Source organism: Ferrimonas sp. SCSIO 43195 (assembly GCF_023716685.1).
GTDB lineage: Bacteria > Pseudomonadota > Gammaproteobacteria > Enterobacterales > Shewanellaceae > Ferrimonas > Ferrimonas kyonanensis.
Genome location: NZ_CP072679.1, coordinates 1482574 through 1597636 on the forward strand (window position 1 = coordinate 1482574; position 115063 = coordinate 1597636).

Below are 115063 nucleotides of genomic sequence, written 5' to 3' on the forward strand. Positions count from 1 at the left end.
CACGCGCAGGTTCTTCACGTCTTTGCGCCAGTAGTATTTGAAACCGTCGAAGTGGGCGTTTTTCGGATACCAGTACATCACGCCAAAGCCTTGCTCATCGGTGATCGGGGTGTTGTGGATGGTGTTGCCAGGAATGTAGAAGTACTGGCCCTTTTCCATCCACTTGTACTGACCGTCGGCCAGAGTGCGGGCACGACCGGATACCGCGTAGTAACACTCGGGTTGACCGTGGAAATGGGGGGCATGATCAGAGCGGCCGCCGTTGGTGATGCCGATAACCACTGGGGCGTCGGACAGCTCCTTCCACAGGTAGCCGACGGGGGCATTTTCCAGCTTGCAGTCTTTGGCTTCCATGATGTTGCCGTCGTCGTCCATGGTCTTACAGAAGCGTTGATCCTTGGCAATGGAGTCGTTGGACTGAATGGTGTTGAAGTCGACGCGACCGGCCTCCCAGTCGGCGATGTACTGCATCACCATCGGATCTTTACACTGCTCAGGCATGGTGTCCTGTGGCGAGTACGGGGTGCTGTCATACGGGATGGCAGTCGCTTGCTGGTAAGGCAGCTGGGCGTGCTCCAGGTGGGCGTTGGCCAGGACAGAGCCGGAGCAGAATACGCCGATTAGCAAAGCAAGTTTTTTCATCATCTTCATCCTATTGGAATGGTACTTTTTTGTTTTGGATGGCACCGGAGTCACTCCGGTGCCAGGGGTGTTACATCACGTCAAACCAGGTGCGGTGGCACTCGGAGCACACAGGGGCTTTTTTCTGGTGCTCTGCGTGACACGCCAGGCAGCTGGCGCCCTGATTAAAGTGAATGCTGTTGTGCGGGTTGGCCTCTTCCAGCACCAACTCGCGGGTAATCTCAATGTCGTTGATGCTGCCGTGGCAATCCTGGCAGGCGCTGTCGTCGACGTATTTCTTTGCCGATCCTGAGTGGCAGGCTTTACAGCCGTCTTCATACAGGAATTGATGGTTGTCGCGTCCCTTGATGCTGCCCTTGACGGCGACCAGGTCGCCGGCGTTAGCGGTGACGGCGATTCCCAAACCCAGAGCCAGGGTTAACAGTACTGTTTTCATGCTGTTGTCCTCAGGCGTCAGCGGTGATGGTGGTGGGCACGATCAGCCCCATGGTCAGACACTCCAGGCAGGAGGTTGAGCTCAGACGGGCGTGGCCATGAACCCCGCCGGTGACTTCGCCGGCGGCGTACAGCTTCTTGATGGGACTCATGGTGCGCCCATCCAAAACCCGGCCATCCAGGTCAGTTTTCAGGCCACCCATGCAGTAGTGCACTTTGGGCCAGATGCGGGAGACCACGAAGGGGGCTTTGAGTACCCGGGCGGTGTCCATCTTGCGGCCAAAGTCGGGGTCGGTGCGCTGCTCAACATGACGGTTGTATTCGGCCACGGTCTGCTTGAGCTCGGCCAGCGGCACATTGAACTGCTGGGCCAGCTGCTCGAGACTATCGACCTTCCAGGCCATCTTGTCGCGCAGGGCTCGAACCACACGATCGTCATCGGGATGATCCTGATAGTTGAAGAACACCAGCGGGTAGGCCGGGGTGCCGTCCTGATAGCGGTTTTTCATGATGGCGGTGGAGCAGGTCAGGCGGTCGGCGCGTTCGTTCATGTAGCGCTTGCCGCTAAGGACACTGACGGACATGCCTTGGTGCCAACCGATGGACAGCAGGGCGTTGGACCAGCCAAATCCGCCTTCGTCCGGTGAGCCCCAGTGACCGGTCTGGATCATGTTCAGGTGCACCGGCAGGGCGCCGTGAGCCATGGCGGACAGCATCACCTCACCGGTGGCACCGAGATGGTTGGTGCCGTCCAGGGTGGGATCCAGAGAGGGATCCACGGCGGCGCGCAGGGCCATGTTGCGGGTAAAGCCCCCGGAGGCGCAGATGACCGCCTTGTTGGCCTTAATGCGCAGCAGTGACCCGGTTTTCTGATCCGGGAATCGATAGCCCCGGCGTACGACCACACCCTGAACTTCATCGTCGACTCGAATGAAGTCTTCGATGTAGTGCTGCAGTCGGTAGTCGACCCCTTCTTTGACACCGGCTTCGTACAGCTTGGTGGTGATGTCACCGCCGGTGCCGTGCTTGGTGCGGATGGCGCGGGCCTTGTTGTGGCCGCCTACCTGAATGTTGAAGTTGTTGCGAAACTCGACGCCGGCATCGATGCACATGTGGTACGCGTCCAGGGCGTGCTCGGCAATTTTGGTTAGCATCGGTTCGCTGGCCATGCCGCGGCCGGAGATCATCTGATCTTTGACCAATTCGGCCGGGCTGTCGTCATTGATGCCCTGAGCCAACTGAATCGGGTTTTTGGGTACCGCAAACCAGCCGCCGTTGATGGCGGAGTTGCCGCCGATGACTTGCATTTTTTCCAGTACCAGTACTTTTCCCAGGCCCTGACGCTGAGCGTTCAGGGCGCAGGACAGGCCTGCAAAGCCTGAGCCGATCACCAGAACGTCTACCTCTTCGTCCCAGTGTTGTGCCTCTCCCCGAGCGGCCAGTGCCGGCATGCTGGCGGTCAGGCTTCCTGCGGCAATGCCAGCCCCCAGTTTGAGGAATGAGCGTCTGTTCGACATGGTTTCTCCAAGTGCTACTGCGTGTTTTGATGGGCACAGAGTAGGGAAAACAGAACCGGACCACCGTGATGGCTTCACAGACAAAACTTTCTCAACCGCAGGGTATTAAATGAAAATATTTGTCGTCGGGAAATGAAAACTAAGGGTTGAGTGGCGATGAATCGGAGTCATCTCACAAAAGTGGGGGGAGCTGTGTTGTGGCACGGAGACCGGGGTCACAGCCAAAGCGTGATGGGGGTCAAAATAAAAGTTCTGCGCCGCCCTCGCCAGCGTCGGCGAGGGCGAAAAAAATGGCCAGGGGTGCCGAGTTTTAGCCTTCGACAGGCGTTAAAGCTGATCCTCGATGGGCAGCCAGGTCATCAACCAGGCGCCCATCCGTCGCCACACGCTGGCGTCGGGCTCAGTGGTGAGCACGGTGCCGTTTTGGTCGTCGTGCCAGCGCAGCTCGTCATCCTCGAGGCTCAGGCGGTAGGTGAACTTTGGAAGCTGTTGTAACAGCGATTGGGTCATCAGCTCAGCCAGTTGTGGTGAGTCGAACAGCACCCCCATTTCGGTGTTGATCTGGGCAGAACGGGGATCCAGGTTGAAGGAGCCAACAAACAGGGTGCGGTGATCAAACACCATGGTTTTGGCATGCAGACTGGCCCGTGACGAGGCCGCCCAGCTGCCAGGTTTGACCCCGGGACGACGCTTGGTTTCGTACAGCGCGATGCCGGCCTTCAGCAGTTGCCGACGATACCCTTGATAGCCGGAGTGTACCGCCACCACATCGGTGGCCGCCAGAGAGTTGGTGATGATGCTGATCGACAGCCCGCGTTCCGCCATGGCTACCAGGTTGTCGGCCCCGGCCTGACCAGGAACAAAATAGGGCGAAACCAGCAACAGCGAGTCGCTGGAGTGGCGAAACTCTTTCTCCAGCGCGTCCACCATCAGGCTGGATTCGGTTCCGTCACTGTTGGCTTTGTGGGGGGAGTCGGCAATGACCCGGGCATCAGACCAGTACAGCGGCAGCTCCCCGCGCTCCAGGTGAGCGACCAGCTCGGTTTGGTAGAGACTGTTGATGTAGGCTTGTTGCTGTTTTTTATCGGTTTCGATGCGTTGCTCAAAGGTGCGAGTGATGTCGTCCCGGTTGGCAATCGGCTGAGCGTCGAGCAGGGCATCGACCGCAATGGCGTAGTCGCTGTTCCAGTAGTCATCGAATTGGGTGCTGATGTCGATGACCGCCGGACCGATCAGCAGCACATCGAAATCGCCGAACGCGACGTCATGGCTGGCATCGAAGTACTCGTCGCCAATGTTGCGGCCGCCGGTGATGGCGACACTGTTGTCGACAATAAAGGCCTTGTTGTGCATGCGCCGGTTGGTGCGGTCAAAACTGCCAATCAACTCCAGGCCTCGCCATTGGCGCTTGGTAAATGGGTTGAATAGCCGAACCTGAATGTTGGGGTGCTGATGCAGCAATACCAGAGCTTCATCGTTGCCTGAGGTCTGCATGTCGTCCAGCAATAGCCGTATTCGGACTCCGCGTTCGGCGGCTTGCCACAGGCTCCACAGCACCGCACGGCCGGTATCATCGTCCCGATAGATGTAGGTTTGCAGGTCGATGCTGGCCTGGGCATCGGTGGCGGCGTGCAGTCGGGCGATGAAGGCTTCACGGCCATCACTGATGGGGTAGACCCCGGATTGGCCGGGATGAGCCTGTTGCAGGGTTCGAATGGCCTCCCAAGCCTGTTGGTTGGTATCCGGTGCGAGGGCGTAGGACTCGGTTTGGCTTACCTGGGGCAGGGGCGTGGCGCAGCCCGCAATAACCAGGGGTAATGCCAGCAACAGTGTTCGTGCAGCGAAGGTCATGGGTATGCTCGGGAGTGCTTGAAAATGATAATTTTAGCAATGAGTTACAAGGTTGAGCAAAAAAACTCCCCTATCGGGTCAGGCGACAGGGCGTGGCAGCCGCATTGGCCCCGCCGCCCCGCGCCCTGAGTTCTCAAACAGAGGCTATGCTCAATACAGTGGTCATCATCGCAGCCGGTGATCCGAATGCGCCATGGCCTCGTAGTGACGGAACAAAAGGAGAGGGTGCGATGTTAAGTCTGGAAGAGGGGTTACGCTGTCTGGGGCAACGCGATCTGAGTCGAGAGCAGATCGTCGAGCTGGTTCAGTGGAAAGACTCGATGACCGGTGATTCTCAGGTGATGGCAGAGTTGGCCTGGGACCGTTATCTGCACCGCCTCGATGAACAGGGGATCGCGCGGGTGTACGCGGCTCTGTGCCAGAGCCGTTGCGGATCCCGTTAGTCCTGAGTCATGACATGCCAAGCCGATCCAGCATCTGCATCAGTTGCATTCGAATCATCGGATCGGTGTTGCTGTGCCATAAACCAAACAACTGTGCGACCAGAGGCAGCAGCAACAGGGTGACGACCAGCAGCGCAAACAGGCTGGTGGCCTCCACTGGTCGTTGGTTGGCAAGGGTCAGGGACAGCGCCTGAGCTCGCTTGGGGCAGGCACTGACGCAACGCAGACACGCCTGGCACTCATCACTGTGAATTCGACGCTGTTGATGCACGGCAATGCCAGCAGGACAGGCCCGACTGCATTTGTCACAGGCCAAGCCCTTGCTGTGGTTCAGACATCGATTCGGTTGACGCTGAATCTTCATAGGGCTCAGCAAGCTGAGCAATCCCATCAGGGCACCGTAAGGGCACAGGTAGCGGCAAAACGCCTGTCGGCGCCACATTGACGCCAGAATCAGGATCGACATCGCTGCCACAGTTAGCGGCCCTGGTGCGACGAAAAACTGTGCCATCTTGACGTCGGCCATGATGTGGTACGAACTTTTCAGGTAGCCAGGCAGCGCCGCAGCCGGCAGCGCCACGACCACCAGATACACCAGTGCCGATGCCAGCAGGTATTTGATCATTCGCAGAGGCCAGTCCAGCCATAACGGGACACCGCGATGGGCGGGAAACAGCCGGTTACCGAGTCGGTGCAGATAGTCTCCTGCCAGTCCCAGTGGGCACACCCAGCCGCAGAACGCCCGTTTCAGCAGTAGCCCGGTCAGTAATACCAAAGCCAGCATCACCATGGCGGCCGGATGGTGCTGATCCAGCTGGCCGGTTTCCATGGCGCCCCTAAGCCCCAGCCCGCCGGCGACGGGCAAAAAGGCATCCACCACATCCGGACGGGGCAGGGGCGGTGTCTGGCCCTGTTCGAGAAACCACAGATGACCTCCGTACTGAATGGCGGCAATAAGCATCGACAGTGCCAATGTGTGTTGGCACAGCAGTCGTAGGCGCTCTGCATCGATCTCGGTGAGCCATTGTTGGCCCCAGCGGCTGCGATGCAGGGCGGCCGCGATCGCCACCGACAGGGCGACGGCCAGCCATAGGCTGGCCTGGTTGGCGATCAGCACCGCGAGGACCAGAGTCCCCAGTAGGGCCAAGGCACCGTAACGTTGCTGACTGGCGTAAAGCAGCGCCGCGGCATAACTCAACCCCAGCCCGATGGTCAGGGCTTCAATAATGGTCATGACTGTTGCTAAATAAGGAGTGATAGTGCCGCTGATATTAGGTAAGAACCTGATTCCACGTTGTGATCTGCCCGGGTTATTGCACGAGAGTCGAATAAACAGTGTGAAAGTGTGAATCAGGCCCCCTGACTGCGGTATGGCTGAGGCCCAAGTGGTTGCGGCCTGGTTGCTCAAGAAAACAGGCCGGGCGATGAAATTATTATGGGTTAGTCCGGTCTAACGGAGTGAGCCGGGGAGCGGCCGTGCGTCGGTCTGGGTGGGACGACACGCTAGCCTCATGGGGCGCAAGGAGGGGGTTTGTTCAGTCAGTTTTTTATTCTCGTTTTTGGCCTGGGGTTGGCGATAGTCTCGCTCTGGAAAGGCAGCCTGCTGGTGTTTATGGTGGCGGTGGTGTTGCTGTTGCTGACCGGCAACAACCTGAGGGTATGGTTGCAGGAAGCCCACAGCCGCAGCCGACCCGACGACGCCGAGCTCTGAGCCGATGGGCATCGATGTTCTGACGCGTGTTGGTGTTGTTATCTCGGGCCCATCGAGGCCGGCCATCGCCGGGTCCTCAGCACGACCTCTCCCTTCATTCTGTCGCCAGCCTGATGCACGCCCCCCCACTCTGTCCGATCGCGGCGCCTGAGCTCAACGCTGACGGACGGGGTGTCGGTCGCGCGAGCAAAGGCTTTACTCATTGTCACGCTTGAAAATTCATCAAATTGTACTCACAGTGAGAATTGACGTTGTGGTGTATTGAACCGGTTTTCGTAGACTGGTAGTCAACCCCTGTTCGGAGATGCGTACCCCTATGAAATGGAAACTGTTTGCAGTAATGATGGCCGTCGTGCTGACAGGCTGCACCGACTCGGTGCCGTCACAGGCGCTGGGAACTCTGGAAAGGGATCGGGTGATCCTGACGGCGACTGCCAATCAAATCGTGCGTCAGCGGCCAATTAAAGAGGGGGAGTTTGTCCGTCGCGGCGACATTCTGGTGGTGCTGGACGATAAACAGCAGCTGGCGGTGGTGGCCAGAGCCAAGGCCGAGCAAGCCAAAGCCGAAGCCTACCTGCTGCGACTGACCAACGGTGAGCGCCCGGAAGACATTGCGGCCGCACAAGCCACTCTGGAGAGGACGGATGCAACCCTGCTGGAGGCGGAGAAGAGCCTGGAGCGGGCATTGACCCTGGTGGAAAAGAAGCTCGCCAGCATGGCAACGTTGGACAGCGCCCGGGCCAACCGGGATGCGGCCAAGGCGGATCAGGACTCGGCCAGAGAAACCCTGGCGAAACTGACCCGTGGCAGCCGGGTCGAGGACATTACTCAGGCTCAGGCGGCGCTGCAGGCCAGTGAAGCGGAGGTGGCGTTGCAGGAGCAGATTCTCAGCGATTTGACCGTTGTCGCAACCCGGGACGGCATTCTGGACAGCCTGCCTTACAACATCGGTGAGCGGGTGCCCACCAATGGCATCGTTGCCGCCATTCAGGCTGACATGACCCCCTTTGCCCGCGTGTATGTGCCCGAGCCTTATCGGGTTCAGCTCAGTGCCGGTACCCGGTTGACGGTGCATGTGGACGGCGATGACCAGAGCTATCAAGGCCAGATTCGTTGGATTGCCACCGAGCCAGCCTTTACCCCTTATTACGCGTTGAATGAGCAGGATCGGGCCCGGCTGGTGTACCTGGCCGAGGTGAGTCTGCCCGAGTCAGCCCGCCATCTGCCGTCTGGCGTTCCCGCTCAGGTGGAGATGCCCCATGAGTGATTACGCCATTAGGGCCGACGGCTTGGTGCGTAAATTTGGCGACTTCAAAGCCGTCGATGGTTTGAACCTGAATGTGCCTACCGGCAGCATTTATGGGTTTCTTGGCCCCAATGGGTGCGGCAAGTCGACCACCATTCGCATGTTGACCGGCCTGTTGAGCCCCAGTGAAGGCAGTGTCGAGGTGTTGGGACTGTCCATTCCCAAACAGGCGGAGGCGTTGCGGCTGCGCATCGGCTACATGACCCAGAAATTTTCCCTGTACGAGGATCTGACCGCCAGGGAGAACCTGCAGTTTATCGGTCAGATCTATGGCATGCCCGATCGGCAGTTGCGTCGACGAATCGATGAGCAACTGACCACCTATGGCCTGACCCGGCTGGCAGCGCAGCGGGCCGGCGGCATGAGTGGAGGCCAGAAGCAGCGGCTGGGGCTGGCGGCAGCCACGATGCATAAGCCGGATCTGCTGTTTCTGGATGAGCCGACCTCGGCGGTGGATCCGGAGAATCGCCGTGAATTCTGGGAGCAGTTGTTTGATCTGTCCGATGCCGGCACCACCATTCTGGTGACCACTCACTACATGGATGAGGCGGAGCGCTGTCACGCCCTGGCGATCATGGAGGCTGGCATCGTTCGCGCCGACGGCGCCCCGGAAACCCTGATGAACGACATGGGGGTGTCGGTGGTGGAGGTGGAAGCGGCAGGCTTACGACAATTAAAAGAGCAGCTGTTGCCGTTGCCCCAGGTACGATCCGCCGCCCAGTTGGGCATTCGATTGCGGGTGCTGGTGGATAAGGCCATTGAAGACCCCATCGAGTGGTTGCGGCAGCAGCAGCCGGCCCTGCGTCAGGGGGGGCTGACTCTGGCCCGTCCCAGCCTGGAGGATGTGTTTGTTACCTGCACCGGGGAGGGGCGGCAGTGAACAGCGTTTTTAGAATTAAAGCCATTGTTTTTAAAGAACTGCGCCAATTGTCCCGGGACAGAATCACCTTTGGTATGGTGGTGATGATTCCCTTGATTCAGCTGCTGCTGTTTGGTTTTGCCATCAACACTGACGTGCGTAACATTCCGGTGGCGGTGGTGGATCAAAGCCAGTCGGCGCTGGGGCGGGTGGTGACCGAGTCAGTGAAAGCGACTCAGGTGGTGGAGGTGAAACAGCGGTTGGCGACGGTGGCCGAAGCGGAGGACGCCATCGGTGCCGGGCGTATTCGGGCGGCGCTGGTGTTGCCAGCGGATCTGAATCAACGGGCTGCCCAGGGGCGCCAGTTAGGGCAGTGGCTGGTGGACGGCAGCGACACCATGGTCAGCTCGGCGATCTTGCAGTTCCAGTCTATGCCCATTGCCGAGATGGCCAATTTCTCCGGAGTGCAGGAGAAAACCTTTGAGGTGGCACTGTTTTACAACCCCTCGAGGCGGTCAGCCGTCAATATTGTGCCGGGGTTGTTGGGGGTCATATTGACCATGACCATGATCCTGTTTACCTCGGCGGCCATCGTTCGCGAACGGGAACGGGGCAATCTTGAGCTGTTGATCACTACGCCGGTGCACTCCCTGGAGCTGATGGTGGCTAAGATCATCCCTTATATCTTCATTGGTTTGTTGCAGGTCGCCATCATTCTCGGCCTGGGCGTGCTGGTATTTGGGGTGCCAATCAATGGTGAAGTGAGCCAGATTTTGTGGGGCACCCTGCTGTTTATTGCTGCCAGCCTGACCCTGGGGCTGGTGATCTCCACCATTGCAACCACTCAGTTGCAGGCGATGCAGATGACGGTGTTTGTGCTGCTGCCTTCCATTCTGCTGTCCGGGTTTATGTTCCCTTACGAAGCGATGCCCAATGCGGCCCAGTGGATTGCCGAAGTGCTGCCGGCGACCCACTTCATGCGCATCATTCGCGGTGTGGTGCTGCGGGGATCGGATCTCGGTGCCATGTGGCAGGACACCCTGTGGCTGGCGGGCTTTACCGTTCTCGGCCTGGTACTGGCGTCCACCCGGTTTAAGAAGAGCCTGGATTGATCGCGGTCAGTGGTAACCGCCGGGCCCCGCACGTCGGGGCCCAGGAGGGGATCACGGATCGCTGCGGCCGTCGGTGATGCAGCGACTCCAGGGCAAGGCCACCTCTTCCAGACTGTCCGGCTTGGGGAGTTTGTCATTGGCGATGCCCAGAGGGGTAGCCAACAGTTGGCAGGCGAGCATCCAGTGCTGGACCCTGGCCTTGTCGAGGCTGGTGTCGTATACGTCAATCAGCAGTGGTGCCAGGGTGGCCGGTGCGTCGGTGAACATGCAGATCAGCCACTTCATCTCTTTGACCTTCATCCCTTCCAGGTAACCTTGTGCCTGCACGGCCCTGAGTTCCGAGTCAAACAACTCCTCAATGTCGGCCGGCGCTTCCTGAAAGTAGTTAAACAACATTTCGTTGTCACGGACGGCATCGACCATCAGCCGCATTGGTCGGGGGTCGCACAGTTGGGTGGCCAGAAATCGAGTAATCAGCGAAAAATAGCGTTCATTGGCCGGTAGGTTGGGATCCAGTTCGGATAGGATGGTCTTAATCTGCATCAGTACGTCTTGCAGCACCAGGTCACAAATCTGCTCCCAGATCTGCTGCTTGCTGCCAAAGTGATGGCGGATTAGACCATGAGATACCCCGGCACTGTCGGCTATCTCACGGACCGACACCCGATCAAACCCTTTTTCGACAAAGAGATCACCTGCAACACACAGAATCTGCTTACGGGTTTGCTGCGCCGAGTTGGCACTCTGTCTACCGGATCGTTTAGCTGTCATTGCTTCTCACTTATTAGCCTCATCTAACTTGGCGAATTAGCCATACTTTACTTGCTATACATTCGTATAGTAAGTGTTGCTATCCGCTTGTGCAGTATATAGGCTATACGCGTGGATAGTAAATTAGTCTTTATGGTGTTGCGTGGTTTCAATGTTTAAAACTGCAGTTAATCCTCTCGGGAAACGGCATCGGCGCCTGGCGCTGTTGACCGTTATTGTAATGGCCTGGGCCGGTTATGCCTACTCTCAGGCTCAGAGTCAGTCGAATGATGAGCCGTCGCCACCGGCGCTGGTGCAGCCGGTAAAGGCGATGGTGATTGGCAAACAGGTGCAATCCTTGCCGTTTGCCGCCGAAATCGAGGCCAGCCGGCATGCACAGATGGGATTTCGAATTCCCGGTGAGCTGCGCGGGGTGTATGTGCGCATGGGCGAGCGGGTGTTTGAGGGCCAATTGCTGGCGGAGTTGGATCCCACCGATTATCGGTTGGCGGTTCAGTCGCGACAGGCGGAGTTTGAGCTGGCCACCATTCGTGCCGAGCGGGATCAGCGATTGTTTGCACAAAAACTGATCAGCGAGGACCAGTTCGACCGCAGCCAGACCGATCGGGTGGTGGCCAAGGCCCGCCTGGTCCAAGCTCAGAGCGATCTCGATGACACTCGAATTCGGGCGCCATTCAGTGGCTACGTATCGATGACCTTCGCGCGCGCCAACGAAGTGATGGCCGCCAATCAGGTGGTGATGAGTGTCGAGAACAACGATCAGGTTGACGTCAGCTTTAACCTGCCGCTGCAGTACGGTCAGGATCTGCGTCAGGGTGGCGAAGTCAATGCCAGTGTGGTGTTCAGTGGCCACCCGGGGCGGTACGCCAATGCCCGCATCAAGGAGTTTGCCTCTCAGCCGGATCCCGATACCAATAGCTACCGCATCACCTTGATTATGCCGCGTCCCAAAGTGGTTAATGCCCTCACCGGGATGACCGCGTGGGTGGAGCTGAATCGTTTCAATAACGCCATGACACCGGTCACTCTGCCCCAAGGGGCGTTCATCAGCCAACTTGGTCAGCAGGCCAAGGTTTGGCGCATCGATCCGCAGCACAGCACCTTGGAGGCGATCCAGGTAGAGCTCAACCACGACGGTACTCTCAAGTCCGGGCTGCAATCCGGTGACCGCATTGTCACCGCCGGCGCCAACCGGTTGCATTCGGGGCAGACGGTACGGGTGTGGGAAAGAGAGCGGGGAATTTAACATGACAACAGCATTCAAGTGGGCCCTGGTGGCGTCGTCTATCGTGGCACTGACCGCCTGTGGATCGGATCAGCAGCACCAGTCTCAGGCGCCGCAACTGGTTCAGACCATTACTCTGGATACCCCTCAACACCTGTTGGAACGTCGTTTCAATGGCCAGGTCGCAGTGGCGGAGCTGACCAGAATGGCGTTTCGAATCGAAGGCAAAATGGTCAGTCTGGCGGTATTGCCCGGCCAGGAGGTGCAGCAGGGGCAGATTCTGGCTCGGCTGGATGACACCATTCAGCGCCAACAACTGCAGGATGCCACTGCTCAGCAGCAGTTGCTGCAAAAGCAGTGGGAGCGAGCCTCTAAACTGTTGGACAAGGGGCTGATGGCTCAGTCTGACTTTGATGAGATCGACGCCAACTTGCGTCTGGCCAGGGTCAGCCTGGATTCGGCGAAGGCACAACTGAGCTACACCGAGTTGCGGGCGCCGTTTAATGGCATTGTTGACACCCTGGAACAGCAGGCCCACGAAACCACCGCTCCGGGAGAAACCGTGCTGACCCTGTATCGCCGTGATCGTATCGACGTTGAGATACAGGTTCCCGATACCTTGTTAAGCCATGCGGTCAGCATCGCTCCGACCATGACCTATCAGCCTCAAGTCACCTTGAAAGGCCAGACGGAGTCCATTGCCATGCGCTATCTGGAGCACTCGTTACGGTTGGATCCGCAGACCGGAGCCTATGTGGCCAAATTGGCCCTGGATGACCCGCAGTGGCAGATGTTGCCTGGTGAAGCCGCTGAAGTGAGCATCGACCTGAAGGCGGCCGGACTGCCGGTGACCAGTGGCTATCGTTTGCCACTGACGGCGTTGCAGGCCACGGATTCAGCCAATCGATTTCAGATTTGGCGGGTCCGGGGAGAGGCCGCCGAGCCGACGACCGTTGAAGTGGCCCAGATGTCTCAGGAGGGCGCGCTGGTGATGGGCGCCCTGTCCGGAGGCGACCGCATTATTACCTCCGGCTTGGCGAAACTGCGCCCCAATAAAGCTGTTACCGTCGTCAACAAGGACTGATCCGATACATGAATATCGCCCAATACACCATTAAAAACCGAGTCATCAGCTGGCTATTCTTGTTGATACTGGCCATTGGCGGCGCCAACTCTTTTCTGAACCTGGGTCGTCTGGAAGACCCTGCATTTACCATTAAAGATGCCATGGTGGTCACCACCTATCCGGGCGCCAGCGCCGAAGAGGTGGAGGAGGAACTGACCTACCCCATTGAAAAGGCGATTCGTCGTTTGCCTTATGTGGATAAGATTGTCTCTACGTCGGCGCCGGGCCTGTCACAGATCACCGTGTCCATGAAGATGGAATACGATGAGAGCGAACTGCCGCAAATTTGGGATGAGGTGCGTCGTAAGGTCAATGATCTGGCGCCGTCGTTGCCTTCGGGGGCCCGCACTCCGGCGGTGATCGATGATTTTGGTGACGTGTACGGTGTGCTGTATATGGTGACCGGTCCCAGCTATGAATTCGATGACCTGAAGCAGTACGTCGATACCCTGCGCCGGGAGTTGGAGCTGGTGGAGGGCGTCGGCAAGGTCAGCATTGATGGCGAGCAGCAGGAGCAGGTGTTCATCGAGATGTCCTTGACCCGGCTGGCGGCGCTGAACCTGGACATGAGTCAGGTGGTGAATCTGCTGACCCAGGAAAACGCCGTTTTGGATGCCGGCCAGATGACCATCAATGGCGAATCGCTGTTCCTGCGGCCAAGCTCGGTGGGCAGCAGCATCGATCCCATCATTCATGGCCGTGACTCTGGTCAATTGGTGCGCCTGAGTGACGTATCGACCCTGCACCGGGGCTTCCAGGAGATCCCCACCCACCTGATGCGCTACAACGGTCAGCAGGCCCTGAGTCTGGGCATTGCCTTTTCCGACGGCGTCAATGTGGTGGAGGTGGGCCAGGCGGTGGACCAGCGAATGGCGGAACTGATGCAGGACCGGCCGGTTGGCATCGAGTTGCATCCGCTTTATCACCAATCTCAGGAGGTGGAGAATTCGGTCAACGGATTCCTGCTAAGCCTGGCGGAAGCGGTGGCCATCGTCATCGTGATTCTGCTGTTTACCATGGGGCTTCGCAGTGGCCTGATCATCGGATCGGTGTTGCTGCTGACCATGCTCGGTACCTTTATCCTGATGGAAAACGCCGACATTGAGTTGCAGCGAATCTCTCTGGGCGCCTTGATCATCGCCCTGGGGATGCTGGTGGATAACGCCATCGTGGTGGTGGAAGGGATACTGGTTGGCATGCAGCGGGGCAAGAGCAAGCTCGAGGCGTGTAAGGACATCGTGTCTCAGACTCAGTGGCCACTGCTGGGTGCCACTATTATTGCCATTGTGGCCTTCGCCCCCATCGGGCTGTCACCGGATGCCACCGGTGAATTCATGAATTCTCTGTTTTACGTCCTGCTGTTCTCCCTGTTTCTGAGCTGGGTAACCGCCTTGACTTTGACACCGTTCCTGGCGGACATCTTGTTATCTGCGCCGTCGACTCAGGAGGACAGTAAGGACCCCTATCAAGGTCGGGTATTCCTGATCTTTGGCGGCCTGTTACGCTGGTCGCTGAAATTCCGCAAGACCACCATGGTGGCGATGGTGCTGCTGCTGGCAGGTTCCGTGGCGGGTTTTGGCTTGGTCAAACAAGCGTTCTTCCCGCCGTCAAACACGCCGATGTTCTACCTGGACATGTGGTTGCCCGAAGGGACCGACATTCGTGAAACCGAGGCGATGGTCAAGCAGGTTGAACAGTACATTTTGCTGCGACCGGAAGCGGAGTTTGTGGCGTCCACCATCGGCCAGGGCTTGCCTCGATTCACCCTGACCTATGCGCCGGAGCAGTCTTATGCCTCCTATGCGCAGTTGGCGATTCGCAGCGACAATCAGGACAACATGATGGCACTGGCTCGGGTACTGGATGAGCAACTGCCCAAGGAGTTTGTCGAGCCGCAATTTCAGATGAAACTGATGGAGTTCGGGCCGTCACCGAAATCGAAGATTGAGGCCCGTCTCTCCGGTGCCGATCCCGACGTGCTGCGACAGCTGGCGGCCCAGGTTGAGGACATTCTCAATCAGGATGGCGGCGCCCGCGGGGTTCGCCATAACTGGCGCGAACGTACCAAGGAGCTGGTGCCCGTGCTGGACGACTCTCAGGCCCGTCGTTTAGGGATCAGCAATGAAGCCGTGGCCCAGACACTGAAGATGGCCTTTGGTGGCAGCACCGTGGGCATGTTCCGGGACGGTACCCGTATGCTGCCCATCGTCAGCCGGCTGGAGCAGCAGTACCGCGATGATTATGCCACCCTGGATAATTTGAAGGTCTGGAGCCCGACCCTGCAGCATTATGTGCCGATTCAACAGGTGGTGCGCAGCATCGATCTGGTGTGGACCGACTCGCTGATTCAGCGCAAAGACCGCAAGCGCACCATCACGGTGATGGCCGATCACAATGTGCTGGGCGACGAGACCGCCGATGTGCTGTTTAAACGGATTCGTCCTCAGGTGGAAGCTCTGGTGCTGCCTGCCGGGTATGAGCTGGAGTGGGGCGGTGAATACGAGTCGACCCTGGATGCGCAGTCGTCGCTGTTCGGCTCTCTGCCGATGGGCTACCTGTTTATGTTCATCATTACCGTGGTGTTGTTTAACTCCTTCCGCAAACCGGCAGTGATCTGGTTGACGGTACCCTTGTCACTGATCGGGGTCACCATCGGTCTGCTGGTCACCAATCAGCCTTTCACCTTTACGGCGTTGCTGGGGCTGCTCAGCCTCAGCGGCATGGTGTTGAAAAACGGCATCGTGTTGCTGGACCAGATCAATCTGGAGCTTGAAAGTGGCAAGGAGCCCTATCAGGCCATCGTCGACAGTGCCATCAGCCGGGTACGACCGGTGAGCAATGCCGCCTTGACCACCATTTTGGGAATGATCCCGCTGGTGTTTGATGCCTTCTTTGCCTCGCTGGCGGTGACCATCATGTTTGGCCTGGGCTTTGCGACGGTACTGACTCTGGTGGTGGTGCCGGTGTTGTACGCCATCTTCTTTAAAATTAAGACCCCTTAACCGTTTCTGCCTTCCCTTAGGTGCTTTGCCGGTTCGCTGCCAGAACCGGCTTTTTTTTCGAATAGGCAGGGCCGCAACGGCTGGAGTTCATCAGTACCCCTGGGTACGCTTGCCGACCTCGTAATCCGGGGTCGGCTTTTTTATGCCACCATTCTGGCGGTGCCGAGTTGGCCTGGATCCTTGTTGATATTCGAGGTCGGTGCATTGGCGCCGAATCGGGCCGGTCGAAGCGACGTTGTCACGGCCGAGCAGGATCAAAAAGGGCGACCGACGTGCGCCGTTCGCCCTGAGGGAGAGGAACCGGGGCGCTTCAAAGCACCACAGGAGTCCCCCATTTGGGGTCGTTGACGATGGTGGGACGGTAGTGCCATACCGACTCTACCTGATCACCGGTCAGTACCTCATTGGCGCTGCCCTGGTAGCGAATGCCGCCGTTGTCCAGTACCACCAGGTGGTCGGCATAGCGCCCCGCCTGGTTGAGATCATGCAGTACCGCGATGACTCCAAATCCCTGCTCTTTTGCCAGTGCCTTGGCTAACGCCAATACCCGGTGTTGCTGTGACAGATCCAGCGCCGAGGTGGGTTCGTCCAGCAGCAGCAGTGGCGGTTCACTGGCTTGGGCCAGCTGGGTCAGTACCCGAGCCAGTTGCACCCGCTGTTTTTCACCGCCGGACAGGGTCGGGTAGCGACGCTCTGCCAGATGGCAAACGTCCACCTGTTCCAGGGCGTGATTGACGATCATTCGGGACTCACTGGCACCGGCACTCAGTGGAAACAACCCCATCTCGACCACCTCTCTGACCCGGAACGGGAAGCTGAGGCTGTTGTGCTGAGGCAACACCCCCAGGTGACGGGCCAGTTCGATTCGAGGCCACTGCTCCATGGGGCGGCCCAGAAATTGGATCTGACCGGCCTGATGACCGATTTCGCCACAGACGGCTTTGAGCAGGGTGCTTTTACCGGCCCCGTTGGGGCCGAGCAGGGCGGTGAATTGCCCAGGTTGGGTTGCAAGGGTAATGCCTTGCAGCAGTGGCTTGCCGCCCACGGCCACATCCAGCCCCTGAATATGCAGAAAATCCATGTTTACCCCAACCGGTTGCGTTGATTAAGCAGCAGCGCCAGGAAAAACGGCGCGCCGAGAATGGCGGTGACCAGGCCCACAGGCATCTCTGCCGGTGCCATCCAGGTGCGGGCGCCAAGATCCGCCAGCAACAAAATGGCGGCGCCCAGACCGGCGGACAGTGGCAGCAGGGTGCGATGATCCGGTCCGATGATCATGCGAATCAGGTGGGGAACCACCAATCCAATAAAGCCAATCATGCCGGCGGCGGCCACACTGACGCCTACGCCTAACGCGGTGAGCATGATCAGTTTGATTTTCAGTTTCTCCACCTCCACACCCAGGTGACGGGCTTCCGCCTCACCCAATAGCAGGGCATTGAGGGATTGTGCGTGCTTTTGAAATTGCCAGGCCAGGATGACAAAGGCCACCAGACACAGTCCAATGCTGTGCCACTGGGCCGAAGCCAGAGACCCCATCTGCCACAGGGTCAGATCCCGTAGGGCCGTTTCGTCGGCGACGAAGGTCAGAAAGCCGATGCCGGAACCGGTCAGGGCGCCAATGGCCACCCCGGACAGCAGCAGCAGGGTCACCGAGGTGCCGTTGCGACTGTGGGCCAGACGATACACCGCCAGGGTGGTGGCCAGCCCGCCCAGGAACGCGGCCACCGGCACCAGGTAGTCGCCGGCAAACGGAAACATGACGATGGAGATGGCGGCGCCCAGTGCCGCCCCCGAGGCCACGCCGATGATGCCGGGATCCGCCAGCGGGTTTCGAAACAGTCCCTGCATCACCGCGCCACATTGCGCCAATAAAGCGCCAATGACGATGGCCAGCAGGGTGCGTGGCAGGCGCACGTTACTGATGACCAGTTGTTCATGAGGTTTGAGTGAGGTGACCTCGGTGTTGGCTATGGTGGCCCACAGCGCCCTCAGGCTGTCCAGAGGGTCAATGGCCAGGGGCCCGGTGGTAATTGACAACAGGCTGGCCACCATCAATGACGCGATGAGTGGCAGCCACAACAGTCGGGCTTGGTCCATCAGTGGATCTCCACCATTTGCTGAGCCAGGTGCTCTGCGGCATCAAGGGCGCTGGGACCCAGGCCACCCAGCAGGGCCTTGGCGGGCAGGTTGACGATGTGACCATTTTTGCCTGCTGGAGTGTGCGCCAGCAGCGGCAGCGACTCGATCAGCTCCTTAGCGGCATCGTCATCGTCCATGCTGGGTTTGGTGACCAGAATCATCTCCGGCTCCAGGGCCAACAGGGTTTCCTCGTTGGCAGATTTGTAGCCGTCAAAGCCAGCCACGTTGGTGCCCCCGGCCAGGTTGATCAGCATGTCGGCCGGGGTGTGGTTGCCACCCAGTCGAGCACCGCGATCGCCCCGGAGCAACACAAACACCACTCGGGGGGAGCGACCCAATTGGTTTTTGGCTGCGTCAATGCGGGTAACCTGTTGCTTGATTTTGGCCTTCAGCGTGGGCGCCGTGGCTTGGGAGTTCAGCAACCCGGCCAAAGTATCGATGTTGGTCAGCAGTTGGTCCGGGGTTTCAGCCGCCGGCAGGCTGGCGACTTCCACATCCGCCTGGCGGATGATATTCAGGGTGGCGTCCGGTCCCATCTCGTCGCTGCCCACCAGCAGATCCGGGTTCATGGACAAAATGCCTTCCGCAGACAGGGTTCGGTGATAGCCGAGCATGGGAATCTCCATCCCTTCCGGGACCTTGCTGGTGACGTCAACGGCCACCAATTTGTCGGCGCCCTGCAGTGCCACCACCAGCTCGGTGACTGCGGCGCCGGCACTGACGACGCGTTCGGCGGCCAGGGCAGACAGGCTCAGGCTGGCGCCGAATATTAGGGAAACCGCAGTAAGGGGAAAGTGACGATTCATGGTTATTCCTCCATCAGAATCTGGGTCTGGTCAATCTGCCGGGCCTGCATTAACGCCAGCAGTTGCATCAAGGGTTGGATGGGTGCGTGTTTGTCAGCGGCCACCACCACGGTGTAGTCCGGGTGTTGGCTGTGGGCGGCCAGAAACGCAGATTTAAACTCCTCCCAGTCTCGGTAAGGGGTTTGGTTGAGTGCGTAATGAGGATCGGCGGCCAGAACATTGACAGCCAGGGTATTGTCTTCGCTGACCGGGCCCAGGGCCGACTCCGCCTGTTCGGGGACGTCCACTGGCAATGCCAGCAGGCGGGTATTGGCGGTTAACAGCAAAAACACCAGCACGATAAAAATGATGTCGATCAGCGGGGTTAAGTCGACGCTTGCGCCAGCGCTGTCGGCGGCAGACTCAGGAACCCGAATCATGCCGCAATCTCCTGTTGCGAACGCGGTGCGATGCCGGATAGCCACAGGTTGATGCGGTTGAGCACGTGCTCGGTTTTCCCCAACTGGCGTTCGGCCCACAGGGTCAGCAGGTGAGCCCCGCCGACAGCTGGCAGGGCGATGATCAACCCGGCGGCGGTGGTGTACATGGCCAGCCCCAGGCCATCCGCCAGTTGAGCCGGTGTCACCGGACCGTTGCTGGCACCGATCTCCTGAAACATCTGGATCAGGCCCAGTACGGTGCCCAACAATCCCATCATCGGGCTGATGATGCCGATCACCATCAGGACTTTGAGGCCAGCCATCAGTTGCCGTTTCTGTTTCAGCAGCCACAGGCCGGCGATCTCTTCACGTAACGCCTTATCCTGACTGGCGTGGCCCAGTAGCATCTGAGTGCCTCGGGACAACAGGCTGCGGCGGCCGCTGAGTTGTTGTTCCAGTGCCGGGCAGTCCAGTGGATTCTGGCAGTCGAGTCGTTTAAGCCAGCGGTCCCGCCAGGGGGCGTTAATGGCCACATTGGCCAGTCGTTCAATCAGGATGATCAGTGTCAGGGTCAGGCAGCACAGCAGAGGCCAGGCCATGACGCCCAGGTGGTTGAGGTAGGTTTCGAACGGCGCCATGGGGGCGAACTCCTAAGGGATTATTGTTAATTCAAGGCAAAGCGTACTGGGATCTGGATTCGAGAAGCCTTTGCGGTCGAGCCATGAGACAGCGGGGCGAACTGCCAGTTTTGAACGGCTGCCAGTGCCGCCCGATCGAGGCTGTTATGACCACTGCTCTGGATGATCTCCAGCTTGACCTGCTCCCCCAGACTGTCGAGCCACACCTCCACCAGGGTGACCCCCTGCTGGCCGCGCTTGCGGGCGGATTTTGGGTAGTGTGGCGGCTTCGGTGGCGTTAAAAATGAGGGTTGATTCACCAGTTCCGGCAGATCCATCACCCCTTGCTTAGCGGCAACCTGAGGGGCTGTCGCCTCGGATTGAGGCTTGGGCTCCGGTTGTGGCTTGGGCTCTGGCTTCAGTTCCGGTTTGGGCTCCGGCTTAGGCTTGGGCTTGGGCTCAGGTTTGGGCTTGGGCTCAGGTTTGGGCTCCGGTTTGGGTTTGGGCTCAGGTTTGGGCTTGGGCTCAGGTTTGGGCTCCGGTTTGGGCTTGGGCTCAGGTTTGGTTTTCGGCTCAGGTTTTGACTCCGGTTGGGCGTCGGCGGTATTTACCGCTTTTGCCAATGACAGGCTGATCTGCGTGGTGACCTGACCCGACTGCATCACCAAGGGGGCTTCCACAGGCATAGCAGCAATAACCGAGCCTTGAATCAGCACAGCGGTAACGGCAGACAGTAGATAACGATTGGGAGTCACAACCTGGGATCCTTATACAAACGATGCACAGATAATAGAATGGATGACATTGCTAGTGCAAATAAAAATGATTCGCATTTGATCTAAATCTCAATCTCCGGTAGAGTCCGTGGTCATTGAGTTACCAAAACCAAGAAATAGCATTGGCGTCAGTCACTTACTCTCGCGAGCGGTAGGAGTTTGACCCTGGTGGTAATTGGTTGAATTCGTTGGAGTTGAGATGCCTTTCACCCCTACCATGGATGACTTGATGACCGGCAAGGATACGCCGGAGCCGTTGAAATTCGCGTTTGAGCAAAAACGCGGTGCCCATGCCGGTGGGCCGGGTATGCCACCCTTGGCGCCAGAGCAGGCCCAGCAGCGTTTGTCGTCATTGTTGAGTGCCGGTGCCACCCCGGATAAACGCCGGGCCCTGTATGTGCACGTTCCGTTTTGCCGGGTGCGTTGTACCTTCTGCAGTTTTTTTCAGTACGCCTCCAGTCGCAAACTGGTGGATCAGTATTTCGGTTTTTTGCTGCAGGAGATTGAACGTAAAGGCCGGACTCAGTATGCCCAGAGTGCGCCTTTTCATGCGGTCTATATCGGCGGTGGCACACCGACCGATCTGTCGGCATCGCAATTGAAACAGCTTGGGCAGGCACTGCGGGCGAACTTTCCTCTGACCAGTGACTGTGAGCTGACGTTGGAGGGGCGCATCAACAAGTTTGATGATGCCAAGTTTAACGGGGCGTTGGAGGGGGGCTTTAACCGTTTCTCCTTTGGGGTGCAGAGTTTCAATACTCAGGTACGTAAGGCGGCCAAGCGCCTGGACGACCGAGAATCCGTGATGGCTCGCCTGACCGAGTTGAGCCAGTCCGGGCTGGCCCCTATCGTCATCGATCTGTTGTTTGGATTGCCGCATCAAAGCGACCGCATCTGGCGACAGGATCTGGACGACATGCTGGCCACCAACGTCAGCGGTGTCGACCTGTATCAGTTGATTGACCTGAAAGGGACGCCGATGCTGGAGCAGTGCGAAAAAGGCACGGCGCCGCCACCCGCAGACACGGCCACCAAGTCGCAGATGTACCGATACGGCAATGAGTTCATGGAAAGGCATCATTTTCAGCGGCTCAGTTGCTGCCACTGGTCTCAGGACAACCGTGAGCGCAGTTTGTACAACTCCATGGTCAAGGCCGGTGCTGAAATTCTGCCTCTGGGGGCAGGGGCCGGCGGCAACCTGGGGGGCTTTGCCCTGATGCAGCCCAGGGATCTGGAGCGCTACCAATCGAGTATTGAACAGCAGCAATGGCCGATCATGGTGTTGTTGCCGAAATCTGAAACTCATCTCAAGAGCCAGCTGGTTGGCGCCTGCGACAAGGGCGTTATTTCGCAGCGGTTGCTTGGACACGATCTTTATGAGCATGCCCGGCCACTGTTTGCCCAGTGGCAGCAGCGTGGGCTGGCCAGGGTGTCAGACACTGCGGTGGCCTTTACATTGGCGGGCCGTTTTTGGCAGGTCAACCTGTGCAATGGCCTGCTCAGTTACCTTGATACCAACCCCCTTTCTATGGAGAAAAGTGCATGAGTGATATAGCTCAGTCTGTTGCCGATATCATTAATGAGAATCCCAGCACCATGCCGGGTCAGATTGCCACCCAACTGGGCGTGTCTGAATTTGAGGTCGTGGCCTCCCTGCCGGATGACATGGGCACGGTGTTGCCGCGTGAGCAGCTGGATGCGCTGATGGCGGACCTGCCGGAGTGGGGACCGATGACCACCATTGTCAGCCTTGCCGGCAGCATTTTCGAATTTAAAGGCAGTTTTCCAAAAGGCAAGCCTGGCCACGGTTACTACAACCTGGTGACCAAAGGGGAGGGGCTTCACGGTCATTTGAAGCTGGACGCGGTGGCCCAGGTGGCGCTGGTGAGCAAACCCTTTATGGGCAGTGACAGTCACAGCATTCAGATGTTCGATGCTTCTGGAGCCATTATCTTCAAGATCTACTTGGGCAGAGACAAAAAACGGTTGTTGCTGGCGGATCAGGTACAACGATTTACCGCATTGAAGCAGCAGATTGTTTCTGCTGCCTGAGCACTGGGGCAGCGGCGGTTGTCGCTGCCTTATGAGTGACCAAAGGCCGTATAACTATAGGAAATGACCTGTTATGGATAATCAGAAACAACAGCGGTTGCAGGAACGTCTGCTGCCGGAGATGGAAGAGTTTAAAGCGGCCTGCCAGACCCTGATGCTGGCAACTCTGGGGGCGGATGGACAGCCCAATGTCAGCTATGCGCCTTTTGCTCAAGGCGAACAGGGCTTTTTTATCATGGTCAGTGACATCGCTCGCCATGGCATGAACCTTAAGGTGAACAAGCAACTGTCGGTAATGATGGTGCAGGACGAGGCCAGTGCTAAGTCCATTTATGGTCGTAAACGCCTGACCTTTGACGTGACTGCCGAACTGATTGAGCGCGACACCCCGGTGTTTCGCCAAGGGGCAGCGGCGTTGGCGCAACGTTTCGGTGAGATTGCCGACAATCTGGCTCAACTGGCGGATTTTAACCTCTACTGTCTTAAGCCCAGTAAGGGCCTGTTTGTGAAGGGATTTGGTCAGGCTTTTGCCATTGGTGGCAAGGATCTGAACAGCGTCAGTTGGATGACCGGCGATGGCAAAGGCCATGGGCATGCCCGCAGTGCCTGACGACACCGACAGACACAGCCCGTTACTGAACGACTAGGATATCGGCCCCAACAGGGGCCGGTTTTTGTTTATGATGGTTCAATCGCATCTGTATTGAATGCCTTTGAATAGATTGGAATTGCATGAAGAAAAGTCGCGTGACCGCGGTGTTGCCCTGGCTGGGTACGCTGTTAAAACCCTATCGCCGCCGGGTGGCGGCGGCCTGCGTTGCCCTGGCTCTGGGGTCCCTGAGTTGGCTGGCCTTGGGGCAAGGAGTCAAATTGCTGGTGGACGAAGGTTTCCTCAGCGACAACGGTGAACGTCTCAACCAGATCATGTTAGTGGTGTTGGGCATCAACCTGGTGGGCGGGGCGGCGGCGTTTTTCCGTTTTTACCTGATGTCGTGGCTGGGGGAGCGGGTCAGTGCCGACATTCGCTCCAAGGTTTACCAGCATCTGCTGACCTTGTCGCCGGACTTCTACGAATCGACCCGTACCGGAGAGGTGATCTCCCGGTTTACCAGCGATACCACCGTGATTCAGACCGTGGTGGGAATGAGCCTGTCGATGGCGCTGCGCTCGTCGGTGACTCTGGTGGGGGGGCTGCTGATGATGCTGGTGACCAGCCCGTTGATGACGCTGTACGTGACCATTGCCGTACCGGTGGTGCTGGTGCCCATCAAAGTGCTTGGGGCCAAGGTTCGCACCTTTGCCCGGGACAGTCAGGATCGGGTGGCGGACATCGGTGCCTACGTCGATGAAACCCTGCACGAGATTCATACCGTTCAGGCTTATACCCATGAGCAGGTGGATCGCACTCACTTCCAGAGCCGGGTTGAGGCGGTGATCGATGCCGCCGCCTCGCGGATTTACTACCGCGGACTGCTGATTGCATTGGTGATGAGCCTGAGCATCGGCGCCATCACCGTGGTGGCCTGGCTGGGCGCACTTCAGGTGCTCAGCGGTGGCCTTAGCGCCGGCGAACTGACCGCGTTTCTGTTTTATGCGGTGATGGTTGCCGGAGCGGTGGCCACCATCAGTGAGGTGATCGGTGAGGTTCAGCGGGCGGCGGGGGCGACCGAGCGGTTGATGGAGTTGCTCAATACCCAGCCCTCGATTGTGGCTCCGGCGTCGCCGCGGTCGCTGCCTTCGCCGGTTCGGGGGCATCTGGCTTTGCAGGGATTGGGGTTTGCCTACCCCAGTGCCCCAAACCTACGGGTGTTGTCGGATCTGGCGTTGACCATTGAGCCCGGTGAGCGGGTGGCGTTGGTGGGCCCAAGTGGTGCGGGTAAGTCGACGCTGTTTCAGCTATTGCAGCACTTCTATCTGCCCCAGCAAGGACGGATTTTGCTGGATGGCATCGACATTCAGCAGTTGGCGCCTACCGAACTGAGACAACAGTTTGCCCTGGTGCCTCAGGAGTCGGTGATTTTTGCCACCAGTGCCCTGGAGAACGTTCGTTATGGTCGTCCCGAAGCGACCCTGGCAGAGGTGCAAGCGGCCTGTCGCGCGGCCCGGGCCCATGAGTTTATTCAGGCTCTGCCTAACGGCTATGACACCGATCTCGGAGAGCGGGGCGTGCGCCTGTCCGGTGGTCAGAAGCAACGTATTGCCATTGCCCGGGCGCTACTGGCCGACCGGCCGGTGCTGTTGCTGGATGAAGCCACCAGTGCCCTGGACGCGGCCAGTGAACAGCAGGTGAAACTGGCGCTGGATGAGTTGATGAAGGGCAAAACGACCTTGATCATTGCCCACCGCCTGGCCACAGTGGTTAACGCCGACCGCATTGTGGTGATGGAGCAGGGCCGCATCGCTGCCGTGGGAACCCATCGGGAGTTGGTGGCGAAAAACGCCTTGTATAAGCAGTTGGCGGATCTGCAACTGGTGAGCTAATCGTCGAGGAAGCCGGTGGCGATGATGCCATCGGCTTGGTGTTTCACGCTGGGATGGAGACTGTCAGACAATCGCCCTGATTTACGAAAGAGATGCGCTCGTTCCGGGCCCCTTACCCCGTCTCTTTCCAGTTTGCACATCGGCAAAGTTAAATAATAAACATCGCCTTATCAATACACTGAGCGCTATTGCCGCCTAGGCAGCCACGGAAGCGTTTGCCCGGTCGTGGTTCCGTGTTGGCACCGGCACGGTCGTGCCGCAAACAGGATTAACTACACTCTATTGGGTTTTGGCCGGCGCACCGAGCACAGGGAGTATGGCTTGGTGGGTGTGGTGCCGGTCGAAGTGTTTTTCTGATTGATAAGGACGTCCATTTTTATGTCAAATCTACAAGAGATCTCTGCTGCCAAAGGCATGGCACAAACCAGCCAGGCGATGCTGACCTCGGCGACCCTGACTCTGGTCTCCAGTCAGCCTAAAACTCGCTTGGGTCAGGTGGCCATGGCGGTTGCCGCTCAATCGTCGGCGTCGGTACTCAGTGTTGCCGCCATCTCAGCCTATGTGTACTCGCTAACCGAAGCACAGTTGCCCACCGTGACTTTCCGCGGGCCGGATCCCGGCCCCGGCATTCATAATCCAGAGCTGCAACAGTCCTATGACCTGTTCAGGAGTCAGGTGGCCACGTTCCAGGGGCAGGCGGGGGCCTGGATCAATACCGATCCCAGCTCCGGGTCTGCCAGCATCTTCTCCCAACTGGTGTCGGTGCCCAATACCTTTCAGACCATCAGTGGATCGGTGGCGGCCAAGTTCACCATCTTGTCTGCTCAGGAGCCGGGCACGCCGGCGTACGAGCAAACTTTAGCTCAGCTCAAAGCGTTGATCGGAGCCGAGTTACCAGACATCAACACCCTTAAAACCCAGATGGAAACTCTGGGCAGCAACCTTCAGAATGCGGCAGTCACCATAGTGGAAGCGGCCAACACCGGTGTGTTGAAGAAGCTCAGTGACGCCTATGCCAAGGAGATTGACGGCCTGGTGCAGGAGATCAAGGATCTCAACAAGCAGATCAGCAAAGACAACAGTAAGATCATCGGCCTGGGCTTTGCGGCGGCCGCCGCCATTGCGCTGGGTCTGGTGGGAGTCGCCAACTTCTGGAACCCCTTTGGCTGGTTTGCCATGGGCGCCGGTGCCGTCGGTGCCTATTTTGCCATCTCGGAGATCCTGACCCTGAAAGGCCAGATTGCGGTGATGAAAAGCAAGATAAAAAACGACGAACTGTGGCAAAAAGAGGATTCGGCCGTGGCGGCGGGGATCAATGCCTTCAGCACTCAGGTGCAGGGGTTCTCTTCCATGAATACCGCGGCCCAGCGGGAACTGACCACCCTGGAAAATCTGTACCAGACCCTGGCCGATGACATCGGCGTGGCGCTGGCGGATCTGGATGCCGGTGAACTGGAACAGGCCCAGCAGGAGTGGAACGAGATTGTCGGCGCCGCCTCGGTGTTGCAGGGGTTGACCGCTTACATCTGGCCCAATGCCATTCAACTGACCAGCCCCACCAGCTTCAGTGCGGTGGATAACACCGCCTATTGTGTCAGCCTGTCCGGGCAGCTGTTCCAGTATCAGGATGCGGATAACCGTTGGACGTCTCTGCCGGATTCGGTGCTGAGCTGTGTCGCCAGCCCGAAGATGATTGCCGCCATTGACGGGGCGCCCATCGACGGGGCCTCGGTCAACCCGGACCCCAAGCCGCCCACCTACCTGGTGAAAACCTACAACCCTGACATTGGTCGCTGGACCTTTATCTCAGAGTTTGCGGTGGCCGCCATTGCTGTTGAAGGGGAGACGCTGATTTGCATCAACCAGGCTCAGGAGGATCGCCAGGTGTACCAATACAGCGGCAGTGGCACCGACTGGCGTAAATTGGCAGCCCTGCCGGGGCCCGATGCCGCGACCCAGATTGCAGTGGCCGCCGGTAAGGTGTACGCCCTGGCCAACAACTCCCAGCTGCTGTATGTGTACCTTAACGACAGCTGGAGCCTGGTGTCAGAAACGCAGTACGCCAGTGTTACCAGTAACGGCAATCAGCTGGGACTCATCGATATTGACCAGAAGTCTTACGTCCTGGATGCCTCCGCTGACGGGGCACCGCGCTTCTGTGCCGATAAGGTCTCCAACGGAGCCCAGTTGAGCAACGGCAGCCAGTTCATCATCAGTGCCGACGATCAGTCTCTGTGGTTCGTCGATGCTCAGGCTCAGCCGCCGCAGGCCACCAATTTCAACCACATCGCGACTGGCGTCTTCAGCAGCAACACCGATAAGGTCTATTACACCGACAATATCGGTCAATTGTGGATGCATCAGGGCCAGACCCTTCAGGACAACAACTGGATTCAGATCGCCTCGCTGCCAGCGAGCTAATTCCCTTTCACAGTTAATCCCTATCAGGTCTGGTGGATCGCCCGGCGGTTCACCAGCCTGAGATGACGGAGGTTCCAATGGCCCAGTTATTACCGGTTATTCCAATTTTGAATCACCTGATCAGCGTGAATGATTTTCTGATCGCCGTACAGCAGGCGCGTTTGCCGCCTGCCATTAGCACTCAGCCGGAAAACCGCACCCTGGTGACCCGGTTTGAGGAGTGGCAACAGCTGCTGTGGCAGGCCTATTACGAGGGGCTGCTCAATGGACAAGTGGTGGCTCAGGCCGATGAGATTCACAACTTGTTCAGTAAGCACATCGAGACCCAGCAGGAGGTGGTCGGCATCCTGTGTGAACCGGACAACCCGGTTCCCAAAGTGATTTCTGTGGTGGATGAGGTGGTGTCTTACATTGCCGACGGTGAGGGGCTGGTCAGGCAACTGGCGACGATTGCCACAGCCATCGAAGGCGCCGACGAGGCCGAGGTGACTCGGCTGATGGCCTTGGTGGCGCAATTGAACGATGCCTTCGATCAGAGCGAACAAAAGCTGACGGATTCGGCGCTGTCCATGGGCACTACCGTGGTGGCCACCGCCATTGATGTCAGTGTGGCACTGGCCACCGAGCAGGATCCCATCAAGCCTTTTGCCAAGGGCAGCACCCAGATTGCCAAGGACACGGTTCATGAGGTGGTGTTGTCGGCAACGGCGATGTCGCTGCTCAAACAGTTGCAATCGGCCTGGGCCAAGCTGGATGAGGCCAGCCTGGCCCTGGCGCAGATGAAGATGGTGGTGGCGCAACTGCAGGCGGTGATCGATAAACAGGGGGTGACGCTGTTTGCCCTGTCGCAGGTGGCCAAGGAGTGGCAGCAGGTTGTGGATGTGACTACCGCCTCTGCCGATTCCTGGGCTCTCGGTGGCGCCGATGCCATTAATGAGTGGTCGGCGCGAATGCATCAGGTCAGCTTCAGCGCTGCCAGTCAGACCCTGTCCACCCCCCAACTGCTGGCGGCCGCGCCACAGCTGTTATTGTAGGCCGAATCTGAACGGGGAGCCTCGGTCCTGGCCCTGGTTGGACCGTGGCGAATGTGACCTTGGTTTCTTGATGTGTAATTATTTGTTATCGCAGTTGATTTTTGTATTTTGAACCGAGTAATTTAAACCATCATCGTGGTTTAGTCTGGAAATACAATGTCTCAGTTTAGCGAATACAAAGTGATTCACATCGCCGAAGGCGGCTGCGGAACCCTGTTGCTGGGTTCCAGTGGCCTGCCGTTGAAAAAAGTGGAAGCGACCCTCAACGAGGAAGCCGCCGCCGGCTGGCAATTGGTGTTTCAGGTCATCGAGCGTAAGCGCTTTTTGCTGTTTTGGGAGCGGGAAGCGGTGATCGTGACTCTGGGTCGCACTCGTTGAAACAGCCGCTAGGCTTGGGGCAACGGCTGTGCCTTGCCCTGATTGGTCGCTATCAGCGCGGCGGCGGTGCCCGGCGTTATTTTAATCTCAGCTGTAACTTTGAGCCCAGCTGTTCGGAATACACCCGTCAGGCGATTGCGCGTTTCGGTGCCCGCCGTGGCATTGTGCTCGGTTGGCAGCGGATTCGTCGCTGCAGTGACCCGGATTGTCCCCATATTATTCATGACCCGATTCCCAGGGAGTACCCATGACTCAGCAAAGTGAACAGCTGCGCCAACAGGAAGAGCAATTGAGGCAGGAGATTCGGACGCTGAGTGACCCTCAGCGGCAGCGATACTACGCCATGGAGCGGCAGTTGGTAAAAGATCCGGATACCTATGCCGCCCTGAACTGGTGTTTTGTTGCCGGGTTGCACCACTTCTACCTGAGGCGTTTGGGTCGTGGCATGTTCAATCTGGCGATGATGTTGCTGGGCCTCCTATTGCTGTTGGTATTGCCGCAGCCCTGGGGCTTGGGATTGATCGCTCTGGTGCTGCTACTGGAGTTACCCCAGTTATTTAATGCTCAGAATGTGGTCCACCAGTACAACAACCAGGTCATGGCGCACTGTCTGAGGCAGGTTCGAGCGCACTCAGACTAGGTTGCGTTGGCACAGACGTGATCTGACGCACCCCCAGTGGCTCTTGAGCGCTGGCATAATGGGCGTTTGCCCCTAGCCAGATTAGAGTCCTTATGGAAAAGCTGTTAGATCGATTCCTGCATTACGTTACCTTCGACACCCAGTCCAACGCCACCAGTGAGTCGCTGCCCAGTACTGAGGGACAGTGGGTTCTGGCCCGAGCGCTGCATGACGAGTTGCTGACTCTGGGCCTGACGGACGTCAGCCTGGATGACAACGGCTATGTGATGGCGACCCTGCCGGCCAACATCGACACTCCGGTGCCCTGCATCGGCTTTGTGGCGCACATGGATACCGCCCCGGATGCCTCGGGTAAAGACGTTAAGCCTCAGATTGTTCGAGATTACGATGGCGGCATTATCGCGCTTGGCGAGCAGGGTGATCGCCTGGACCCGGCTCAGTACCCGGTACTGTCCAGCCTCAAGGGGCAGACCTTAATCACCACCGACGGCTCGACGCTGTTGGGGGCCGACAACAAAGCGGGTATTGCCGAGATCATCACCGCCATGATGGTGCTTAAGGCCAACCCGCAGATCCCTCATGGTGACATTCGCATTGGATTCACTCCCGACGAGGAGATTGGCCGTGGAGCCAGTGAGTTTGATGTAGCCAAATTTGGCGCCCAGTGGGCCTATACCATCGATGGTGGTCCGGTGGGGGAGTTGGAGTACGAAAATTTCAACGCCGCCAGTGCCACGTTGCGATTTACCGGTAACTCGGTTCACCCGGGGACTGCCAAAGGCAAGTTGGTCAATGCCCTGACTTTGGCGACTCGTTTTCATCAGCAGATGCCCATCAGTGAAACGCCAGAGCACACCGACGGTTATCAGGGTTTCTACCACCTGGTCGCCATCAACGGTGGTACTGCCGAAGCCAGCCTGAGTTACATTGTGCGGGACTTCTGCCTGACCTCCCTGGATCTGCGTAAAGCCTACCTGGAGGCCCAGGCTCAGGCTTTTACCGCTCAGGGAATGCCTTGTGTACTGGAGTGGCAGGAAGGCTATCGCAATATGAAAGAGCAGGTGCTGCCCCATCCGCACATCATCGAGCTGGCGGAAGATGCCATGCGCAGTTGCGGTATCGAGCCCGACATCAAGCCGATTCGCGGTGGCACCGATGGGGCAGTGTTGTCCTACAAGGGACTGCCGTGCCCCAATGTGTTCACAGGAGGATTTAACTTTCATGGTAAGCACGAATTCATTACCTTAGAGGGAATGGAGCAGGCGGTCGAGGTGATCGTCAAGCTGTGCCAATTGACGGCGCAGCGCTGATTTTGGCCTCGGGCAAACAGAAGCAGCCTCGAGGAGCAGGGGTCACCTATGGGTGACCCCGAGCAGGGAGCGATGATGATAACGGTAATTCTTGAGGTGTATCCCACCGAAACCGGTAAGGGCGCGTTAATGGCCCTAGCCAGTCAACTGCTGGAGCTGATCAATGAGCATCCGGGGCTGATCTCCATCGAGCGCTTCCAGAGCATGATGGATGAGCATCGGTTGTTAAGCCTGTCGTTTTGGCAAAGCACTCAGGACGTCGATCATTGGCATCAGCACTTGAAGCGCATCGTCGCTGAAGACCCCCACCACCGAGACCTGATTCGTCATTATCGCCTTAGAATTTGTAAGGTGATGTTGGATGAGTCCGGCGATCAAGCCAGGCTGTCTCATCTGATTGAGTCGTGACTGCGGTTGATTTCCCTTCGAAAAATCTTGTTTATATCCCGTTTGTAATGTGACTCAGCCTTTGTTTTACTGGGGTTAATTGCCCGAGGGTGAAGGAGGGGATGGTGCAGAAGTCACTGAGCTGGGGAGTGGCCGGAGTGTTGCTGGGGGCGCTTGGCGCCACCGTGCTTGAATCGACGATTTCCGTAGCGCCGGTGGTTGAACTCCCGGCTCCCGAGCCTGCGGCGTTAAAGTTGCTGCAGGAGGAAAACCGACTGTTGAATCAGGAGTTGGCGCTGTTGATGGCGGTGGTGTACCACATCGCCGAGCGTCATGATATTCCACTGGCCGGCCTTGCCCCGTCGGAGCGTGGTCCCGATCGGACGGCTGTGAGCGTTGCTGTGGACGCCCCCCCGGCCACCGAGACCCCGACTCCCGAAAGTGATGAGGTGGGCATGGCCGAGCAGGCACTGGCTCAGATTCAGCAAGCAATGGCGCTGGATCAGGCGTTACAGCACCAGGCGCTGTCCGAAGGCTGGGCCTTCGACGGCTCTTTGAAGCGTCAACGACTGGCGATCTGGCAGCAGGCGCGGCGGTCGGTGTCCAGTGAGGCTTATGGCAGTGCCTTGGCCAGGGCTGGTTTGCCGAATCAATTGTATGTGGGCAGTGTCTATTCCAACAGCGAAGCCAGTCGCCAGGGCGTTAAGCCTGGTGATGTGATCCTGGCCATAGATGGCCAGCGTGCCTTTAATCGCGAAGACCTAAAGTTGGCCGGACTGGCTTCTGAGGGGGCCAGTGTCGAAGTGGAATTGATGCGAGGTCATCAGTCTCTGACCGTCTGGTTGTCGTCTTTGGACCGGGGACTGGAGGTGTATAGCCGCAGTGTCCGTTAGCGGCCACAGTCGCCGCGCCAGGGCCGTCGCCCTCCGAGCTTTTTTCCTCGATGGGCGGTGTTTAACCGTCACTTCAATCCTCTCGAACAGCTGAGCAGCCGCCAGCATGGTGTTGGCGTTCCCCAACCGTAATTTGTCGCTTTAGGTTCACAGAGCCCGCAGCGACCGGTGTTGATGTTTTAATTTGAGGTCAAACGAAGACTTCTATATCTATTCATTGCTGAGTCGTTTCGAACGCAATTTTATCAAAAATCACCGTTGTTACTTGCATTTATATGCACTTCTGCCCCTGTTTTAATTTGATGTCTAATCAATTTTTGTGTCATTATGGAGTCCTTGGTTCTCAGGCGATGGTAACCCATGCGCTCTGGCGAACTTTGAGACCCCACTCCCTGAGTCGTGCCATCGAATTTTGGCCTGCCAGGGTCAGTCCGTTTTGCCACCGCGGGTGTCAGGCTTCGGTGCTTTGCGGTTCAGTTAAGCCGGGCTTCTGCCTAAGAGAACGGGCGCGGAAGGACGGCCTTCGGCTGCAAACTTTGGCTCGTCAGGGGCTGGGGGGTACCCATTTGGCGTGAGGAGAGATGATGAAGATAGTGATTCGAGAGTGCTTCATTCTGTCGGTGTTGTTTATTGCCTTAGGCAGCATTGGCATCATGATCTAGCCTGAGGGGCCTGATCCTCACCGGGCATGGGCTTCGACCGGCAGGACGATGTTGGACGCCATGCCGCTTTCTACTAAGTCGTTACACCAGCGGCGAGGTCTGCTGTTGTGTCAACAGCTTCTGCATGACCGATTCTCCGACCGGCCTGCTGAGCAGAAAGCCCTGGGCCTGGCGACAGCCATTTTGAGCCAGGAATTGCGCCTGCTCTCTGGTCTCCACCCCTTCGGCAATGACATTCAGAGCCAGAGAGTTGCCCATGGAGATGATCGCTTTGGCGATGACCTGATTGTCATTGTCGACGCTGATGCCATGAACAAAGCTCTGATCGATCTTCAGCGTGGTCAGTGGCAATCGCTTCAGGTAGCTGAGGGAGGAGTAGCCGGTCCCGAAGTCGTCGATGGCGATGTGGATTCCCAACGCTCTAAGCTGATCCAGGTTGCGGATAGCGTCATCGGGGTTCTGAATCAGGAAGTTTTCTGTGACTTCCAACTCCAGAGCACTGGCCGGACAGCCGGTTTGCTTGAGTACCGCCTGAACCTCGCTGGTAAAGTTCCGCCGTAACAGTTGCGGGCCCGCGACATTCACCGCAATTCGGCCAAACTCTAAGCCCTGAGACAGCCATTGGCTGGCCTGATGACAGGCTTGAGTCAACACCCACAGGCCAATGTCGGTGATCAGCCCCATGCGCTCGGCAATACTGATAAACCGGGCCGGCGCCAGCACCCCCAGTCTGGGGTGGTGCCAGCGGATCAGCGCTTCGATGCCGACGATGCGGTTTGATGCCAGTTCGTATTGCGGCTGATAGTTCAGGCGCAACTCGTGGTTGGCGACGGCATCGTGGAGATCACTCTGCAGCTTCAGGTGCTCCAATGAACGCTCATTCTGTGCCTGAGTGAAAAACGAGAAGCTGTTGCGTCCCTGCTGTTTAGCACGATACATGGCGTTGTCGGCGTGTTTCAGCAGGGTGTCACTGTCGTGGCCGTCCTGGGGGTACAGGGCGATGCCCAGGCTGGAGGTCAGGCGTAACTGATCGCCACTGCCCAGAACTATCGGGCGCTCAAACAGGGCCATCAGTTTGCTGACCACCGCCGTGGCCGCCTGGCTATCGGAAATGCCCGACAGCAGCACCACAAATTCGTCCCCTCCGATCCGGGCGACGGTATCGACCTGGCGAACCTGTTGTTTCAGCCGCTTGGCGACTTCGCACAACACTTCGTCTCCCACCAGGTGGCCGGCACTGTCGTTGATCAGTTTGAAATGGTCGACGTCGACAAACACCACCGCCATCTGCTGATGGTGTTCTTCGGCCCGCTCGATGGCCAACTTGAGTTCCGCTTGCATCTTGGCCCGGTTGGGCAGTCCGGTGAGCGGATCGTGGTAGGCCATGTGGGCCAGGCGCTCCTCGGCCTGCTTTTGCTCCGAGATGTCGGCAAACACCGCCACGTAATATCGAATGCGTTGGTGGTCGTCGTACACCGCGCTGAGGGTGGTCATCTGAGGGTAGAGGCTGCCGCCCTTGCGGCGGTTCCACAACTCACCTTGCCATTGGCCTTCCTGAGTGAGGGATTGCCACATCGCTTCGTAGAAGCCAGTGTCGTAACGGCCGGATTTGAGAATGCGGGGGTTGAGGCTGAGCGCCTCCTCACGTCGGTAGCCGGTAATATCAGTAAAGGCGTTATTGACTTCGATAATGGTGCCGTGGCGATCGGTAATCAGGACCCCTTCGACCGAGTTGGCAAACACCGTGGCTGCCAGGGACAACTGATCCTGAAACGCCTTTCTCTGGCTGATGTTACGGGTCATGCCGATGACGCCCACCACCTCACCGGACTCGGAAATCACCGGACTCTTGGTGGTTTCCAGCCAGCGGCTCTGATCCGAGTCATCGGCATCGGCACACTCTTCGGTGACGATGGGCTTGCCACTGCGGATGGCGTTGCGGTCGGCGGCATCAAAAATGGCACTGCGTTCGGGCCCAAACAGCTGCAAGTCGTTTTTGCCGATGGGGGAGGTGCCCCAGTCACGGCTGACGTTGTGGTTGGCACAGACATAGACGCCCTGCAGATTCTTGATCCAGATATGGCCTTCGATGCTGTTGATGAATGCCTGCAGTGTCGGCAATGAGGGAGGCGTAGACTGGCTTCGTTGCTGATTGAGTTGGCTGAGGCTGTGCTGCTGCAACCGGGCCAGGTCCCGCTGAATGCGGCCCGCCAGGTTGTCGGCAAAGATAAGCGCATCGTCGCAGAGCAGGGAGTCATTGCCGGTGCACAGGCACAGAATTCCGAACAGGGCCTGAGTGGGAAAGAACAGCTCAATCATCAGTTGCGGTGCAGGCACCGCGTCGGTCGGAGTCATGCTCGTGGTAAAGGCCGTCTCGGTGATCCGCTTGGCGGTGACTTCCTGCATCAGTTGACGCTGTTCGTCCTCAGCCAGGGCCGGGGACGCGAGCAGAGGCTGCAGGGCATCGTCGTGGTCCAGGAAGGCGATGAGGGCGTGGGCCCCCAGGGAGCGTTCCAGCAGCTGCAGGCCGGGCAGCCACTGTTTGGCTGTGTCTTGTACCTTTGACAGCTCAACTTGTTGATAATCCATTACGACTCCGCGCCACCTGCCATTTACGCCTTAGCGAATTACTCTAAACATCTGTTGTTAATGGTTTTATTTGTAAATCTGATGCCATTTTGGTGGGGTATTATGTCACTTTGTTGGGGTGTTTTGAACAGATTGTGCCATGGAAAGGTCTTATGAGTGAATGCGCCGTGGCAATGGGCATTGGAGTTTGCGCGGTCGTCGATAGTGAGTGCCTGTTTTATTTTAGTTTTGTTCATTGATGATTTTTCCGGCGGTTGTAGTTTGGTGGCAATGCCGTTAGCTTGAGCGATCGGGCATAGCAAAGGGAATCGCCAGCATGGATACGATGGAGCAGCAACGGGCTTTTCAGCGACACTACCGGCAGGGGATATCGGCCAATTACCGCGGGCCTTGGCATGCGGCGGCTGTGGCGCTGCTGGGAAGCGGAGTGATCGCCCTGGCTCTGGGACAACTGGAGTCGGTGTCGGGGTGGCAATGGTGGACAGTGGCGGTGGCCCTGTTGATCGCCAATGTGCTTGAGTACGTCGCTCATCGCTGGCTCGGGCACCGGCGGACCCGGATTCTGCCGTTGTTTTATCAACGTCACAGTGGCGATCATCATCGTTTTTTCACTCACCAGGATCTGCTGTGTCGGGACAGTCGCGATTGGCGGGTGGTGCTGTTTCCACTGTATCTGATTGTGGTGATCAGCCTAAGCAATGCGGCGGTTGGACTGTTGTTGTCAGCATGGTTGGGGGCCAACAGTGGTTGGCTGTGGCTGGCGACGACGGTGGCCGCCTACCTGTGGTACGAGGTCAGCCACTTCTGCTGGCATCTGCCGGCGACTCACCGGTTGTTCCGAATAGGGTGCTTGGCCAGAATGCGTGAGCGCCATCGACTGCATCATCACCCGAAACGAATGAATCGAGTCAACTTTAACATTACCTGGCCGCTCACTGATTGGTTGCTGGGTACCGGTTCTTTGACGCCCTGCCTGGACGACGTTGATGGTGGCCTGTCGCAGTAGCGATGACTTACATCTGGGCGTTGAGTTCTTTCTTTAGGAAAAAGCTGACATAACCCGGAGGCATGTCTTCCAGCTTGGCAAAGACTTCGTAGCTGTGTTGCTGGTAGAACTCCAGTGCCATGAAGTTGGTGGTTTTGATGTGGATGCCGTGAGCGCCTTTGGCGTGGGCGTACCCCTCCAGTTGAGCAAGCAGCCGCGAGCCGGCTCCCTGGCGTCGCTGGCACTCCTGAACCCAGATGCCGTCGACATGGAGCCAGCCAAGCTTTACCTCACCGGCGATGCCACCAACGATGTCGTCACAGCTGTTTTTAATGAAGCAGGCAATTTTTTCATGTTGCAGGCTGCCACTGACCGCATCGTTAAAGCCGGTCAGTCCTTGCTTTAGTGCCGCGATCTCGTTGTCGTTGGGTGGGGCGACCTGCGTGAATTGCAAACTGTCCATGTCGATCCTTGGTCGAAGCGTCAGCCCTTTAAATTAGCGGCAGCTGAAGCAAGTTGCAACTGTGGGGCAGAGGGGGAATTAGTATTGCTCCAGTATTTCAAACGCATCGTGGGTCAGTTTCCAGTGGCCGTCGGCCTGACGTTGCCACTGTTCCAAGGTGATGATGCCATGGCCGATGTTCATTGACCACTCGCTGCCCAGCTGGACATTGTTGTCATCGATGAGTTTCAGCCAGGTTTTGCGGTAACAGAGGTCGGCGGCGCCCGATTGCATGATGCCCTGCCAGAATTCGCGAATGGCTTCGCGTCCCTCGAAGCGCCCCATGGGAATCACTTCGAGTTGGGCTTCTTCGGTGTAGCTGGCGACGCAGTAGTCGAGATTGCCGTGATTGAACTGGTTAATCCAGTTTTGGCTGGCCTTTAAGGCATTGATCAACGCATGGTGATGCACTATTCCCTCCTCCACTGGCGCGACATTCCCTGACCCGTACCAGTAAGCATAACACTGAGTTGGGGTTGGCGCCGGAAGGGAGTGGCGCCAACCCCGGGCAAACGGCGGTTAGTCGGCCAGTTTCACCAGCATCTTGCCGTTGTTTTTGCCTTCAAACAGGCCAATGAAGGCATTGGCTGCCTGGTCCAGTCCGTGATAAACGGTTTCCTGAGCCTGAATTTTTCCTTCGGCAAGCCACTGGCCCATCTGGGCGGCGAATTCGCCATAATGATCCCAGTGATCAAACACGATAAAGCCTTCCATCTTCAGCTTCTTGATGATCAGGTTGGCCAGGTTGGCCGGCCCGGGTTGAGCCTCGGTGTCGTTGTACTGGGCTATCATGCCACACACTGCGATGCGGCCATGATCGTTCATGTGGTTCAACACCGCTTCGAGATGATCGCCGCCGACATTTTCAAAATAGACATCGATGCCCTGTGGTGCGGCGGTGGCGATGGCGTCGCTGAGGGAGGCCACCTGCTTGTAGTTGATCACCTCATCCACACCCAGCTGTTTCAACTGGGCTACTTTTTCGGCCGAGCCGGTGGAGCCGATGACGGTGCAGCCTGCCAGTTTGGCGATCTGACAGGCGGCGCTGCCGACAGCACCCGATGCCGCCGACACAAAGACGGTGTCGCCGGCTTTGAGCGATGCAATGCGATTGAGTCCGACCCAGGCGGTCATGCCGGGCATGCCCATAATGCCGAGGAAACTCTGTAGCGGCAGCGGAGTGTCAGGCAGGCGGGTCAATTCGTCGCCATTACTGATGAAGTGGCTGCGCCAGCCCAGCATGCTGCTGACATGACTGCCGACGGAAAAATCCGGGTGTTGGGACTCAATCACTTCGCCGATGGCACCGCCCTCCAGTGGCTCGCCCAGCTGAAAGGGGGCGATGTAACTCTTGCGGTCAATCATACGGCCACGCATGTAAGGGTCGACCGACATCCACAGGTTTTTAATCAGTACCTGCCCGGGTTGAAGCGGCGCCAGCTCCTGGGACTGCAGTTGAAAATTGTCAGCGGTAGGCAGGCCTACCGGGCGACTGGCCAGAGTAATCATGTGGCTGTTCATGGTTTATCCTTAATGACTGTTGTGCAATTGGTTTGCGCGCTAACTAATGTCGCCACTGTAGCGCATGAACTGTTTGAGTACAAATGTTTTGCGCGCTAATTATTTGAGAAATGCTTGCGGACGGGTATGATGCAGCTTCACTCGGGAGAATTTATGAAACCGCAATTGTCAGACAACCTGTGTTTTGCCCTCTATACCGCCAGTAATGCGCTGACTCGAGCGTACCGGCCTCTGCTGGAGCGATTTGATCTGACCTATGGTCAGTATCTGGTGATGCAGGCGCTGTGGCTGGAGGACAGGGTCAGCCTGACCGAACTGTCCCGACAAACCCGGCTCGACCCCGGTAGTCTGACCCCGGTGGTTAAGCGCCTGGAAGGAAAAGGGATGTTGACCCGTACCGTCAGCAGTGAGGATGAACGCCGCAAGGTGATTGCCCTGACCGAAACTGGCCAGGCGCTTCAACAACAGGCGGCGGCACTGAAGACTGAGCTGGAGCAAAAAACCGACATCGACCCTGAAGTGATCGATACCCTGCGCCGTCATTGCCTGACCCTGGCCGATCAACTGACCAGGGTGTGCTGATGAAAGCCTCCGACCCCACGGCCCTGACTCAGCGGCATCGGCAACTGGTTCACTCCGAGTTTATGAAAGTGGTGTCTCACGTGCAGCGGGACAGCGGCGACTGGATCAGCAATACCCTGATGCTGGAGGGCCACTCTGTGGCCTTCAAATATAAGCGCAAACAGCGTTACCAAAGTTTGAAAGGGGCCCGGGTCAATCTGACTTACTACGCCGATGTGGAGAGTGTCGCCGGATTTGAGGTCGAGGTGATGAAGGTAGTTCGCATTAAACGCAGTTGAGTCCGGGAGCCGCTGCGCCTTGGTCGCCTAAGCGGTTTGCAGCCCGGAACCAGTGTGGCGCCGCTGCAGCTGGTGTTCGGCGAACATCGACAGAACGAACATCATCACGTAGCCGCAGCCTTGGGCAATCACCACCGCCACCACGTTGTCGGTGAGCAGGGTTAGGATGCTGTAGCTGATCAGCAGGGTGACAATGCCGGTCAGTCGAATGGCCAGGCTCAGGGTAAAACGGCCGTTGGCCTTAATGTAAGCCAGTTGGTAGGCGTTCAGCATCATAAAGACAAAGAACAGGGCCAGGTGGGTGAGCACCGGCGCCGCCTGGGCGTACTCTTCGGGAAACAGCCAGCCAATCAGGGTGTCACCAAACAGGGCGGTGATAGCAAAGAACGTGACTCCGACCGTTCCTGACAATCGAAAAACCCAGCGCTTGATCGCCTCGACCTGATGATGAGCGCCATCGCGAAGACAATGGGTTAACTCCGGCAACACGAAGCGGTAGATGGGGAAGACGAACAGCAGCGTCATGTAGGTCAGGATCGGCCGTATCACCACCTGAAAGTCCCCCAATTCGCTGATGCTGAAGTCGCGAATGGTCAGCAGCACCGTGATGTAGATCATCAGGATACTGGCACCGGCCTCAAGGGCGGCGGTAAAGCTCTTCTTCACATAGGCCACCATCGCCGGTTCCATCTGCACTTTGCCAATGGGTTGAGTGGCGATCACCTTGCGCCGCTGACGCAACATGTAGATGGCGGTGCTGCCGCTGGAGAGAATCATGCTGTAAAACAGGGCCTGCATGGCGCCCAGTTGCAGCCCAAACCACAACACCAGGAAGAAGCCGATGTTGGCCAGCGGTTCTATCCAGGTAAAACGGTTGCTGAGGTGGTACAGGCGGTACATTCCCAGAAGATTACTGGCGTAGACCTTCAGTCCCATGGCCATGATGACCCCCACCAGCTCGAAATAGCCCACATCGATGTGGAGGCGGTGCTTGATGTAAGGGATGACCAAGCCCCAAGTCAGCAGCACCATCAGGATTAAGCTGATGCGAAAGATGTTGATGATATCGCGGTCTTTGCGGGTCTGGCTGTAGCTGACCACCATCGAGGAACGGAATCCGGTCAACAGGATCAGCGACAGCGAGATGACGTCGATGACGGTGTTATAGAGAGCGAGGTCCGACTTGGCTACCCACTGAGCCAGCCACAGTTTAAAGCCAAATCCCAGGCCGATGCTGGCCAGTGTCGCCACGATGCCGTTGAAAAACGCCTGCTTAAGGATCAGTAATCGCTCTGAACTGGCTTGGGTGGCGATGTGGGGCACAGCGGTCGATTCCTTGGAATGGGATGAGAGTGGTCAGTGTCGCTTGAATTGCCACCAATTGCAAATGATAATCGTTTCTATTTGTGAGAGTGTGAGAGGGATCTCGGTGTTGAAGGGGCATTGCGGAAACGTCCTGTTTCCGCCCTTGGTGCGGTTAGGCGTACAGGCCCAGATTTTCTTTGGCGTAGGCTTCAAATTCGGTGCAACCGCCAACGTGTTCCTGATCGATGAAGATCTGAGGCACGGTAGCAACCGGTTTACCGACGGTCTTTTCCAGATCTTCCTTGCTGATGCTTTCGGCGTGCATGTCCACATAGCGGAACTTAAAGTCCTCGCGGGATTCGGTCAGGGATTCGGCGATCTGTTTGGCACGAACGCAGTAAGGGCAGCCGGGACGGCCAAAAATGACAACAAACATGGGGTTCTCCATCAAAATTCTGACTAATTTATACCATACATTGCGGCTAACGCTAAATTGGGTTTTTTATACTGTAAAACGAATTTTCTTTATTTTATATGGGGTTATCACAGTTCAATCGGTATCACTAATAAGCACTATCGGCTTTCCGGTAGCGACCTCGATAGTCAAACAGGGTCTCGATCACCTTCCAGCCGTATTTTTCTTTGCGGGCCACCACAAAGTCGGGGTGGCGAAACAGTGACGCCGAGGCCAGAATCGCCTCCACGTTCGGCAGTCGCAGAGGCGTGCCCGGGGCACGCAGGTGCATGCGAGCAAAGTTGTGGTAAAAGGCGCCTTTTTGACCCGGAGTGGTAAAGCCAAAGTGTTGGCTGACCTCGGTGCCGTCTTCGTCGAACCAACTGACCTTGACGCCCGCCTGGCCGGATTTGAGCTGGACCGGGCTAAAGGCGATGCCGGCGCAGCGCAGAACCAGGTAATCCTTGAGTTTCAATACCTCTTTGAGGCGTTTATCCGGGTCCACCAGGGCGGTATCACACTGGTGGCAGTGGCGAGCGGCGATGTCATTTTCGGCCAGGCAGTTAGGGCACTCTTTGAATCGAAATCGAAAATCGCACTGCTGTTGAGTGTTACCGTCTTCGATCAATGCCTGGCAGCGGCGGCCAAAGTGCTCGAGAATGCAGCCGTTGTCATCCACCTTGCCCCAGAAATGGTTGTGGTGACCGCATTTGGGGCAGGGAACCTCGACGACACTGGCGTCGGCTTTGGGCTTGGGTTCGCCCACTTCCGGAGAAAACAGCGAATAGCCATTGCCGGCAAAATCCAGCACCAGGCACTCGGTCTTTCCCGGATGCAGCCTCAGTCCCCGCCCCACCATCTGCTGGAACAGCGCCACCGAATCGGTACGCCTCAGGATGGCGATCAGGTCGATGTGCGGGGCATCAAAACCGGTGGTTAACACCGAGACATTGACCAGGTACTTGAGTTTCTGCTGCTTGAATTGATGGAGGATGGTGTCCCGCTCCGGTCCCGGGGTGGCGCCGGTGATCAGGGCGCTGTCCCCGGCAGGCAGTTTGCCGACAATCTCCTCGCCATGGCGTACCGAGGCGGCAAACACCAGCACCCCTTGATGCTGCGGCCCCAGCTTTACCAGTTGATCACAGATCAGGCTGGTGGCTCGGCCCTGGTTGATCAGCATGGTGTCCGGATCGTCGTTGTCGCTGGGCAGCAGCAACGAGGCCACGGCGCCGTCGATGATGCGAGCCGGAGTCAGGAACTTTTCCTTGATCAACTGACCGATGGGCAGCTCGAACAGGCAGGTTTTAAAGGGCTTAGGATCGGCACTACGCAGGGTGCCGTTGCTGTGCTGTTGGTAGATCCAGCCCTGGTCCAACCGATAAGGGGTGGCCGTCAGCCCCAGTATTTTCAGCGACGGATTGGCGTGATTCAGGGCATCAATCACCTGTTTATACTGGCTGTCGCCACTGAGGTTGACCCGGTGGCACTCGTCGATGATCACCATGGAGAAGGCCTGGTTACAGGCCTTAGGAGCGGCGGCCAGGGATTGAATCGAGGCAAATACCACCTTTCCATCGGCTTGCTTCTTACCCAGGCCGGCGGAGAAGATGTCGGCATTCTGGCCCATGGCCACCAGCTTGCTGTGATTCTGTTCCACCAACTCCTGTACATGGGTCAAGACCAACACCCGCCCCCGGGCCAATCGCGCCAGTTCGGCGATGATGACGCTTTTTCCGGCACCTGTGGGCAGCACCAGTAGCGCCGGGCTCTGGTGCAGACGAAAGTGACGAATCACCGCCTGAACCGAGGCGTGTTGGTATGGACGAAGTTGCATCAATCTGTTGGCCGTACGCTGGACAGTGAAGACGGTGCGGCAAGCCGCACCCGGGGAAATTATTGCAGTAGGGGGTGGTCTTTGGGCAGTTTGCCGGCGATCCATTTCACCAGTCGGTGCTTCATGTTGACACCGTTTTCCTGCTCCTGAGGCAGGGGCGTCAGCAGCTTGTCGTGCACCAGCAAACGGTAGATGCACTCTACCTTCTGATCCGCCGAATCGGTGCCACTGAAAGAGTGGTAGCCTGCCTTGACGGCGTAGGCTTCACCTATCTGCATCGCTTTCTTCAGTAACGCTTTTTCGTTTTTGATCTTGGACATTGCGAATTCGCCTTCGAAGAATCGTGTTTCTCTTTCTACACCTCCAGCAAGCAATTATCAATCGGGGCCCTCGTCGGGGATCGCTTTGATGACTCAAATGACCAACAATTGGCCGCCAGTCGTCGGCATTGGGGTGAAGTCTGACTGTGATCGCGTTTTAACTTTTTATGAATTCCTTGGTCAACGCCTTCGAGGTGGGGCTACCGAGAGGCCAATATGGGGCGAAATGGGGCCAGGAATCCCCCAAAATGGGACTGTTGCGTTGACCGCAAATGCGGTAGGGCGTCGAAGGAGGGCCGTGGCCCGGGCCGAAACGACCACAGCGCGGACCACTGTCAGTTAGCGGCGTTTGCGGTAGCATGCCTCCTTATTGGGTGCAGCGGACTGGTTTCGATTCATGAGTAGAGAGAGCTTTATCAACCGGTGGCTGAGCAAGCGGTCGCTGAGCAACCGTAACAGTTACCTGCTGTTGTCGGTGTGTTTTATCGTGTTCGGCATTGCCGTGGCCTTGTTGTCGTCACTGATCAACTATCGGTTGCAGTCTACCAACATCGACCAGTCGGTAGAGCACAGGTTTGATGCGGAAAAAAACCTGAAACTGGAAAAGCTGCGTACCTCGGTGGCGTCATTGGAGTCGATGGTGACCGCCCTGGCAGAGAACCCGCTAACACTGGCGTACATCGATGCCCCCTCTGAGGAGCGGTTGCAGGCCATGAACAATCTGTTCCTGATGTCGGCTCGGTCGCAACCAGAGTACATGCAGGTCCGTTATCTGGATCGTTCCGGCATGGAACGGGTTCGAGTGGATCGTCGGCGCGGCGACATCAACCCGGCTCTGATCAGCCCGGATCGGTTGCAGAATAAGAGTCAGCGCTACTATTTTGCCGAGACCCGTCATCTGCCGGCGCGACAGCACTGGCACTCCAAACTGGATCTGAACAGGGAAAACGGTGCCCTGGAGCAGCCGATTCGGCCGACGTTCCGGGTGGCGACCCCGATCTATGTGGACAACCGCTTTGCCGGAATGGTGATCATCAATACCGAAGCCAAGCTGATGCTCAAGGAGTTAACCCGGGCGGTGGATTTCGAAGTGCTGCTGGTGGATGGCGATGGGGAGGTGCTGGTCAGCCCGAATTCGGCTCAATCCTGGAGTCGCTATCTGCCCAATCGCAGCACCCTGTTCGATATGATGCCGGCATTGGCGCCGGCAATACTGGCAGGCAGTGACAGTCGCAATACTCAGGTGCACAGCTTCAGCATCGATGAGTTGTTTGATAACGGCGAAAAGCTCAAGGTGATCATGACGCCCACCCGGGAGTCGCTGACCCAGATGATGGAAGCCAATACTCTGGCGGCACTGTTGATTGCCGGCAGCGTTATTTTGATCTCCTTTCCGTTGTCCTGGGTGGCAGCAGTGGTTCCGGCGCACTTGCAGAACCGATTACAGGATACTCTCGGGGAGCTGAGGCGAACCACCGAGCGTCTGGATCAGCATGTGATTACCAGCAGCGCCGACGCCCAGGGCAGAATCACTCAGGCCAGCAGTGCGTTTTGCGAGACCTCCGGATACAAGCTGTGGGAGCTCAAGGGCAAAACCCACGCCGTGGTTCGCCACCCAGAGAACCCGCTGCAGCAGCACCAGGAGATTCGACAGGCGCTGTCCAACGGCCTGAGTTGGCGCGGAGAACTGAGGAACTTGCACAAAGAGGGCCAGGAGTACTGGGTGGATACGGTGATCACTCCGGAACTGGACAGTAAAGGTCAGGTGATCGGTTTCTCGCAGGTGGCCACCGACATCACCGATCGTAAAGCCATCGAAAAGATGTCGGTTACCGACGTGCTGACCAATGTTCACAACCGTCGTCGCCTCGATCAGCTGATGCTGGCGGAGATGGAGCGTTATCAGCGTTATCAGCAGTTTTTCTCTGTGATTCTGATGGATCTGGACCACTTTAAGGCCATCAACGACAGCTTGGGTCACCAGATCGGGGATGAGGTGCTGGTGCAGGTTGCCCAGAGCATGAAGGAGAACGTGCGTAAGGTGGATCACCTGGGGCGCTGGGGCGGCGAGGAGTTCCTGGTGATCTGTTCGGGCACCGACGAAGCCAGCGCCGGTCTGTTGGCAGAAAAACTGCGTGCATTGATCGAGCAGATGCCGATGGCAACCTCGGTAACCGCCAGTTTCGGGGTGGCGCAGACGTTGCCGGGCGAGCGCCTCAACCAACTGATCAAACGAGTGGACCAGTCGTTGTACCGCGCCAAGGAGCAAGGGCGCAACCGGGTGGTACTGGCGTCCGGTGCCAGTCTCAGTTAATGGCTCCTTCCGTCCTTGCCCCGCTTCGGCGGGGTTTTTTATGGCCGTTAGCCACCGGTCACAGACAGCTGGGGCCCAATGGGGCTACCCTGAGCCGCACAGAGAAGCGGCCATGGCCACCAAGATGATGAGTGACGCAGTATGAATTGGATGATGGGAGCCGGCCTGGCGGTCATAGCCCTGGTGCTGGGGGTGGTGTTGAAGCGGGTGCTGGCGCCACCGAAGCCGCAACTGGTGGTGCAGCCGCCTCAGCAGCGCCCCTGTCCGCGGTGTAAGTTCACCCTGGGTTATGCCGACGCCCCCTGTCGCAAGTGCAAAATCTACCCGCAGCCGGAGTGACGGGGCGATCACACTAGGGTTGGCACCACGCCGATGAGTAAAAAGCCAGCCACAAGTACCACGATGGGCATTTTCATGCCCCTGAGCAGCGCCAATCCCAGCAGCACCTGGGCCATATCCTGCCCGGACGCGACTGAGGACACAAACACCGGGTCGTACAGGGCGGCGATCAGGATGCCGACCACACTGGCGTTGACCGCTTCAATGGCTCCGGCACAACGGGGATGGCAGGCCAGGGATTGCCAGCGCCCCAACACCGTCAGCAGCAACAGAAACCCCGGCAGAAAGATGGCGATGGTGGCCAGCAGGGCTCCGATGAGCGGGGTTGTCGGTGACAACTGAAACCCCAGAAATGTGGCCAGGGTGAACATGGGGCCGGGCATCGCCTGGGCGGCGGCGTAACCGCCGAGGAACTGCTCAGGGCTCAGGGTGTCTCCAACCAGCTGCTGTAACAGTGGCAATACCACGTGGCCACCGCCAAAGACCAGGGTGCCGGCCTGATAGAACTGGCCAAACAGCTGTGCCAGTGGTTGGCCGGGAAGCGCCAGTGGCAACAGCATCAGGGCGGCAAACAGCAGCAATGGCCTCCAGCGCCAGTGCCCGTTGACTGCTTCGTAGGCCGGAGTCGCTCGCCCCCGTCGGGCCCCCAGCAGCGCCGCCGTCAGCAGCACCAGCACCTGGGTTGCCAGAGTCGGAGCCATCAGCAGTACCGCGGCACTGAGGATGGCCACGGAGGCGGTGACCCGATGGCGACAGAAGTTATTGAACATCCCCAGGGCTGCATCGGCCACCACCACCACGGCCAGCAGTTTGAGTCCGTGAACCACTGCGACAAAACTGTGGCTGTCCTGCCATTGGTGGCTGGCCATGGCCAGCATCAACATCAGCAGCACCGAGGGCAGGGTAAAGCCGACGAAGGCCGCGATGGCCCCGGGTAACCGCCGGCGCTGATAGCCAATGGCGAACCCCAGTTGACTGGAGCCTGGGCCGGGAAGGAACTGGCTTAAGGCCACGAATTGGGCAAACTGCTGGTCGCTGAGCCAGCGGCGTTGGCTTACAAAGGCCCGCCTGAAGTAGCCGATGTGGGCTGCCGGGCCGCCAAAACTGATGCAGCCAAGAAGAAAAAAAGTTTTAAAAACAGCAAACATAGCCGGTTACCTGAAGGAGACTTGGCAAGGGTAGGCGAGCGTTGTGACACTTTTATGACCAGGGGCGGGCGACCAGACAGAAAAAAGCCCCACCGAGGTGGGGCCGGGCAAGGGTAACGATAGGTCGTTATCAGGATTCGTTGCGATTCAGACGGGCTTCGATAAGGCTGTCGATGACCGTTGGATCCGCCAGGGTCGAGGAATCACCCAGGCTGCCTACCTCGTTGGCGGCAATCTTACGCAGGAAGCGGCGCATGATCTTACCGGAACGGGTCTTGGGCAGTCCGGGAGCCCACTGAATCAGGTCCGGCGTGGCCAGGGCGCCAATCTCGGAGCGCACCCACTGGCGCAGGGTTTGCCGCAGGGCTTCGGTTTCCTCGGTGCCCTTGTTGAGGGTGACGTAGGCGTAGATCCCCTGGCCCTTGATGTCATGGGGGTAGCCCACTACGGCCGCTTCGGCCACATCCGGGTGGGCCACCAGAGCGCTTTCCACTTCGGCGGTGCCGAGACGGTGGCCGGAGACGTTGATGACGTCGTCCACTCGTCCGGTAATCCAGTAGTAGCCATCCTCGTCGCGGCGGGCACCGTCACCGGTGAAGTACATGCCGCGGAAGGTCTTGAAGTAGGTCAGAACAAAACGGTCGTGATCGCCGTAGACACTGCGCATCTGCCCGGGCCAGGAATCCAGCAGCACCAGATTGCCTTCACCGGCGCCATCGATGAGGTTGCCCATGTTGTCTACCAATGCCGGTTGCACACCGAAGAAGGGCCGGGTGGCGCTGCCGGGTTTCAGATCCGTGGCTCCGGGCAGCGGCGAAATCAGGATGCCGCCGGTTTCGGTCTGCCACCAGGTGTCGACGATGGGGTTCTGCTCTTTGCCGATGACGTCGTAGTACCAGCGCCAGGCTTCCGGGTTGATGGGTTCCCCCACCGAGCCCAGCACCCGCAGGCTGCTGCCGTCAAAACCGTCGAAGTGCGCTTCGCCTTCGGCCATCAGGGCCCGAATCAGTGTCGGCGCGGTGTAGACGATGTTGACCTTGTGGCGATCGATGATCTCGCCCATTCGGGCCGGGCTGGGCCAGTTGGGCACCCCTTCGTGCATCAGCAGGGTGGCGCCATTGGCCAGCGGCCCGTACACCATGTAGGAGTGACCGGTGATCCAGCCTACGTCGGCGGTGCACCAGTAGATCTCGCCATCGCGGTAATCAAACACGTATTCGTGGGTCATGGAGGCGTACACCATGTAGCCGCCGGTGCTGTGCAGCACGCCCTTGGGGGTGCCGGTGGAGCCGGAGGTGTACAGGATAAACAGCGGATCTTCGGCGCCCATCTCTTCGGCGGGGCAATAGGGAGAGCTGACGGCCATCAGTTCGTGCCACCAGATATCGCGTCCCTGCTGCCATTGAATGTCCCCTCCGGTGCGCTTCAGGCAGATCACCCGCTCGACCGTGGTGACGTCCGGGTTGTCCAGGGCGGCATCGACGTTGGCTTTCAACGGAATAATCCGGCCACCGCGAACCCCTTGATCGGCGGTGATCACCACCTTGGACTTGCCGTCGATGATGCGGCTGGCGATGGAGTCGGGGGAGAAACCGCCGAAAATCACCGAATGGATGGCGCCGATGCGGGCACAGGCCAGCATCGCCACTGCGGCTTCCGGCACCATGGGCATGTAGATGGTGACCACGTCGCCGCGCTGGACGCCTTGGCCGCGCAGGGCGTTGGCAAAGGCACAGACCTGCTGATGCAACTGGCTGTAGGTCAGGATTAACTGTTCGGAAGCGTCGTCCCCTTCCCAGATAATCGCCGGCTGGTCGCCGCGGCTGTCCAGGTGACGGTCCAGGCAGTTGTAGGAGGCGTTAAGGGTACCGTCGTAGAACCACTTGATGTACAGGTTGTGGTCATCAAAGGAGACTTTGCGGATCTTGGTGTAGTCTTTGAACCAGCTGATGCGTTGACCGTGTTCACGCCAAAAGCCCTCGGGATTGACCACCGATTCCTGATACATGCGGCGGTATTGTTCTTCGTTCACTTTTGCGCCGGCGGCGAAGTCGGCATTCACCGGATAGAGAGACTGCGTGCTCATCGAGGAATCCTTCTCTTGATTCATGTCGTGTTGACTGTGAGTTTTGCAAGATGGCCGGAGTTCAACCATTAGACATTGGTCTAGCTAATTGAGCATAGTTGCCTGCGGTGACTTTGCGCTAACTGGTTGAGCTGGCATGATAAGCGTTGAAGGAATAACGAGAATAACAACATGAATTCGACCCTGCTGATCGGCATTGCCGCCCTGTGCTACCTGAGTCTGCTGTTTTTGATCGCCTGGGGAGGCGAGCGCTATATCCGCCAGATTCCGGGTCGGGTCAAGCGTTGGGTTTATGGCCTATCGCTGGCGGTGTATTGCTCCAGTTGGAGTTTTCTGGGTACCGTCGGTCAGGCCACCACCGATCCCTGGGGGTTCATTCCCATCTACATCGGCCCCATTTTGCTGTTTACCGTCGGTTTCGGGGTGATTCGAAAACTGGTAACCGTCTCCAAGCAGCAAAGCATCACCTCGGTGGCGGATTTCATTGCCGCCCGTTACGGCAAATCTCAGCTACTGGCGGCCCTGGTGACCCTGATTGCGGTGTTCGGCATCATGCCTTACATCGCCCTGCAACTGAAGGCGATGGTGCTCAGCTTTAGCCTGTTTCAGCCTGGTACCAGTGCCATCGAAGGGGACATCCTGGCGTTGCTGATCTCGGCGGTGCTGGCGGTGTTTGCCATCCTGTTTGGCACTCGCAAGCTGGACGCCACCGAACACAATCCCGGGCTGATGCTGGCCATCGCCTTTGAGTCGCTGGTGAAGCTGGCCGCTTTCGTGGGCGTCGGCCTGTTGGTGGTATTTGGCCTGTTTGATGGCCTGGGGGACCTGTTGGGGCAGGCTCGGGCCCAGGGGCTGATGACCGAGACGTCCCACAACCTGCACCTGCAGCGACTGTTACCGGAAACGGTGTTATCCATGGCGGCATTTTTGTGCCTGCCACGAATGTTCCATGTCATGGTGGTGGAGTGCGATAAGCCCAGGGCGGTGGAACGTTCACGCTGGCTATTCCCGAGTTACCTGATCATTTTCAGCCTGTTTGTGGTGCCATTGGCGTTGGCTGGCGGCCTATTGCTGCCCGACGGTGCCGCCGCCGACACCATGGTGATCAGTCTGCCGCTGGCCACCGGTCACTTCTGGACTGCGGTGGTGGCGCTGCTGGGGACCATCTCGGCCGCCACCGGCATGGTGATCGTGGCGGTGGTGACCATCTCCATCATGGTGTCCAACGAGTGGCTGGTGCCGCTGCTGCTGCGTTCCGGGCGCATTCGCAGTCAAAACTTCTCTCAGTTTTCCAACCTGCTGCTCAACACTCGCCGCATCACCATCATTTTATTGCTGCTGGCGGGGCTGCTGGCCTACCAGAGCATCACTTCGCAGGAGTCGCTGGCACGGTTGGGAATGCTGGCCTTCGGGGCTTTCGCTCAGCTGGCCCCGGGGCTGGTAGGGGGACTGTACTGGAAAGGCGGCAACCGCAATGGTGTTCTTAGCGGCCTCACCATCGGTTTCATCCTGTGGTTTGTGGTGATGCTGCAGCCGGAACTGGGGCAGCAGACCAGTGTGTTTGGAGTCAGCCAGACGGTGGTGGACCTGTTCCTGGCCCTGTTGGCCAATGGCCTGTTTTACGTGGTGGGGTCGATGGTGTTCCGGGCCGGGGTGGCGGAGCGGATTCAGACCAGTGCCTTTGTGCAGTTGCCGGAGGAGCGCCGGGCCACCAGCAAGTTACTGGGGGTGGTCACTCAGCACGATCTGTTGCTGTTGGCATCGCGGTTTGTGGGGCCGACCCGGGCCTATCAGAGCTTTTCCGACTTCAGTCCCTCCAGCGTCGATTCCCGCTCCTGGGGACGCAGTGCCCCCCTGGAGCTGATCGCCCATACCGAGCGCCTGCTCTCCAGCGTGCTGGGGGCATCGTCGGCGGACCTGGTGATGGACAGCGTGTTGCGGGGCCGGGATCTGGCCCTGGACGAAGTGTTCTCGCTGATGGACGAAGCCAGCGCCAAGATCTTATTGTCCCAGGACATGCTTCGCGGTGCCATCGAACACGCTTATGAAGGGATGAGTGTGGTGGACCAGGATCTGAAGCTGGTGGCCTGGAACAAGCGCTACCAGGAGCTGTACCACTACCCGGACGGCTTCCTGCAACTGGGGATGTCGGTGGAGCAGATCATCGAGTTCAACGCCCAGCGAGGCTATTGCGGCCCCGGCAGCATCGAGGAGCACGTCAATCGACGGGTGCACTTTATGCGTCAGGGCAGCGCCCACAGTTCCGAACGCCGCCGTCAGGATGGCCGGGTGATCAGCATTCGGGGCAATCCCATGCCCGGTGGTGGCTTCGTGATGACCTTCACCGACATCACCGAATTTCGGCAGCAGGAGGCGCAGTTGCAGGCGCTGAACGTGACCCTGGAAGCCCGGGTGGAGGAGCGCACCCGGGAGCTGGCCAGCCTGAACCAGAAATTGCGGCTGGCCAAGGAAGCGGAAGCGGAGGCCAACCAGAGTAAGAGTCGATTCCTGGCGGCCATTGGCCACGATTTGATGCAACCATTGAATGCCGCCCGGCTGTTCACGGCGGCGTTGGCACAGCACCAGAAGCTGGATCGGGCGCTGTTGCCGACGGTGGAGAACGTGTCTGGTTCTCTGCATACCGCCGGCGATCTGCTGGCGGATCTGCTGGACATCTCCAAGCTGGAGTCCGGCACCATGGAGGTCAACCGCAGTGACGTCAATGTGATGGACATCCTCGAGCCCTTGGTGACCGAGTTTTCGGCCCTGGCCAGCAGCAACGGTCAGCGTTTTTCCGCCCACCTGCGTTCCTGCAGCATCAACACCGACCCCAACCTGTTGCGGCGAATTGTGCAGAACTTTCTGACTAACGCCCTGAAATACGCCCCCAAGGGGCGGGTGGTGATGGGAACCCGCTTGCATGGCGGACAACTGGAGATCCAGGTGTGGGATAATGGCTGTGGCATTGCCGACAATAAGCTGGGGGAGATCTTCTACGAATTCAAACAACTGAACCTGCATGCCCGGGTGGGGGGCATCGGCCTGGGACTGGCGATTGTGGATCGCATCAGCAAGGTACTGGGTCATACCCTGAAAGTCCGCTCCTCGTTGGGGGAGGGGTCAATGTTTTCGGTAACCTTGCCAGTGACCTCGGCTCCAGTACCGGCCCGCAGTGCGCCCAAGCTGGTGTCTTTGAGTCCGCTGCAGGGGGTTCGGGTGCTGTGCATCGACAATGAGTCGGCGATTCTGGCAGCCTTGTCCACCTTGCTGGAGCGTTGGCAATGCGAGGTGGCCTTGGCGGAAAGCCTGGAAGAAGCGATCATCGAGATGGGGCTTAAGGGATTCAAACCGGACATCATGCTGGCGGATTACCATCTGGATGACCATCGCAATGGCCTGGACGCCATGGATGAGATTCGTCGCCGCTACGGTGCCGAGGTGCCCGGAGTGCTGATCACTGCCGATACCCGTGAGGAGCTCAAGCAGGAGGTGGCCGAACGTGGCTACCGTTACATGGCTAAAATGGTCAAACCGGCGGCGCTTCGCGCCATGGTGTCGGCGCTGGTGTCGGAGCAAGATTAAGTCGTCCCCGATCGAAGGCGGGGCTCAATCAGGAAATCGTGAAACGGAATGAGTAAACAGGAACCCTTTAAGGCGCTCTGGCAGCGGGCCGCCGAACGTAAAGGGGGCGATGCGGCCTTGACCGCCTTGTTGCCCCTGACCGGCGATGGGGCGGCGTCCCTAAGCGATGCCCAGCTGCTGTCGGCCATGAGTGCCCAGATCTTTAAATCCGGATTTGTGTGGCGAGTGGTCGACAACAAATGGCCCGCGTTTGAGCAGGCATTCTGGGGCTTTGACCCACAGAAACTGCTGCTGATGTCACCGGAGCAGTTGGATCAGCGAGCCAGCGATCCGGCCTTGATTCGCCATGGCAAGAAGATGCAGGCGATCATGGACAATGCCCAGATGGTGCAGGCGTTGGCGGAGGAGCATGGCAGCTTCGGCCAATGGCTGCGTCAGTGGGACAGCCGCGATGTCATCGGCCTGTGGGCGGAGCTGAAACGGAGCGGGAGTCGACTTGGCGGTAACACCGGCCCCTATTTTTTGCGCAGTGTCGGCATCGACACCTTTCTGATGACCGGAGACATCATCGCCTACCTCAAGGCTCATGAGTTACTGGATGCGTCACCCACCTCAAAACGGGGCCAGAGTCAGGCTCAGGCCGTCTTCAATCGCTGGCAGGATGAGAGTGGCTTGCCCCTGGCCAGCTTGTCGCGAGTGGTGGCCTGCTCGGTGGGCGATAATCGATTGGGAGTCACCGACTAGTATGATGATTCAAGGTAATGGGGTGCGTCTGCGCAGCCTGCGGGTAGAGGATGCGGCCGAGTTCTACCTCTGGTCTTGTGACCCGGAGGTGGTGCAGTACAGCCTGTCCAGTTTCTCCCTGCCCAAGTCCCAGGCCCAGTATGCCCAGTGGCTGGCTCAGGTTAATGATGAACGCGGCAGCGTGTCGTTGGCGATTGAGTGCCCGGACAGCGGTGCGTTGATTGGCTATGCTGGAATCGTAGGCATCAGTCAGCTTAACCGTTGTGGCGAGTATTTTATTCTGATCGGTGACAAGCGTTACTGGGGGCGGGGACTGGGGACTGAGGTGACCCGGTTGGTGACCGAATACGGATTCCGGCAGCTGGGTCTGAACCGCATTGAGTTGACCGCCTTTGCCAGCAACCCCGCCGCAGTCAGGGCTTATGAAAAAGCCGGGTATGTCCACGAAGGGGTGCTTCGCCAGGCGGGGTTTCGGCATGGCCGCTTTCTGGACAAGGTGATGATGGCGACGTTGGCCAGCGACTGGCTGGCACGCTGACGGCCGTCGACGCCCGAGTGATACCACTAAGGAGAGTGCGTGATGACACCAACAACCGCATCGACCCCCTGGCACCTGTGGCTGGTGGCAATACTGGCCTTGCTGTGGAATGCCGCTGGGGCCTTCGACTATCTGATGACCCAGACCCGGCATCAGGACTACATGGCCCAGTTTACTCAGGAACAACTGGCATTTTTCTATGCTTTGCCGTCCTGGGTGGTCGCCTGCTGGGCGCTGGCGGTGTGGGGGGGCGTGCTTGGGGCTCTGCTGCTGTTGCTGCGCTCCCGTCGTGCCGTGGGAGTGTTGCTGGTGTCCTGGTTGGCGATGATGGTGACTACGGTGCACAACTATGGCATCAGCGATGGCATGGCGGTGATGGGGGATCCATTTTCGTTGGGGTTCACCGCAGTGATTTTTATTGTTGCCTTGCTGTTGTACCTCTATGCCCGAGCCATGGCCGCTCGAGGGGGGCTGCGCTGAACCTGGCGGTCATTCTCTGTGGCTGTGTTGGGTCACCACCGTCAGGATTCGGTCGGTGAGATCGTACATGTCGAAATGCTTGCGAAACTGCTGTGACGCCCGCAGATAGAAGTTGACCCGATGATCGCTGAGCTCGGTGGCCGTTTGCGGCGCCGGCAGTGACCAGGGCGGGGCGATCAGCAACTGCTCCGATTGATTGCCGCCGTCTTCCAGCAGGGGGGCCGCCGTAGCCTGCACCCACAGGCAGTCATCGCCAATGTTGAGGCCGTGATCGGCGGCGATGGCGCTGACGTCTTTCTGCTCCAGGGTACTGGAATAGAAGACCCGTTTGATGGTGTCATTGCCTTCGGCGGCACTGCCGTGTTGCATCAGCAGTGGCCGCTCCAGCATGATGTCCCGGGCCGGTATCTGATCCGCTGTGCGACCAATCCCCAGCAGCAGGTCCCGCTCCTCAGGGCCGGCGGCAAGCGGGCCACTGAAGCGAGTCATGGTCAAATTGAGGCTGCTCAATTCAGACAGCACTCGAGCGATGGCCACCACCAGATCCGGGCTGAGGCCGTCATCGAAGGCGATACTCAGGGACTGCTGCTGGTTCAGCTTGGCGAACTCACTCATCATCTCGTCCTGCAGTCGCAGCGCTTTCTGGGAATAGAGGAACACCAGTTGCCCTTCGCGGGTCAGTCGCAGACCGGCACTTTTTTCCAGTAGCCGTTTCCCGAAGTGTTGTTCGACCTTTTTGACGTGTTGTGATACCGCCGGCTGAGTCATAAACAGGGTGGCCGCGGCGTCGCTGTAGCTGCGCTTGTCGGCGACACAAGCAAAGGTTTTCAGGAACTTAACATCGATAGAGTGTTTCATCTTTCGCCCCGTTGACGGTCGTCGGTGCCAAGACCAGTACTGATGGCTGTGTTTTCCCTACCCGTTGTCATTACCCTTCCTGAGTCTCCTTTTGATTCTAGAGTGATAATTTCGCTTTTGCTCAGTTGTCGGGCTAGCCGATGGCAGACAGTGCCACTGCGGCCAACCCGGCCGGGGCGATGGCCAGCCCATAGGGGACGCCACGCTGGCGTAGCTGCTGTCGATTGCTCAGCCACAATACGATGGCAATCAGTGCGCCGAGCACACAGACCACAAACAGCACGCCAGGGTAGAGTGCCGGGCTAATGCCAAGGGAGTAAGCGGCCAGTAATTTACTGTCTCCGGCGCCGAATATATTTAGCATGGTTAATAAGAAGCCGACAGCAATTGTAATTGCTGCCTGGAATAGCTGCTGGTCTATCGTTTTGGAATCGGACACAAGGGTAATAATTACAGTAATTACTCCAATTAAAACCACTGTTATATTTGATATTTTTCTTTTCCTGATGTCAGACATCATCACTATCAGGCTGAGTGCCCCTAATACAAGTAACGACATTTTTCCACCCCATTAAGTACCATGGCATTCAATACGGTATCGGCAAGATGAAACCAGCCTTTAACAAATTCTTTTCATTTTTTCTTATAAAAATATAAGCAGAAAACGCTATGTCAGGTTTGAGATAAAACCCTAGTATTGGAACGGCAAAGCAATACTAACTCACTGTAGCCAAATTAAATTCGGGAAACCTGATTATGTTCGATTTTATCAAATCTAAATTTTACCTTTCATTTGGTCAATATATTAAAGACGAGCGCGGTGTGACGGCGGTGGAATACGCAATTATTGCGGTTGCCATGTCGGCGATTATTCTGGTCGTATTCAATGACGGCTCCCTGAAAACCGCACTGACCAGCGCCATCACTTCGATTCAGGGCAACATGACTTCGGCAGGCACTGCCAACTAATTAACGTTGTCAAAAAAGTATCGTCCGACCATCATTTCGGCACAGGTGGTTCCGGCAGTCTGCTTGGTCATTCAATCAGCCTGCCGGCAGCCGAACCAAATATCGAATAAGAGCAGAGAGGAGGCCACCCCTCCTTTTTAGTAGATGCCATGACTAGGTTATTAATTTTTTTGATGATATTTGGAGTGGTACTGTTTACCATCTTCTCCCTGGAGGGGATGTTAATTACTCCAGCACCGAAACTTAATGCGACGGAATCGCCAATAAAAGTGGTTGAGGTGGCGAGGTTAAGCCGCGATGTGTCGAGAGCGGAATCGATCTCACCAGCATCGGTAGAGTTTTTTTCACTGAATGAAAATGAGGTGCTGAGTAAAAACATTCCAACCGCAAAGTCGTTGAATCTTACCAAGGGAAGTGTGTTTGCTGGTGATTTCAAATCAGGACAGTTCTTGTCGGCGGAAATGGTGTCCAACCCAGGAGACGCCGGTTATCTGGTTCTGTCCATCGGGGATAAGTACGTTCCCTATTTCTATTCGTCTAACGACAACCAAATAATCGAAACTGTGCCCATTGCCGTGGGTGATCGCGTCAGTTTTGTGTCCACTACCTCATCGACCCATAACATTAAGGAAGCCGGTTACGCCGAGATGGCGGACATCACCAGTCGAGTGATTGTCGATGACGCCAAGGTGATTCAGGTGCTCAGCACTCCGGTCGAGGCCGGTGAATCGGAACACCCCAGTGCCAGCCTGTTGATTGCCCTGACGGTAGAGCAGATTCTGCACCTGGAGATGGCCGGCAAACTGGGAGACATCACTCTGGTGCCATCCCACCTGACCGGCAAAACGCTGTCGGTGAAAAGCAGCGACATCATTGAGCGGTTAAGTGGCGTGCGTGAGATGCGGGCCGGGGAGGCACAATGAGACTCAGTTGGCACATGAGCACAATGGCCATCCTTGCCACCCTGCTGTCCTGGCAAGTGCTGGCGGGCTCTCTCAACCTGGATCAGGGGGCAGCCACGACGCTGCGATCGACCACCGCCATCGATACGGTGTTTGTGTCCAACGCCAAGGTGGCCGACTACAAGGTGGTGGATAACTCCAGAGTGGTGGTGTTTGGTGTCAGTCCTGGTCTGTCTACCATCATCCTGTACGACGAATCCGGCAATGAACTGGCTAACCACACTCTGGTGGTCAATCTCAATCCGGTGGTATTGGAGCAGCTGATCTCGGCCCATTATCCGGATGAAAAAATCACCATCCGTAACGTGCTGGAACAGGTGGTGCTCGAAGGCACGGTCTCCAGCGAGACGGTCAAGCAGTCGGTGTACGAGCTGGTTGGGGAGATGCTCAGTAAAGAGGTGCAGGTCAACGAAGTGGTGGTCAACGACAGCAATGGTCATGAGTTGGCCAACCTGGAATTTGGCCGCACCAGCGTGTTTCGCGGTGTGATCAACAATCTCAAGGTACTGGCCACCGAACAGATCAACGTCAAGCTGACCGTGGCCGAAGTCTCCAGTGGCCTGCTTAGCCAGCTGGGTGTCAGTTATGGCTCCGCCGGCGCCGATACCGGCCAGTTTGTGGATTACCTGCTGGATTTCTCCGCCGAAGACATCATCTCGGTGATCGATGCCAAGAAGGACGAGACCCTGGGCCAGGTACTGGCCGAGCCCAACTTGTCGGTGATCTCCGGTGAGTCAGCCAGCTTCCTGGTGGGGGGCGAGATCCCCATCGCCGTTCGGACCGATGATACCGTTTCCATTACCTACAAGGAGTACGGCATCAAACTCAACATCGTTGCCAAGGTGATGGACTCGGACAACATTCGTCTGTCGTTAATGCCTGAAGTCAGCTCCGTCGATGCCAAGAACTCTTACGAAGGCACCCTGGCCAACATTCCGGCCCTGAAAACCCGCCGCGCCCACACCACGGTGCAGCTGAAAGACGGCCAGAGCTTCGTGCTGGCGGGGCTGTTGACCTCCGAGGAGCGCGAGCTGCTGTCACGGGTTCCGTTGCTGGGAGACATTCCGGTGCTGGGAAGCCTGTTCAGCCGTACCGAGTCTGATTACAGCAAAACTGAGCTGATCATCGTCGCCACCGTCAACCTGGTGCAACCCACCTCGCCGGAGCAGATTCGGTTGCCGATGATGCAACGGAGCAGCGACATCGAGCGTTTGCTGGGGCTGGAGTTCAATGGCTCTGAACGCCAGGCCCTGCAACCGCTGTTGACCGAAGGAGGGTTCAGATGAAGCCCATGATACTGATTCTGGTACTGCTTCTGGGCGGCTGTTCGGTGCCCATGTCGGAGCCCAACCGGGTGACGGTTCGGCAGATGGAAAGCCAGTTGCAGATAGTTTCGGCACGCTTACCCGGTGCTCATCGGCGAGCACACGCGTTTCTGACCCCGTTGCGCCAGCACAGCGATCGTCTGGAGTTGACCCTGACTTTTGGACCCGGCGCTCGGCCTCTGGCTCTGGCCCTGAAACAGGCGGCCATCGATGCGGGCCTGTCACCCCGGTCGGTGACCCTGAAGCCAGCGGCGTCCACTGGGACCGATGCCCTGACCATCGACGCCGACTACCTGTTGATCGAGGGCCAGCAGTGTGGCGTGGTCAGCCTCAAATCGGCTCAGGATTACCGCTTTGGCTGTTCGCTGGAGCACAACCGGGTCCATACCCTGGTTAACCCCTTGCCAAGGAGGCTGCAACCATGAACCTGAGCAGTATCTTTAAGGCCGGCGCCACCGAGAAAAAAACCGTGCGCCAATGCGGGGATCTGGTGATCTCTGCCGACAGTGAATTGCTGGAGAAAGTCACTGAAATCTACGCCATCGAGGGCTTTGGAAAACCGCTGACTCAGGCGGTGCTGGCGTCGATACGAAGCTGGGCCGACAAAGACAACGGCAGCCGCAACCTGGTGCTGGATCTGCGTCATTGCGATGAGGATGAACTGCGGTTGGTGGTGGAAGCCAACACCACTCAGCTGGATGTGCAGATCAACGTGGTGATTCTGGGGCTGATGGATTCCATCAGGCTCAAAAATTGGGTGGAGTCTCAAGGGGCCCGTTACCTGTTGTGGGAGGGCAACCTCAATGGCCTGATTCACTGCATTGGTGAGCTTCGTCGTCCGGGGACGACGGCTTCCGGAGTGCGGGTCCGTACCGCCAAGCGGATTCTGGTTCTGGGGTGCAAGGGGGGCGTTGGTGTCAGCTGCGTCAGCAGTGCCCTGGTGCATCTGTTTTCGGCCAAGGCCGGTTTGCCCACCTTGCTGGTGGAACACGATAACGGTGCCATCAGCAGCGATCTTTACCTGGGGATCGAGGGGCTGAAGGTGCGCCAGAACAGTGCCGACCTCAGCCACAAAGAGATTGACGCCTCCATCGCTCGCACCTACCTCAACCGGGTCAACGACCGTGCCGACAGCCTGATGCTGGAGAGCGTCAACAGCTGTGTCGGGTTTCACGGTGCCAACCTGCTGGAGCTGTCGCGGCAGCTGGCTCAGGATTACAATTTCATCGTCGATTCGGTACCGGCCACCTTGTTTGATGAGATCAACGATCCGGGCTTTGTGGAGCGGTATCACCGCATCTTCCTGGTGCTGGACCCGTCGGTGTCGGCGCTGCGGGCGTATCAGCAGATGAAGCGCAAGCTGGACAAGGTGCCGCATCAGGTGATCCTCAATCAGTCCCGCCCCAACGGCGATTATGCGTTGTCACTGGCCGACGCTCGCGACAAGCTTAAGATGGAGTCGGCCTTGGTGCTGGCCTATGAGCCGGGGCTGGAAAAGGGCTTGATTCAGAAAGGCGACGGCTTCTGGAGTTCACGCAAGTTGCTCCGCACTCTGGCGGTGATCGTCGATGAGCTGGCGGGTAAGCGGCTGTATGGCGGTCGTGGCCTGAGGTGGTTGTCACGATGAGTGTGCTGAAGAAAATCTACATCGATCTGCGGGATGAGATCTTCGATGCCATCGACGCCGCCAGTATCGCCGACGTCAGCCACGAGGAGCTGCAGGAGCAGTTGCGGTTGTCGGTGGATCTGTTGGTGGATCAGCGTCAGTTGCAGGTCACCAACATTCAGCGCATGGAGTTGGTGCGGGCATTGTTCGCCGAACTCAAAGGCCTGGGGCCACTGCAGGTACTGCTGGAGAACGACGACATCTCCGACATCATGATCAACGGTCCCAACGATGTGTTTATCGAGATTGGTGGTCAGGTCGAGCGCTCCGAGGTGCAGTTCGTCAACGAGAAGCAGCTGAACACCATCGCCAAGCGCATCGCCTCCAACGTCGGTCGGCGCATCGATGAAGCCAAGCCGTTGTGCGATGCCCGCCTTGAAGACGGCAGCCGGGTCAACATCGTGATTCCGCCGCTGGCCATCGACGGCACCTCCATCTCCATTCGCAAGTTTAAGCAGCAGAAGATCAAGATGGAGAACCTGGTGGAGTTTGGCGCCCTGACCATGGAGATGGCCAAACTGCTCTCCATCGCCTCGCACTGCAAGTGCAATGTGCTGATCTCCGGTGGCACGGGTTCGGGCAAAACCACGCTGTTGAACGCGTTGTCGGCCTTCATTGGCGAGCGGGAGCGGGTGGTGACCATCGAGGATGCCGCCGAGCTGCAGCTGCAGCAGCCCCATATTGTGCGCCTGGAAACTCGCCAGGCCAGTGTCGAGGGCACCGGCGCCGTGGATGCCCGCGAACTGGTGATCAACGCCCTGAGGATGCGCCCGGATCGCATCATCGTCGGTGAGTGCCGCGGCGCCGAAGCGTTTGAGATGCTGCAGGCGATGAATACCGGCCACGATGGCTCGATGTCGACCCTGCATGCCAACAGCCCCCGCGATGCCATTGCCCGGGTGGAAAGCATGGTGATGATGGCCACCGCCAGCCTGCCACTGGCGGCCATTCGTCGTTCCATCGTCAGCGCCGTCGACCTCATTGTCCAGGTTAAGCGCCTGCACGATGGCAGCCGTAAGGTGATGTACATCTCCGAGGTGGTGGGGCTGGAAGGGGAGAGCGTGGTGCTCGAGGACATTTTCCGTTTTGAGACCGGCATCGATGGCTTCTCCGGCAACCGGATCAAGGGCGATTTTCGCACTCCGGGTCTGTCCACCCGCTCGGTGATCTATGAGCGGGCTCGCTTCTTTGGGCTGGAGAATGAGTTGCGGGAGATCTTTGAATGATCAGCCTGGGGATGGTGGTGTTGCTGCTGGCCTTGTTGTGGCTGTGGTGGCGCCGCCGCTGCAGTGAGCGCCGGCTCAACCAGTTGATTGGCCTGGAGCGGGGCGGCGAGCCGATGGCGGTGGCGCGGATGGTGATCGATGCCTCCCGCTTCGATGCCAGCCTGAAGACCCGGTTGCGGCTGCACTGGCAGGCGTTGCTGAAACTGATGGCTCCCAAGCCCGGAGCCAAGTTGTTGCTGTTTGCCGGCGTTGCCACCGGGGGGCTGGTGGCCCTCAACGAGATGTTGCTGCATCAAAGCCTGATGCTGGTGTTGGGCTGGGGGTATCCACTGGCATTTGTGGTGTTTGTGCTGCAACTGAAACGGCGTCGCGAAGCGCGGTTCCAGGACGATTTCCCCGATGCCCTCAACATCCTCTCCGGTGCGTTGTCGGCAGGCCAGAGCGTGGTGCACGCCTTCGAGTATGTGGGGGAGCAGCTGGATAATGAGGTGGGCCGTGAGTTTAAACTGATGTCGGAGCGGCTGTTGATTGGTGAGGATCCCGATGACGTACTGCGGCGCAGTGGTGCGTCGTTTCCCTATGTCGAGTACTTTTTCTTTGTCTCCACCATTCGCCTGAACCTGAGCCGGGGTGGCCAGCTTAAAGAGGTGATCAATCGCATCAACCGGCTGATGTTCGATGCCCGCAGCCTGGATAAGAAAAAGAGCGCCCTGACCTCCGAGGCGCGGGCGTCGGCCAAAATTGTGGCGGCGCTGCCGCTGATCTTCTTGCTGATCCTCAAGTACACCAGCCCGGAAAACTACCATTTCGTGATGTTCGAAGAGGGCGGCAAGCCGATCTTCTACTACGTGCTGATCAGTGAACTGATCGGTTTTGCCTGCATCGCCTGGATTTTGCGGGGGGTGGAATAGATGACTGGCCTGCCTCCCTATGGGTTCTATCTGGTGGCGCTGCTGTGTGCGCTGTTGCTGGCTTGGGTCGGGGTTCGAGTCTGGGAGCGGTTTGCCATTCGCTGGAGTGTCAATTCGCTGCTGGGCAACGCTGGTTCAGAGCCGGTGCGAGGCCAGTGGTGGGACCGGTTGGTGTCCCCCTTCAGTTTCAATCAGGGCGAGGTAGAGAAAAAGCTCCATGCCGCCGGCATCTATCCGCGTTGGGTGGCGCAGAGTTACTACTTTCTGAAGTTCATTCCGTTTGTGGTGCTACTGGCGGTTGCCCTGTATCTGCTGTTGCGGGGCCATTTGAGTTCGACCCGGTTTGTGTTGTTGATCAGCCTGTCGGCAGTGGGGTTTCTGGTCGTGCCGGATCTGTACCTGGAGATGCGAGCCAAGCGGCTAATTCGTCAGATCAGCGGCCGTTTGCCCTTCCTGCTGGACTTGATGAACGTCTGTGTCCACACCGGCATGACCATCGAAGCCTCGTTGGCGCACCTGGCCGGTGAGCTGGTGATGGTGGATCCGCACCTGGCCCGGGTGGTGCGGGTGACGGTGGAGCGCTCCAAGGTGGTCGGCATCGAGAAAGCCATCAATGAATTTTACGAGCTGGTGCCCACCAGTGAAACTCAGAGTTTCGTGATGACCATAGTGCAGAGCCTGCAGTATGGCTCATCGGTGGGGCCGGTATTGTCGTCTTTGGCGACGGACATTCGCGAGATCAACATGATGAACCTGGAGGAGAAGATCGGCAAGTTGGGCGCCAAGATGTCGATTCCGCTGATCCTGTTCATCATGGTGCCCATCGTGGTGCTGATCGCCGCGCCGGGCATCGTCCGAATGATGAGTTAACCCTGAGGTGGAGCCATGCATAACGTTGTAACCGGGCTGTTTCTGGCCCTGATCCTGGCCGGCTGTGCCAGTCGCCCTGTCGAGGACTCGCTGGCGACCCGGGAAGCGCTGCTGCTGGCGTCGGGCAATCAGGTTGGCCTGGTGGCCCACTACAAGGCCAACTTGAACCAGCGGCCCGAGTATAAGCAGCGGCTGATCAGCCTGTACCTGGATCAGCAGGATCTGCGTTCGGCCCAGCTGTACACCACCCTGCTCAGCGAGCAGGAGCGACGGCAGCCACAGGTGCGGCTGGCACTGGCCCGAATACAGTGTCTGCAGCAACGGTGGTCGCAGTGTGAGTCGCAGTTGCAGCAGTATCGCCAGGCCGGTGGCGATTCGGTGCAGACCCTGCTGCTGCTGGGGCGGGCCAGTGCCGCCCAGCAGCAGTTTGAACAGGCCATCGACCAGTTTGAGGAGGCCCGTCGCCTCGGAGCCAGCGACCTGCAGGTGCAGAATAATCAGGCGGTGGTGTACCTGATGCAGCAGCGCCCGCAGCAGGCGCTGGCATTGTTGCAGCCCCTGTACCTCAGCCACCCGGAGGATGGCGGCATTCGCGCCAATTTGATTGTGGCGGCGATTCAGGCGCAGCGGCCGCTGCTGGCGCTGGAGGTGTTGCGTCACCGCGATGACGAGCAGCAGGCCAAACGCCAGTTGCAGGCGCTGATGGCCGGGGTGCTGCCCGCCGACAGCCAGCCGGTGCTGTGGCGCAAGTCACCGCCGTCACCGGCCTCGAGTTCCCCAGGGGCCACCGCCCCAGCGCCGCCACCATCTCAACCTTTTGAACCCGCGCCGCGGCCTCAGTCCGGCGAGGGCCCGGCTGCCTGCGCCGTGCCCGCTGACGGCCAGGACAAGCGATTCTGCGTTCAGGTGACCTCCTGGGACCGGCCGCTGAGCCGGGGCATGCGCCGCGACTTTATTCAGCGTTACGGCTCGCTGTTTGAACAGCAGGTCCAGGCCAGGTATCGCTACTGTGTCGGTGATTTCGATACCGTCGGCGAGGCCAGCGAGTTTCTGGCTCAGGTGCGCGAGCCCCGTGCCTTTGTGGTGACCCAGTCCAGCTGTCATCAGCAGGTCGCGCTGTGAAGCGTCAGCGGGGAACCGTGGCGGTGGAGGCCGCGCTGGGCCTGCCGCTGCTGATCCTGATGGTGCTGGCCTGGCTGGAGTTTTGTGTCCTGACCTACGCCATGGCTGCCACCGATCATGCGTTGGCGACGGCGGTGAATGCCGCCAAACGACAGGGGAGTCTTAGCTCTACCGTGGTGGCGGATTACGAGTATGCCTTGCTGCAGGCGTTGCGGGAGAACGGCATCCAATGGTGGATGAGCAGTGAGGAGTTGGGTGCGGTACGGGCAGAGGTGGTCTATTTCTCCGATCTGTCGGCGCTGGCTCAGTGCAGTCAGGGCGACGCTGAGCTGCAAAGCTGCGCCCAGGCCTCCAGCTCCGGCCTTAATGCCTCGGTGGCGGTGTACCAGGTGGATTACCGTTACCAGCCGATGTTTAACGTCTACCTGCCCGAGCTGCGGGTGCACCGCGAGGTGGTGGCGGTGCAGGAGTATCAGCGCTGTAAGTTCAAGTACTGGGGTGGTTGCGATGGCTAACAGCAAAGGGGTGTTTACCGTTGAGCTGGCGATGGTGTTGCTGGTGCTGTCTGGCTTCTTCGCCATGCAGGTCAACTACATGATAGCGGTCGCGAAAAAGGGAGCTCTGGATCGGGCGGCCTTCTCGGCAGTGACCCTGGTGTCGGAGCGGCGGCAATTCTTCGATGATGAGGGCCAGATGTGTGGCACCAACGGCAATGACGCCAGCAAGTGCGCCAGCCTGGTCAGTGACATTGAGGCCATTGTCGCCGCCGGCCTGGCGCGATCCATGGCCAGTTTTGATGCCAGTGCCCTGGTGGTGGTGGTGGAGGAGTACATTCCGGCACCGCCAGCGGCGTCCTATGCGGTGCGCAGCAGTGGCAACCGGGAGGGCTGTGGCTTTGCTTCCATCAATCACAGTGGCATGGATCCACTGTCGCCGCTGACTTCCAAGGCTCGGAAGTTGCCAATCTACCAGGTGTCGCTGTGTTACCGAACCGATTTTAATCTCATCGGTGTGTCTCAGGGCGACCCGTTTAACATCGTCGCCAGCTCCATCTCCTACGCGAGGTTCTGATGAAACGTTCAGCATTACCCAGACAGCGAGGGGCGGCGATGATCGTCTTTGTCGGCATGCTGCCGGTGATGATGATGCTGTTTGCCTTTGCCATGCACCTGGCTCAGCAGATGCTGGCCCATGCGCGTCTGCTGGAGGCGGCCGAGGTGGCCAGCCTGGCGGTGGCGGCCCAGCATGAGGCCACCCAGACCCAGTCGGAACAGCTGGCACAGCAGATTGTCGATTTCTACATCAAGGACAACGTCGGTGCCCTCAGTGTCAGCGTCGGTCAGGATGCCTGCACCTACGCCAGTGGCTGTATGCAGGAGGCAGGGGAGCTGGCGCCGTCGATGCAAACCGATGTGCAGGTGCATTCCCGCTACGACAGCTGGCTTAGTTTTGATTCCATCGGCATCAAAGAGCAGTTTGAGCTGAAGGGCGGTTCCCTGTCCAAGCGCTACCTGCCTAAGCCGGTGGACGTGTACCTGATTGTCGACTTCAGTTACTCGATGAACTGGACCTGGACCGATGGCCAGAAGAAATACACCATAGTGAAAGACACCCTGTCGCGGGTGGTGGATCAGCTTAAGCTGTATAACAAGTACAATCAGGACAAGAGCCGCATCGCCCTGATCGGTTTTAACCGCTTCAGTGTGCGTAAGGTCGGCGGTTCGCGGACGCTGTACAACATGGACATCTACGACAATGTCACCGACACCGTGGCGCATATGTTTGAGGACAAGCCGGCGGCATCCAGTTACTACCAGTCTTACAGCTATTACTACCCAAAGAACTTTCATGACATTCCCCTGACCGAGGATTACGACCACTTCCTCTCAGAGCTCAATACCATGACCGCCAATGCCCGCAATGCCGGTACCTACTCCTGGCAGGGGATGCTAAGGGCGGCGGTGGTGTCCGATGAGGCCACCAACCTCAATCCGGACCAGGTGTTTATTGTGCTCTCCGACGGCCATGACAACACCAAAACCTACAATGGGATTAAAACCAACCGCTATCTGAAGATGTTGGTGGGGGCGGGGTTATGCCAACAACTGTTTGACAACATGCGCGGCAAAACCGGTCGCCATGGCGAGTCGATTTCGGTCAAGGCCGGGGTCATCGGCGTGGACTTTCTGTTGGATAAAGAGAGTAACGGTTTCTACAACTGCGTGGGTGAACGCAACATCTATCACGCCAGTCAGGGGCCGGACGTGTACAAGTACATTTTGCAGATGCTGAACGAAGAAACGGGACGATTGGAATGACAATATCGACGCACTTTTGGGCTGTCGGCGTGCTGATGGCCGCCGTCTCTGCCCCCCCGGCGTTAGCTGGTTGCATGGACAGCCAGGCGTTGTATAAGCAGAGCAGCCGTGAACGAGCGGCCTACCAACTCAGCCATCATGATCGTGGCCGCTTGCTGACGGTAACAGCGGTGGCGACGGAGGCCGAGTCCACCGAGCAGCAGTCCCTGACTCAAGCCTGCGCCTTTGATCCGCAGCGGCTGACCTTGGTGCTGCACTATCCACTGGATCACTATCGGTTGTCGGTGGAGCATAAGCAGGCGTTGCTGGAGTTGCTGGTGATGGTGGAACGGGAGGGCCAGTTGGGCATCGGCGTGGCCGGCCACGCCGATCGTTTGGGGAGCACGGACTACAACCTCGGCTTGTCCCGGCGCCGTTCCAACGCCGTGGCAGAGTTTATCGCCCAGGTGCGCCCGGACCTGCACTTGGAATCCGTGGGTTACGGAGAAGGCAGCCCGGTGTGCAGCCGTGCTGACAACGACCAGCTGGGCTGTAACCGGCGGGTAGAGGTGCGACTGTTGCTGTAACGGCGCCGTTGTCGCGAACGTGCTCGGTTAATCGGCCAGGGCCAGTCGGGTGCCCAGGCCGATCATCGCCACGCCGATGATACGATTGAGTCCGGTCTCGATGCGGCTCAGACGCTTTTGAGCGCCAGCAGTGGTCAGCAGCATCGCCACCGCGGAGAACCACAGCAGGTGGCCCAGAGCGATAACCAGTCCAAGCAGCAATTGCTGATTCGGTCCGGCCTCGGCATCGGCGACTTGAGTAAAGAGCGCCACGAAGAACAGGGCGGTCTTAGGATTGAGGGCATTGCACAGAAACCCCTGTTTGGCCATGGTCCAGTGAGCAATCGAGACGGACTCGTCGGTTGACGTGGCGCCGCCATGTGCGGGGCGCTGGCTCAGTAGGGCGGTGATGCCGAGCCAGATCAGGTAACCGGCGCCAAGGTAGCGAATCAGCTCCAGCATCCAGATGGCCTGAGACATCAGGTAACCCAGCCCCATCACGGTATAGCCGATGTGCACCGATACGCCGGCGGCGATGCCGGCGGCCGTGGCCAGGCCGGCGCGTCGTCCCTGGGCGAGGCTGTTGCGCACCGTGACGGCGAAATCCGGCCCGGGACTGATGATGGCCAGGGCGATGATGGCAGTCACCAGAGCCAGTTGAGGGTCAATGATCATGATGTCGGTCTCTTGTAGGGTTAGGGCTGATGATTATTGGCTGGAAAAGCGGCTGATAAAAGCGAATAATACACGCAAATACTGTGAATAAATCTCACGCATATGACGCTTAGAAACCTTCCACCTCTGGCACCCCTTATCGGATTTTGTACTGCCGCCAAACACCAGAGTTTTACTAAGGCTGCTCAGGAGTTGAATCTCACCCATGGGGCCATCAGTCGCGCCGTAAAACAGCTGGAAGACTACTATGGGGCGGCGCTGTTTCAGCGTCGAAATCGGCGCGTATTTTTGACCGATAAGGGGCGCTACCTGGCCGAGCATGCTTCGGTGATGTTGACCCAGTTGCAGGGGCTGAATGAACGCATGCGGCAGCCGGAAGGCGCCAGCCTGGCGGTGTCCTGCGAACCGTCGTTGGCCATGCGTTGGCTGATGCCCCGCCTGAGTGGCTTTTATCAGCAGTCTCAGGTTGCCGATGTGCACCTCTCTACGGCGGGAGGACCGGTGGACATGGTGGCCCAGGGGCTGGATCTGGCCATTCGGCGCTCTGACTTTAAGTGGCCCCAGGATTATTGGGTCAGTCCACTTGGCAGGGAGAGCATTGGTTTGGTGTGCCACCCCGACTATTGGTTGCGACACCGTGATGGGGCAACAACCTTACTCCACAGTCGTACCCGACCTCATGCCTGGGAAGATTGGCAGGCGCTGGCCGGTCAACCCTTGCTGGCGGAGTCCGAGCGCTATTTCGATCACTTCTATTTCAGCCTTCAGGCCGCCGTCGCCGGGCTCGGCCTGGCCGTAGGGCCGCGTTCTCTGGTGGTGGATGATATGGAGCGGGGCCACCTGATTGCGCCCTTTGGCTTTGTGGAAACTCGGGTCGAGTATGTGGCGTTATCATTGACTGATCCGGCCCGCTCGGGAGGCGTGCAGCAGTTTATTGATTGGTTGGCTCAGGAGCTGAAAGGGGCGCTGTAAGGGCGGCGACAGCCTAGCTCCACATGACGATGATGGCAGCCACCGCGATCAGCACCAGCCCGGCCGCTTCTTTCAGTTGCACCCGTTGCTTTAGCCACAAGGCGGCGATGGCCAGAGTAAAAAACACCTCGATCTGACCCAGGGTCTTGACGTAAGGGACCGCGTTCAGGGCCATGGCGGAAAACCAGCCAATGGAACCGATGCAGCTGCACAGGCTGACCAGAAACGTGGCTTTGGGGCGTTGCCACAGCGCCATCAGAGTCGGCCTGTCCCGCAGGCCAAGGTAGCCCAGCAGCAGTAGGGTTTGCAGGCCGATCACCAGTACCAGCACCCAGGCGGCCCGGTGGGGGAAGGGCAGCGGCAGCACCAGGCTGGCTTCCCGAATCCACAGTGAAGTCAGTGCAAACGCAGTACCACAGGCCAGGCCGATCACCAGGGTCGTCCCCGACAACTGGCGCCAGTGACCGCGGCCACTGAGCAGCACCACGGCGACGGCGCCGACGCAGACCCCAAGCCAGCCCAGTGCAGACAGGGGCGTGCCAAACAGCAGGGTGCCGAGAATGGCGGCCATCAGGGCTTCGGTTTTTGCCAGTCCGGCGCCGACGGAGAAGTTCTTCATCTGGAACAGCCGCACCATCAGGCCCGTTGCCACTATCTGCATCACCGCCGCCCCGACAATGAAGCCGGTTAACGGCAAAGACAGCTGTGGCAGCGGAGCCGGGCGCCACAGGTGCAGTGTCCCCAGGTACAGCAGCGCCAGCGGTCCGGCGTACAGAAAACGCGCCAGGGTGACTCCGGCGACCTTGACCTCTTTGCTGAGCTGGCTCTGCAGGGCATTGCGCCACGACTGGGCAAAGGCGGCGAGCAGGGTAAAGGCGATCCACATGGCGGGGTCTCACAGATTCAGGGCAAGGGCTCAGAGTGTGGCATTGGCGCGTGAAAGTCCAACGGCATCCTCAGGCGTTGTTGGCTCAAAAACGGGCCTGGGCTCAGAAACAACCACGCCGGCATTGAGCCGGCGCGGGTTTGGGGGCGATGGCCTGGGGTCAGAACTTCTTCGGGGCAAAGCCGGTGACTTCGCTGATGCCCATTTCGCGGCCCAGGGCGGTCATCGGGTGAACCACCTCCAGTCCACGGACCGATTTTTTCAGTTTGCCCATGTCCGCCTGCTCCTCTTTGGTCAGCACGCGTTTAAAAGGCAGGTTACTGACCTTATTCCCTTTTTGGCTGATTTGACGGGTCTGGGTCTTCTTGACGTTGTCGATCTGTTTGGTCAGAGCCTGGCTTTCTTCAAAGAACTTGTCGATCATCGCCACGTCACCGCGCTCGTGGGCGGCATTCAGTTTACGACGGACTTTATCCAGCCGGTTATTCAGTTGCTGGAGCTCTTGTTTCAAATTCATGGTGTTACCTTAGATTGTGGGCCGGAGAAAGGGCGCGGGCGCTGCCACCTTCCGTCGCAATAGCGTAGTATACCTTGTATTGACAACAACGTGTGAACCTCGAGGCAAGTGATGGACGATTATGCAAAGTACTTCAGCGAAGACTCGTTCTGGGACACCCTGCGCCGTTATGCCGTTCGCATTGGCCGGGAAGCGGTGGAAAAGGCGTTGGTGCTCTATTTCTGCCTGACCGACCCGCAAACGCCGACCCAGGCCAAGACGGTAATCGTGGCGGCGTTGGGTTACCTGATTCTGCCCATGGACGTGATTCCGGATTTAACGCCAGGAGTGGGATTCAGTGATGATTTAGGCGCTTTGACGGTGGCATTGGCGACGGTGGCGGCTCACGTTACCAGTGCCCATTGGCAGCGGGCATCGCAGCAACTGCAGCAGTGGTTTGGCACTACCCCCCAGTGAGGCGGGCCGGGGCGTGTCCGTTACCAACGCGTGCCGGGTCACCAGGGCGACCGGCGCCTTGGTTTGCGGTAACCACGGCAACGGCCTGGGCCATTATCAATTCAAAACGAAAACTGTTTATGGTGGCGGCCGGTTTATTGTTCGCCGGGCTGACCAATATACTCTCCGTCATTGATTGATGTATGAATTCACCCAGTTACGGAGCAGACCATGTCTCAGCAGATTATTGCCGATCTAAACGCCCGCTATACCGCCAAAAAATACGATCCATCCAAGCGCATCTCGGCCAACGACATGGCCATTATCAAAGAAGCGCTGCGCCTGTCGGCGTCCTCCATCAACTCTCAGCCGTGGAAGTTTGTTGTGCTGGAAAGTGACGAGGCCAAACAGCGATTCCACAACACCTTTGTTAATAAGCACCAATTTAATCAGCCCCATGCCAAAGAGGCGTCGCACACCATCCTGTTGGCCTATGATCCGAAATTCACTAAAGAAAAGTACAGCAAGCGGGTCGATGCGGAAGTGCGCTCTGGTCACCTGCCGGCGGAGCGGTACGATGCCTTTATGGGGGCCTACGCCTTTGCCGAAGCCAACACCGACGCCCAGGGCTTCAATGGTGGCTGGACTAAGGCCCAGGTGTACCTGGCTCTGGGCAACTTGTTGCACGTACTGGCCCGGTTGGGGATCGCCTCGACGCCAATGGAAGGGGTGGATGCCGAACTGATCGGCAAGGAGTTCGCCCCAGAACTGGATGGCCACGTCTGCGAAGTGGCACTGGCCATGGGCTATCACAAACAGGGGGAAGACTATAACCATGGACTGCCCAAGGCTCGGTTGTTGGCCGAGGACGTACTGGCGGTGGTGTAACCTTCACCGAGTCTAAACGCTGACCCCGGTTCAAATCGGCAGGGCAGGAGGCCGGAGCCAGCCTCCTGCTGTCATTGTAGTTACTTCGACAAGGCGCCTTTAATGGCAGGCATCATCTGCCGTTTGCGTGACAGGGTGTCGCTGAGAACGAACAGTCCCCGTTTATCCATTTTGACCCCGTAGGCTTTGTTGGCCAGTTTTTCATCGGCGCGATTTTCGGTGATCACGTAGGCGGTTTTCTTCTGCATATCCACAATGGCAAAGAAGATGTGGTCGCGTTTCTGGCTGGTTCGGGCCTTACCCAGCGCCTGGCGCAACTCCTCGACCCGCCCCAGCAGTTCGTCGGAACTCAGTACTTCCGCAACCCCAAAGCCGACATTCTTGCCGTTGATGCTGTAGTTTTTGTAGTCCCCGACCACGATGTCGTAAGCGCTGACGTCGGACAGATCCGATTTGGCTTTAAACATGTTGGCGGCAAACTCATCGGCATCAAGACCGGCGGTGGCAGACAGGCTGGCCACCAGTTGCCGATCCCGTTCGGTGGTGGTGGCCGAGCTCAGGTTCAGGGTGTCGGACAGGATGCCGGCCAGCAGCAGTCCGGCGTCACTCTTTGACAGGGCAATGCCGTGGCGCTCGGCGTCATCGGCAATGATGGTGGCGGCGGAGCCCCAGGGCTTGATGTTGATGCTGATGGGCGAGGACAGGGCGATGGGGTTGTCTCTGAGGGCGTGATGATCAATCACCGCCTGGATGTTGTTTTGATTGACGCCGGGCATCAGTTGCGTGGTTTGATTAAAGTCCACCAGCGCGACGTTGGCTGCGGCCAGGTTGGTGGCCAGGGGCGGCGTGTCCAGCTTCAGGGTGTCGAGCACGTACTGGGTTTCTTTATTGAGCTTGCCGGTGCTGCGGGCCTGGCCACCGTAGATTTTGGCCGCCATCATGGCGGAGACGATGGTGTCGGTGTCTGGATTGATGTGGCCAAACCACAGCGTGTTCTGGTCAATGGGGTGGTCGTTGAGTGTCAGGTCCAAGTCGGCACTGAACGCCGGCCAGGCGATGGCCGTTACCAGGCTCAGGGCGGCCAGGCTAAGGGTGCGTGTGGTCATAATGAGATCCTTGTGTTGGCGGAAGGTGCCCGGCGGGACACCTTCCTGTCCATGAGAGTGTTAAAGTTCGGTTCCGGCCCAGTAGTACAGGTGGTTGCTTCGTGCCTGAGTGTCGATGTGTTGTTTGATCACCGGTTTGAGGTAATTCACCGCACTGTCGCCCAACAGCTCATAGCCTTTGAGGGCGTTACCACCGTCGAGGCGGGCGGCCAGTTTTTGACGCTCTTTGGCGGTGTCATAGCGGGAGCCTGTGGCAACGGCCACCAACAGTCCATCCTTAGCCCCGACCAGGGTCGCTTTGGCGAGGGTCTGGTTCTTGTTAGCACCAATGACGGCGACCTTCAGAGGGTGATCTTGATGGCGGGTCTGATACACGGTGGCGGCGATGGCGCTGTTGCCGGCAATCACCAGACTGTCGTTGCCGGTACGAACGTTCACACTGCCATCGAGGTTGCGTGCCTTGGTGCCATCCAGTTGGGCGATGCCGACGGGTTTGCTGGTCGCGGGCTTGGCGGGGTTGGCTTTGGCGTGAAAGCGGTTGCTGACCTGAAAGGCGATTTCAGTTTTTGACAGGGACTGGTCTTTGGCCAGCAGGCCGGCGGCTTTCAGCTTGGCGTACAGCCAGTCATTGAGTTTGTCTAGCTCGGCCCGGTTCGCGGTTTTGCCTTCAAAGCCGATCTCCAGCAGCAGGGGCTTGCCATACTGACCGTTTTTGCCGAACTGGCCGGGGTCCTTGATGGCTTTCCAGATCTGAATCTCTACTTCCTGGCCTTTGAACGGACCGCTGTTGATCCAGCCCTTGTACTTGGATTGACGCATGATGTCGGTTTTCAGCACCTTACTGGCACCGTGGCGCATCAGTGGCGTCAATTGCTTGTAGGCTTTCGGGTTGGCAAACATCAGGTAGTCGAAGATCTCCTGATTGCTGGCGCCATAGAAATCGAACTCGAAGATGTTAAAGCCGACGTCGGTAGACAGGCTGTACTGATCGCCTCCCAGGGAGACATCCACTTCGCCTTCGCCTTTGATCATTGGTCGCAGTTTATCCAGGCTATCGGCCCGCAGCTTGTGGGTGAATTTGGACTTACGCACCTTGCTGACGTCCATGCGAACCCGAAAGATTTCGTCACGGCTCTTGAGGAACCGGTCCTCGGTATCCATGTAGAAACCCTCTTTGAATTTCACCTTGGCACGCCAGTCGATGAACGGGGTTTTGTCAACAAATCGTTGTCCTAACTGCTTGCTTTCGCCGTCCCACAAGAAGTCGGTATCGATGAGGTAATGCCATTCGATGTCCTCCATCTGTGCCATGGAGACCGGTTTGGCCGGACCGTAGTCCTTGAGGTATTCGTAGTTGAGCGAGTCGATCTGCGGTGCAATGCGAATCAGCATTTCGCCGGCGTTGTGCAGTGCCGTTTCGGTCCGTCCCGGGCGCAGTTTGTTGTAGCGGCCAGATTTGTTATTGAGGTACCACTGGCCGTTTTCCATCTCCAGCTCACCGCCAATGCGGGCCTTGGCCCCGCCGGTCAGTGCCGTGTGGCCGTATTTTTCCTTGTAGCCCCACTTTTTGGGTTTTCCATCTTCGATGCGCATCATGCCCTGCGGGTACTTGGTGCCCCAAGGGGTGGTGACTTCCGGTGCAATGATGAAGTTGCCCGCTTCGTCGATAACCCAGACGTAGCCTTCCCCCTCATCCAGAATCAGCGGTTGCTGATCGTTGCCCACCTGCAGATAGGGGTTGAGGGCGATGTTGTGGTGATTGTCCACTTCGTAGGCTTTGATGTAGGCCGGTGGCATTACCGGGCCGTACAGCCGGTCGAGGTCGGGGCTGGCCTGAACGGAAAATGCCAGTGTCAGGGCGGTGCAGGCGAAAAGTTGTTGTCTCATATCGTGTTTCCTGATCTCTGTACGAGTTGGGCCGGGCACGGTGACCTGGCCGAACAGGAAGGGGATGAGCCGTTGCTCTTGGGGGTGGGAGAGAGAAAACCCCTGGGTTCATTGCCTTCCTGATGTCCTTGGATAGCTATGGTGCTGCGGGTGATTGAGTCACCGGATTCACCATGGCTGTATGATGGACTCAGTCAGGCTGAAAAAAGAATGACCTCGATCAAATAGTCGCAATTAAATCTTACACTTTTGATTTTGTGTGATCTCAATTTGAACGCTAATTCATTTTAACTATTTGAAATTTAATCATAACTTCTATTGTCAATGCTTGTTATAGCTTTGGTTTTTTCGGTGTTGTATTTACTGGTTGCGCTTTTTTGGGGGAACAAAAAGGCCCGCAATCGGCGGGCCCGCGGTGCTGGCTGTTGGATTCAGACCGGACGGTTGTCCATATCCAGTCCCTGCAGGGCGATGACGGCCTGGGTGCGGTTGCGCACGCCGAGCTTTTTAAAGATGGCAGTAGCGTGGGCTTTGATGGTGGCCTCGGAGACCGCCAGTTCATAGGCGATCTGCTTGTTGAGCAGGCCTTCGGCAAACATCTGCAATACTCGGTACTGCTGCGGGGTTAACTCGGCCAGGCGGGCGCCGATGTCGTCGTCGTCTCGCTGTGCTTCGCTAAGGTTTTCCATACCTTGAGGCAGGTAGATGTCGCCCTCCAGAACCCGCTGCAGCGCATCGGCCAGTTGTTGAGGCTGGGCCGATTTGGGAATGAAGCCCTGGGCGCCATAGTGCATCGCCTTGGCGACCGTTTGGGTGTCTTCATGGGCAGAGATCACCATGATCGGAATCGCCGGGTGGTGGCTGCGCAGGTGGATCAGGGTCGAGTAGCCGTGACTGCCGGGCATCTGCAGATCCAGCAGGATCAGGTCAACGTCGGGGTGATGGTTGAGGCAGTGCTCCAGGGTGTCGGCACTGTCGGCTTCCAGCCAGCGGGTGTCTGCCATGAACAGACTCAATGACTGTTTCAGCGCCTGGCGAAAAAGGGGGTGATCGTCGGCGATGATGATTGAGCGGTCAGGCTGATCCATGGTGGCGTAGGTCCTTGTAATTATAGTGCCACTACTTTATGCAAATTTTAATCAAAAACAAAGGGGCACGCGTGGTGGCCCCTTCTGATCGGATCTGAGTGCGTCAGCCTCAGGGACAACGGCGCCGTCTGGCGCGGCTGGCTTTGGCCAAATCTTTGAGCAGGATTTCACTGTCCTGCCAGTTCAGGCAAGCGTCGGTAATGCTCTGACCATAGGTCAGCGGTTGGCCGGCGACCACTTTCTGGTTGCCTTCATTGATGAAACTCTCCGCCATGATACCGGCAATCATGCCACCGTGCGGCTGTGCCATCTGGGCCATGACATCGGCGGCCACATCCAGTTGGCGACGGTGATCTTTCTGACTGTTGCCGTGGGAAAAGTCCACCACCAATCGAGGGCTGATGCCCGCTTCAGACAATTTGTTGCTGGCAGCGATGACGTGTTCGGCGTCGTAGTTGGGGCACTTGCCGCCGCGCAGGATGATGTGTCCGAAGGGGTTGCCGTGAGTGCGGTACACCGACATCTGACCGTCTTTGTCCGGCGAGTAGAAGATGTGCGGCACTCGGGCGGCGCGGACGGCGTCGATGGCGATCTGCATGCCGCCGTCGGTGCCGTTTTTAAAGCCAACCGGACAGGACAACGCCGATGCCATTTCGCGGTGAATCTGACTTTCGGTGGTGCGGGCGCCGATGGCGCCCCAGGTGATCAGATCGGAGATGTACTGGCCATTGACCATATCGAGGAACTCGGTGGCGATGGGCAGTTTCAATTCGGTGATGTCGGTGAGCAGTTTTCGTGCCTGACGCAGGCCCTTGTTGGCGCTGAAGCTGCCGTCCAGATCCGGATCGGAGATCAGGCCTTTCCAACCGACGATGGTGCGGGGTTTTTCGAAATACACACGCATGACGATCATCAGGTCATCGGCCAGCTCTTTCTGCAACACGGCCAGGCGCTTAGCGTAATCCAGCGCGGCGTCGGCGTCGTGAATGGAGCAGGGGCCGATAATGACCAGCAGGCGGGAATCTTCACCACTGAGAATGGCCTCAACCTGGCGACGGGCACTGAGCAGTGCTTCGGCGGCTGGATCGGATAAGGGAAACTCTTTGGCCAGCTCGGCAGGGGAAATCACCTTGCACAGAAGCGTGGTCCGTAATTCATCGGTCTTAAATGTCATGCGTGCCTACAACGGGGTGAGTACAGGTCACCGTTTGCAACTAATTTGACGGATTATACCGAATCTTGGCCGTTAGGTAAGGCACAATACCCATTGGGCGACAAGTTGGTTAATAAATGGGCCGAAATGGCCGCCGAACCGGGCCGGTGGGCCTAGCCGGTTCGGCGGTGGTGGGGTGAGTTATGGGTTGCGTTTAACGCTCTGCATGTTCCACAGCACGTTTTGATCGGCGCCCATCATGGTCGAGGGCATCTTGCCGTCCCAGTTTTGGGCGCGGACGTACTCCACCAGCAGTGGGCTTTGGTTGATGGCTTCGGCCTTCTTTTGCATCGCTTCCGCCTCTGCCAGACCCTTGATGCGAATCGCCTCCGATTCTGCCTGGGCTTCGGTGGTGATGGCGTAGGCATTACCGTCGGCTCGAGCCTTTTCCGCATCGCGCTTGGCTTCGGCGGTGTTGACTTCCCGCATCGCTTCCAGTTTTTGGCGCTCCAGGCGGTGTTTTTCCGCCGCCGCCAGGTTTTTTTCGGTCTGTTTGGTTTCGATGCTCTGCAGGTATTTCTGCGGTAACCCCAGATTCTCTATTTGAACGCTGTCCAGTTTGACCGGAAACTCCTTCATGGTTTGGATGACGATCTCTTCGATCTTACCGATCACCTGACCGCGATTCTGAACAATCTCTTCCGCCTTGTAGCGGGCGATGGCATCTTTGGCTGCCGAGCGCAGGCGCGGGTCGAGAATGCGGTTTTCGAACTGATCCAGACCACCGTAGTTGCGATACAGCTCAAAGGCTTCCGAGCGGATCACCGTCCAGTTGATGGAGACATCGATGTCCACCGGCATCTGCTCATGGGTGGCGGCTTTGAGCTTTTCGACGTTCTTGCGAGTCCGAATCTCCAGTTTTTGTACCTGATCGGCCAGTGGAATTTTAAAGTGCAACCCTGGATTGACCTGTTGCTGAGCTTCACCGAAGCGCTTCACAATGCCGACATGGCCTTCGTCGACGGTGTAAAACGTCGACAGCGACAGTATGCCAAGGGCCACGGCCACCGCCGCACCGGCCATGGTTTTGCCCGAAACCCGCTTATTAACTAATTGATTCATAATCATCATTCCTTTTATTTATTGAGTAATTGGTTTTTGTTATCCATGGCTCAATAATATTATTTAGTTATAACGCTGTAAATAAAGTCGGCGGTGATAATCACCCGTTTCTAATCGCATTTCGATTCGGTTTTTCCGAATTATTTTTGAATTTGCCTTGATTTATTTGGAGTTGGCAGTTGAGGCGGTGCGCGGGAAGTGGTTGATGGCATCCCCGGTCTTTGAAGCTGGCTACCGGGTTGGTTAGCGATGTCCCGCCGCTGTCGATGAAGGCGAGCCAGTCTCGATGACTGGCTTTGGTTGGCAGAGTGGCTAAGCGGGACGCCGCAATATCATTGGCTTAAGTGGAACGGCCGCGGGGAGGACCAAAGCTGAGCAGCAGCGCCACCGCCTTGATGGCGATCGCCAACAGCCCCATGAACAGGGTCAGGCCAATGCCAACGCTGTACACCGAAGTGAGACCGGCGAGGGTCAGTCCCAATGCGGCGGTTGCCACAACCCGCAATGCCCGTTGGCGCCGGGGAGTCAACGACCAGCGCCACCCGAGTTGTCGATGGTGTTTGGGCATGGCCAGCGCCAGGGCCGAGACGGCGATGAACATCAGTAAGAACAGCGACAGGGAGATCATCAAGCGTGTACCGTCAGTCGAGAATCAGAGAGTGACCGCCGCTGCAGCCGCACGGCGGCGAACAGGCAGGCTGCCGCCAGCGTCAGGGCGCCCAGGTCGATGCTGGCGTACAACCACTGGCCGCTGGCCAGGGTATGACCCAGGTGCTTCGAGGTGGTCATGGCATTGATGATGGGCACCGCCAGCCAGGTGACGGCGGCCAGCCCCAGTTGTTCGGACCAGGATTTGCTTGGCGAGCGAATCAGGCCATGAATCAGGGCCAGGCCCCAGACCATAAACAGGCTGTGGGCCTCCCAGTCCGCCCTTTCCGCTAGGCCCAGCGGCAATAACCGGTTGGCAATCAAGTAAGCGCCGATGGCCATCGGCAACCCAACCAGGATGCCCACATTCAGTCTTTCCACCAGGCGTATTCCGGCTGCCGGGCCGGCTTGGCGCTGCTTCAGGCGTCGTTTTTGCACGAAATGGAGTGCGCCGGTAGCGATCATGCCGGCGCCCGCCAGGCCGGCGATAAAGTAGAGCCAACGCAGCAGTGGTCCGGCAAACTGACCTTCGTGCAGAGACAGCAGGATCTGGCCGGCTTCGACCGCCGAATTATGGGCAGGGGAGCGCTGGGATAACAGCTCACCACTGACACCGTCAAACTCCAGTAGCGTTGCCGAGCGGGTGGCAATGCCGTCAAATTGACGCACGTAGATGCGGGCATTGGCATCTCCAGGGGCCTGAATCTGAATGCTGCGAATTCGGTCGGCATCGCCGTAGCGGGCAATTAATTGTGTGAGCCGCTCGGCAGGCAGCAGGGGGGCGGCCTGGCCACTGCGTTCGATCTGCGGTCGGAACCGCAGTTTGGCCAGCTCCTGTTTGCTGATGTCTCTATCGAAACCGAGGCCGCCGAAGCCGATCAGCGGCAGAAGTGAGCTGATCATAAATACCAGACCGCTGTAGGAGATCATCAGGTGAAACGGCAGTGACGATACGCTGAGCAGGTTGTGCAGATCCAGAGTGGAACGCAGGCCTTTATGGGGACGAAAGGTGAACATCTCGGCAAAGAACTTACGATGAATGACGACGCCGGTCACCACCGTCAGAAACATCACCACGGTGACCACGCCGATAAAGTAGAAGGCGATGGTTCTGTCCAGATAATGCAACTTGTAGTGCATCTTATACAGCAGTTGGCCGCCACCGGTCTCTCGGGCCGGCTGATGCAACTCGCCACCGTCAATGGCGTCGATCTGTTTTCGAAACCGCCGGGGCTGAGGCTGCTCTGATGGGGGCAGGCGCCAGGAGACTTCTGGAGCGGTGGCGTGGCGCCCGCCGGCGGGGAACAGGTACCAATACTCGGCCCCTTGTGCGTGCTCATTGAGGTAGCGGTAACTGGCTTCGACACGTCGCTCAAACGGGGCATCGATGTGAGCACTGCGTTCGGGTTGCATCCACAGGTCGATCTCATCATCGAAGTAGCCCAGGGTGCCGGTAACAAACATAAAGTACATGACCCAGCAGAAGAGTATTCCAGCCCAGGTGTGCAGCCCGCCCATGGACTTTCTGAAGCCGTTCATAGCACCACCGCCGCAGAAATCAGGGCGCTGGAGATCAGCAGCGACACCAGTACCCGAGTGATGCGTTTCAGTGACGGTTCATGAAACACCCACATGATGAGGGCGGTAAAGGCCAAAAACGCCAGCAGGTTAATCCAACTGATGTTGGTCAGGCGGTCGCCGGGGAGCAGCAGCGATAACAGGATGCCGATGCTGTTAATCACGGCAAAGCCGACGATGAAAGCGAGGAAAATTCGGTAAGCGATTAGCTTGCCGGACGAGGCGTTGGTCTTAGGCACACGAGCTCTTGAGTGATAACTATTTTCATTTCGGCGGATGGTACTGATTTTCATTCGTTGATGCAAAGGCTCCCAGGCCTGGGGTGACCGCCTTATTGGCAAAGACGACCGTCGCAGCTGGCCCGGGGAGCGTTAGTGTCTGTCGGGATGGTGGTAGAATGTACAGACTTGGGAGGTTTTCGTCTGATTTGTGTGCGCTTTGTAGTTCTATTAAATTGATATGAAAGCAAAGCAGCCAACGGTTGTGAAAAGTGGTCGCAGTAGATTTGGCAAACAAATGCACGGATGAGCGGTGCCTCGCCAATGAGCTATGAACCAACAGAGGAGTGTTGATGTGTCATTGGCAAGACGGCTTTTGATCGGCCTGGGTTTGATGCCACTGGTCGGGAGCAGCGACAGCGGCAAGCTGATGCGGTTTGACCCTGTCGCTCTGCCTGTCAGTGACGCGGCCAGTCTCAGGGGCGACGTGCTAGGCTAGCTGGTCGAAGCTCAGACGGGTGACATTCACGGTGTGGTGGAGCTGAATTGAGCCGGGCTGGTGCCGTGGTAATGCCGACATGAACAGGACAGCGGGAATGAGGGTGTTTTTTCGGCAGACCCGGCGCTGGCAAGCCATACTGCAAAGGGAATTCGGTTTCGGGAGAGTAAAAAGGCACGGGTTTGAAGAGGTTGCTCTTTGGTGCCTGGCTCTCTCACTGCATGGAAAAAGGAGACGAACGATGAAAAAGATGATGGTGTTGCTGAGCCTGTGCCTGGGGCTGATGTCACCGCTGGCCTGGTCTCATTGTCAGGTGCCTTGTGGCATTTACGATGATCATGCCCGGGTAAAACAGATGTTGGAGGATGCGGCGACGGTGGCCAAAGCCACCGCGATGATGGCCGAGCTCAGTGGCAAGAGCGATGCCCAGTCGCAGAATCAGATGGTGCGGTGGGTGATGAATAAAGAACAACACGCCCAGAAGGTGATCGAGACCATTAGCGATTATTTCTTGACTCAACGGGTCAAGAGCAGCCAGAAGGATTACCAGAAGCGGTTAATGGATCATCATGCGGTGATTGTGGCCGCCATGAAGGCCAAGCAGAACGCCGACCCTAAGTTTGCCAAGTCGCTGACCAGTGCCATCGAAGGCTTGGCCGGTTACTATCCGGAACACAAGCATTAATGGAATTCGCCACCGGAGCCCGTTGGCTCCGGTGGCGGTTTGATGGTTCAGAACATACTTCTTTCCAATCCGGTCTTTGACAGGATTTTCGTCGCAATCTCTTCCACCGAGTTATTGGTGGTATTGAGGAAGGGAATGCGCTCTTTCTTAAACAGAAACTCCACCTCTTTGATCTCCATGCGGCACTGACGTGCCGAGGCGTATTTGGAGTCGGCCAGCCGTGACTGACGAATCTCCTGCAGACGCTGAGGGTTGATGGTTAGGCCAAACAGCTTCTTCTTGTGTTTTTTCAGCTCAGTCGGCAGTTTCAGGTTCTCCATGTCTTCGGCAATGAAGGGGTAGTTAGCCGCCTTGATGCCAAACTGCATCGACAGGTAGAGGCTGGATGGGGTCTTGCCGCAGCGGGAGACGCCCACCAGAATCACATCCGCTTCCTCCAGATTCTTCAGGGTGACACCGTCATCGTTATCCATGGCGTAGTGAATGGCGTCGATACGGGCATCGTAGGAGTCGTTGGCGATGCTGTGGGTTCGGTGCGCCTTGGGCTCGGCCTTGATCCCCAGTTGCTGTTCCAGTGGTGCCACGAAGGTATTGAGAAAGTCGTAGTCCAGGCCCTCGGAGGAGTAGATGATGGCACGAATCTCTGGATTAACAATGGAATGGAAGATTAATGGCCGTTCGCCCGTTGTAATAAAACAATCATTAATTAAGTTTCTGACTTCCTCAGCTTTCACTAGAGTTTCAACAAAAGGGATGGTCTTCTGCTCAAAATCAACTGGAAATTGCGATAAAACAGCATGTCCAAATATCTCAGCAGTAATCGCTGTGCCATCAGAAATGTAGAATACTTTGCGGGTCATACAGGCCTCTTGTAGTAATAAAATTACAGAATAATTAGGCTTTTGCGCTACTTGGGGGGAAGTGTATGATGCCAGCGACCCCTTAGGAAGGGGCATATAATAAATCTGAGGTTGTGAGGACAGAACAGTGACCCAATACGTACTCTGGTATCAGGAACTTGGCATGAACGACGTCAACCGAGTTGGCGGTAAGAATGCCTCTCTCGGCGAGATGATCAGCAACCTGGCGAACGCGGGTGTGCAGGTTCCAGGTGGTTATGCGACCACGGCTGAAGCCTATGACGAATTCCTGGAGCAAAGTGGCCTGAACGAGAAGATTCATACCGTTCTGGACACCCTCGACGTGGACGACGTGAATGCCCTGGCAAAAGCCGGTGCGGAGATTCGTCAGTGGATTATTGATACCCCGTTCCAGCCTGCCCTGGAAGCGGCCATCACTGAGGCTTACACAGAACTGAATCAGGGTGGCAGCGAAGATGCGTCTTTCGCCGTACGCTCCTCTGCAACCGCCGAAGACATGCCGGACGCGTCATTCGCCGGCCAGCAGGAAACCTTCCTGAACGTACGTGGCATCGATGCGATCATGGTCGCCATCAAACACGTATTCGCATCACTGTTTAATGACCGAGCCATCTCCTACCGTGTACACCAGGGTTACGACCATCGTGGTGTGGCGCTGTCTGCCGGTATTCAGCGCATGGTTCGCTCCGATAAAGCCTCATCCGGTGTGATGTTCTCCATCGACACCGAGTCTGGCCATGAGGATGTGGTCTTCGTGACCTCTGCTTACGGTCTGGGCGAGATGGTGGTGCAGGGTGCGGTTAACCCTGATGAATTTTACGTGCATAAGCCAACGCTGTTGTCCGGTCACAAAGCCGTGTTGCGTCGCAACCTGGGCTCCAAACTGGTGCAGATGATCTACTCTGGTGACGAGGCTCACGGTAAGCAGGTTGAGATTGTCGATGTGGACGCCGGTCTGCAGAAGCAGTTTTCCGTTACCGATGAAGAGGTGCTGGAACTGGCCAAGCAGGCGGTGATCATCGAGAAGCACTACGGTCGTCCAATGGACATCGAGTGGGCCAAAGACGGCATCGATGGCAAGCTGTACATCGTACAGGCCCGTCCTGAAACCGTTCGCTCCAATGAAGACGCTCAGGTGATGGAGCGCTACACCCTGGAAGGCAGCAGTGACGTGGTCTGTGAAGGCCGTGCCATTGGGCATAAGATCGGCGCCGGTACCGCCAAGGTACTGGACTCCATCGAAGAGATGGACAAGATTCAACCGGGTGACGTACTGGTTACCGACATGACCGACCCGGATTGGGAGCCGATCATGAAGCGTGCCAGTGCCATCGTGACCAACCGTGGCGGCCGTACCTGTCACGCGGCAATCATCGCCCGTGAGCTGGGCATTCCTGCGGTTGTAGGCTGTGGCGATGCGACCGATAAGATTGAAAACGGCAGTGAAGTGACCGTGTCCTGCGCCGAAGGCGACACCGGCTTCATCTACACCGGCAAACTGGACTTCTCCCTGACCTCCTCTCGGGTGGACGACCTGCCTGAACTGCCCATGAAGATCATGATGAACGTGGGTAACCCGGATCGTGCCTTCGATTTCGGTCGCCTGCCTAACGAAGGCATTGGCCTGGCGCGTCTGGAGTTCATCATTAACCGCATGATCGGCGTGCACCCGAAGGCGCTGCTGAACTACGACGTTCAGGAAGCCGAGGTGAAGGCGGAAATCGACGAACTGATGGCCGGTTACGACAACCCGGTTGAGTTCTACACCGCGCGTCTGGCGGAAGGCGTGGCCTGCATCGCCGCCTCGGTGTTCCCGAAGCGGGTGATTGTGCGCCTGTCTGACTTTAAGTCTAACGAATACGCCAACCTGGTCGGCGGTGAGCGTTACGAGCCTGAAGAAGAAAACCCAATGCTGGGCTTCCGCGGCGCGTCCCGTTACATCGATGACAGCTTCCGCGATTGTTTCGCCCTCGAGTGCGAAGCGATTAAGCGGGTTCGCGGTGAGATGGGCCTGACCAACGTAGAAATCATGATTCCATTCGTCCGGACTCTGGGTGAAGCCGAGGGCGTAATTGCCGAGCTGGGTAAAAACGGCCTGGTACGTGGCGAAGAGGGTCTGAAGGTGCAGATGATGTGCGAACTGCCTTCCAACGCCCTGTTGGCAGACCAGTTCCTGGATCACTTCGATGGATTCTCCATCGGTTCCAACGACATGACTCAGCTGGGTCTGGGTCTGGATCGCGACTCCGGTATCATCAGCCACCTGTTCGATGAGCGTGACCCATCGATCAAGAAACTGCTGTCCATGGCCATTCAAGCGGCCAAGGCTCGTGGCAAGTACGTGGGCATCTGCGGTCAGGGTCCTTCGGATCACGAAGACTTCGCCGCCTGGCTGGCGGAGGAGGGCATCGACTCGGTGTCCCTGAACCCAGACACCGTTATCGAAACCTGGCTGTACCTGGGCAAGACCTTGCCTAAGAAATAAGTCTGGTAAATTCTAAGATAACTTAAGGGGCCGCTGCTAAAGCGGCCCCTTTTTTATTATCATGGGGGACACTTTCGCACCACAGGGACAGGCAGTCGAATGATCCCAGCATTGCTGACGGCGCAAGGACTCGATGCGCATTATAAAAATTACTTAGAGCAGCTTTTCCAACAGGGATTCAAAGGCGATATTGACGCCCGCTATGGCACCCGCCTGAGCATGGCGGTGGACAACAGCGTCTATCAATTCCTACCGCAGGCGGTGGTCTTCCCCAAAGATTGCGGCGATCTGCAACTGCTCATGACCCTGGCTCAGGCGCCGGCGTTTCGGCAGATCCATTTTGCCCCTCGTGGCGGCGGCACCGGCACCAATGGCCAGAGCCTGAACTTTGGGGTGGTGGTGGATACCAGCCGCTATTTCGACCAGGTTCGGCACATCGACCCCAGCGGCCGCACCGCCGTGGTGGAAAGCGGGGTGGTCAAAGACGCGCTCAACGATGCCCTGCGGCCTCACGGTCTGTTTTTCTCTCCGGATCTGTCTACCTCCAACCGCGCCACCTTGGGGGGAATGATCAGCACCGACGCCTCCGGCGCGGGCTCGTTGGTATACGGCAAAACCTCGGATCATGTGCTGGGGATCACCGCCGTGCTGGACGATGGTTCGCTGCTGGAGACTGGACCCTGGGATGCCGAGGCGCGGGCTGCCCTCGGGGGTCGCGCCCGCCAGCTGGCGGAGGCGGTGTTGGCACTGTGCCAGCAGAAGCAATCCCAGATCCGCGATACCTTTCCCGAGCTTAACCGCTTCCTGACCGGCTATGATCTGCGCCACGTCTATGATGCCGACACCGACGTGCTGGATCTGACCCGACTGTTGTGCGGCAGTGAAGGCACCCTGGCCTTTGTCGTCAGTGCCAAGGTTGATCTGACTCCGATTCCGGCCCAGCGCCGGCTGGTGAACATCAGTTACGACAGCTTCGAGTCGGCGCTGCGGCATGCGCCCAGCCTGGTTCAGGCTGAGGCCACGGCGGTGGAAACCATCGATTCCACGGTACTGGGACTGGCCAAGGAGGACGTCATCTGGCACTCGGTGGGCGAGTTGGTGCCCAACGCCTTTGACGCCGCCATGGCCGGCATCAACATGGTGGAGTTTGCCGGCAGTGCCGATGAGGTCGACGCCAAGGTGCAGCAGTTGATCGCGGCGTTGTCCGGTAAAGGCAATGGCGTGCTGGGCTATCGCCTGTGCGATCAGGCGGCCGAGATCGCCCGGGTGTACCAGATGCGTAAGAAAGCGGTGGGACTTTTGGGCAACGCCAAGGGGGCCCGTAAACCCATCGCCTTTGCCGAGGATACCGCGGTGCCGCCGGAGCAGTTGGCCGACTTTATCATGGAGTTTCGGGCGCTGCTGGACGGTCACCAGCTTCGCTATGGCATGTTTGGGCATGTGGATGCCGGGGTGCTGCATGTGCGCCCGGCGCTGGACATGTGCGATCCCGCCGACGAAGTCCTGTTGCGTCAGGTCTCCGATGAAGTGGCGGCCCTGACTCGAAAGTACGGTGGCCTGATGTGGGGCGAGCATGGGCGAGGAGTGCGCTCCGAATATGGCCCGGCGGTGTTTGGCGAGTTGTTTGATGACCTACGCCGGATAAAAGGCTGGTTCGATCCCGACAATAAACTCAATCCTGGCAAGATCTGTGCGCCGCTGCAGAGCGAGTCGAATCTGTACAGCATCGACGAGATCAAACGGGGCAGCTTTGACCGCCAGATCGCGGTCGAGGGACGGGCTCAGTTTGATAAAGCCATCAGTTGCAACGGCAATGGCCTGTGTTTCGACTACAACCGCAACAGCCCCATGTGCCCCTCCTATAAGGTCACCGGTAACCGGGTGTGGTCGCCTAAGGGGCGGGCCACCCTGATGCGTGAATGGTTGCGGCTGCTGGCCAACGACGGGGTGGATACCGCCAACCTGAAATCGGTGCCGATGGCGTCACTGCGGTCACGGATTAAGGCGACCCTGAGCCGTCATAAGCAAGACGACTTCTCGGTGGAGGTGTATGAGGCGATGCAAACCTGCCTGGCCTGTAAAGCCTGCTCTGGCGGCTGTCCGGTTAAGGTGGATGTGCCCAGTTTTCGGGCCGAGTTTTTGCATCTGTATCACAAGCGTTACCTGCGTCCGGCCAAGGACCACCTGGTAGCTGGCATCGAAGGGGCCCTGGTGTGGATGGCCAAGGCGCCGAGACTGGTGAATCGCCTGACCCAGAACCCGCTGTCTGCCTGGATGGCGCAACGCCTGTTTGGTTATGTGGATACGCCGGCGCTGTCGGTACCACCGCTGGCACAGCGTCTGCCACCGTCGCTGCGTCTGGATGAGGCAGAGCTGGCTCAACTGTCGGAGCAGGAGCGAACCAACACCGTGGTGCTGGTGCAGGATCCCTTCACCAGTTATTACGATGCCGAGGTGGTGGTCAAGGCCGCCGAGTTGCTGCAGCAGTTAGGCTACCGGGTGCGGGTGATGGACTTTATTGCCAATGGCAAGCCACAGCACATCAAAGGCTTTATGGATCGGTTTGCGGTTACCGCCGCTCGGGGTGCCCGTTGTTTAAACCGGGTAGCCAGCTACGGTGTGACTCTGCTGGGGGTGGACCCGGCGTTGGTGCTGACTTACCGGGATGAGTACGATCAGGTGCTGGGAGAGGCCAGGGGTGACTTTAAAGTCTGGCTGCTCAATGAGTTTCTGGTGACCCAGTTGCAGCGCTGGCCGGAGCGGGCCAGCAGTGGCCTGAGTTTCAGGTTGATGACCCACTGTACCGAGAATAGTCTGCGGCCGCAGGCGGTGGCCCAGTGGCAACAGGTGTTTGCCCATTTCGGCGCGCGGTTACACAACCAGAACAGCGGCTGTTGCGGTATGGCAGGTACCTTTGGCCATGAGCAGTCAAATCTGCAGATTTCCCAGGATTTGTACCGCTTGTCGTGGCAGCCGGCCATTGAGGCCTCCAGCGAAGAGGTGTTGGTATCAGGCTACTCTTGCCGTTCCCAGGTTAAACGTTATCAACAGCAGCGGCCACGGCATCCGTTGGAAGCCCTGCATCAGATTTTGACTGGTTAAAAGGTGACCACGCCGGGGTTGGCGCTGATGAAAAATCGATCACCATCACATCTTGAGGTGAATGGATTTAATCTGGCTTAGGTTGTTTTGATGATTTAGTAAACAGCAAGGGGTAAGGCGGGGCGAGGTTATTGCGACTCTGCTGGCATTCCATTGCCGCTCAGAGTGCAATATGTTACGGCCTTTCGAAAGGTAAGGGAGCATCGAAAGGCCGCATTCGACTGGGATGTCTAAGCGCTAACTCGATGGGCACACACACTTGTTTTGTGAGCCCTGTCCCGCTGTCGATGGGTTGATACTACTTAGCCTTGCCAATGTCGACCAACGAATTATTATTATCCTCGAATTAATCATATTAATCCGAGGTCGGTATGCTGAACGGCGCCATATTGTCATCTTTGCACTGTTTCGAGTGTGCGGCTCGCCACCTGAGCTTCACCAAAGCGGCGGAAGAGCTGTACCTGACCCAATCTGCGGTCAGTCATCGCATCAAGAAACTGGAAGAGCAGCTGGGATTCAAGCTGTTCCTGCGCTTTAACCGTCGGCTGCAATTGACCGAGCAGGGCGCCGGGCTGCTGGCGGAGCTGGATCAGTCTCTGGGGGGGCTGGAGATCGCCATTCGGGACCTGAAGCAGCAGGATTTTTCCTCCACTCTGAGCATCGCCGTGCCCCACAGCTTCGCCCGCTGTTGGCTGGCGGAGCGACTGGGGGATTTGCACAGTAAATACCCCCGCCTGACGCTGCAGGTGCGCGCCCAGTCTCGGGCCACGGATTTTCAGCACGAGTCGGTGGACATTGCCGTCTACTACTCCGATCACCTCAGTGCCGGTCTGTTCGGTAAAGATTTGATGGAGGAGAGCCTGGTTCCGGTGTGCAGCAAGGAGTACGCCGACAACCACGACCTGTGGAACAACCCGGGCAAGCTGGCCGACTGTTTGCTGTTGCACGATGAGACCGCCTGGCAGGGCTCCGGTTTTTATACCGAATGGCAGTACTGGGCTCGCCTGGCAGAGATTGACGGATTGTCGGTGGATCGCGGTTTCGTGTTTAACCGGGCCGATCTGTCGTACCGGGCGGCCATGTCCGGACAAGGGGTCGCCATTGGTCGTTGGAACATGGTCGCCCCTCAGGTGGAGGCCGGTAACCTGGTGGTGCCGATAGAGTCGTTCGTGCCCGCAGGCCAACGCTATTACATGGTCTGTCATCCGGATCGCAAAGACACCCCCGCGGTGAAGGCGATGTTTGACTGGATGCAGGAGCAGGCGGAAGACCGCTTGTCCCTGAATGAAGCCAGCATGGCCAAGCTGAAGAATTTAGCGGCTCATCGCGCATTTTGACGGGGCGTTAGCCCCTGAATTCATACTGGTCTGTCCATGTGGTCCGGGAAAATCGGTATCCTAGTGGGTTGTAGATTCAACTGTCAGGCATTGTTATGCCCCCTCAAGGAAACGCCGTGCTTCAATACCATGCTAACCAGATCCCTGCTTCGATCCCCCTGATTGCCCGCGCCATTATGAAGCGCGCCGTGCCTGCAGAATTGCCTGAAAAGGCCATCGAGATTACCGGGTTTCGATTCGATCAAAGCAAGCTGGAGAAGTACAACGCCTTTTGTGGGTTCGCCTCGGGCAGCCTGCCGCTGAGCTACCTGTTTGTGGCCACTCAGCCGGTGCAGTTGATGCTATTGATTCAGCGAGATGTGCCGGTGAAACCCCTCGGCATGATTCACCTCGGCGTCAGCTTCGAGCTGTTGCAGCCCCTGAGCCTGGATCAGGACTACGACTTCACCCTGAAGGTCGGTGATCAGCAGGAAACCATCAAGGGACTGGAGTTTGAGTTGATTGGCGAATTTTATGTGGCCGGTCAGTGCGTGGCCCGTTATGTCAGCCGCTGCCTGTTGAAGCTGGATGGGCCGCGTAAACGCGGACGCCCTGCCCGTGAACCCAAGATCGCTTACGATTGGAAGGCGATTGGCCAGATTGCGCTGGAAGAGGCTGATGCTCGGCGATATGCGTCGATCTCCGGCGATTACAACCCTATCCACCTGCATCGTCTGACCGCCAAGCCGTTCGGTTTTGACGCCCCTATCGCTCACGGCATGTACCTGGTGGCCAAGATGCTGGCCAGCGTTAACGAGCCGTTGACTCAGGCCAGTTTCCAGTTTCAGCGTCCGGTGCTGATGCCCTGCACTGGCACCATCGAGCGCGATGGCGAGGGTTTGCGGTTGGCCAACGACGCCGGCAAGGCGCTGGTGGCAGCGAAGATCAGCTAACTCTGCCGGCAACCAAAAAAGGCTCCCTGGGGAGCCTTTTTTTGTGGTTGAACGCCGGGTCAGTGAAGCTGATGCTGTTGACCCAGCTCAATCTCGATCTCGGCCGGCAACTCGTCGTCGTCCCCCTCCAGCAGCGCATAGCCTTGCTCATGCACCCAGGCCAGCAGGGTCTGGAGTTGCTGGCTGTGATGGCTGACAAAATCGTTGAACTGGGCTTCGCTCAGGCCGGCGGCGGTACGCACCTGGGCGCTGATGATCAGTTTCGGCAGGGTATCATCCAGCAGTTCGATAAACAGTTTCAGATCACCGAAGCGCTGGTTAAGTTCGCCCAACTCACTGTGTAGCTTAAACAGCGCCGCCGGACGCAGTTCCATCGAGGTACTGAACTGGATCAGGCTCTGGTCTTCAGCCAGTTCCAGCTTGCTGTCAAATACTCCGGGGCACTCCTGAAGGCGGGTCAGGTGAAAGCCGTCGCAGGCGCCACACAGGTAAAATTCCACCTGCAAGGCTTCTAGCCAGCGGTGCAGATCGGCGTGTCCAGGTTGTGTCAGTTGAGGCATATAAGAGCTAAGTCGGTTGCAGTGAGGGCGCTAGGATACCATTGCCACCGGGTGCTGTCACAGGGGCCGTGACCATAAGCGGCCAACCGCGGAATTTTATCGCAGTCGTTGCAGCCTCACATCTCTTTGAATAACGACTGGGCACTGCGGCTTACGGCCAGGGAGTGAGGGCCGATCTGTACCTTGAGTTTGCCACCGAACTCCTTGGTTACCCGATCGATGGCGGCCACATTGACAATGGTGGAGCGGTGAATCTGCCAGAAGCAGTCCGGATCCAGTTGCGGCAACAACTCTTTCAGCGAACTGCGGATCAGGTACTCGATCGGGGTTTCACCCGCGACACGGGTGAACAGCGACACGTATTTGTCGTCGGCCTTAAAATAGAGCACATCGTCGATGGCGATCAGGTGGATCTCCTCCTGGCGGCTGGCTTTTATCCACGACAGAAACGGCTTGGCCATCGCCGGTGCCAGTTGACTGAGTTGGGTCATCAGTTGCTGCAGGCGGGCGTGGTCGTGCGCAGGTGCGGCCTGACTGGCCAGCCGTTGCTGCAGCTTGTGACAGGCCTGCTGGAGACGCTCGTCCGACAGCGGTTTTAGCAGGTAGTCCACGGCGTTGTTGTCAAATGCGCGCAGGGCATACTCGTCATAGGCGGTGGTGAACACCACCAGAGGTGGAGTGCTGAGGCGGGCCAATTGCCCGGCCAGTGCCATGCCATCGAGCTTGGGCATGCGAATGTCCAGAAACACCACGTCCGGCTGATGGCGGTGGATGGCCTCTAAAGCCTGCTGGCCATTGGCGGCACTGGCGACGATCTGCAGTTGCGGCCAGATCTGGGCCAGGGCCCGATCGAGATGGTGGCGAAGCAGGGGTTCGTCATCGGCAATGACGGCAGTGACAATCTCAGTCATGGCTGGGCTCCGGCAGTGAGGACAGTTCAGTAAGGGGCAGGGACACCCGGCTGTCGACGCCGCCGCTGGCGTTTTCGACAATGGACAAAGAGGCTTTGCCGTCGAACAGGGCCTTGAGTCGGGCTCGGAGATTGCTCAGGCCCAGCCCTTGCCCTTGATGGGTTTTGCCAGAATGTTGCAGACCACCGCCGTTGTCGCTGACCAACAACTGTACCCGGTCCTGTTGCTGGCTCAGGCATACCTGAATGTGGCCGCCGTCCTCCTGGGGCTCCAGGCCGTGGTAGAGGGCATTTTCCACCAATGGCTGCAGTAACAGCGGTGGCAATGAGTGGCCCATCAGCGCCGGGTCGCAGTGAATATCAAAACTCAGCCGCTGTCCCAATCGAATCTGTTGCAGTTCCAGGTAGGCCCGGATCAGGCTGATCTCTTCGTCGACGCCGATTTGCTGAGCCCGATTGCTTTTCAAGGTCGTGCGCAGCAGTTGGGTCAGCCGTTCTAACATTCGCTTGGCTTTGTCGGCATCGGTGTCGATAAGCACCATGATATTGGCCAGGGTATTGAACAGGAAGTGTGGCTCAATCTGGCTTTGCAGCTGTGCCAGTTGGCTCAGGGCCAGGGCCCGCTCCTGTTCGCTTTGGCGTCGGCGGGCCGCTTCCATCTGTTGCTCGATGATCGCCTTCTGAGCCTTGGAGTAGTAGTAGTAATAGCAGGTGACGGTGAACAGCAGAGCCAGCATCAGCACCGGTTTCATGCCGTCAAACGAGTCAAAGCCAGGGGCATCGCTGAGCCAGAACCAGGCGTTGACAGAGCCGAGACTCATGGCTCCGGAAACGGCACCCAGAACGGTCCAGCGTTGATTCAGGCTGGGCCACAGAGTCATGATCAGTCGGCTACCGGCAAAGCCGCTGAGGCCATAGCCATAGCTGATCAGCAGGTGCACGGTAAAGGCACTGGGCCACAGCTGATAGGTGGCTATGGCGATGACAAAGCAAAACAGCGCGGTGAAACCAAAGGATTTCAAATTGTCGCGATGAAAGCGTCCGATGTGCACGTCGTTCATTAAAATCGTCCTTTCAGATTTAGCAAAATCATACGCTTATCCGGGAGATTGTGGTAGGCCGAGTCACTGGCACCACAGCTAAAGCGAGCGGCCAGCTCGACGACCAGGCTGTTATCGCCGTCGTCGATGGCCTGCCAACTAAGCCATTGTGTGGCGATCAGGCCGTGATCCTCCGGGGCGTAGAGCAGATCCAGAGTCGGAGTGAGCTGCTGCAACCAAGGGTAAGAGTGACTCCAGTCCCAGTGGTGCCAGCCGCTGCTGTCCAGGCTCCAGTGCGCCAGCAGGTTGTGGCGGACAATGTTGGCGTGCCAGTAGCCCTGAGCGTAGCTGTAACTCAGGGGCTGCCAAGGCGTGCCCTGGTGGTCGACGGCCCGTTGCCGGGCCAGTTGCCATTGTGACTGGCTCCAGCTGCGGCTGTCGTACCAGTATTCCATGATGACGTTGTGGCCGGTTTCGTTGGCCCAGGTAAAGCCAACAAGCGCCTGCCCCGCCCCTTGCTGATGGTTGAGAATGGCGGGTTGGTAGGGGTCGTCGGGCAGCTGATAGCCATAGTAGTGGCGTTGGATGAGGGCGCTGGCGTGCAGCTCCCAAGCCAGGCCGAGCACGTTGACCCAGCTGGCGCCAAGCAGGCCATGGCGGACATCGTCATAATAACCAATCAGCTGGTACTCCTGATCGCCGTCGAGCCAGTAACGGCGCAGGCCTACGCCCTGCTGTTCGCTCGCCTGCTCCAGTGGGGTGCCGGTTTGCGACACCCAGGAGGAGTCGGTGTAGATCAGGGTCCATTCGCCATTCAGGTCGAAATGGGACAGCAGGGCGGCACCGACGCCCTCTTCAACCTGAATGCCGATGGGGTTACGGCGATAACCTTTGAAGATGTCCAGGGGGCGATAGCCGTAGCCGACGCCCCAGTCGATGCGGGATTTTCCCAGCGTCAGGTCCAGCGTCAGGTCGCCGCTGCTCAGGCTGCCTTGCCAGGTCAGCTCCCGCACCAGCAGATCGGCATCCAACTCGGCGTCGTCACTGGCGACCAGGTTGTTGGTGCGCAGAGCCAGACTGCCGAGCCATTGAGAATGCTGAAATTCCAGCTCCAGCAGCGCGTCCACGGAGTGGCGGTGATCCTGTTGCGGTTCGGCAAACAGCACGCTGTTTCGCGGTTGCTGTCCTGCGGCACTGAGTTGCCAGTCCCAGTCCAGTCGCAGCGAATCGGCCTGGGCCGGCAGGGCGGTGCCCAACAGGATCAGTGGCAGAGCGCGCATCAGAGCTCCGACAGGCTGTTGCGGGACAAGTAGGCCGGGTTGTAGTACTTGTCTGGCAATGAGGCGGGAGTGATCTGCAGATACTCCACCCGGGTCCGTTTGTGGGGCTGAATGCGGTCCAGCAGAGTCATGGCGATCACCGCCGGTTTCTGCGCTCGAGTCCCTGGTTCAAACCAGGCTTGTTTCGCCAGTTTACCGGAGTGCAGATACAGATCCGCCCGCACCGGGAAGTCGCTGTCTTTCGCTAGCCACAGGTCGATGTGGCGGTAGCTGGCACCCGGGTAGCGGGCGGTCAGGCTGAGCCGGTTACAGTCGATGGCGGCGCCGTGGGGCGGCGTGATCCGTTCAGCACTGACCCACTGCCCCTGGTAGCTGTCGCTCCAGGTCAAGGTGGACAGATCGCCCACCGAGGCTTCACCCAGCAGTTTTTGCATCGGAGTGATGCGAATGGGGCGGCGGCTTTTAGGCATCAGCAGCCAATAGTTGTCCTCCAGCATCAACATCTTCTGGCCGGCTTCAGCCTTGGATTTGAACAGCACCAGAGACTGATGGTTGGCCCGGGTATAGACGTGATAGCGGCGGGTCTTGCTGAGCACGTCATTCTCAAACAGGCTCACGGTGGTGACCACTTTGGAGGCCTGTTCATCGAGGCGATAGCCGTCGGCGATGCGCAGTTGTTCGGCGGGCGTGCGGTCCGGAGTCGCCATGGCAGCCAGAGGCAGAAGCATCGCCAGCCACCGCAGAGAGTGGGTCAATGAGCAGAGGAGTTTATACATGGGTCAGGGCCTCGGTAATGGGCGTGCGGACGCCTTTACGGGCGGCCAGAAAGGCGGCCAGCAGGCAGATTAGGGTGACGCCGACGGTGGCCATCAGCACCAGCTCCCAGGAGAACTGGATGTGCAGCGGGTAGCCATTGCTGCGTCCCGGTGGTGGCGGCATCTGCACCTCAACCAGCAGCAGAAACACGCTGACCAAGGCGGTGGCCAGGGCGCCGGCGATGCTGCCCAGCAGCGCCAGTAAGCCGGCTTCACGGACAAAGCCGTTGACGATCTCCATTGGCAGGGTGCCCATGGCCGCTAGGGTGCCAATCTCACGAGTGCGTTCGCTGACGGACATGGTCAGGGTATTGAACAGGGACGCGAACACCACCAGCGCCATGACCAGCCCCATGATGCCAAAAATGCGGTCATACAGGTTTTTGACGCCGCGGTAGAAAAAGGCCCGCTCCTGCCAGGGGGTCACCTCCAGGGTGCGCTGCTGCTCAGCCAGGCTCTGTTGCACCTGATGGCGCACCGATTCGGTGGCGTCGGTGTGGTGAAGAAACAGCGACAGGGTACTGATGCGATCACTGGCCAGCAGCTCTGCGGCCGAATTCAGTTGCAGATACAACTGGCGTTTGTCCAGATCCGGCACCCCGGTGGAGTAGATACCATGGACCTGAAAGTCCAGGGCGTTCAGGGCGCCTTCGCTGGTGGTGGACAGCAAGGTGATCCAGTCTCCGGGCTCAACTCTGAGGCTGCTGGCCAGTTGCTGACCCAGCATGACCTGGGGCGCATCGGCATCATAGCGGGGGGAGTCGATGGCGGTCAGGGCGTGGCCCTGGCGGATATCCAGGAAAGGGCCTTTGAGTTCAAACTCTCGGGCGGTCACCCCGATCCCCATAAAGATGGTGGAGGTGGTGCCGTTGGAGATCAAACCGGTAAAGTAGATGCGAGGCTGAATCGCCTTGATCTCCGGGTTGTCAGACAGCGCCTGGATGAGCGCCTGACTGTTGTCGATGCCATTGCTCAGTGGCATCTCCTCATCCTGTTCAAAGTAACCCGGTTGGCTGAGGGTCAGGTGGCCGCTGTCCCGGGCTGTGGCTTCCTGCAGGGCCCGGTAGGTAAACAGGCCAAAGCCGCCGGCGCTGGTCAGGGCAAAGACGGCGATGGCGATAATGATCACCGCCAGGCTGCTGCGGCGGCCATTTCTCAGCAGATTCAGGGCCGCCAGTTTGAATGAGTAGGGGAAAAGAGGTGCTGTCAGCTGGCCCATTGTCTGGCCTCCCTGTGCATCTGGCCGTCCAGCAGCGACAGGGTACGATCGCAACGGCCGGCCATTCTTGAGTCGTGAGTGGCGATGATGAAGGTGGTGCCCCGTTGGTGTCCCAGCCGTTTCATGATATCGATGATCAGGTTGGCGTTGTCGCTGTCCAGGCTGGCGGTGGGTTCGTCGGCGATCACCAGCGCCGGTTGGTGCACCAAGGCCCGGGCGATGGCGACTCGCTGTTGCTGGCCGCCGGAGAGATGATCGGGGCGATGATCCAGTACCGATTTCAGTCCTACTTCGGTGAGCATGCTGCGGGCCTGGCGGCGCTGTTCGGCTCGGCTTAGTCCAGCCAGATAGAGGGGGTAGGCGACATTCTCTTCGGCGGTCATCACCGGCACCAGATTGAAGCGTTGGAACACAAAGCCCATCTGCTGGCGGCGAAACAGGGCCGCCGCCCTGGCGTCTGAGGGCAGAGTCTGATCATTAAAGCGAATCTCGCCGGCGTCGTGACGGTCCAGCAGGCCGAGTAGGTTCAGCAGCGTGCTTTTGCCAGAGCCGGAGGGGCCGCACAGGGCCACCATCTCTGACGCGTCAATCTGACCGCTGACCCCGCGCAGGGCGTGCACCCGTTGCTGGCCATGGCCATAGGTTTTGTGCAGTTCATCGAAACGCAGCATCGGATTACCCCTTAGCCAGCAAGGCGTGAGCGGCCAGGGTGTCCGGGTGCTGTGGTGCCTGTTGCTGCATTCGCTTGAGCCACAATCTGGCCTGGTAGTCGTCGTCGGCTTTGAGGGCGGCGGCGATGGCATAGTGGTAGATCCAACTGACGGCGGCAAAGGGCTGCTGTTGGAACTGCGGCTCTTCCAGCAACACCAGGTAGAGGTCATAGCCCTTGTCGAATTGATTGAACATGCCTGGCAGCTGGGTATAGGTAACCGCGGCGGTGGCCCGGGCCAGATAGTTCTCGGGCAGCCCCTGGATTCGAGGCTGCTGAGCCAGCGGCAACGATTGCTCATTGAGCAGGCTCAGGCCACGATCGATGCGGCTCAGGCCGGACTCGACGTAGCCCATCGCCTTCCAGGGCAGCCAGGTGTCACGACCTTTCAGGGTTTCGCTGGCGCCCAGATACACCAGGGTCAGCGGGGTCTCGCCTTCGTTGCGGATAAGCTCACTGAATTGGTCGTAGGCCTGATCCACTTTGTCTTCATCCCCCTGGGCAGCCTGGTTATAGAGTTGAATCAGTTCGACGCCTGGGGTGGCGGCAACAGAGAGGCTGAACGTCAGCAGGGCGGCAGAGAGGGTGGTGATGAGGGGATTCATGGTCGGCTCCTTAATCCATTAAACAGGGTCAGGAGCAGATTAGCCGGGTCAGGGCCGCGCTGCCGGTCAATGCGACCAAGGGCCATTATCGGCGATAAACGGTTAGCTGCGGGAGTGAATGGGGGCCGTGTCCAGGCGGGCACGGCGTTCGGGAGAGGAAATGGTCAGAAGCGATAGCTAAGGGCGACGCTGATCCCCTTAATATCGATGTGGTCGCCGAGCTTCTGATAGTCGTAGCCGACTTTCATGCCCAGGCCGATGTCCCATTCGTAGCGCCAACCCGCCGACAGGCCGAAATCAAAGCCGTCGTCGCTGCCAACGACCTCACCGTCATCAAAGACGTCGTAGTCGAAATCCAGGCCATTGGCCTGCAGGTACAAGCGGTTGCGCTGTGAGAGTGGCAGTTGCAGGCGGACGCTGTACTGAATGCCCTGGTACTCCAGTTTGGAATCGGTGAACGCGTCGACGGGGAACAGGGCAAAGTCGTCACTGTCGCCCCACAGGTAGCCGACGCCCACCGACATCCAATCGGTGACGGCGTAGCGGTAGGACAGCGTATTGTGGGCACTGCCGACATCATTCAGCTCATGGGTGATGTCGCTGCGATCGCTGTCCATGACGGAAAAATCCATCTGGTACTCGACGCTGTGGGAGGAGGTGTTGGCAACGGCGTGCAGGGGCAGCAGGGCCACGCACAGCAGCAGGGCAGGTTTCATTACTTCATCCTTAAATTTTGCGTCCGACGCCTTAGCGATTCGGCCGCCACATGGGGCTATCGTTATGAGTGAATGTCTTTTTTATCAATATCTTGAATTTAAGTCTCGAGTGAGTGTATGCCGGGGAAGTGGCGCATTCAATGACGTAGGTCTCAAAGGTTAATGACAGTCAGGTTTTGAACGCCCCCAGAGATTGCTTTCGATCCACCCTTTGGTGCGATTCGCAGCGGCACTCAGTTAGGCTTCTTGCGTCATGGTTTGAGCCGGTTAAATGGCCTGTTTTTCTTATTGGCGGCGACGCAGGCATCAGAAGTGAAAAAACTTCGCTCTCTTTGTCAGTCGCTTGCAAGATAAAAGTGGTTGTGAGCGGGTGGAAATTAGAATTCTATCTATACTTTTCTGCACTGAAAAATCTGGATTTGATGGGGGGATGAACTATCTCTGAAACTGCCTGTAGCGATTCATGTTTACTCGAAGATGTTTTGTGGCCCTCATGCACTGTGAGGGTCATTCACTGTATGAGGTAGAATACAATGAGAACGGGTAACGAAAGACCACAATATTATTCCGGTGCAGGAGTCGGCCGTATTCGCAAAACAGCCAGACTCATCGCCTACCTAGTGTCGATGAACCTGGCGGCGGCACCAGCGTTCGCCGTATTACCGCTTAAGACCATGGGAGTCCCGGATGTTAATACTCTGGGCTTGCTGGATGGGTCTGGTCCTGGGTACAGCAATGCCGACTGGGGAGCCCCAATTACCCAACAAGGCAAACAACTTCTGTTGCAACAGTTTGGTAAAGCGGCTTTCTTTGATATGCAGACCGGGTCCGATGGCATTACGGCGTGTGCATCTTGTCACTTTAGTTCGGGGGCCGATAACCGCATAAGCAACCAAATGAGTCCCGGCCTTCGTAGGACAGCAGGCGGCGTAAATGACATCGCTGGCTTCAGTGAAGATTTTAGTCATCAGGTTGTCGGGCCAAATGGTACGCTAAGCTTGAGTAACTACGGGGGAGCCGGCAGCGATAGGGGCTTTGCGGTAAGCGAAGCTGCCGTCCTGGCTGCCAATGGCAATCTGGTTGATGATCCACTTACCGGGGCCCCGGCGTTGCTGCCTGCTCCGATTATGGATGGATCTGATGTCAACGACATAGCGTCTTCACAGGGGCCTCGAGCCATTACGTTCGTTGGCCTGCACTGTAAAGACGCTGCGTTGGCGGCGGCCGATTGTGATTCCGCGACGGCGACCTCTTTCCCTGTCTTTCCTGAAGGGGCGGGGGGCAGTGCCGGGCGTCAAGACTTGGGCACTTTAGATTCACTGGACCCCGGATTTGAAGTGAATTTTACTGCCAATGCGGTCGGGATTCCTGATACCACCCGTCATGTCGAACCCCGTAATACCCAGTCGGTTTATAATACGATTTTCAATCAACGCAGCTTTTTTGATGGCCGCGCCGACCTGTTTTTTAACGGCGTCAACACACTGGGCTTTCGAGACCCAGACGCGATGGTCAGGGTTTACACCTCGGGAGGGGTGGCTCCGATTGGCGTAACGATTGCCCATGAGCGCATGAATGTACCGTTTTCTTCCCTAGCTTCTCAGGCCATGGGGCCCATCGAGAGTGTTCTGGAGATGGTCGGCCACCTGAGCGGCAGCGATGTCGGGCGACCGAATCATTTTCTTGGTAAGAAGATGGTGAATGCCAAGCCTTTGTTTAACCAGCTGGTTTCATGCTCTGATTCACTATTGGGAGGGCTAACGGATTGCACAACGGAAGGCACCACTAATCGTGGGCTGAGCACTCACGGCATCGAAACTTATCGTGACTTCATTGTCGCCACGTTTAGTCAACGATTCTGGGGAGACGGGGCCGGAGGCGATATCTGTCTGGATGCGGATGATAATTTTGTCACCGTCGTCGCTCCTGTTAATTGCTCGGCGACCGGGAGTGAAGACCGTACCCTGATGGAATTGAATTTTGCCATGTTTTTTGCACTGGCCATTCAGGCGTATGAGGCCACACTGGTCACCGACAACACCATTGTCGATCTGCTGTCCGGTGGCGTTATTCCTCCGGGCACGCTAATTACCAATACCCTCAGAAATAGCACCGTTACTGTTGATGTCGGGGCGCCTTTCCCTGCCAATGGCAACCGTGCCGGGGGGCTGGAGAATGTGGGCCTCAACCTGGATGAGTGCATCGAGTTGGTTGCACTGAATAACAGTGCTGCCCAGGAACTGGTAGCCACCGAGTTGTGCACCCTGAAGTTTGCCGAGTTTATTCATGACAAGGCCACGGCGGGATCCCAAGCCGGACTGGGCCCTAATCAGCCGGCAGTGCCATTGGAAAACGGAACCGCGATCGGTCTGTGCGATGGCACCGCAGGCACTCCCCAGTGTGAGGCCGCTCAAGCCGCAATACTGAACATCTGGGAAGGGCTGGGGCGTTTTCAGGCGGGAGCCACGGCTTGTACCGTGTGCCATTTTGATCCGACCTTTACCGGTGCGACGGTGGCTGCCACCCTGGGGTTTGGTGCACCGCCTCCGGAGCCCTTTATTCCTGCGGGGCAGTTACGTCGAGAGGAGCCGGCGGCACTTACCGAACGGATGATCAAGTTTGATGGTGCACCGGCAGTCTATGATGCCGGGTTCTATAACATCGCTGTGCGCCCGAGTGCGGAAGACTTGGGGGTGGGCTGGCGTGAAGGCGGTGTACCTCTGTCGTTCAGTAAGCTGAAAGAGCAGTTGGCAATCCTTGCGGCTGGAGGATTAGTGGACGGAGCCTTTGACAGCGCTAAGATCACCGGTATTTCGGTTGCGCTTGGTGGTGGTACCGGACCCGGAGCGTTGCAGCTTCCGACGTCGATGATGGTCAATGGCCTTGGGGTGACCGATCTGACTCCGGTTCCCTTCAGTCTGACACTCGCCTGTGGACCAGGTTTGGTCGGTAGTGGCAATGGGAATGGTGAACCGAACAACAACCCGAATGCGAATTGTGCCCCTGATGTGATCCCTGGTGAGTTTGTCCTTCGGAATGGTGCACATAAAACGCCAAACTTGAGGAATTCAAAGTTCACCGGCCCGTATTTCCATACCGGATCGAAGATGAACCTCCACCAGGTCTTTGAATTCTACAAAGGTATTGGCGGCCTGAGTCCAGCAATCAGTCTTGGCTTCCCCAATATGAATTTGGCGAACCTGGACGCAGGATTACGGGTTATCGATTTGAGCCCGGAACGTGAGGCGGCAGTGATCGAGTTGATGGAAACCGGAATGACGGATTGGCATGCGGCACATGAGCAGAATAAGTTCGACCATCCTGAGCTTTGTGTTCCCATTGGTCATGATCCCGCGACCGGTATCACAATTCTGGCGGGCATTCCTGCCGTGGGCAGCGCGGGTAATGCCGAGCCTTTGGCAACATTTGAAGAGGTGTTGATCGGCGGTTCTGGTCATGAACATGACTTTACCGATCCTTGTACCATTCCTGGACTGGTTTCAGATACCACCTCACCGGCCCAGCCGTCATTGATTGACGTACCTCTAACGCCATAACTGCCCATACGGCCGCATCTTGATGATGCGGCCACTTTAACTGGTTGGCATAGCGAGAAGGAGTCGGAGGCCGAACGGCACTATTGGTGGAATGATGGTGTAAGACAGAATAGGGCGACGTGCTTTAGGCACATCGCGACTCATCGGTTTACTCTCGCCAACAAGGCCTTTTAGCTTTTAGAGGCTCTGGCCTTGGCAATGATCTCCCGGGCCATGACATCGGCCACGTCGCCGGTGGTCCGATCCTGTTCTTCGGCGCTGCGGAAGATGGTCAGCAGGGTATCGTAGATTTTGCGCACCTTGGCGTCTGACTTGGCGGCGTCGTAGTCCTTCTCAAAGGAGACGTTGATGATGCCACCGGCGTTGATGACGTAATCCGGCGCGTACAGAATCCCTTTCTGCTTCAGCACTTCGCCGTGGCGAGGCTCGGCCAGCTGGTTGTTGGCGCAGCCGGCGACGATGGTGGCCTTAAGCTGGGGGATGGTGGCGTCATTGATGGTGGCACCCAAAGCGCACGGGCAATAGACGTCGACCGCCTGGCTGTAGATCTCGTCCAGGCCGACGATGGTGGCACCAAATTCGGTGGCGGCGCGGTCCAGTTGCTCGGCGCTGAGATCGCAGACCACCAGTTCGGCCCCGGCCTCGTGCAGGTAGCGGCAGGTATCGAAGCCGACGTGTCCCAGTCCCTGAACCGCCACTTTGATCCCCTCCAGGCTGTCGAGGCCGCGTTGGTGTTTTACCGCTGCCTTGATGCCCAGGAAGGTACCCAGCGCCGTGAACGGCGAAGGATCGCCGCTCTGGCCTTCCAGGCCGCACATATAGGGGGTGACTTCGTGGGCGGTCATGATGTCGGAGGTGTTGATGCCCACGTCTTCGGCGGAGTAGTAGCGTCCGCCCAGAGAGTCCACGGCGCGGCCGAAGGCGTGAAACAGGGCCTCGGATTTGTCGGATTTGGGATCGCCGATGATCACCGATTTGCCGCCGCCAAACTCCAGTCCGGCCAGGGCGTTTTTGTAGGTCATTCCCCGGGACAGACGCAGAACATCGTTGACCGCGTCCGCTTCGCTGTCATAGGGCCACATACGGCATCCGCCGACTGCAGGGCCCAGAGTGGTGTCATGGACAGCGATGATCGCTTTCAGGCCTGAGGCCTGGTCATGACAGAACATGACGTGCTCGTGCCCGTCAAAAGAGATGTGCTCAAAAATAGCCACTAGCTTGCTCCCTGTGCAGTTTGGCCTTGGTCTCAGGCCTTCTTATATGTGATTATGGACGCAACCATACCAGTGACGACCGGGTGCGCCAAGTCGAACCACGGTACCTTAGTGGCAAAGATGGCAAGCAAAGTTGACATAGATCACACTCTGAAGGCATCAGCCTAAGGCTTGACTGGTAAACGCTGAAATAAATAAGGAAGAGGTAATGACAGAACAACAAGGCACCGAGGAACAGCGTTGGATTCGTGAGCAGTTTCAAAAGGCCAATCGCCATATGGCAGAGAAGGGCTTGATTCCCGGTAAGGTGCTGGATAAGGACAGTCGCATTCTGCCCCCGTTCGTGACGCTTTGGAAAATTCAGGAAAATGGCAGTGCCAGCCGTCGTTTCTGGGTGATCAGTGGCGACCTGCCGACGGATCTGCTGGATGCTCAGAACATTCCGGACGCCAGAGAGGCGCTGCGTCACTTTGCCCTGAACTGGCAGTTGAAGGCGGAGAACATTCTGCGCACCACCCAAGACAAGACGCAGGTGGAGTTTGCCAACCTGATGATCGCCAGAGCCGAGTCGATGGCCACCATGCACATGACCGACCGCTACTGGCAGCAGCAAGGCTGAGTGCACAGCAACCAGACAGGGAGCCAGTGGCTCCCTTTTTTTTGCCTCGGGGGTCACTCCCCCTTGGCGATGCGCCGGCTCAGGGCGCTTTGACTGATTCCCAGCATCTGGGCCGCGGCGGTTTGATTGTTGGCGGTGCGGCTCATGGCTTCGTCGATAAGCGCCTTCCCTGCCTCGGCCAGGGTGGGGAGCTTATCGGGAAAGCGCAACTGTTGGTCGATGGGCGCCGCCGAGCCATTGAGTTCGTTGATGGCTTCCAGAAACGGGGCCACATTGAGGTGGGTGTCGTCGCTGCGGCTGACCGCATCAAACACCATCCCTTTCAGCTCCTGCAGGTTGCCAGGGAACTGGTAGCCACGCAGCTTGTCGGCCAGATCCCGAGGTTGCAACGGCGCCGTCCGCTGCATCTCGTTGGCCGCCATCTCAATAAAGTGATTGATCAGCATGGTCAGGTCCAGGGGGCGATCCCGCAGTGGCGGCAGGTTGATGCGGTGGGACCTTAGCCGGTACAGCAGATCGTTGCGGAATTTACCCGCCTGCTTCAGCGCCAGCAGGTCGTGTTGGGTCGAGGCGACAATTCGGCACCGCACCGGCTGAGGTCGATCGCTGCCCAGAGGGTAGTATTGACGGTGCTGCAGCAGGTCCAGCAATTTACTCTGGGCCTCCAGCGGCAGATCGCCAATCTCATCCAGGTAGAGCACGCCGTCGGCGGCGCTGTGCACCAATCCGGCCCGGGCGGGTTCATCGGCACCCAGGGCACCGCGAATCTGACCAAACAGGGTGGCCTCGATGGTGGACAGGTTCAGGCCGGCCAGGTTGATGGACACAAAGGGCGCATCGGCACAGCTCAACAGGTGCAGTGCTTTGGCGAATTGATCTTTGCCACTGCCGCTCTCGCCGGTGATCAGTATCGGCTCCGGGCTGATGGCCAACGCCTCCAGGTAGCGCAGCCGATCCAGCATGGCCGGCTCACAGGTCAGGATGTGGTTAAAGGCCTGAGGTTGGCTCAGCTCCTTGGTGAGGAAGCTGTCTTTGACGTGCTGATAGCTACGCTCCAGCCCCACCACTTCCAGTGCCCGGCGAACCGAGATCGCCAGGTCGTCCACATCGCCGGTTTTAATGAAGTAATCGTAGGCGCCTCGTTTCATGCAGCGCACGGCGGTGTCCACCTCATTGACTCCGGTGACGATGATGACCCGGGTATTGGGGTACTGGTTGCGAATCGATTCCAGCAACTCCTCACCGGAGTGAAATGGCATGGTCAGATCCAGCAGCACCAGGGCGTAGTCTTTGGTGTCGAGGCGGTTCATGACCTGGCGGCTGTCGACACAGGTGTCCACATTGGCTTCCGGTACCAGTCGATTCAGGGTCATGGACAGGGTTCTGAGCCACTGCGACTCGTCATCGACCAAAAGCAGATTTCTTGCCAGTTTCATTGACTGGGCTCCTCGGAAAACAGCAGAGTCATGGTGGTGCCTTTCCCCGGACTGGACTGAACCTGCCAGTCGCCGTGGTGTTCATTGACGATGCGGCTGCACACCGACAGTCCCAGTCCGCTGCCGCCAATGGCGCGGCGGGTGGTGAAGAAAGGCTCTTTAATGCGTTGCAGGGTGGCATGGTCCATGCCGCAGCCGTTGTCGGCCACGCGAATGTAAACCATCTCCTGTTCGATGCCACTGCTGAGAATCAGTTTGCCGCTGTCCCGAGTCATCGCATGGCAGGCGTTTTGAATCAGGTTAATCACCACCTGTTGCAACTGCTGGGCGTCGCCATAGATCCGCGGGCCGGGCTCGGTCAGGTGGGTTTCAACACTGAAGCGTTTGACCTGGTTGGCGGTCAGCCGCAGCGACACCTGAATGACGTCATTGACGTTCAGGGCCTGGTGATTGCGATGTTGTTCGGGCTGGGCATACTGTTTAAGGTCATTGACGATGCGGCTAATGCGCCTGGCCCCCTCTTCGATGGTCTGGCTGCCGTGATCCAGCTCCAGCACCGCCCGCTGTGGCTCCAGGCCGGCGATCAGCCAGAAGGGGTCCTGGTGCTGGTAGTGCTCGATGGCCGGTTTCAGATCCTGCATCGCCTCACTGAACAGGGCGATGGCATGCACAATCAGCCCGGTGGGGTTGTTGATTTCATGGGCGATGCCGGCGGACAACTCCCCCAGTGAGGCCAGGCGGCTGGCCTGATCGTTGGCCTGGCGCAGCTGATGCTGTTCGGTGGTTTCTTCAAGCAGCACCACCACCTGTTCACCACCGATGGGGTGGACCTGCAACTGCCAGTAGCGCTGTTCCTGATGCAGTTCGCGCACCTGAGGTTTCTGAGTGTTCAGCACCAGCCGCAGCAGCGGCGCCAGTTGAAAGTGCAGGCCGCTGGCATTGAGTAGGGCACTGGACTCCAGCAGTTCGATGTTTTTGCCATTGCTCCACAGCCGCGTTTGTTGGCGGTCGTAGAGGATGACGCCATGGGGAATGCCGTCCAGCACCGATTGGAATTGTTCCGACAGCTGGGAAATCTGCTTTTCGGCGGCGCGGCGCTGGGCCAGTTCGCTGTCCAGATCCAGGGTGCGCTTGTGCAGTCGTCGGCTCATGGACCAGGTAAATACCATGCCGGTGGCGGCCAGGGTCGCCACGAACAGCGCCCACCACATCACCTTCTCCTGGGTGGAGATCAGATCCACCTTCTCTCGCCCGGTACCAAACCACTTGTTGACCAGCCGATCGTACTCGCCAGACAGTTTCAGTTGTCTCAGGGCCGAGTTGATCTGCCCCATGAGTTCGGCATTTTTGTCGTTGCTGACAAAGTTAAAGGCGCCGAAAATCAACGGATCACTGGCACTTCGAACCGAAGGATAGTGGGGTTGCAGTCGCCGTGCCACAAAGTTCTCTGCCAGAACCACGTCGACCCGTTTCTGTAGCAGCATCTTAAAGCCGGTTTCATAGAGGTCGACATCGATACGGATGAAGTTCTGTGGGTGGCCCTGCAGGTAGACATCCACAAATGAGCCAACCTTGATCGCAACCCGCTTGCTGGCCAGATCTTGCCAGTTGTTGATGAAGCTCTTTCCCTGCAAGGTGTAAGCCTTAGCGTGGGTGGCGTAGATGGGGTCGGATTGTTGCAGGGTGCGGTTGATGCTGACCGGACTGACTACGGCGATGACGTCGATGTCACTGTCGGGGTTCTGGACGTCCCGTACCAGCTGCTGGAACGATTTTCGTCGCACCCGGATTTGACGGTGGGTCAACTGGCCGATGCGGGACATCAGCTCAACGTGAAATCCCTGGTCGACACCGTTGTTGCGCCACTCCAATGGCGCGGTATTGGAGTGCACACCGAAGATGACGGGGTCGGCATTGGCGCTGACGAAGCCCGAAAACGCAATAAGCAAAAGCAGACAATATTTCATAGCCCGGAATGATACCTAAGGCCGGTCGGCAGGGGTGTGCTCGAGGTCGCGAATTTGACTCAGTCAGGGATGAAAAAAAGGGGCCGTATGGCCCCTTTTTGTGAGTCAGTGCAAGTGGTTTTAGAACTTGTAGTGCAGACCCATGGAGAAGATGTTGTCGCCTTCGTCGTAACGATCTTGGGAGGTGGCGACTTCCGCTTCGAAGCGGCTGTAGTGAGCGTAAACCTTGGCGGCTTTGCTCAGTTTGTAATCCAAGCCTACGGCGTAGTTGATGACTTCCGCTTTAGTTACATCTTTAATGCGGTCCTCTCCTTTTTCAGGGTTCAGGTTCATCCCGTTTTTGCCCATAACATTGGTTGCGTACTTACCGTTACCGGAGTCGTCCTGGCCGTAACGGGCCTTCAGGCTCAGTTTTTCAGTCAGCGGGTAGCTGGCGTCGATGGCAAAGCCGTTGCCATCCAGGTTCTTGTGGTTCAGATCCTGAGTGTCCTGGAACATGGCGCCCAGTTTTACCTGACCCAGTTTTACCTGACCGGTTACGCGGTAGGCTTCGTCGCCGCCGATACCGGCGTTGTAGGCCACGGCCACAAAGTAGTTTTTCTTGGCCAGTTTTTTGTCGCCGTACAGGGCGGCAACGGAGTACAAATCGCCTTCAACATCGGCGTCGGCACCGTAGGCATCGTCTTCCAACTGGTAGGTACCGATAACGGTAACGCCACCCAGAGAAGGAGTGGTGAAGCTGATCATGTCACCGTGACGGCTGTTACCGGAGAACAGACGGTTGATATCGGTGTTGGTGACGTTGAATTGATCCATGCCGCCTTCCGCTTTCCAGAACGCCTGGCCCATGCGGCCGAAGGTCATTTCACCGAAGCCGCCTTTCACACCCAGGTAGGTGTCACGAGAGGAGAACGGGTTGGAACCATTGGCTTCGTCATCGCCTTTTACCATCACTTCGGCTTTGTAGACCAAATCCAGGGCGTCGTTCAGGCCAACGGTGCCTTTAATGCCCACCAGGGAGAAATCGTTTTCGATGGTGGTTCCTTCACCGCCGCCAGGGTTGGAGGCGAAGCCGGTGTCGGCGTTGGTTACGGCCATACGCATGGCGCCGTAGAAGGTTGGCATTTCAGCTTGAGCAGCAGCGGAACCCATTAGTGCCAGCAGCATTGAAGAAGCAATAATGCTTTTTTTCATCTTAAAACCCTTTTTATTTAGAGTGGGGATTATTTGCTGGCTAGATTAAGGAAAGATTCAATGTTGTTATGTGATCCATTACCAAATTTGTTTTTTGAATTTATCTCATTTCGTATTTTTTGCCCGCCTTCCAATTTTTGCCCTTTTGTTTGATCGGCTTGGCGCGGCGCTATGCAAAACTGCATAGCGCCCTTGTGTATCATGCAGTTGTGCATGGCCTTGACGGCCGGTTGTGACCCGATCTCCAGTTCTGTTCAAGGCACTTGAATCTGAGTTTTGAGTACTCAATTATAGGTATCAAAAGAAAGCTGAAATAAATTGCGTACTGAATGTTTGGTCACAGCCTTTATTTTAAGCACTTTATTGGTTGTCCGTGTTACTCGTTAATTATCGGATTGCTAAATACACTTAGGAGATATTGATGAACGCTCGCAAATATGCACTTTCCATTGGTGCGGTATTGGTGTCCGGCCTGCTATCTACCGGCGCCTTCGCTGCCGATAATCTGGCCGATTTTCATGGTGAAAACATGGAGTGTGATGCCTGTCACACCGAAAGCATGGAGTTGTCCGATGACAACCTGAGCCATGAAAATGCCCAGTGTGTGTCCTGCCACGGTGACCTGAAAGAGGTTGCTGAAACCACCAAGCATGAGCACTACAATGCTCACGACTCTCACTTCCCGGGTGAGCCAGCCTGTACCTCTTGCCACAGCGGTCACCAGCAATCTCTGAACTACTGTGATTCCTGCCACAGCTTCGACTTCGACATGCCGTACCGCGGCAAGTGGGAGCGTCACGAGCCTAGCATCGCCGAGCTGCACAAAGACAAGGCCGATCGTCAGGCAGCACTGGCTGCAGCCCCTCGTGACACCGTCGATGTGCTGGTTGTTGGCTCCGGTGGCGCTGGCTTCTCCGCGGCGGTATCGGCGTTTGATAATGGCGCCAAGGTAATGCTGATTGAGAAAGAGCCGGTTATCGGTGGTAACGCCAAACTGGCCGCCGGCGGCATGAACGCTGCAGAAACTAAGCAGCAAGCGGCTAAGGGCATCAAAGACAGCATCGAGCTGATGACCAAAGACACCATGAAAGGTGGCCGTAACATCAACGATCCTGCCCTGGTTAAGGTACTGGTAGAGCACTCTGCCGGCTCCATTGACTGGATGACTAACATGGGTGCCGACCTGAGCGATGTGGGCCGCATGGGTGGCGCGTCTGTAAACCGTACTCACCGTCCTACCGGTGGTGCTGGTGTCGGCGCTCACGTGGTTCAGGTTCTGTACGATAACGCCGTTAAGCGTGGCATCGACATGCGCATGAACAGCCGCGGTGTTGAAGTACTGAAAGACGACGCCGGTAAAGTGAAAGGCATGCTGGTGAAAGGCAAGTACACCGGTTACTACTGGGTGAAAGCTGACGCCGTGGTACTGGCAACCGGTGGTTTCGGTAAGAACAACGAACGCGTGTCCAAGCTGGATCCTAAGCTGAAAGGCTTTAAAGCCACCAACCAACCTGGTGCCACCGGTGACGGTCTGGACGTGGCGGCCGAAGCGGGTGCTGACATGGTTGACCTGAAGTACATCCAGGCTCACCCAACTCTGTCTGTGGCCGGTGGTGTGATGGTAACCGAAGCGGTTCGCGGTAACGGTGCCATTCTGGTTAACCGTGAAGGTAAGCGTTTCGTCAATGAAATCACCACCCGTGACAAAGCGGCGGCGGCGATTCTGAAGCAAACCGGCGGAACTGCCTTCCTGATCTTCGATGACTCTGTACGTCACTCTCTGAAGAAGATTGAGAAGTACATCGGTCTGGGTGTGGTTCCTAGCAACGCATCTGCCGTAGCGCTGGGAGATTCCCAGGGCATCAACGGTAACAACCTGGAGAAGACCATTGCCCGTTACAACGAGCTGGTTGCAGCCGGTAAAGACAGTGACTTCGAGCGTCCTCAACTGCCTCGCGCACTGAACGAAGGCAGCTACTACGCCATCGAAGTGACTCCAGGTGTTCACCACACCATGGGCGGCGTCAAGATCGACAACAAGTCTGAGATTCTGAACGCTGAAGGCAAGGTGATTCCTGGCCTGTACGGTGCCGGTGAAGTGACTGGCGGTGTTCACGGTGCCAACCGTCTGGGTGGTAACGCCATCTCTGACATCGTCACCTTCGGTCGCCTGGCCGGTGAGCAAGCGGCTAAGTACGCCAAGTAAGCTCTGAAACAATCAATTCCTGCACGATTTGGGAGAGCCTTTGGGCTCTCCCCTTTTTTTATCCTTTCCTTTCCGATGGCCACGTCATCGATCCCGCCTCTGCACCTCCTACCATATTCATTCAGGATGAACTGTGTTTGTTAGTCAATCTAATGGGCATCAAGGCAGTGATTGCGATTGCTGGCAGTCAGTCATGGTCATGACTGGGGCGATTTACCTCAGATTCTGCTGTTAATTGCAAATCAAAATGTGATCAATGTCACATTTTCTGTTAGATCTAATAGGGACTGGGCCTGATGGCATCGGACACCGGGCCCGCAAACCGGTATCAGGGAGACGATAACATGAACAAACTTATGCTTGGTGCGGCACTGCTGCTGGCTTCGGCGACCACTTCGGCCGCAACATTGCAGTTGCCACTGGGATTTGAGGCGATGAACGTCAACGGCGAAGCGGTATCTCGGCAGCAACAAACCATTGAGTTGGGGCAGGGCAAGCAGGTAGTGACCCTGCGTTACATCAATCCTTTCATTAGCCATCCTGAGGCCAATGATCACTACACCTCTGCCCCCATCCATCTGGTGTTCAACGCCGATCAAGGGGAGTACCGGATAGCGTTAAAAGACCGTCGCACTTACGAGGCTTACGGCCATGACCTGAAATTCCAGGTTGAGCAAAACGGCCAGGCGGTACCGTCAAAGCGCTACAGCAACACCGGCGCCATTGCCGTGGCGCTACTGGCAGACTAGCCCATCAGGGTTGATAAAAACGGGAGCCAGCGGCTCCCTTTTTTTGTGCTCAGTGGTTGTCTTGCAGATACCAGTAACCCTGGTTGACCCACTGCAGCAATTCGGCGGCGCTCTGTGGATTGCTAAGCAGGGGCGTTAGCATGGGGAACTCCAGCTTATGATGCCGGGCCAGATCGGTGATGGCATCGGCAAGGCCGTTGGCCAGGCACCAACGCTGGCCGTCCAGAAACAGGCTGGTGTCATCGCCCTCCAGTTGCAGGCACTTTAATCCGCCTACCCGCTGCAGGTGCTGGCCTTGTTGCAGCGCGTGTTGCAGTTGCGACAGTGACAATGGGGGTTGGAGTGGCTGCAGATCCAGCTCGAAGCGGTTTTGGCTGAGCAGGGTGCCGAGCATCGGCCCCAGGGTGGCCGTATCGGCCACCAGTTGGCTGATCAGCTTGGCCATACCCTGTTGGTGCGCCTGGCTGATGCGCTGCGGTTGGGCCGGCTCGCTGTTGGAGATAAATCGGCGCTTGCCCAGGTCCTGGTCCTGCAGGCAGTCAGCCAATTGGCCGATGAGCTCCTGTTGACTGGGAGCCCGAAACCCCACCGAGTAGGAGAGGGAGGGCACCAGAGTCTGACCGCAGTGGGGGTAGCCCGGCGGAATATACAGCAGGTCGCCCGGAGCCATCTCCACATCGATGATGGCGTCAAAATCCTCCACCAGTGCCATGATGCTGTGTCCCGCTCTGGGGCGATGGGGGCCACGGTTGCCCACCTGCCAACGGCGCCGCCCCTGGCCCTGAATGATGAAGACGTCGTAGTTATCGACATGGGGGCCGACGCCGCCTCCGGGGGCGGCAAAAGAAACCATCAGGTCGTCAAAGCGCCAGTCCGGCAGGAAGCGAAATGCGCTGGCCAGCTCGGCGGCGGCGGGAACAAAGTGGTTCACGGCCTGCACCAGCAGTTGCCAGCCTTGGTCGCCGAAGCGGCTGAAATCCTCAATCGGTCCGGGTTCGGCGCGCCACTGACCCTGCTGTTGAATGATGACGCGGCTGCTGGCGGTTTCCTCCAGAGCCACGCCGGCCAGTTCATCCGGCTCCAGCGGGTCGATGAAATCGGCAAAGGCGGCGGGGATATACAGCGGCCGCTGTTGCCAATGGTGGCGAATGGCGTCGAGGGCGTCAGGTTGCAGCGAGTACATAGGTGTCCTTGAGAAAGAGTCCGGGCCAGCTTGGCAGGCCCGGATTATACACGCTCAGGGGGCGGGGGTTCGAATGTTGAAAAACAGGGCGTACAACACGGGAATCAGGATTAGCGTCAGCAGGGTCGCAAACGACAGTCCGCCGACCAGGACCACAGACATGGAGCGAAAGAAGGCGTCAAAAAACAGCGGCAGTACCCCGAGTACCGTGGTCAGGGCCCCCATCATCACCGGCCGGACCCGGCTGGCGGAGGCGTCGATGACCGCTTGATAGGGGGCTTTGCCCTCTGCAATCTCCAGATCAATTTGATCCACCAGGACGATGGCGTTTTTGATCAGCAAACCGGAGAGGGAGAGCAGCCCCAGGATCCCCATGAACTCCATGGGTGTAGAGGTGGCAAGCAGGCCAGCCACCACCCCGATCAGGGACAGTGGCACCACCAGCCAGATGATCACCGGTTGGCGAACGGTGCCGAACAGCACAAACACGATGACGACCATAAACATCACCCCGAGAGGAATCACTGAGGCCAGGTCCTGCTGAGATTCTGTGGAATCGCCAAATTCTCCATCCCACTCCAGACTGTAGCCGTTGGGCAGGGGGATCGCCTCCACCTGAGCCCTGATGCGAGTAAGCAGATCCGATGCCAGCTCCCCGGGGAGTGGGTCGCTCTGGGCCTTGATGGTCCACAGCCTGTCTTCTCGCTTTATCTGCCCGTCACGCCAGATAGTGCGAAACTCTTCAACCACTTGAGCAATGGGTACGGTCTGGCCGGTGCTGGCACTCAGTACCTGAATATTTTGGATGCCCTTGATGCCGACTCGTTCCAGTGCCGGCGCCCGGGCGAAGATGGGGATAAGATCATCAAATTCTCGAAAGGTGCCGATCTGCCGGCCGGAGAAGTTTGTCAACAGCGCCATGGCCAGGTCTTCCCGGTTGATGCCGGCTCGCCGGGCTTCCGATTCCGAGTAGATGGGTTCAATGACGCTAACCGGTTGGCGCCAGTCATCCTTGATGGCGATGGCGCCGCCATCGGCAATCATGATGGCCTTGGCTCGATCCGCCAGTTGCCTGAGCACGGCCCGGTCAGGTCCCTTGAAGGTAGCTTCGATCTTGGAGCCACCTCCTGGCCCCAGTACAAAGCGCCACACCTTGGCCTGAGCATTGGGGAAGTTTTGGTCAATGTAATTCTGAATCCTGGGGATGAGGGTATCGTTGCGCCGATAGTCATCCAGGCGCACCAGCAGCTGGCCGTAGGCGCTGTTTTCCGATTCCGGCGAGTACACCAGCATGTAGCGAAGGCCTCCTGCACCTATGGTGGCGTTGACCGACTTCACCCCTTGCTGTTGCAGAATAAAGGCTTCGACCGCGGCCAAGTCTTGGTAAGTGCGTTCGATGTCACTCCCCTGGGGCAGCCAGTAATCCACCACCATCTGAGGCGTGGTGGAGGCGGGGAAGAAGCCGTCCTTGACGAACTGAAAGCCCCATACCGATGCGATGAACAGCGCCACCACTCCGGCACACACCAACAGACGTAGCTTCAGGGCCAGTGTCAGGCTGGACTTATAGGCTCGGGTAAAGGCACCGTCGCCAGCATTGGCATCACTGTCCGGCGATTGCTCTTTAAACAGCCAGTAGCAAAACAGGGGCGTCAGGGTCAGGGCAAATAGCCAGCTGTAGAGCAGGGAGATGAGGATCACCCAGAACAGGTGGCCGGTGTACTCGGCGGTGTCGCCGGGCGCGAAGCCGATGGGGGCAAAGGCGATGATGCCCACCAGGGTGCCTCCCAGCAATGGCCACTGGGTCTGGGTAACGATGTTTTTGGCTATGGCCAGTTTTTTTGTGCCTCGCTGCATCCCCACCAGTATTCCTTCGGTGACCACAATGGCATTGTCGACCATCATTCCCAGGGCGATGATCAATGCCCCCAATGAGATGCGGTGCATGGGGATGCCGCTGATGTGCATGGTGGCCAGGGTGGCGGCGATGGTCAGCAGCAAGATGGCGCCGATCACCGCAGCGGACTTCAGGCCCATAAACAGCAGCAGGGTCACCACCACAATCACCAGTGCGATAAGCACGTTGGCCACAAACCCCTGCACAGAAGCCGCCACCTCTTGCCCTTGATGGTAGAACTGGTTGACCTCCATGCCCCAGGGGCGGCGGCTTTCCGCATCCGCCAGCTTGGCGTCTATCGCTTGGCCCACCTTGACGATGTTGCTACCCTGAACCGCTGAGATCCCCATGGCGACGGCAGGCTGGCCATTGAAGCGGTAGCTGTGATCTCTGGGGGTCTGATAGCCGCGCCAGACATTGGCGATGTCCTTGAGGTAGACCACCTGGCCATCTGCGGTGGAGGAGACCTGAAGGTTGCGAATGGACTCCACCGAATCGATGTTGCCACTGGGGTAGATGATTACCCGTTTATCGCCAATCTTGACGTCACCGGCGCTGCTGACGGTATTCTGGCTCTCCAGAGTGGCGTAGATATTGTTGATATTAAGTCCCAGGGCGGTGGCATGGGCCCGGGAGATCTCCACATAGATTCCCTCACTGCGTTCCCCGCCCAGGCTCACCTTGGCCACATCCTCCACTTGC

At 57.9% G+C, this 115063-nt stretch carries 106 protein-coding genes (2 of these 106 running past the window's edge); 54 read left to right on the plus strand and 52 right to left on the minus strand.

Annotation, left to right across the window (positions count from 1 at the left end; translation table 11 throughout):
* From J8Z22_RS07110 to J8Z22_RS07125, 4 genes are all read right to left on the minus strand, one after another.
* Positions 1–642, minus strand: the 5' portion of a protein-coding gene (locus J8Z22_RS07110) for a cupin domain-containing protein (RefSeq protein ID WP_028113655.1). The gene continues 93 nt to the left of window position 1, outside the view; only the first 642 of its 735 coding nucleotides appear in the window; the start codon lies at positions 640–642; the stop codon falls past the left edge of the window.
* A 70-nt stretch (positions 643–712) separates the two neighbouring features.
* Positions 713–1078, minus strand: a complete 366-nt coding sequence (locus tag J8Z22_RS07115) for a cytochrome c3 family protein (protein WP_028113654.1) — start codon at positions 1076–1078, stop codon at positions 713–715.
* Positions 1079–1088: 10 nt separating this feature from the next.
* Positions 1089–2594: a flavocytochrome c gene (locus J8Z22_RS07120; RefSeq protein ID WP_252009763.1), complete on the minus strand. Its 1506-nt coding sequence runs from the start codon at positions 2592–2594 to the stop codon at positions 1089–1091.
* A 327-nt stretch (positions 2595–2921) separates the two neighbouring features.
* Entirely contained in the window at positions 2922–4445 is a 1524-nt protein-coding gene (locus J8Z22_RS07125; protein WP_252009766.1) for a phospholipase D family protein, read from the minus strand.
* 230 nt (positions 4446–4675) lie between these two features.
* On the opposite strand from J8Z22_RS07125, the gene J8Z22_RS07130 reads away from it, so the two are divergent.
* Positions 4676–4888 (plus strand): hypothetical protein, encoded by a 213-nt coding sequence (locus J8Z22_RS07130; protein WP_028113651.1) that lies wholly within the window; start codon positions 4676–4678, stop codon positions 4886–4888.
* A 7-nt stretch (positions 4889–4895) separates the two neighbouring features.
* On the opposite strand, the gene J8Z22_RS07135 is transcribed toward J8Z22_RS07130, so the two are convergent.
* Positions 4896–6122: a 4Fe-4S binding protein gene (locus J8Z22_RS07135; protein ID WP_252009768.1), complete on the minus strand. Its 1227-nt coding sequence runs from the start codon at positions 6120–6122 to the stop codon at positions 4896–4898.
* 297 nt (positions 6123–6419) lie between these two features.
* On the opposite strand from J8Z22_RS07135, the gene J8Z22_RS07140 reads away from it, so the two are divergent.
* The 4 genes from J8Z22_RS07140 to J8Z22_RS07155 all read left to right on the plus strand — a co-directional run bounded on the left by J8Z22_RS07140 (position 6420) and on the right by J8Z22_RS07155 (position 9876).
* Positions 6420–6599: a hypothetical protein gene (locus tag J8Z22_RS07140; protein WP_028113649.1), complete on the plus strand. Its 180-nt coding sequence runs from the start codon at positions 6420–6422 to the stop codon at positions 6597–6599.
* 316 nt (positions 6600–6915) lie between these two features.
* A complete protein-coding gene (locus tag J8Z22_RS07145; RefSeq protein ID WP_028113648.1) occupies positions 6916–7866 on the plus strand; it encodes an HlyD family secretion protein in 951 nt (316 codons plus the stop codon).
* The gene (locus J8Z22_RS07150) at positions 7859–8785 is read left to right on the plus strand and encodes an ABC transporter ATP-binding protein (protein WP_252009770.1); all 927 of its coding nucleotides are present in this window, start codon (positions 7859–7861) and stop codon (positions 8783–8785) included. The genes J8Z22_RS07145 and J8Z22_RS07150 overlap by 8 nt, the downstream gene beginning before the upstream one ends.
* On the plus strand, positions 8782–9876 hold the full coding sequence (locus tag J8Z22_RS07155) for an ABC transporter permease (protein ID WP_252009772.1): 1095 nt from the start codon (positions 8782–8784) through the stop codon (positions 9874–9876). The genes J8Z22_RS07150 and J8Z22_RS07155 overlap by 4 nt, the downstream gene beginning before the upstream one ends.
* Before the next feature lie 51 nt (positions 9877–9927).
* On the opposite strand, the gene J8Z22_RS07160 is transcribed toward J8Z22_RS07155, so the two are convergent.
* Positions 9928–10647, minus strand: a complete 720-nt coding sequence (locus J8Z22_RS07160) for a TetR/AcrR family transcriptional regulator (RefSeq protein WP_252009773.1) — start codon at positions 10645–10647, stop codon at positions 9928–9930.
* Positions 10648–10798: 151 nt separating this feature from the next.
* On the opposite strand from J8Z22_RS07160, the gene J8Z22_RS07165 reads away from it, so the two are divergent.
* Genes J8Z22_RS07165 through J8Z22_RS07175 form a run of 3 tightly spaced genes read left to right on the plus strand, consistent with a single transcriptional unit; the run spans position 10799 to position 16000 of the window.
* A complete protein-coding gene (locus J8Z22_RS07165; protein ID WP_252009775.1) occupies positions 10799–11893 on the plus strand; it encodes an efflux RND transporter periplasmic adaptor subunit in 1095 nt (364 codons plus the stop codon).
* A 1-nt stretch (position 11894) separates the two neighbouring features.
* Positions 11895–12956 carry an efflux RND transporter periplasmic adaptor subunit gene (locus J8Z22_RS07170; protein ID WP_252009777.1) on the plus strand — a complete coding sequence of 354 codons (1062 nt, stop codon included), beginning with the start codon at positions 11895–11897 and terminating at the stop codon, positions 12954–12956.
* Positions 12957–12964: 8 nt separating this feature from the next.
* Positions 12965–16000: an efflux RND transporter permease subunit gene (locus J8Z22_RS07175; protein ID WP_252009779.1), complete on the plus strand. Its 3036-nt coding sequence runs from the start codon at positions 12965–12967 to the stop codon at positions 15998–16000.
* A 310-nt stretch (positions 16001–16310) separates the two neighbouring features.
* Here the strand turns inward: J8Z22_RS07175 and J8Z22_RS07180 are convergent, their stop codons facing one another.
* From J8Z22_RS07180 to J8Z22_RS07205, 6 genes are read right to left on the minus strand one after another with little or no spacing between them, the layout of a single operon-like run.
* A complete protein-coding gene (locus J8Z22_RS07180; RefSeq protein ID WP_028113642.1) occupies positions 16311–17081 on the minus strand; it encodes a heme ABC transporter ATP-binding protein in 771 nt (256 codons plus the stop codon).
* A gap of 2 nt (positions 17082–17083) precedes the next feature.
* Positions 17084–18100: an iron ABC transporter permease gene (locus J8Z22_RS07185; protein WP_252009781.1), complete on the minus strand. Its 1017-nt coding sequence runs from the start codon at positions 18098–18100 to the stop codon at positions 17084–17086.
* Positions 18100–18948 (minus strand): hemin ABC transporter substrate-binding protein, encoded by an 849-nt coding sequence (locus J8Z22_RS07190; RefSeq protein ID WP_252009783.1) that lies wholly within the window; start codon positions 18946–18948, stop codon positions 18100–18102. The genes J8Z22_RS07185 and J8Z22_RS07190 overlap by 1 nt, the downstream gene beginning before the upstream one ends.
* A gap of 2 nt (positions 18949–18950) precedes the next feature.
* Positions 18951–19367, minus strand: a complete 417-nt coding sequence (locus J8Z22_RS07195) for a biopolymer transporter ExbD (RefSeq protein ID WP_252009785.1) — start codon at positions 19365–19367, stop codon at positions 18951–18953.
* On the minus strand, positions 19364–20005 hold the full coding sequence (locus J8Z22_RS07200; protein WP_028113639.1) for a MotA/TolQ/ExbB proton channel family protein: 642 nt from the start codon (positions 20003–20005) through the stop codon (positions 19364–19366). Before J8Z22_RS07200 ends, J8Z22_RS07195 begins: the two co-directional genes overlap by 4 nt.
* A gap of 26 nt (positions 20006–20031) precedes the next feature.
* Positions 20032–20739, minus strand: a complete 708-nt coding sequence (locus J8Z22_RS07205) for an energy transducer TonB (protein WP_252009787.1) — start codon at positions 20737–20739, stop codon at positions 20032–20034.
* A 220-nt stretch (positions 20740–20959) separates the two neighbouring features.
* Between J8Z22_RS07205 and hutW the strand changes: the two genes are divergently transcribed.
* The 12 genes from hutW (at position 20960) to J8Z22_RS07265 (ending at position 32356) form a co-directional block, all read left to right on the plus strand.
* Positions 20960–22306 (plus strand): heme anaerobic degradation radical SAM methyltransferase ChuW/HutW, encoded by a 1347-nt coding sequence (gene hutW / locus J8Z22_RS07210; RefSeq protein ID WP_252009788.1) that lies wholly within the window; start codon positions 20960–20962, stop codon positions 22304–22306.
* The gene (gene hutX, locus J8Z22_RS07215) at positions 22303–22812 is read left to right on the plus strand and encodes a heme utilization cystosolic carrier protein HutX (RefSeq protein WP_252009789.1); all 510 of its coding nucleotides are present in this window, start codon (positions 22303–22305) and stop codon (positions 22810–22812) included. Before hutW ends, hutX begins: the two co-directional genes overlap by 4 nt.
* Positions 22813–22885: 73 nt before the next feature.
* Positions 22886–23422, plus strand: coding sequence for a heme utilization protein HutZ (gene hutZ, locus J8Z22_RS07220; protein WP_028113635.1), 537 nt, complete (start codon positions 22886–22888; stop codon positions 23420–23422).
* A 122-nt stretch (positions 23423–23544) separates the two neighbouring features.
* Positions 23545–25293: an ABC transporter transmembrane domain-containing protein gene (locus J8Z22_RS07225; protein ID WP_252009791.1), complete on the plus strand. Its 1749-nt coding sequence runs from the start codon at positions 23545–23547 to the stop codon at positions 25291–25293.
* Positions 25294–25671: 378 nt separating this feature from the next.
* The gene (locus J8Z22_RS07230) at positions 25672–27714 is read left to right on the plus strand and encodes a hypothetical protein (protein ID WP_252009793.1); all 2043 of its coding nucleotides are present in this window, start codon (positions 25672–25674) and stop codon (positions 27712–27714) included.
* A gap of 77 nt (positions 27715–27791) precedes the next feature.
* Positions 27792–28748: a hypothetical protein gene (locus J8Z22_RS07235; RefSeq protein WP_252009795.1), complete on the plus strand. Its 957-nt coding sequence runs from the start codon at positions 27792–27794 to the stop codon at positions 28746–28748.
* A 156-nt stretch (positions 28749–28904) separates the two neighbouring features.
* Positions 28905–29126 (plus strand): DUF4177 domain-containing protein, encoded by a 222-nt coding sequence (locus tag J8Z22_RS07240; protein WP_028113631.1) that lies wholly within the window; start codon positions 28905–28907, stop codon positions 29124–29126.
* Complete coding sequence (yidD, locus tag J8Z22_RS07245) at positions 29123–29377, plus strand: membrane protein insertion efficiency factor YidD (protein WP_245595604.1); 255 nt, start codon at positions 29123–29125, stop codon at positions 29375–29377. The genes J8Z22_RS07240 and yidD overlap by 4 nt, the downstream gene beginning before the upstream one ends.
* Positions 29374–29766, plus strand: a complete 393-nt coding sequence (locus J8Z22_RS07250) for a TM2 domain-containing protein (RefSeq protein ID WP_252009797.1) — start codon at positions 29374–29376, stop codon at positions 29764–29766. Before yidD ends, J8Z22_RS07250 begins: the two co-directional genes overlap by 4 nt.
* Positions 29767–29858: 92 nt before the next feature.
* Positions 29859–31076: a peptidase T gene (gene pepT / locus J8Z22_RS07255; protein ID WP_028113628.1), complete on the plus strand. Its 1218-nt coding sequence runs from the start codon at positions 29859–29861 to the stop codon at positions 31074–31076.
* A 72-nt stretch (positions 31077–31148) separates the two neighbouring features.
* Complete coding sequence (locus J8Z22_RS07260; RefSeq protein ID WP_169629285.1) at positions 31149–31484, plus strand: antibiotic biosynthesis monooxygenase; 336 nt, start codon at positions 31149–31151, stop codon at positions 31482–31484.
* A gap of 101 nt (positions 31485–31585) precedes the next feature.
* The gene (locus J8Z22_RS07265) at positions 31586–32356 is read left to right on the plus strand and encodes a PDZ domain-containing protein (RefSeq protein WP_252009799.1); all 771 of its coding nucleotides are present in this window, start codon (positions 31586–31588) and stop codon (positions 32354–32356) included.
* Between the two features lie 743 nt (positions 32357–33099).
* On the opposite strand, the gene J8Z22_RS07270 is transcribed toward J8Z22_RS07265, so the two are convergent.
* A complete protein-coding gene (locus J8Z22_RS07270; protein ID WP_252009801.1) occupies positions 33100–35607 on the minus strand; it encodes a GGDEF and EAL domain-containing protein in 2508 nt (835 codons plus the stop codon).
* Positions 35608–35923: 316 nt separating this feature from the next.
* Here J8Z22_RS07270 and J8Z22_RS07275 point away from each other — a divergent pair, with 316 nt between their 5' ends.
* Positions 35924–36613 carry a sterol desaturase family protein gene (locus tag J8Z22_RS07275; protein ID WP_252009803.1) on the plus strand — a complete coding sequence of 230 codons (690 nt, stop codon included), beginning with the start codon at positions 35924–35926 and terminating at the stop codon, positions 36611–36613.
* Between the two features lie 7 nt (positions 36614–36620).
* On the opposite strand, the gene J8Z22_RS07280 is transcribed toward J8Z22_RS07275, so the two are convergent.
* The 3 genes from J8Z22_RS07280 to J8Z22_RS07290 all read right to left on the minus strand — a co-directional run bounded on the left by J8Z22_RS07280 (position 36621) and on the right by J8Z22_RS07290 (position 38615).
* Positions 36621–37055, minus strand: a complete 435-nt coding sequence (locus J8Z22_RS07280) for a GNAT family N-acetyltransferase (protein WP_156897063.1) — start codon at positions 37053–37055, stop codon at positions 36621–36623.
* A gap of 78 nt (positions 37056–37133) precedes the next feature.
* The gene (locus J8Z22_RS07285) at positions 37134–37505 is read right to left on the minus strand and encodes a nuclear transport factor 2 family protein (RefSeq protein ID WP_252009805.1); all 372 of its coding nucleotides are present in this window, start codon (positions 37503–37505) and stop codon (positions 37134–37136) included.
* Positions 37506–37613: 108 nt separating this feature from the next.
* Positions 37614–38615, minus strand: a complete 1002-nt coding sequence (locus tag J8Z22_RS07290) for an NADP-dependent oxidoreductase (RefSeq protein WP_252009807.1) — start codon at positions 38613–38615, stop codon at positions 37614–37616.
* Positions 38616–38768: 153 nt separating this feature from the next.
* Here J8Z22_RS07290 and J8Z22_RS07295 point away from each other — a divergent pair, with 153 nt between their 5' ends.
* On the plus strand, positions 38769–39197 hold the full coding sequence (locus tag J8Z22_RS07295; protein ID WP_028113624.1) for a MarR family winged helix-turn-helix transcriptional regulator: 429 nt from the start codon (positions 38769–38771) through the stop codon (positions 39195–39197).
* Positions 39197–39475, plus strand: coding sequence for a hypothetical protein (locus tag J8Z22_RS07300; protein WP_028113623.1), 279 nt, complete (start codon positions 39197–39199; stop codon positions 39473–39475). Before J8Z22_RS07295 ends, J8Z22_RS07300 begins: the two co-directional genes overlap by 1 nt.
* A 27-nt stretch (positions 39476–39502) precedes the next feature.
* Here the strand turns inward: J8Z22_RS07300 and J8Z22_RS07305 are convergent, their stop codons facing one another.
* The 4 genes from J8Z22_RS07305 to J8Z22_RS07320 form a co-directional block, all read right to left on the minus strand.
* Positions 39503–40798: a lipopolysaccharide biosynthesis protein gene (locus tag J8Z22_RS07305; protein WP_371878113.1), complete on the minus strand. Its 1296-nt coding sequence runs from the start codon at positions 40796–40798 to the stop codon at positions 39503–39505.
* Between the two features lie 154 nt (positions 40799–40952).
* A complete protein-coding gene (locus tag J8Z22_RS07310) occupies positions 40953–41216 on the minus strand; it encodes a GrxA family glutaredoxin (protein ID WP_028113622.1) in 264 nt (87 codons plus the stop codon).
* A gap of 127 nt (positions 41217–41343) precedes the next feature.
* Positions 41344–43068: a DEAD/DEAH box helicase gene (locus tag J8Z22_RS07315; protein WP_252009809.1), complete on the minus strand. Its 1725-nt coding sequence runs from the start codon at positions 43066–43068 to the stop codon at positions 41344–41346.
* 59 nt (positions 43069–43127) lie between these two features.
* Entirely contained in the window at positions 43128–43388 is a 261-nt protein-coding gene (locus J8Z22_RS07320) for a DUF5062 family protein (protein WP_028113620.1), read from the minus strand.
* Between the two features lie 397 nt (positions 43389–43785).
* Between J8Z22_RS07320 and J8Z22_RS07325 the strand changes: the two genes are divergently transcribed.
* Both J8Z22_RS07325 and J8Z22_RS07330 read left to right on the plus strand, forming a co-directional pair.
* Positions 43786–45702, plus strand: coding sequence for a diguanylate cyclase (locus J8Z22_RS07325; protein WP_252009811.1), 1917 nt, complete (start codon positions 43786–43788; stop codon positions 45700–45702).
* Between the two features lie 141 nt (positions 45703–45843).
* Entirely contained in the window at positions 45844–46041 is a 198-nt protein-coding gene (locus J8Z22_RS07330) for a hypothetical protein (RefSeq protein ID WP_252009813.1), read from the plus strand.
* An 8-nt stretch (positions 46042–46049) separates the two neighbouring features.
* Here J8Z22_RS07330 and chrA read toward each other — a convergent pair whose 3' ends face one another.
* Positions 46050–47189: a chromate efflux transporter gene (chrA, locus tag J8Z22_RS07335; protein WP_252009815.1), complete on the minus strand. Its 1140-nt coding sequence runs from the start codon at positions 47187–47189 to the stop codon at positions 46050–46052.
* A 130-nt stretch (positions 47190–47319) separates the two neighbouring features.
* The gene (acs, locus tag J8Z22_RS07340; protein WP_252009817.1) at positions 47320–49275 is read right to left on the minus strand and encodes an acetate--CoA ligase; all 1956 of its coding nucleotides are present in this window, start codon (positions 49273–49275) and stop codon (positions 47320–47322) included.
* Between the two features lie 171 nt (positions 49276–49446).
* Here acs and J8Z22_RS07345 point away from each other — a divergent pair, with 171 nt between their 5' ends.
* Genes J8Z22_RS07345 through J8Z22_RS07360 form a run of 4 tightly spaced genes read left to right on the plus strand, consistent with a single transcriptional unit; the run spans position 49447 to position 54619 of the window.
* A complete protein-coding gene (locus J8Z22_RS07345) occupies positions 49447–52857 on the plus strand; it encodes a PAS domain-containing hybrid sensor histidine kinase/response regulator (protein WP_252009819.1) in 3411 nt (1136 codons plus the stop codon).
* Positions 52858–52905: 48 nt separating this feature from the next.
* Positions 52906–53601 carry a DNA-3-methyladenine glycosylase I gene (locus J8Z22_RS07350; protein ID WP_252009822.1) on the plus strand — a complete coding sequence of 232 codons (696 nt, stop codon included), beginning with the start codon at positions 52906–52908 and terminating at the stop codon, positions 53599–53601.
* Between the two features lies 1 nt (position 53602).
* Positions 53603–54139 (plus strand): GNAT family N-acetyltransferase, encoded by a 537-nt coding sequence (locus J8Z22_RS07355; protein ID WP_252009824.1) that lies wholly within the window; start codon positions 53603–53605, stop codon positions 54137–54139.
* Between the two features lie 42 nt (positions 54140–54181).
* Positions 54182–54619, plus strand: a complete 438-nt coding sequence (locus J8Z22_RS07360; protein WP_252009826.1) for a hypothetical protein — start codon at positions 54182–54184, stop codon at positions 54617–54619.
* Positions 54620–54628: 9 nt separating this feature from the next.
* Here the strand turns inward: J8Z22_RS07360 and J8Z22_RS07365 are convergent, their stop codons facing one another.
* Entirely contained in the window at positions 54629–55477 is an 849-nt protein-coding gene (locus J8Z22_RS07365; RefSeq protein WP_252009828.1) for a LysR family transcriptional regulator, read from the minus strand.
* 133 nt (positions 55478–55610) lie between these two features.
* Positions 55611–56036, minus strand: a complete 426-nt coding sequence (locus J8Z22_RS07370) for a prepilin peptidase (protein ID WP_371878114.1) — start codon at positions 56034–56036, stop codon at positions 55611–55613.
* A gap of 197 nt (positions 56037–56233) precedes the next feature.
* Between J8Z22_RS07370 and J8Z22_RS07375 the strand changes: the two genes are divergently transcribed.
* A complete protein-coding gene (locus tag J8Z22_RS07375) occupies positions 56234–56446 on the plus strand; it encodes a Flp family type IVb pilin (RefSeq protein WP_028113610.1) in 213 nt (70 codons plus the stop codon).
* 67 nt (positions 56447–56513) lie between these two features.
* Here J8Z22_RS07375 and J8Z22_RS07380 read toward each other — a convergent pair whose 3' ends face one another.
* Entirely contained in the window at positions 56514–56918 is a 405-nt protein-coding gene (locus J8Z22_RS07380; protein WP_156897060.1) for a hypothetical protein, read from the minus strand.
* Here J8Z22_RS07380 and J8Z22_RS07385 point away from each other — a divergent pair.
* From J8Z22_RS07385 to J8Z22_RS07440, 12 genes are read left to right on the plus strand one after another with little or no spacing between them, the layout of a single operon-like run.
* Positions 56896–57369 (plus strand): hypothetical protein, encoded by a 474-nt coding sequence (locus J8Z22_RS07385; protein WP_252009829.1) that lies wholly within the window; start codon positions 56896–56898, stop codon positions 57367–57369. The two genes, J8Z22_RS07380 and J8Z22_RS07385, sit on opposite strands and share 23 nt — an antisense overlap.
* Entirely contained in the window at positions 57366–58694 is a 1329-nt protein-coding gene (locus tag J8Z22_RS07390) for a type II and III secretion system protein family protein (RefSeq protein WP_252009831.1), read from the plus strand. Before J8Z22_RS07385 ends, J8Z22_RS07390 begins: the two co-directional genes overlap by 4 nt.
* Positions 58691–59158 (plus strand): hypothetical protein, encoded by a 468-nt coding sequence (locus tag J8Z22_RS07395; protein ID WP_252009833.1) that lies wholly within the window; start codon positions 58691–58693, stop codon positions 59156–59158. The genes J8Z22_RS07390 and J8Z22_RS07395 overlap by 4 nt, the downstream gene beginning before the upstream one ends.
* Positions 59155–60360 carry a hypothetical protein gene (locus J8Z22_RS07400; RefSeq protein WP_252009835.1) on the plus strand — a complete coding sequence of 402 codons (1206 nt, stop codon included), beginning with the start codon at positions 59155–59157 and terminating at the stop codon, positions 60358–60360. Before J8Z22_RS07395 ends, J8Z22_RS07400 begins: the two co-directional genes overlap by 4 nt.
* Complete coding sequence (locus J8Z22_RS07405) at positions 60357–61625, plus strand: CpaF family protein (RefSeq protein WP_028113607.1); 1269 nt, start codon at positions 60357–60359, stop codon at positions 61623–61625. Before J8Z22_RS07400 ends, J8Z22_RS07405 begins: the two co-directional genes overlap by 4 nt.
* Complete coding sequence (locus tag J8Z22_RS07410) at positions 61622–62536, plus strand: type II secretion system F family protein (protein ID WP_252009837.1); 915 nt, start codon at positions 61622–61624, stop codon at positions 62534–62536. The genes J8Z22_RS07405 and J8Z22_RS07410 overlap by 4 nt, the downstream gene beginning before the upstream one ends.
* A complete protein-coding gene (locus J8Z22_RS07415) occupies positions 62537–63406 on the plus strand; it encodes a type II secretion system F family protein (protein ID WP_028113605.1) in 870 nt (289 codons plus the stop codon).
* A gap of 15 nt (positions 63407–63421) precedes the next feature.
* Entirely contained in the window at positions 63422–64528 is a 1107-nt protein-coding gene (locus J8Z22_RS07420) for a lipopolysaccharide assembly protein LapB (protein WP_252009839.1), read from the plus strand.
* Positions 64525–65043, plus strand: a complete 519-nt coding sequence (locus J8Z22_RS07425; RefSeq protein WP_252009841.1) for a TadE/TadG family type IV pilus assembly protein — start codon at positions 64525–64527, stop codon at positions 65041–65043. The genes J8Z22_RS07420 and J8Z22_RS07425 overlap by 4 nt, the downstream gene beginning before the upstream one ends.
* Positions 65036–65599 carry a tight adherence pilus pseudopilin TadF gene (gene tadF, locus J8Z22_RS07430; RefSeq protein ID WP_252009843.1) on the plus strand — a complete coding sequence of 188 codons (564 nt, stop codon included), beginning with the start codon at positions 65036–65038 and terminating at the stop codon, positions 65597–65599. The genes J8Z22_RS07425 and tadF overlap by 8 nt, the downstream gene beginning before the upstream one ends.
* Positions 65599–66846, plus strand: coding sequence for a TadE/TadG family type IV pilus assembly protein (locus tag J8Z22_RS07435; protein WP_252009845.1), 1248 nt, complete (start codon positions 65599–65601; stop codon positions 66844–66846). The genes tadF and J8Z22_RS07435 overlap by 1 nt, the downstream gene beginning before the upstream one ends.
* Positions 66843–67412 (plus strand): OmpA family protein, encoded by a 570-nt coding sequence (locus J8Z22_RS07440; protein WP_252009847.1) that lies wholly within the window; start codon positions 66843–66845, stop codon positions 67410–67412. Before J8Z22_RS07435 ends, J8Z22_RS07440 begins: the two co-directional genes overlap by 4 nt.
* Before the next feature lie 27 nt (positions 67413–67439).
* On the opposite strand, the gene J8Z22_RS07445 is transcribed toward J8Z22_RS07440, so the two are convergent.
* The gene (locus J8Z22_RS07445) at positions 67440–68066 is read right to left on the minus strand and encodes a LysE family translocator (RefSeq protein ID WP_252009849.1); all 627 of its coding nucleotides are present in this window, start codon (positions 68064–68066) and stop codon (positions 67440–67442) included.
* A 192-nt stretch (positions 68067–68258) separates the two neighbouring features.
* Here J8Z22_RS07445 and J8Z22_RS07450 point away from each other — a divergent pair, with 192 nt between their 5' ends.
* A complete protein-coding gene (locus J8Z22_RS07450) occupies positions 68259–69038 on the plus strand; it encodes a LysR family transcriptional regulator (RefSeq protein WP_245595603.1) in 780 nt (259 codons plus the stop codon).
* 13 nt (positions 69039–69051) lie between these two features.
* On the opposite strand, the gene J8Z22_RS07455 is transcribed toward J8Z22_RS07450, so the two are convergent.
* Positions 69052–69924 (minus strand): DMT family transporter, encoded by an 873-nt coding sequence (locus tag J8Z22_RS07455; protein WP_252009850.1) that lies wholly within the window; start codon positions 69922–69924, stop codon positions 69052–69054.
* Positions 69925–70084: 160 nt separating this feature from the next.
* Entirely contained in the window at positions 70085–70441 is a 357-nt protein-coding gene (locus J8Z22_RS07460; protein WP_028113597.1) for a YibL family ribosome-associated protein, read from the minus strand.
* A 111-nt stretch (positions 70442–70552) separates the two neighbouring features.
* On the opposite strand from J8Z22_RS07460, the gene J8Z22_RS07465 reads away from it, so the two are divergent.
* On the plus strand, positions 70553–70897 hold the full coding sequence (locus tag J8Z22_RS07465; RefSeq protein WP_028113596.1) for a YkvA family protein: 345 nt from the start codon (positions 70553–70555) through the stop codon (positions 70895–70897).
* A gap of 210 nt (positions 70898–71107) precedes the next feature.
* Complete coding sequence (locus J8Z22_RS07470) at positions 71108–71764, plus strand: nitroreductase family protein (protein WP_028113595.1); 657 nt, start codon at positions 71108–71110, stop codon at positions 71762–71764.
* Positions 71765–71844: 80 nt separating this feature from the next.
* Here the strand turns inward: J8Z22_RS07470 and J8Z22_RS07475 are convergent, their stop codons facing one another.
* The 8 genes from J8Z22_RS07475 to J8Z22_RS07510 form a co-directional block, all read right to left on the minus strand.
* Positions 71845–72870: a manganese-dependent inorganic pyrophosphatase gene (locus tag J8Z22_RS07475; RefSeq protein WP_028113594.1), complete on the minus strand. Its 1026-nt coding sequence runs from the start codon at positions 72868–72870 to the stop codon at positions 71845–71847.
* Positions 72871–72930: 60 nt separating this feature from the next.
* Positions 72931–74757, minus strand: coding sequence for a hypothetical protein (locus J8Z22_RS07480; RefSeq protein ID WP_252009852.1), 1827 nt, complete (start codon positions 74755–74757; stop codon positions 72931–72933).
* Between the two features lie 431 nt (positions 74758–75188).
* Positions 75189–75845 carry a response regulator transcription factor gene (locus J8Z22_RS07485; RefSeq protein ID WP_252009854.1) on the minus strand — a complete coding sequence of 219 codons (657 nt, stop codon included), beginning with the start codon at positions 75843–75845 and terminating at the stop codon, positions 75189–75191.
* A 109-nt stretch (positions 75846–75954) separates the two neighbouring features.
* On the minus strand, positions 75955–77019 hold the full coding sequence (locus J8Z22_RS07490; RefSeq protein ID WP_028113591.1) for a 3-deoxy-7-phosphoheptulonate synthase: 1065 nt from the start codon (positions 77017–77019) through the stop codon (positions 75955–75957).
* 180 nt (positions 77020–77199) lie between these two features.
* Positions 77200–78120, minus strand: coding sequence for an SPFH domain-containing protein (locus J8Z22_RS07495; protein WP_371878115.1), 921 nt, complete (start codon positions 78118–78120; stop codon positions 77200–77202).
* 340 nt (positions 78121–78460) lie between these two features.
* On the minus strand, positions 78461–78748 hold the full coding sequence (locus J8Z22_RS07500) for a DUF3325 domain-containing protein (RefSeq protein WP_252010461.1): 288 nt from the start codon (positions 78746–78748) through the stop codon (positions 78461–78463).
* Positions 78748–80307, minus strand: coding sequence for a PepSY domain-containing protein (locus J8Z22_RS07505; RefSeq protein WP_252009856.1), 1560 nt, complete (start codon positions 80305–80307; stop codon positions 78748–78750). The genes J8Z22_RS07500 and J8Z22_RS07505 overlap by 1 nt, the downstream gene beginning before the upstream one ends.
* Positions 80304–80585 (minus strand): hypothetical protein, encoded by a 282-nt coding sequence (locus tag J8Z22_RS07510; protein WP_252009858.1) that lies wholly within the window; start codon positions 80583–80585, stop codon positions 80304–80306. Before J8Z22_RS07510 ends, J8Z22_RS07505 begins: the two co-directional genes overlap by 4 nt.
* A gap of 719 nt (positions 80586–81304) precedes the next feature.
* Here J8Z22_RS07510 and J8Z22_RS07515 point away from each other — a divergent pair.
* Positions 81305–81748 (plus strand): superoxide dismutase, Ni, encoded by a 444-nt coding sequence (locus J8Z22_RS07515; protein ID WP_252009860.1) that lies wholly within the window; start codon positions 81305–81307, stop codon positions 81746–81748.
* A 47-nt stretch (positions 81749–81795) separates the two neighbouring features.
* Here J8Z22_RS07515 and J8Z22_RS07520 read toward each other — a convergent pair whose 3' ends face one another.
* A complete protein-coding gene (locus J8Z22_RS07520) occupies positions 81796–82608 on the minus strand; it encodes a pyruvate, water dikinase regulatory protein (protein ID WP_252009862.1) in 813 nt (270 codons plus the stop codon).
* Between the two features lie 127 nt (positions 82609–82735).
* Between J8Z22_RS07520 and ppsA the strand changes: the two genes are divergently transcribed.
* The 4 genes from ppsA (at position 82736) to J8Z22_RS07540 (ending at position 90485) form a co-directional block, all read left to right on the plus strand.
* Complete coding sequence (gene ppsA / locus J8Z22_RS07525) at positions 82736–85114, plus strand: phosphoenolpyruvate synthase (protein ID WP_028113586.1); 2379 nt, start codon at positions 82736–82738, stop codon at positions 85112–85114.
* A gap of 99 nt (positions 85115–85213) precedes the next feature.
* On the plus strand, positions 85214–88216 hold the full coding sequence (locus J8Z22_RS07530; protein ID WP_252009864.1) for an FAD-binding and (Fe-S)-binding domain-containing protein: 3003 nt from the start codon (positions 85214–85216) through the stop codon (positions 88214–88216).
* A 371-nt stretch (positions 88217–88587) separates the two neighbouring features.
* Complete coding sequence (gene dsdC / locus J8Z22_RS07535) at positions 88588–89553, plus strand: DNA-binding transcriptional regulator DsdC (RefSeq protein WP_051252734.1); 966 nt, start codon at positions 88588–88590, stop codon at positions 89551–89553.
* A gap of 116 nt (positions 89554–89669) precedes the next feature.
* Positions 89670–90485 carry a MaoC/PaaZ C-terminal domain-containing protein gene (locus J8Z22_RS07540; RefSeq protein ID WP_028113584.1) on the plus strand — a complete coding sequence of 272 codons (816 nt, stop codon included), beginning with the start codon at positions 89670–89672 and terminating at the stop codon, positions 90483–90485.
* A gap of 59 nt (positions 90486–90544) precedes the next feature.
* On the opposite strand, the gene J8Z22_RS07545 is transcribed toward J8Z22_RS07540, so the two are convergent.
* The 9 genes from J8Z22_RS07545 to J8Z22_RS07585 form a co-directional block, all read right to left on the minus strand.
* Positions 90545–91045, minus strand: a complete 501-nt coding sequence (locus J8Z22_RS07545) for a YbjN domain-containing protein (protein ID WP_051252733.1) — start codon at positions 91043–91045, stop codon at positions 90545–90547.
* Positions 91046–91161: 116 nt separating this feature from the next.
* The gene (locus tag J8Z22_RS07550; protein WP_252009866.1) at positions 91162–91956 is read right to left on the minus strand and encodes a LytTR family DNA-binding domain-containing protein; all 795 of its coding nucleotides are present in this window, start codon (positions 91954–91956) and stop codon (positions 91162–91164) included.
* The gene (locus tag J8Z22_RS07555) at positions 91949–93016 is read right to left on the minus strand and encodes a sensor histidine kinase (protein ID WP_252009868.1); all 1068 of its coding nucleotides are present in this window, start codon (positions 93014–93016) and stop codon (positions 91949–91951) included. The genes J8Z22_RS07550 and J8Z22_RS07555 overlap by 8 nt, the downstream gene beginning before the upstream one ends.
* Complete coding sequence (locus tag J8Z22_RS07560) at positions 93016–94275, minus strand: hypothetical protein (protein WP_252009870.1); 1260 nt, start codon at positions 94273–94275, stop codon at positions 93016–93018. Before J8Z22_RS07560 ends, J8Z22_RS07555 begins: the two co-directional genes overlap by 1 nt.
* Positions 94275–95051, minus strand: coding sequence for an outer membrane lipoprotein-sorting protein (locus tag J8Z22_RS07565; protein ID WP_084144475.1), 777 nt, complete (start codon positions 95049–95051; stop codon positions 94275–94277). The genes J8Z22_RS07560 and J8Z22_RS07565 overlap by 1 nt, the downstream gene beginning before the upstream one ends.
* Entirely contained in the window at positions 95044–96309 is a 1266-nt protein-coding gene (locus J8Z22_RS07570; RefSeq protein WP_028113579.1) for an FtsX-like permease family protein, read from the minus strand. Before J8Z22_RS07570 ends, J8Z22_RS07565 begins: the two co-directional genes overlap by 8 nt.
* Positions 96297–96980, minus strand: coding sequence for an ABC transporter ATP-binding protein (locus J8Z22_RS07575; protein ID WP_028113578.1), 684 nt, complete (start codon positions 96978–96980; stop codon positions 96297–96299). The genes J8Z22_RS07570 and J8Z22_RS07575 overlap by 13 nt, the downstream gene beginning before the upstream one ends.
* A gap of 4 nt (positions 96981–96984) precedes the next feature.
* The gene (locus J8Z22_RS07580; protein WP_252009871.1) at positions 96985–97623 is read right to left on the minus strand and encodes a hypothetical protein; all 639 of its coding nucleotides are present in this window, start codon (positions 97621–97623) and stop codon (positions 96985–96987) included.
* A 164-nt stretch (positions 97624–97787) separates the two neighbouring features.
* Positions 97788–98339: a porin family protein gene (locus J8Z22_RS07585; RefSeq protein WP_252009873.1), complete on the minus strand. Its 552-nt coding sequence runs from the start codon at positions 98337–98339 to the stop codon at positions 97788–97790.
* Positions 98340–98872: 533 nt separating this feature from the next.
* Here J8Z22_RS07585 and J8Z22_RS07590 point away from each other — a divergent pair.
* Positions 98873–101896, plus strand: coding sequence for a cytochrome c peroxidase (locus J8Z22_RS07590; RefSeq protein WP_252009875.1), 3024 nt, complete (start codon positions 98873–98875; stop codon positions 101894–101896).
* A gap of 170 nt (positions 101897–102066) precedes the next feature.
* Here J8Z22_RS07590 and J8Z22_RS07595 read toward each other — a convergent pair whose 3' ends face one another.
* Entirely contained in the window at positions 102067–103110 is a 1044-nt protein-coding gene (locus tag J8Z22_RS07595; RefSeq protein WP_252009877.1) for a Glu/Leu/Phe/Val dehydrogenase dimerization domain-containing protein, read from the minus strand.
* A 208-nt stretch (positions 103111–103318) separates the two neighbouring features.
* Between J8Z22_RS07595 and J8Z22_RS07600 the strand changes: the two genes are divergently transcribed.
* Positions 103319–103729: a DUF4826 family protein gene (locus tag J8Z22_RS07600; protein ID WP_028113574.1), complete on the plus strand. Its 411-nt coding sequence runs from the start codon at positions 103319–103321 to the stop codon at positions 103727–103729.
* A 53-nt stretch (positions 103730–103782) separates the two neighbouring features.
* Here J8Z22_RS07600 and J8Z22_RS07605 read toward each other — a convergent pair whose 3' ends face one another.
* The 3 genes from J8Z22_RS07605 to J8Z22_RS07615 form a co-directional block, all read right to left on the minus strand.
* Positions 103783–105165: a sigma-54 dependent transcriptional regulator gene (locus J8Z22_RS07605; protein ID WP_028113573.1), complete on the minus strand. Its 1383-nt coding sequence runs from the start codon at positions 105163–105165 to the stop codon at positions 103783–103785.
* Entirely contained in the window at positions 105162–107132 is a 1971-nt protein-coding gene (locus J8Z22_RS07610; RefSeq protein ID WP_252009879.1) for an ATP-binding protein, read from the minus strand. Before J8Z22_RS07610 ends, J8Z22_RS07605 begins: the two co-directional genes overlap by 4 nt.
* 120 nt (positions 107133–107252) lie before the next feature.
* Positions 107253–108326 carry a porin gene (locus J8Z22_RS07615; protein WP_252009881.1) on the minus strand — a complete coding sequence of 358 codons (1074 nt, stop codon included), beginning with the start codon at positions 108324–108326 and terminating at the stop codon, positions 107253–107255.
* A 421-nt stretch (positions 108327–108747) separates the two neighbouring features.
* Here J8Z22_RS07615 and J8Z22_RS07620 point away from each other — a divergent pair, with 421 nt between their 5' ends.
* Complete coding sequence (locus tag J8Z22_RS07620) at positions 108748–110532, plus strand: flavocytochrome c (RefSeq protein ID WP_028113570.1); 1785 nt, start codon at positions 108748–108750, stop codon at positions 110530–110532.
* A gap of 344 nt (positions 110533–110876) precedes the next feature.
* Positions 110877–111281, plus strand: a complete 405-nt coding sequence (locus J8Z22_RS07625) for a DUF2057 family protein (protein ID WP_028113569.1) — start codon at positions 110877–110879, stop codon at positions 111279–111281.
* Between the two features lie 49 nt (positions 111282–111330).
* On the opposite strand, the gene J8Z22_RS07630 is transcribed toward J8Z22_RS07625, so the two are convergent.
* Positions 111331–112464, minus strand: coding sequence for a JmjC domain-containing protein (locus tag J8Z22_RS07630; RefSeq protein ID WP_252009883.1), 1134 nt, complete (start codon positions 112462–112464; stop codon positions 111331–111333).
* 54 nt (positions 112465–112518) lie between these two features.
* Positions 112519–115063, minus strand: the 3' portion of a protein-coding gene (locus J8Z22_RS07635) for an efflux RND transporter permease subunit (protein WP_252009885.1). 515 nt of this gene lie beyond the right edge of the window; only the last 2545 of its 3060 coding nucleotides appear in the window; its start codon lies off the right edge, out of view — the gene reads right to left on this strand; the stop codon is at positions 112519–112521.

Bases quoted from the DNA above. Each gene is read 5' to 3' on its own strand.
- J8Z22_RS07115 (WP_028113654.1), bottom strand. From the start codon at position 1,078: ATGAAAACAGTACTGTTAACCCTGGCTCTGGGTTTGGGAATCGCCGTC.
- J8Z22_RS07120 (WP_252009763.1), bottom strand. From the start codon at position 2,594: ATGTCGAACAGACGCTCATTCCTCAAACTGGGGGCTGGCATTGCCGCA.
- J8Z22_RS07125 (WP_252009766.1), bottom strand. From the start codon at position 4,445: ATGACCTTCGCTGCACGAACACTGTTGCTGGCATTACCCCTGGTTATT.
- J8Z22_RS07130 (WP_028113651.1), top strand. From the start codon at position 4,676: ATGTTAAGTCTGGAAGAGGGGTTACGCTGTCTGGGGCAACGCGATCTG.
- J8Z22_RS07135 (WP_252009768.1), bottom strand. From the start codon at position 6,122: ATGACCATTATTGAAGCCCTGACCATCGGGCTGGGGTTGAGTTATGCC.
- J8Z22_RS07145 (WP_028113648.1), top strand. From the start codon at position 6,916: ATGAAATGGAAACTGTTTGCAGTAATGATGGCCGTCGTGCTGACAGGC.
- J8Z22_RS07150 (WP_252009770.1), top strand. From the start codon at position 7,859: ATGAGTGATTACGCCATTAGGGCCGACGGCTTGGTGCGTAAATTTGGC.
- J8Z22_RS07160 (WP_252009773.1), bottom strand. From the start codon at position 10,647: ATGACAGCTAAACGATCCGGTAGACAGAGTGCCAACTCGGCGCAGCAA.
- J8Z22_RS07165 (WP_252009775.1), top strand. From the start codon at position 10,799: ATGTTTAAAACTGCAGTTAATCCTCTCGGGAAACGGCATCGGCGCCTG.
- J8Z22_RS07170 (WP_252009777.1), top strand. From the start codon at position 11,895: ATGACAACAGCATTCAAGTGGGCCCTGGTGGCGTCGTCTATCGTGGCA.
- J8Z22_RS07175 (WP_252009779.1), top strand. From the start codon at position 12,965: ATGAATATCGCCCAATACACCATTAAAAACCGAGTCATCAGCTGGCTA.
- J8Z22_RS07180 (WP_028113642.1), bottom strand. From the start codon at position 17,081: ATGGATTTTCTGCATATTCAGGGGCTGGATGTGGCCGTGGGCGGCAAG.
- J8Z22_RS07185 (WP_252009781.1), bottom strand. From the start codon at position 18,100: ATGGACCAAGCCCGACTGTTGTGGCTGCCACTCATCGCGTCATTGATG.
- J8Z22_RS07190 (WP_252009783.1), bottom strand. From the start codon at position 18,948: ATGAATCGTCACTTTCCCCTTACTGCGGTTTCCCTAATATTCGGCGCC.
- J8Z22_RS07195 (WP_252009785.1), bottom strand. From the start codon at position 19,367: ATGATTCGGGTTCCTGAGTCTGCCGCCGACAGCGCTGGCGCAAGCGTC.
- J8Z22_RS07200 (WP_028113639.1), bottom strand. From the start codon at position 20,005: ATGGCGCCGTTCGAAACCTACCTCAACCACCTGGGCGTCATGGCCTGG.
- hutW (WP_252009788.1), top strand. From the start codon at position 20,960: ATGCCTTTCACCCCTACCATGGATGACTTGATGACCGGCAAGGATACG.
- hutX (WP_252009789.1), top strand. From the start codon at position 22,303: ATGAGTGATATAGCTCAGTCTGTTGCCGATATCATTAATGAGAATCCC.
- hutZ (WP_028113635.1), top strand. From the start codon at position 22,886: ATGGATAATCAGAAACAACAGCGGTTGCAGGAACGTCTGCTGCCGGAG.
- J8Z22_RS07225 (WP_252009791.1), top strand. From the start codon at position 23,545: ATGAAGAAAAGTCGCGTGACCGCGGTGTTGCCCTGGCTGGGTACGCTG.
- J8Z22_RS07230 (WP_252009793.1), top strand. From the start codon at position 25,672: ATGTCAAATCTACAAGAGATCTCTGCTGCCAAAGGCATGGCACAAACC.
- J8Z22_RS07235 (WP_252009795.1), top strand. From the start codon at position 27,792: ATGGCCCAGTTATTACCGGTTATTCCAATTTTGAATCACCTGATCAGC.
- J8Z22_RS07240 (WP_028113631.1), top strand. From the start codon at position 28,905: ATGTCTCAGTTTAGCGAATACAAAGTGATTCACATCGCCGAAGGCGGC.
- J8Z22_RS07250 (WP_252009797.1), top strand. From the start codon at position 29,374: ATGACTCAGCAAAGTGAACAGCTGCGCCAACAGGAAGAGCAATTGAGG.
- pepT (WP_028113628.1), top strand. From the start codon at position 29,859: ATGGAAAAGCTGTTAGATCGATTCCTGCATTACGTTACCTTCGACACC.
- J8Z22_RS07260 (WP_169629285.1), top strand. From the start codon at position 31,149: ATGATGATAACGGTAATTCTTGAGGTGTATCCCACCGAAACCGGTAAG.
- J8Z22_RS07265 (WP_252009799.1), top strand. From the start codon at position 31,586: ATGGTGCAGAAGTCACTGAGCTGGGGAGTGGCCGGAGTGTTGCTGGGG.
- J8Z22_RS07270 (WP_252009801.1), bottom strand. From the start codon at position 35,607: ATGGATTATCAACAAGTTGAGCTGTCAAAGGTACAAGACACAGCCAAA.
- J8Z22_RS07275 (WP_252009803.1), top strand. From the start codon at position 35,924: ATGGATACGATGGAGCAGCAACGGGCTTTTCAGCGACACTACCGGCAG.
- J8Z22_RS07280 (WP_156897063.1), bottom strand. From the start codon at position 37,055: ATGGACAGTTTGCAATTCACGCAGGTCGCCCCACCCAACGACAACGAG.
- J8Z22_RS07290 (WP_252009807.1), bottom strand. From the start codon at position 38,615: ATGAACAGCCACATGATTACTCTGGCCAGTCGCCCGGTAGGCCTGCCT.
- J8Z22_RS07295 (WP_028113624.1), top strand. From the start codon at position 38,769: ATGAAACCGCAATTGTCAGACAACCTGTGTTTTGCCCTCTATACCGCC.
- J8Z22_RS07300 (WP_028113623.1), top strand. From the start codon at position 39,197: ATGAAAGCCTCCGACCCCACGGCCCTGACTCAGCGGCATCGGCAACTG.
- J8Z22_RS07310 (WP_028113622.1), bottom strand. From the start codon at position 41,216: ATGTTTGTTGTCATTTTTGGCCGTCCCGGCTGCCCTTACTGCGTTCGT.
- J8Z22_RS07315 (WP_252009809.1), bottom strand. From the start codon at position 43,068: ATGCAACTTCGTCCATACCAACACGCCTCGGTTCAGGCGGTGATTCGT.
- J8Z22_RS07320 (WP_028113620.1), bottom strand. From the start codon at position 43,388: ATGTCCAAGATCAAAAACGAAAAAGCGTTACTGAAGAAAGCGATGCAG.
- J8Z22_RS07325 (WP_252009811.1), top strand. From the start codon at position 43,786: ATGAGTAGAGAGAGCTTTATCAACCGGTGGCTGAGCAAGCGGTCGCTG.
- J8Z22_RS07330 (WP_252009813.1), top strand. From the start codon at position 45,844: ATGAATTGGATGATGGGAGCCGGCCTGGCGGTCATAGCCCTGGTGCTG.
- chrA (WP_252009815.1), bottom strand. From the start codon at position 47,189: ATGTTTGCTGTTTTTAAAACTTTTTTTCTTCTTGGCTGCATCAGTTTT.
- acs (WP_252009817.1), bottom strand. From the start codon at position 49,275: ATGAGCACGCAGTCTCTCTATCCGGTGAATGCCGACTTCGCCGCCGGC.
- J8Z22_RS07345 (WP_252009819.1), top strand. From the start codon at position 49,447: ATGAATTCGACCCTGCTGATCGGCATTGCCGCCCTGTGCTACCTGAGT.
- J8Z22_RS07350 (WP_252009822.1), top strand. From the start codon at position 52,906: ATGAGTAAACAGGAACCCTTTAAGGCGCTCTGGCAGCGGGCCGCCGAA.
- J8Z22_RS07355 (WP_252009824.1), top strand. From the start codon at position 53,603: ATGATGATTCAAGGTAATGGGGTGCGTCTGCGCAGCCTGCGGGTAGAG.
- J8Z22_RS07360 (WP_252009826.1), top strand. From the start codon at position 54,182: ATGACACCAACAACCGCATCGACCCCCTGGCACCTGTGGCTGGTGGCA.
- J8Z22_RS07365 (WP_252009828.1), bottom strand. From the start codon at position 55,477: ATGAAACACTCTATCGATGTTAAGTTCCTGAAAACCTTTGCTTGTGTC.
- J8Z22_RS07370 (WP_371878114.1), bottom strand. From the start codon at position 56,036: ATGTCGTTACTTGTATTAGGGGCACTCAGCCTGATAGTGATGATGTCT.
- J8Z22_RS07375 (WP_028113610.1), top strand. From the start codon at position 56,234: ATGTTCGATTTTATCAAATCTAAATTTTACCTTTCATTTGGTCAATAT.
- J8Z22_RS07390 (WP_252009831.1), top strand. From the start codon at position 57,366: ATGAGACTCAGTTGGCACATGAGCACAATGGCCATCCTTGCCACCCTG.
- J8Z22_RS07395 (WP_252009833.1), top strand. From the start codon at position 58,691: ATGAAGCCCATGATACTGATTCTGGTACTGCTTCTGGGCGGCTGTTCG.
- J8Z22_RS07400 (WP_252009835.1), top strand. From the start codon at position 59,155: ATGAACCTGAGCAGTATCTTTAAGGCCGGCGCCACCGAGAAAAAAACC.
- J8Z22_RS07405 (WP_028113607.1), top strand. From the start codon at position 60,357: ATGAGTGTGCTGAAGAAAATCTACATCGATCTGCGGGATGAGATCTTC.
- J8Z22_RS07410 (WP_252009837.1), top strand. From the start codon at position 61,622: ATGATCAGCCTGGGGATGGTGGTGTTGCTGCTGGCCTTGTTGTGGCTG.
- J8Z22_RS07415 (WP_028113605.1), top strand. From the start codon at position 62,537: ATGACTGGCCTGCCTCCCTATGGGTTCTATCTGGTGGCGCTGCTGTGT.
- J8Z22_RS07420 (WP_252009839.1), top strand. From the start codon at position 63,422: ATGCATAACGTTGTAACCGGGCTGTTTCTGGCCCTGATCCTGGCCGGC.
- tadF (WP_252009843.1), top strand. From the start codon at position 65,036: ATGGCTAACAGCAAAGGGGTGTTTACCGTTGAGCTGGCGATGGTGTTG.
- J8Z22_RS07435 (WP_252009845.1), top strand. From the start codon at position 65,599: ATGAAACGTTCAGCATTACCCAGACAGCGAGGGGCGGCGATGATCGTC.
- J8Z22_RS07440 (WP_252009847.1), top strand. From the start codon at position 66,843: ATGACAATATCGACGCACTTTTGGGCTGTCGGCGTGCTGATGGCCGCC.
- J8Z22_RS07445 (WP_252009849.1), bottom strand. From the start codon at position 68,066: ATGATCATTGACCCTCAACTGGCTCTGGTGACTGCCATCATCGCCCTG.
- J8Z22_RS07455 (WP_252009850.1), bottom strand. From the start codon at position 69,924: ATGTGGATCGCCTTTACCCTGCTCGCCGCCTTTGCCCAGTCGTGGCGC.
- J8Z22_RS07460 (WP_028113597.1), bottom strand. From the start codon at position 70,441: ATGAATTTGAAACAAGAGCTCCAGCAACTGAATAACCGGCTGGATAAA.
- J8Z22_RS07465 (WP_028113596.1), top strand. From the start codon at position 70,553: ATGGACGATTATGCAAAGTACTTCAGCGAAGACTCGTTCTGGGACACC.
- J8Z22_RS07470 (WP_028113595.1), top strand. From the start codon at position 71,108: ATGTCTCAGCAGATTATTGCCGATCTAAACGCCCGCTATACCGCCAAA.
- J8Z22_RS07475 (WP_028113594.1), bottom strand. From the start codon at position 72,870: ATGACCACACGCACCCTTAGCCTGGCCGCCCTGAGCCTGGTAACGGCC.
- J8Z22_RS07480 (WP_252009852.1), bottom strand. From the start codon at position 74,757: ATGAGACAACAACTTTTCGCCTGCACCGCCCTGACACTGGCATTTTCC.
- J8Z22_RS07485 (WP_252009854.1), bottom strand. From the start codon at position 75,845: ATGGATCAGCCTGACCGCTCAATCATCATCGCCGACGATCACCCCCTT.
- J8Z22_RS07490 (WP_028113591.1), bottom strand. From the start codon at position 77,019: ATGACATTTAAGACCGATGAATTACGGACCACGCTTCTGTGCAAGGTG.
- J8Z22_RS07495 (WP_371878115.1), bottom strand. From the start codon at position 78,120: ATGAATCAATTAGTTAATAAGCGGGTTTCGGGCAAAACCATGGCCGGT.
- J8Z22_RS07500 (WP_252010461.1), bottom strand. From the start codon at position 78,748: ATGATCTCCCTGTCGCTGTTCTTACTGATGTTCATCGCCGTCTCGGCC.
- J8Z22_RS07505 (WP_252009856.1), bottom strand. From the start codon at position 80,307: ATGAACGGCTTCAGAAAGTCCATGGGCGGGCTGCACACCTGGGCTGGA.
- J8Z22_RS07515 (WP_252009860.1), top strand. From the start codon at position 81,305: ATGAAAAAGATGATGGTGTTGCTGAGCCTGTGCCTGGGGCTGATGTCA.
- J8Z22_RS07520 (WP_252009862.1), bottom strand. From the start codon at position 82,608: ATGACCCGCAAAGTATTCTACATTTCTGATGGCACAGCGATTACTGCT.
- J8Z22_RS07530 (WP_252009864.1), top strand. From the start codon at position 85,214: ATGATCCCAGCATTGCTGACGGCGCAAGGACTCGATGCGCATTATAAA.
- dsdC (WP_051252734.1), top strand. From the start codon at position 88,588: ATGCTGAACGGCGCCATATTGTCATCTTTGCACTGTTTCGAGTGTGCG.
- J8Z22_RS07545 (WP_051252733.1), bottom strand. From the start codon at position 91,045: ATGCCTCAACTGACACAACCTGGACACGCCGATCTGCACCGCTGGCTA.
- J8Z22_RS07550 (WP_252009866.1), bottom strand. From the start codon at position 91,956: ATGACTGAGATTGTCACTGCCGTCATTGCCGATGACGAACCCCTGCTT.
- J8Z22_RS07555 (WP_252009868.1), bottom strand. From the start codon at position 93,016: ATGAACGACGTGCACATCGGACGCTTTCATCGCGACAATTTGAAATCC.
- J8Z22_RS07560 (WP_252009870.1), bottom strand. From the start codon at position 94,275: ATGCGCGCTCTGCCACTGATCCTGTTGGGCACCGCCCTGCCGGCCCAG.
- J8Z22_RS07565 (WP_084144475.1), bottom strand. From the start codon at position 95,051: ATGTATAAACTCCTCTGCTCATTGACCCACTCTCTGCGGTGGCTGGCG.
- J8Z22_RS07570 (WP_028113579.1), bottom strand. From the start codon at position 96,309: ATGGGCCAGCTGACAGCACCTCTTTTCCCCTACTCATTCAAACTGGCG.
- J8Z22_RS07575 (WP_028113578.1), bottom strand. From the start codon at position 96,980: ATGCTGCGTTTCGATGAACTGCACAAAACCTATGGCCATGGCCAGCAA.
- J8Z22_RS07580 (WP_252009871.1), bottom strand. From the start codon at position 97,623: ATGAATCCCCTCATCACCACCCTCTCTGCCGCCCTGCTGACGTTCAGC.
- J8Z22_RS07585 (WP_252009873.1), bottom strand. From the start codon at position 98,339: ATGAAACCTGCCCTGCTGCTGTGCGTGGCCCTGCTGCCCCTGCACGCC.
- J8Z22_RS07590 (WP_252009875.1), top strand. From the start codon at position 98,873: ATGAGAACGGGTAACGAAAGACCACAATATTATTCCGGTGCAGGAGTC.
- J8Z22_RS07600 (WP_028113574.1), top strand. From the start codon at position 103,319: ATGACAGAACAACAAGGCACCGAGGAACAGCGTTGGATTCGTGAGCAG.
- J8Z22_RS07605 (WP_028113573.1), bottom strand. From the start codon at position 105,165: ATGAAACTGGCAAGAAATCTGCTTTTGGTCGATGACGAGTCGCAGTGG.
- J8Z22_RS07610 (WP_252009879.1), bottom strand. From the start codon at position 107,132: ATGAAATATTGTCTGCTTTTGCTTATTGCGTTTTCGGGCTTCGTCAGC.
- J8Z22_RS07615 (WP_252009881.1), bottom strand. From the start codon at position 108,326: ATGAAAAAAAGCATTATTGCTTCTTCAATGCTGCTGGCACTAATGGGT.
- J8Z22_RS07620 (WP_028113570.1), top strand. From the start codon at position 108,748: ATGAACGCTCGCAAATATGCACTTTCCATTGGTGCGGTATTGGTGTCC.
- J8Z22_RS07625 (WP_028113569.1), top strand. From the start codon at position 110,877: ATGAACAAACTTATGCTTGGTGCGGCACTGCTGCTGGCTTCGGCGACC.
- J8Z22_RS07630 (WP_252009883.1), bottom strand. From the start codon at position 112,464: ATGTACTCGCTGCAACCTGACGCCCTCGACGCCATTCGCCACCATTGG.